General features: G+C 38.0%; 123 protein-coding genes, 1 pseudogene, 1 CRISPR repeat array and 1 riboswitch (1 of these 126 only partly in view). Of the genes and pseudogenes, 84 read left to right on the top strand and 40 right to left on the bottom strand.

Features of this window, described 5'->3' with window-relative positions:
• Positions 1 to 46: 46 nt before the first annotated feature.
• A complete protein-coding gene (locus MHB51_RS03730; protein WP_066163568.1) occupies positions 47 to 232 on the bottom strand; it encodes a hypothetical protein in 186 nt (61 codons plus the stop codon).
• A gap of 205 nt (positions 233 to 437) precedes the next feature.
• Positions 438 to 1,256 (bottom strand): squalene/phytoene synthase family protein, encoded by an 819-nt coding sequence (locus MHB51_RS03725; protein ID WP_342559014.1) that lies wholly within the window; start codon positions 1,254 to 1,256, stop codon positions 438 to 440.
• Positions 1,257 to 1,420: 164 nt separating this feature from the next.
• Here MHB51_RS03725 and MHB51_RS03720 point away from each other — a divergent pair, with 164 nt between their 5' ends.
• Both MHB51_RS03720 and coaW read left to right on the top strand, forming a co-directional pair.
• Positions 1,421 to 2,482, top strand: a complete 1,062-nt coding sequence (locus tag MHB51_RS03720) for a 3'-5' exonuclease (RefSeq protein ID WP_066164469.1) — start codon at positions 1,421 to 1,423, stop codon at positions 2,480 to 2,482.
• A gap of 16 nt (positions 2,483 to 2,498) precedes the next feature.
• On the top strand, positions 2,499 to 3,323 hold the full coding sequence (coaW, locus tag MHB51_RS03715) for a type II pantothenate kinase (protein WP_342559013.1): 825 nt from the start codon (positions 2,499 to 2,501) through the stop codon (positions 3,321 to 3,323).
• Positions 3,324 to 3,637: 314 nt separating this feature from the next.
• On the opposite strand, the gene MHB51_RS03710 is transcribed toward coaW, so the two are convergent.
• Positions 3,638 to 4,048 carry a ribonuclease HI family protein gene (locus MHB51_RS03710; protein WP_066163562.1) on the bottom strand — a complete coding sequence of 137 codons (411 nt, stop codon included), beginning with the start codon at positions 4,046 to 4,048 and terminating at the stop codon, positions 3,638 to 3,640.
• A gap of 117 nt (positions 4,049 to 4,165) precedes the next feature.
• Here MHB51_RS03710 and MHB51_RS03705 point away from each other — a divergent pair, with 117 nt between their 5' ends.
• Positions 4,166 to 4,357 carry a zinc-finger domain-containing protein gene (locus MHB51_RS03705; RefSeq protein ID WP_066163558.1) on the top strand — a complete coding sequence of 64 codons (192 nt, stop codon included), beginning with the start codon at positions 4,166 to 4,168 and terminating at the stop codon, positions 4,355 to 4,357.
• 42 nt (positions 4,358 to 4,399) lie between these two features.
• Here MHB51_RS03705 and MHB51_RS03700 read toward each other — a convergent pair whose 3' ends face one another.
• A complete protein-coding gene (locus tag MHB51_RS03700) occupies positions 4,400 to 5,380 on the bottom strand; it encodes an SEC-C metal-binding domain-containing protein (RefSeq protein ID WP_066163555.1) in 981 nt (326 codons plus the stop codon).
• A 478-nt stretch (positions 5,381 to 5,858) separates the two neighbouring features.
• Positions 5,859 to 6,767, bottom strand: coding sequence for a DMT family transporter (locus MHB51_RS03695; protein ID WP_342472551.1), 909 nt, complete (start codon positions 6,765 to 6,767; stop codon positions 5,859 to 5,861).
• A 210-nt stretch (positions 6,768 to 6,977) separates the two neighbouring features.
• Here MHB51_RS03695 and MHB51_RS03690 point away from each other — a divergent pair, with 210 nt between their 5' ends.
• The 4 genes from MHB51_RS03690 (at position 6,978) to MHB51_RS03675 (ending at position 10,018) form a co-directional block, all read left to right on the top strand.
• Positions 6,978 to 7,874 carry a LysR family transcriptional regulator gene (locus MHB51_RS03690; protein ID WP_066163552.1) on the top strand — a complete coding sequence of 299 codons (897 nt, stop codon included), beginning with the start codon at positions 6,978 to 6,980 and terminating at the stop codon, positions 7,872 to 7,874.
• A gap of 69 nt (positions 7,875 to 7,943) precedes the next feature.
• A complete protein-coding gene (locus MHB51_RS03685) occupies positions 7,944 to 8,615 on the top strand; it encodes a phosphopantothenoylcysteine decarboxylase (protein WP_066163550.1) in 672 nt (223 codons plus the stop codon).
• 11 nt (positions 8,616 to 8,626) lie between these two features.
• Positions 8,627 to 9,115 carry a YbaK/EbsC family protein gene (locus MHB51_RS03680; RefSeq protein ID WP_066163547.1) on the top strand — a complete coding sequence of 163 codons (489 nt, stop codon included), beginning with the start codon at positions 8,627 to 8,629 and terminating at the stop codon, positions 9,113 to 9,115.
• A 102-nt stretch (positions 9,116 to 9,217) separates the two neighbouring features.
• Positions 9,218 to 10,018 (top strand): VOC family protein, encoded by an 801-nt coding sequence (locus MHB51_RS03675; protein WP_342559012.1) that lies wholly within the window; start codon positions 9,218 to 9,220, stop codon positions 10,016 to 10,018.
• 54 nt (positions 10,019 to 10,072) lie between these two features.
• Here the strand turns inward: MHB51_RS03675 and MHB51_RS03670 are convergent, their stop codons facing one another.
• Positions 10,073 to 10,273 carry a cold shock domain-containing protein gene (locus MHB51_RS03670; protein WP_066163543.1) on the bottom strand — a complete coding sequence of 67 codons (201 nt, stop codon included), beginning with the start codon at positions 10,271 to 10,273 and terminating at the stop codon, positions 10,073 to 10,075.
• Between the two features lie 266 nt (positions 10,274 to 10,539).
• Here MHB51_RS03670 and MHB51_RS03665 point away from each other — a divergent pair, with 266 nt between their 5' ends.
• Both MHB51_RS03665 and MHB51_RS03660 read left to right on the top strand, forming a co-directional pair.
• Positions 10,540 to 12,213, top strand: a complete 1,674-nt coding sequence (locus tag MHB51_RS03665; protein WP_342559011.1) for a formate--tetrahydrofolate ligase — start codon at positions 10,540 to 10,542, stop codon at positions 12,211 to 12,213.
• A complete protein-coding gene (locus tag MHB51_RS03660; protein ID WP_342559010.1) occupies positions 12,214 to 12,843 on the top strand; it encodes an HD domain-containing protein in 630 nt (209 codons plus the stop codon). It abuts the gene before it with no gap.
• Between the two features lie 19 nt (positions 12,844 to 12,862).
• On the opposite strand, the gene MHB51_RS03655 is transcribed toward MHB51_RS03660, so the two are convergent.
• Positions 12,863 to 13,531 carry a Crp/Fnr family transcriptional regulator gene (locus MHB51_RS03655; RefSeq protein WP_066163538.1) on the bottom strand — a complete coding sequence of 223 codons (669 nt, stop codon included), beginning with the start codon at positions 13,529 to 13,531 and terminating at the stop codon, positions 12,863 to 12,865.
• 66 nt (positions 13,532 to 13,597) lie between these two features.
• Here MHB51_RS03655 and MHB51_RS03650 point away from each other — a divergent pair, with 66 nt between their 5' ends.
• The 5 genes from MHB51_RS03650 (at position 13,598) to MHB51_RS03630 (ending at position 20,802) form a co-directional block, all read left to right on the top strand.
• Positions 13,598 to 14,341, top strand: coding sequence for an HAD family hydrolase (locus MHB51_RS03650; RefSeq protein ID WP_342559009.1), 744 nt, complete (start codon positions 13,598 to 13,600; stop codon positions 14,339 to 14,341).
• Complete coding sequence (locus MHB51_RS03645) at positions 14,338 to 15,303, top strand: S66 peptidase family protein (protein ID WP_342559008.1); 966 nt, start codon at positions 14,338 to 14,340, stop codon at positions 15,301 to 15,303. Before MHB51_RS03650 ends, MHB51_RS03645 begins: the two co-directional genes overlap by 4 nt.
• Before the next feature lie 627 nt (positions 15,304 to 15,930).
• Positions 15,931 to 17,817 (top strand): ABC-F family ATP-binding cassette domain-containing protein, encoded by a 1,887-nt coding sequence (locus tag MHB51_RS03640; protein ID WP_066163535.1) that lies wholly within the window; start codon positions 15,931 to 15,933, stop codon positions 17,815 to 17,817.
• A gap of 12 nt (positions 17,818 to 17,829) precedes the next feature.
• The gene (locus MHB51_RS03635; protein ID WP_342559462.1) at positions 17,830 to 18,957 is read left to right on the top strand and encodes a conserved virulence factor C family protein; all 1,128 of its coding nucleotides are present in this window, start codon (positions 17,830 to 17,832) and stop codon (positions 18,955 to 18,957) included.
• A 159-nt stretch (positions 18,958 to 19,116) separates the two neighbouring features.
• On the top strand, positions 19,117 to 20,802 hold the full coding sequence (locus tag MHB51_RS03630; protein WP_342559007.1) for a methyl-accepting chemotaxis protein: 1,686 nt from the start codon (positions 19,117 to 19,119) through the stop codon (positions 20,800 to 20,802).
• Between the two features lie 104 nt (positions 20,803 to 20,906).
• Here MHB51_RS03630 and MHB51_RS03625 read toward each other — a convergent pair whose 3' ends face one another.
• Positions 20,907 to 21,806: a DMT family transporter gene (locus MHB51_RS03625; protein ID WP_342559006.1), complete on the bottom strand. Its 900-nt coding sequence runs from the start codon at positions 21,804 to 21,806 to the stop codon at positions 20,907 to 20,909.
• Positions 21,807 to 21,925: 119 nt separating this feature from the next.
• Between MHB51_RS03625 and MHB51_RS03620 the strand changes: the two genes are divergently transcribed.
• Positions 21,926 to 22,483, top strand: coding sequence for a hypothetical protein (locus MHB51_RS03620; RefSeq protein WP_066163527.1), 558 nt, complete (start codon positions 21,926 to 21,928; stop codon positions 22,481 to 22,483).
• A 310-nt stretch (positions 22,484 to 22,793) separates the two neighbouring features.
• Here MHB51_RS03620 and MHB51_RS03615 read toward each other — a convergent pair whose 3' ends face one another.
• Positions 22,794 to 24,044 carry a glutamate-5-semialdehyde dehydrogenase gene (locus MHB51_RS03615; protein WP_342559005.1) on the bottom strand — a complete coding sequence of 417 codons (1,251 nt, stop codon included), beginning with the start codon at positions 24,042 to 24,044 and terminating at the stop codon, positions 22,794 to 22,796.
• 4 nt (positions 24,045 to 24,048) lie between these two features.
• Positions 24,049 to 25,143 carry a glutamate 5-kinase gene (gene proB, locus MHB51_RS03610; RefSeq protein ID WP_342559004.1) on the bottom strand — a complete coding sequence of 365 codons (1,095 nt, stop codon included), beginning with the start codon at positions 25,141 to 25,143 and terminating at the stop codon, positions 24,049 to 24,051.
• A gap of 515 nt (positions 25,144 to 25,658) precedes the next feature.
• On the opposite strand from proB, the gene MHB51_RS03605 reads away from it, so the two are divergent.
• Positions 25,659 to 26,159 carry a sigma-70 family RNA polymerase sigma factor gene (locus MHB51_RS03605; protein ID WP_161485059.1) on the top strand — a complete coding sequence of 167 codons (501 nt, stop codon included), beginning with the start codon at positions 25,659 to 25,661 and terminating at the stop codon, positions 26,157 to 26,159.
• A 326-nt stretch (positions 26,160 to 26,485) separates the two neighbouring features.
• Here the strand turns inward: MHB51_RS03605 and MHB51_RS03600 are convergent, their stop codons facing one another.
• The gene (locus tag MHB51_RS03600) at positions 26,486 to 26,881 is read right to left on the bottom strand and encodes a hypothetical protein (protein WP_066163517.1); all 396 of its coding nucleotides are present in this window, start codon (positions 26,879 to 26,881) and stop codon (positions 26,486 to 26,488) included.
• Positions 26,882 to 27,218: 337 nt separating this feature from the next.
• Here MHB51_RS03600 and MHB51_RS03595 point away from each other — a divergent pair, with 337 nt between their 5' ends.
• On the top strand, positions 27,219 to 29,273 hold the full coding sequence (locus MHB51_RS03595) for a type IA DNA topoisomerase (protein ID WP_107942608.1): 2,055 nt from the start codon (positions 27,219 to 27,221) through the stop codon (positions 29,271 to 29,273).
• 554 nt (positions 29,274 to 29,827) lie between these two features.
• A complete protein-coding gene (locus tag MHB51_RS03590) occupies positions 29,828 to 31,186 on the top strand; it encodes an aspartate kinase (protein WP_342559003.1) in 1,359 nt (452 codons plus the stop codon).
• Between the two features lie 68 nt (positions 31,187 to 31,254).
• Here the strand turns inward: MHB51_RS03590 and MHB51_RS03585 are convergent, their stop codons facing one another.
• The gene (locus tag MHB51_RS03585; protein WP_066163510.1) at positions 31,255 to 31,809 is read right to left on the bottom strand and encodes a dihydrofolate reductase family protein; all 555 of its coding nucleotides are present in this window, start codon (positions 31,807 to 31,809) and stop codon (positions 31,255 to 31,257) included.
• 134 nt (positions 31,810 to 31,943) lie between these two features.
• On the opposite strand from MHB51_RS03585, the gene MHB51_RS03580 reads away from it, so the two are divergent.
• The 8 genes from MHB51_RS03580 (at position 31,944) to MHB51_RS03545 (ending at position 38,594) form a co-directional block, all read left to right on the top strand.
• Positions 31,944 to 33,722: a glycerophosphodiester phosphodiesterase gene (locus MHB51_RS03580; protein ID WP_342559002.1), complete on the top strand. Its 1,779-nt coding sequence runs from the start codon at positions 31,944 to 31,946 to the stop codon at positions 33,720 to 33,722.
• Positions 33,723 to 33,732: 10 nt separating this feature from the next.
• Positions 33,733 to 34,263, top strand: a complete 531-nt coding sequence (locus MHB51_RS03575) for a peptide ABC transporter ATPase (RefSeq protein ID WP_342559001.1) — start codon at positions 33,733 to 33,735, stop codon at positions 34,261 to 34,263.
• 13 nt (positions 34,264 to 34,276) lie between these two features.
• Positions 34,277 to 34,477 (top strand): thymidylate synthase, encoded by a 201-nt coding sequence (locus MHB51_RS03570; RefSeq protein ID WP_066163500.1) that lies wholly within the window; start codon positions 34,277 to 34,279, stop codon positions 34,475 to 34,477.
• Between the two features lie 111 nt (positions 34,478 to 34,588).
• On the top strand, positions 34,589 to 35,014 hold the full coding sequence (locus MHB51_RS03565) for a hypothetical protein (protein ID WP_342559000.1): 426 nt from the start codon (positions 34,589 to 34,591) through the stop codon (positions 35,012 to 35,014).
• Between the two features lie 513 nt (positions 35,015 to 35,527).
• Positions 35,528 to 35,797, top strand: coding sequence for a hypothetical protein (locus MHB51_RS03560; protein WP_342558999.1), 270 nt, complete (start codon positions 35,528 to 35,530; stop codon positions 35,795 to 35,797).
• An 18-nt stretch (positions 35,798 to 35,815) separates the two neighbouring features.
• On the top strand, positions 35,816 to 35,968 hold the full coding sequence (locus tag MHB51_RS03555) for a hypothetical protein (protein WP_342558998.1): 153 nt from the start codon (positions 35,816 to 35,818) through the stop codon (positions 35,966 to 35,968).
• 101 nt (positions 35,969 to 36,069) lie between these two features.
• A complete protein-coding gene (locus MHB51_RS03550; RefSeq protein ID WP_342558997.1) occupies positions 36,070 to 36,228 on the top strand; it encodes a hypothetical protein in 159 nt (52 codons plus the stop codon).
• Between the two features lie 149 nt (positions 36,229 to 36,377).
• Positions 36,378 to 38,594, top strand: coding sequence for a YheC/YheD family protein (locus MHB51_RS03545; RefSeq protein ID WP_342558996.1), 2,217 nt, complete (start codon positions 36,378 to 36,380; stop codon positions 38,592 to 38,594).
• A 55-nt stretch (positions 38,595 to 38,649) separates the two neighbouring features.
• On the opposite strand, the gene MHB51_RS03540 is transcribed toward MHB51_RS03545, so the two are convergent.
• Positions 38,650 to 39,861, bottom strand: coding sequence for an ATP-grasp domain-containing protein (locus MHB51_RS03540; protein ID WP_066163493.1), 1,212 nt, complete (start codon positions 39,859 to 39,861; stop codon positions 38,650 to 38,652).
• Positions 39,862 to 40,028: 167 nt separating this feature from the next.
• On the opposite strand from MHB51_RS03540, the gene MHB51_RS03535 reads away from it, so the two are divergent.
• Both MHB51_RS03535 and murF read left to right on the top strand, forming a co-directional pair.
• Positions 40,029 to 41,411: a Mur ligase family protein gene (locus tag MHB51_RS03535; RefSeq protein WP_107942617.1), complete on the top strand. Its 1,383-nt coding sequence runs from the start codon at positions 40,029 to 40,031 to the stop codon at positions 41,409 to 41,411.
• Between the two features lie 5 nt (positions 41,412 to 41,416).
• Positions 41,417 to 42,796 carry a UDP-N-acetylmuramoyl-tripeptide--D-alanyl-D-alanine ligase gene (gene murF, locus MHB51_RS03530; protein ID WP_235616049.1) on the top strand — a complete coding sequence of 460 codons (1,380 nt, stop codon included), beginning with the start codon at positions 41,417 to 41,419 and terminating at the stop codon, positions 42,794 to 42,796.
• Here murF and MHB51_RS03525 read toward each other — a convergent pair.
• A complete protein-coding gene (locus MHB51_RS03525; protein ID WP_342558995.1) occupies positions 42,779 to 42,976 on the bottom strand; it encodes a hypothetical protein in 198 nt (65 codons plus the stop codon). The genes murF and MHB51_RS03525 overlap by 18 nt on opposite strands.
• A 4-nt stretch (positions 42,977 to 42,980) precedes the next feature.
• Positions 42,981 to 43,913 (bottom strand): NlpC/P60 family protein, encoded by a 933-nt coding sequence (locus tag MHB51_RS03520; RefSeq protein WP_235616019.1) that lies wholly within the window; start codon positions 43,911 to 43,913, stop codon positions 42,981 to 42,983.
• 806 nt (positions 43,914 to 44,719) lie between these two features.
• Between MHB51_RS03520 and MHB51_RS03515 the strand changes: the two genes are divergently transcribed.
• Positions 44,720 to 46,330, top strand: coding sequence for a Na/Pi symporter (locus MHB51_RS03515; protein ID WP_066163485.1), 1,611 nt, complete (start codon positions 44,720 to 44,722; stop codon positions 46,328 to 46,330).
• Positions 46,331 to 46,552: 222 nt separating this feature from the next.
• Here MHB51_RS03515 and MHB51_RS03510 read toward each other — a convergent pair whose 3' ends face one another.
• Entirely contained in the window at positions 46,553 to 46,846 is a 294-nt protein-coding gene (locus tag MHB51_RS03510) for a hypothetical protein (protein ID WP_342558994.1), read from the bottom strand.
• 276 nt (positions 46,847 to 47,122) lie between these two features.
• On the opposite strand from MHB51_RS03510, the gene MHB51_RS03505 reads away from it, so the two are divergent.
• Positions 47,123 to 47,779 carry a reverse transcriptase-like protein gene (locus MHB51_RS03505; protein ID WP_342558993.1) on the top strand — a complete coding sequence of 219 codons (657 nt, stop codon included), beginning with the start codon at positions 47,123 to 47,125 and terminating at the stop codon, positions 47,777 to 47,779.
• Positions 47,780 to 47,935: 156 nt separating this feature from the next.
• A complete protein-coding gene (locus MHB51_RS03500) occupies positions 47,936 to 48,739 on the top strand; it encodes an MBL fold metallo-hydrolase (RefSeq protein WP_066163479.1) in 804 nt (267 codons plus the stop codon).
• A gap of 124 nt (positions 48,740 to 48,863) precedes the next feature.
• Here MHB51_RS03500 and MHB51_RS03495 read toward each other — a convergent pair whose 3' ends face one another.
• The 3 genes from MHB51_RS03495 to MHB51_RS03485 form a co-directional block, all read right to left on the bottom strand.
• Positions 48,864 to 49,364, bottom strand: a complete 501-nt coding sequence (locus MHB51_RS03495; protein WP_342472535.1) for a GNAT family N-acetyltransferase — start codon at positions 49,362 to 49,364, stop codon at positions 48,864 to 48,866.
• Positions 49,365 to 49,458: 94 nt separating this feature from the next.
• Positions 49,459 to 50,619, bottom strand: a complete 1,161-nt coding sequence (locus MHB51_RS03490) for an endonuclease Q family protein (RefSeq protein WP_342558992.1) — start codon at positions 50,617 to 50,619, stop codon at positions 49,459 to 49,461.
• A 72-nt stretch (positions 50,620 to 50,691) separates the two neighbouring features.
• On the bottom strand, positions 50,692 to 50,943 hold the full coding sequence (locus MHB51_RS03485; RefSeq protein ID WP_066163473.1) for a hypothetical protein: 252 nt from the start codon (positions 50,941 to 50,943) through the stop codon (positions 50,692 to 50,694).
• 113 nt (positions 50,944 to 51,056) lie between these two features.
• Here MHB51_RS03485 and MHB51_RS03480 point away from each other — a divergent pair, with 113 nt between their 5' ends.
• Both MHB51_RS03480 and MHB51_RS03475 read left to right on the top strand, forming a co-directional pair.
• Positions 51,057 to 51,500 (top strand): hypothetical protein, encoded by a 444-nt coding sequence (locus MHB51_RS03480; protein WP_107942625.1) that lies wholly within the window; start codon positions 51,057 to 51,059, stop codon positions 51,498 to 51,500.
• Between the two features lie 98 nt (positions 51,501 to 51,598).
• Entirely contained in the window at positions 51,599 to 52,066 is a 468-nt protein-coding gene (locus MHB51_RS03475) for an excalibur calcium-binding domain-containing protein (RefSeq protein WP_342558991.1), read from the top strand.
• A gap of 32 nt (positions 52,067 to 52,098) precedes the next feature.
• Here MHB51_RS03475 and MHB51_RS03470 read toward each other — a convergent pair whose 3' ends face one another.
• Positions 52,099 to 52,377: a hypothetical protein gene (locus MHB51_RS03470; protein WP_342558990.1), complete on the bottom strand. Its 279-nt coding sequence runs from the start codon at positions 52,375 to 52,377 to the stop codon at positions 52,099 to 52,101.
• A gap of 123 nt (positions 52,378 to 52,500) precedes the next feature.
• Here MHB51_RS03470 and MHB51_RS03465 point away from each other — a divergent pair, with 123 nt between their 5' ends.
• On the top strand, positions 52,501 to 53,106 hold the full coding sequence (locus tag MHB51_RS03465) for a hydrolase (RefSeq protein ID WP_342558989.1): 606 nt from the start codon (positions 52,501 to 52,503) through the stop codon (positions 53,104 to 53,106).
• Between the two features lie 299 nt (positions 53,107 to 53,405).
• On the opposite strand, the gene MHB51_RS03460 is transcribed toward MHB51_RS03465, so the two are convergent.
• Positions 53,406 to 53,585, bottom strand: coding sequence for a gamma-type small acid-soluble spore protein (locus MHB51_RS03460; protein ID WP_066163465.1), 180 nt, complete (start codon positions 53,583 to 53,585; stop codon positions 53,406 to 53,408).
• A gap of 358 nt (positions 53,586 to 53,943) precedes the next feature.
• Here MHB51_RS03460 and MHB51_RS03455 point away from each other — a divergent pair, with 358 nt between their 5' ends.
• Together MHB51_RS03455 and MHB51_RS03450 are read left to right on the top strand one after the other, a co-directional pair.
• Positions 53,944 to 54,375, top strand: coding sequence for a BrxA/BrxB family bacilliredoxin (locus MHB51_RS03455; protein WP_066163463.1), 432 nt, complete (start codon positions 53,944 to 53,946; stop codon positions 54,373 to 54,375).
• The gene (locus tag MHB51_RS03450) at positions 54,363 to 55,151 is read left to right on the top strand and encodes a class I SAM-dependent methyltransferase (RefSeq protein ID WP_066163461.1); all 789 of its coding nucleotides are present in this window, start codon (positions 54,363 to 54,365) and stop codon (positions 55,149 to 55,151) included. Before MHB51_RS03455 ends, MHB51_RS03450 begins: the two co-directional genes overlap by 13 nt.
• Positions 55,152 to 55,287: 136 nt before the next feature.
• Here MHB51_RS03450 and MHB51_RS03445 read toward each other — a convergent pair whose 3' ends face one another.
• Positions 55,288 to 55,812 carry a helix-turn-helix transcriptional regulator gene (locus tag MHB51_RS03445; protein ID WP_066163459.1) on the bottom strand — a complete coding sequence of 175 codons (525 nt, stop codon included), beginning with the start codon at positions 55,810 to 55,812 and terminating at the stop codon, positions 55,288 to 55,290.
• Positions 55,813 to 55,944: 132 nt separating this feature from the next.
• Here MHB51_RS03445 and MHB51_RS03440 point away from each other — a divergent pair, with 132 nt between their 5' ends.
• The 4 genes and pseudogenes from MHB51_RS03440 to MHB51_RS03425 all read left to right on the top strand — a co-directional run bounded on the left by MHB51_RS03440 (position 55,945) and on the right by MHB51_RS03425 (position 59,803).
• Complete coding sequence (locus MHB51_RS03440; RefSeq protein ID WP_066163458.1) at positions 55,945 to 56,127, top strand: hypothetical protein; 183 nt, start codon at positions 55,945 to 55,947, stop codon at positions 56,125 to 56,127.
• 174 nt (positions 56,128 to 56,301) lie between these two features.
• A complete protein-coding gene (locus MHB51_RS03435; protein ID WP_107942628.1) occupies positions 56,302 to 56,790 on the top strand; it encodes a hypothetical protein in 489 nt (162 codons plus the stop codon).
• A 623-nt stretch (positions 56,791 to 57,413) separates the two neighbouring features.
• A pseudogene (locus MHB51_RS03430) lies at positions 57,414 to 58,526 on the top strand (IS4 family transposase).
• Between the two features lie 761 nt (positions 58,527 to 59,287).
• On the top strand, positions 59,288 to 59,803 hold the full coding sequence (locus MHB51_RS03425; protein ID WP_066163393.1) for a DUF3841 domain-containing protein: 516 nt from the start codon (positions 59,288 to 59,290) through the stop codon (positions 59,801 to 59,803).
• Between the two features lie 71 nt (positions 59,804 to 59,874).
• Here MHB51_RS03425 and MHB51_RS03420 read toward each other — a convergent pair whose 3' ends face one another.
• A complete protein-coding gene (locus MHB51_RS03420) occupies positions 59,875 to 60,384 on the bottom strand; it encodes a type II toxin-antitoxin system HicA family toxin (protein ID WP_342558988.1) in 510 nt (169 codons plus the stop codon).
• 680 nt (positions 60,385 to 61,064) lie between these two features.
• Here MHB51_RS03420 and MHB51_RS03415 point away from each other — a divergent pair.
• A complete protein-coding gene (locus tag MHB51_RS03415) occupies positions 61,065 to 61,613 on the top strand; it encodes a hypothetical protein (protein ID WP_342558987.1) in 549 nt (182 codons plus the stop codon).
• 234 nt (positions 61,614 to 61,847) lie between these two features.
• On the opposite strand, the gene MHB51_RS03410 is transcribed toward MHB51_RS03415, so the two are convergent.
• Positions 61,848 to 62,972 carry an IS4 family transposase gene (locus MHB51_RS03410; RefSeq protein ID WP_342558986.1) on the bottom strand — a complete coding sequence of 375 codons (1,125 nt, stop codon included), beginning with the start codon at positions 62,970 to 62,972 and terminating at the stop codon, positions 61,848 to 61,850.
• 375 nt (positions 62,973 to 63,347) lie between these two features.
• Here MHB51_RS03410 and MHB51_RS03405 point away from each other — a divergent pair, with 375 nt between their 5' ends.
• From MHB51_RS03405 to MHB51_RS03395, 3 genes are all read left to right on the top strand, one after another.
• On the top strand, positions 63,348 to 63,824 hold the full coding sequence (locus tag MHB51_RS03405; RefSeq protein ID WP_342558985.1) for a hypothetical protein: 477 nt from the start codon (positions 63,348 to 63,350) through the stop codon (positions 63,822 to 63,824).
• A 119-nt stretch (positions 63,825 to 63,943) separates the two neighbouring features.
• Positions 63,944 to 64,462, top strand: a complete 519-nt coding sequence (locus MHB51_RS03400; protein ID WP_342558984.1) for a hypothetical protein — start codon at positions 63,944 to 63,946, stop codon at positions 64,460 to 64,462.
• Positions 64,463 to 64,588: 126 nt separating this feature from the next.
• Entirely contained in the window at positions 64,589 to 65,374 is a 786-nt protein-coding gene (locus MHB51_RS03395; protein ID WP_342558983.1) for a DNA topoisomerase, read from the top strand.
• Positions 65,375 to 65,512: 138 nt separating this feature from the next.
• Here the strand turns inward: MHB51_RS03395 and MHB51_RS03390 are convergent, their stop codons facing one another.
• Positions 65,513 to 66,043, bottom strand: a complete 531-nt coding sequence (locus MHB51_RS03390) for a hypothetical protein (RefSeq protein ID WP_342558982.1) — start codon at positions 66,041 to 66,043, stop codon at positions 65,513 to 65,515.
• A gap of 75 nt (positions 66,044 to 66,118) precedes the next feature.
• On the opposite strand from MHB51_RS03390, the gene MHB51_RS03385 reads away from it, so the two are divergent.
• From MHB51_RS03385 to MHB51_RS03370, 4 genes are all read left to right on the top strand, one after another.
• Positions 66,119 to 66,526, top strand: a complete 408-nt coding sequence (locus MHB51_RS03385) for a hypothetical protein (protein ID WP_342558981.1) — start codon at positions 66,119 to 66,121, stop codon at positions 66,524 to 66,526.
• A 994-nt stretch (positions 66,527 to 67,520) separates the two neighbouring features.
• Entirely contained in the window at positions 67,521 to 68,108 is a 588-nt protein-coding gene (locus MHB51_RS03380; protein ID WP_342472528.1) for a YpjP family protein, read from the top strand.
• A 307-nt stretch (positions 68,109 to 68,415) separates the two neighbouring features.
• Positions 68,416 to 68,595: a hypothetical protein gene (locus tag MHB51_RS03375; RefSeq protein ID WP_342558980.1), complete on the top strand. Its 180-nt coding sequence runs from the start codon at positions 68,416 to 68,418 to the stop codon at positions 68,593 to 68,595.
• A gap of 113 nt (positions 68,596 to 68,708) precedes the next feature.
• Positions 68,709 to 69,650, top strand: a complete 942-nt coding sequence (locus tag MHB51_RS03370) for a thymidylate synthase (protein ID WP_342558979.1) — start codon at positions 68,709 to 68,711, stop codon at positions 69,648 to 69,650.
• Between the two features lie 317 nt (positions 69,651 to 69,967).
• Here MHB51_RS03370 and MHB51_RS03365 read toward each other — a convergent pair whose 3' ends face one another.
• The 4 genes from MHB51_RS03365 to MHB51_RS03350 all read right to left on the bottom strand — a co-directional run bounded on the left by MHB51_RS03365 (position 69,968) and on the right by MHB51_RS03350 (position 72,178).
• Positions 69,968 to 70,624, bottom strand: a complete 657-nt coding sequence (locus MHB51_RS03365; protein WP_342558978.1) for a hypothetical protein — start codon at positions 70,622 to 70,624, stop codon at positions 69,968 to 69,970.
• Entirely contained in the window at positions 70,614 to 70,856 is a 243-nt protein-coding gene (locus MHB51_RS03360) for a hypothetical protein (protein ID WP_342558977.1), read from the bottom strand. The genes MHB51_RS03365 and MHB51_RS03360 overlap by 11 nt, the downstream gene beginning before the upstream one ends.
• A gap of 1 nt (position 70,857) precedes the next feature.
• Complete coding sequence (locus MHB51_RS03355) at positions 70,858 to 71,445, bottom strand: hypothetical protein (protein ID WP_082798931.1); 588 nt, start codon at positions 71,443 to 71,445, stop codon at positions 70,858 to 70,860.
• Between the two features lie 79 nt (positions 71,446 to 71,524).
• Entirely contained in the window at positions 71,525 to 72,178 is a 654-nt protein-coding gene (locus MHB51_RS03350) for a hypothetical protein (protein ID WP_066163309.1), read from the bottom strand.
• A 275-nt stretch (positions 72,179 to 72,453) separates the two neighbouring features.
• Here MHB51_RS03350 and MHB51_RS03345 point away from each other — a divergent pair, with 275 nt between their 5' ends.
• From MHB51_RS03345 to MHB51_RS03300, 10 genes are all read left to right on the top strand, one after another.
• Positions 72,454 to 73,242, top strand: a complete 789-nt coding sequence (locus MHB51_RS03345) for a hypothetical protein (RefSeq protein WP_342558976.1) — start codon at positions 72,454 to 72,456, stop codon at positions 73,240 to 73,242.
• Between the two features lie 102 nt (positions 73,243 to 73,344).
• A complete protein-coding gene (locus MHB51_RS03340) occupies positions 73,345 to 73,998 on the top strand; it encodes an exosporium glycoprotein BclB-related protein (RefSeq protein WP_066163304.1) in 654 nt (217 codons plus the stop codon).
• Positions 73,999 to 74,190: 192 nt separating this feature from the next.
• Positions 74,191 to 74,661: a dihydrofolate reductase gene (locus tag MHB51_RS03335; protein ID WP_066163302.1), complete on the top strand. Its 471-nt coding sequence runs from the start codon at positions 74,191 to 74,193 to the stop codon at positions 74,659 to 74,661.
• A gap of 405 nt (positions 74,662 to 75,066) precedes the next feature.
• On the top strand, positions 75,067 to 75,189 hold the full coding sequence (locus MHB51_RS03330; RefSeq protein ID WP_268807855.1) for a hypothetical protein: 123 nt from the start codon (positions 75,067 to 75,069) through the stop codon (positions 75,187 to 75,189).
• Positions 75,190 to 75,331: 142 nt separating this feature from the next.
• The gene (locus MHB51_RS03325) at positions 75,332 to 76,108 is read left to right on the top strand and encodes a hypothetical protein (protein ID WP_107942681.1); all 777 of its coding nucleotides are present in this window, start codon (positions 75,332 to 75,334) and stop codon (positions 76,106 to 76,108) included.
• On the top strand, positions 76,102 to 76,458 hold the full coding sequence (locus tag MHB51_RS03320) for a GntR family transcriptional regulator (RefSeq protein ID WP_107942682.1): 357 nt from the start codon (positions 76,102 to 76,104) through the stop codon (positions 76,456 to 76,458). The genes MHB51_RS03325 and MHB51_RS03320 overlap by 7 nt, the downstream gene beginning before the upstream one ends.
• Positions 76,459 to 76,462: 4 nt before the next feature.
• Entirely contained in the window at positions 76,463 to 77,164 is a 702-nt protein-coding gene (locus MHB51_RS03315) for an ABC transporter ATP-binding protein (RefSeq protein ID WP_342558975.1), read from the top strand.
• Between the two features lies 1 nt (position 77,165).
• Positions 77,166 to 78,089: an ABC transporter ATP-binding protein gene (locus tag MHB51_RS03310; RefSeq protein WP_342558974.1), complete on the top strand. Its 924-nt coding sequence runs from the start codon at positions 77,166 to 77,168 to the stop codon at positions 78,087 to 78,089.
• Positions 78,067 to 78,996: an ABC transporter permease subunit gene (locus MHB51_RS03305; RefSeq protein ID WP_342558973.1), complete on the top strand. Its 930-nt coding sequence runs from the start codon at positions 78,067 to 78,069 to the stop codon at positions 78,994 to 78,996. Before MHB51_RS03310 ends, MHB51_RS03305 begins: the two co-directional genes overlap by 23 nt.
• A 177-nt stretch (positions 78,997 to 79,173) precedes the next feature.
• Complete coding sequence (locus MHB51_RS03300; protein WP_342558972.1) at positions 79,174 to 79,707, top strand: NADPH-dependent FMN reductase; 534 nt, start codon at positions 79,174 to 79,176, stop codon at positions 79,705 to 79,707.
• 578 nt (positions 79,708 to 80,285) lie between these two features.
• Here MHB51_RS03300 and MHB51_RS03295 read toward each other — a convergent pair.
• On the bottom strand, positions 80,286 to 80,858 hold the full coding sequence (locus MHB51_RS03295) for a YdcF family protein (RefSeq protein WP_342558971.1): 573 nt from the start codon (positions 80,856 to 80,858) through the stop codon (positions 80,286 to 80,288).
• 124 nt (positions 80,859 to 80,982) lie between these two features.
• A riboswitch (TPP riboswitch) is annotated at positions 80,983 to 81,083 on the top strand.
• A gap of 173 nt (positions 81,084 to 81,256) precedes the next feature.
• On the opposite strand from MHB51_RS03295, the gene thiM reads away from it, so the two are divergent.
• The 5 genes from thiM (at position 81,257) to MHB51_RS03270 (ending at position 85,015) form a co-directional block, all read left to right on the top strand.
• Entirely contained in the window at positions 81,257 to 82,003 is a 747-nt protein-coding gene (thiM, locus tag MHB51_RS03290; RefSeq protein ID WP_342558970.1) for a hydroxyethylthiazole kinase, read from the top strand.
• Between the two features lie 5 nt (positions 82,004 to 82,008).
• The gene (gene thiD / locus MHB51_RS03285; RefSeq protein WP_342559461.1) at positions 82,009 to 82,824 is read left to right on the top strand and encodes a bifunctional hydroxymethylpyrimidine kinase/phosphomethylpyrimidine kinase; all 816 of its coding nucleotides are present in this window, start codon (positions 82,009 to 82,011) and stop codon (positions 82,822 to 82,824) included.
• Positions 82,821 to 83,456, top strand: coding sequence for a thiamine phosphate synthase (gene thiE / locus MHB51_RS03280; protein ID WP_066163287.1), 636 nt, complete (start codon positions 82,821 to 82,823; stop codon positions 83,454 to 83,456). Before thiD ends, thiE begins: the two co-directional genes overlap by 4 nt.
• Positions 83,457 to 83,534: 78 nt before the next feature.
• Positions 83,535 to 83,672 carry a hypothetical protein gene (locus MHB51_RS03275; RefSeq protein WP_342558969.1) on the top strand — a complete coding sequence of 46 codons (138 nt, stop codon included), beginning with the start codon at positions 83,535 to 83,537 and terminating at the stop codon, positions 83,670 to 83,672.
• Between the two features lie 611 nt (positions 83,673 to 84,283).
• The gene (locus MHB51_RS03270; RefSeq protein WP_342558968.1) at positions 84,284 to 85,015 is read left to right on the top strand and encodes a hypothetical protein; all 732 of its coding nucleotides are present in this window, start codon (positions 84,284 to 84,286) and stop codon (positions 85,013 to 85,015) included.
• A gap of 16 nt (positions 85,016 to 85,031) precedes the next feature.
• Here MHB51_RS03270 and crcB (MHB51_RS03265) read toward each other — a convergent pair whose 3' ends face one another.
• On the bottom strand, positions 85,032 to 85,379 hold the full coding sequence (gene crcB / locus MHB51_RS03265) for a fluoride efflux transporter CrcB (RefSeq protein ID WP_107942687.1): 348 nt from the start codon (positions 85,377 to 85,379) through the stop codon (positions 85,032 to 85,034).
• Positions 85,376 to 85,756, bottom strand: a complete 381-nt coding sequence (crcB, locus tag MHB51_RS03260; RefSeq protein WP_342558967.1) for a fluoride efflux transporter CrcB — start codon at positions 85,754 to 85,756, stop codon at positions 85,376 to 85,378. The genes crcB (MHB51_RS03265) and crcB (MHB51_RS03260) overlap by 4 nt, the downstream gene beginning before the upstream one ends.
• 58 nt (positions 85,757 to 85,814) lie before the next feature.
• Here crcB (MHB51_RS03260) and MHB51_RS03255 point away from each other — a divergent pair, with 58 nt between their 5' ends.
• The 5 genes from MHB51_RS03255 to MHB51_RS03235 all read left to right on the top strand — a co-directional run bounded on the left by MHB51_RS03255 (position 85,815) and on the right by MHB51_RS03235 (position 92,440).
• The gene (locus MHB51_RS03255) at positions 85,815 to 86,204 is read left to right on the top strand and encodes an NUDIX domain-containing protein (protein ID WP_066163279.1); all 390 of its coding nucleotides are present in this window, start codon (positions 85,815 to 85,817) and stop codon (positions 86,202 to 86,204) included.
• Between the two features lie 272 nt (positions 86,205 to 86,476).
• A CRISPR array of direct repeats spans positions 86,477 to 89,382; the repeat unit is 33 nt; unit sequence GTCTCTCTCTGTATTGAGAGAGTGGATTGAAAT.
• A 205-nt stretch (positions 89,383 to 89,587) separates the two neighbouring features.
• A complete protein-coding gene (locus MHB51_RS03250) occupies positions 89,588 to 90,736 on the top strand; it encodes a toxic anion resistance protein (protein ID WP_107942689.1) in 1,149 nt (382 codons plus the stop codon).
• A 111-nt stretch (positions 90,737 to 90,847) separates the two neighbouring features.
• Positions 90,848 to 91,240 carry a hypothetical protein gene (locus tag MHB51_RS03245; RefSeq protein ID WP_066163275.1) on the top strand — a complete coding sequence of 131 codons (393 nt, stop codon included), beginning with the start codon at positions 90,848 to 90,850 and terminating at the stop codon, positions 91,238 to 91,240.
• A 17-nt stretch (positions 91,241 to 91,257) separates the two neighbouring features.
• Positions 91,258 to 91,851: a pyroglutamyl-peptidase I gene (locus MHB51_RS03240; RefSeq protein ID WP_066163273.1), complete on the top strand. Its 594-nt coding sequence runs from the start codon at positions 91,258 to 91,260 to the stop codon at positions 91,849 to 91,851.
• Between the two features lie 85 nt (positions 91,852 to 91,936).
• Positions 91,937 to 92,440, top strand: coding sequence for an N-acetylmuramoyl-L-alanine amidase (locus MHB51_RS03235; RefSeq protein WP_066163272.1), 504 nt, complete (start codon positions 91,937 to 91,939; stop codon positions 92,438 to 92,440).
• A gap of 274 nt (positions 92,441 to 92,714) precedes the next feature.
• Here MHB51_RS03235 and MHB51_RS03230 read toward each other — a convergent pair whose 3' ends face one another.
• Complete coding sequence (locus tag MHB51_RS03230) at positions 92,715 to 93,272, bottom strand: hypothetical protein (protein WP_342558966.1); 558 nt, start codon at positions 93,270 to 93,272, stop codon at positions 92,715 to 92,717.
• The gene (locus MHB51_RS03225) at positions 93,236 to 93,592 is read right to left on the bottom strand and encodes a helix-turn-helix transcriptional regulator (protein ID WP_342558965.1); all 357 of its coding nucleotides are present in this window, start codon (positions 93,590 to 93,592) and stop codon (positions 93,236 to 93,238) included. Before MHB51_RS03225 ends, MHB51_RS03230 begins: the two co-directional genes overlap by 37 nt.
• Before the next feature lie 165 nt (positions 93,593 to 93,757).
• Between MHB51_RS03225 and MHB51_RS03220 the strand changes: the two genes are divergently transcribed.
• The 8 genes from MHB51_RS03220 to MHB51_RS03185 all read left to right on the top strand — a co-directional run bounded on the left by MHB51_RS03220 (position 93,758) and on the right by MHB51_RS03185 (position 103,226).
• Positions 93,758 to 94,654 (top strand): ABC transporter ATP-binding protein, encoded by an 897-nt coding sequence (locus MHB51_RS03220; protein WP_066163268.1) that lies wholly within the window; start codon positions 93,758 to 93,760, stop codon positions 94,652 to 94,654.
• Entirely contained in the window at positions 94,647 to 95,879 is a 1,233-nt protein-coding gene (locus MHB51_RS03215) for an ABC transporter permease (RefSeq protein ID WP_066163266.1), read from the top strand. Before MHB51_RS03220 ends, MHB51_RS03215 begins: the two co-directional genes overlap by 8 nt.
• Before the next feature lie 558 nt (positions 95,880 to 96,437).
• Positions 96,438 to 98,189 carry an ABC transporter transmembrane domain-containing protein gene (locus MHB51_RS03210; protein WP_342558964.1) on the top strand — a complete coding sequence of 584 codons (1,752 nt, stop codon included), beginning with the start codon at positions 96,438 to 96,440 and terminating at the stop codon, positions 98,187 to 98,189.
• 1 nt (position 98,190) lies between these two features.
• A complete protein-coding gene (locus MHB51_RS03205; RefSeq protein ID WP_066163262.1) occupies positions 98,191 to 99,963 on the top strand; it encodes an ABC transporter ATP-binding protein in 1,773 nt (590 codons plus the stop codon).
• A 606-nt stretch (positions 99,964 to 100,569) separates the two neighbouring features.
• A complete protein-coding gene (gene rarD, locus MHB51_RS03200) occupies positions 100,570 to 101,475 on the top strand; it encodes an EamA family transporter RarD (RefSeq protein ID WP_342558963.1) in 906 nt (301 codons plus the stop codon).
• Between the two features lie 135 nt (positions 101,476 to 101,610).
• Positions 101,611 to 102,327 carry a cytochrome c biogenesis protein CcdA gene (locus MHB51_RS03195; protein WP_066163254.1) on the top strand — a complete coding sequence of 239 codons (717 nt, stop codon included), beginning with the start codon at positions 101,611 to 101,613 and terminating at the stop codon, positions 102,325 to 102,327.
• 18 nt (positions 102,328 to 102,345) lie between these two features.
• Positions 102,346 to 102,714, top strand: coding sequence for a response regulator (locus MHB51_RS03190; protein WP_066163252.1), 369 nt, complete (start codon positions 102,346 to 102,348; stop codon positions 102,712 to 102,714).
• 23 nt (positions 102,715 to 102,737) lie between these two features.
• The gene (locus tag MHB51_RS03185; protein WP_342558962.1) at positions 102,738 to 103,226 is read left to right on the top strand and encodes a cytochrome c biogenesis protein CcdC; all 489 of its coding nucleotides are present in this window, start codon (positions 102,738 to 102,740) and stop codon (positions 103,224 to 103,226) included.
• A gap of 110 nt (positions 103,227 to 103,336) precedes the next feature.
• On the opposite strand, the gene MHB51_RS03180 is transcribed toward MHB51_RS03185, so the two are convergent.
• A complete protein-coding gene (locus MHB51_RS03180; protein WP_201261895.1) occupies positions 103,337 to 103,762 on the bottom strand; it encodes a DUF2621 domain-containing protein in 426 nt (141 codons plus the stop codon).
• Between the two features lie 206 nt (positions 103,763 to 103,968).
• Between MHB51_RS03180 and MHB51_RS03175 the strand changes: the two genes are divergently transcribed.
• The 4 genes from MHB51_RS03175 (at position 103,969) to MHB51_RS03160 (ending at position 105,845) form a co-directional block, all read left to right on the top strand.
• A complete protein-coding gene (locus MHB51_RS03175; RefSeq protein ID WP_066163247.1) occupies positions 103,969 to 104,190 on the top strand; it encodes a DUF1659 domain-containing protein in 222 nt (73 codons plus the stop codon).
• 39 nt (positions 104,191 to 104,229) lie between these two features.
• Positions 104,230 to 104,448 (top strand): DUF2922 domain-containing protein, encoded by a 219-nt coding sequence (locus MHB51_RS03170; protein WP_066163245.1) that lies wholly within the window; start codon positions 104,230 to 104,232, stop codon positions 104,446 to 104,448.
• A gap of 161 nt (positions 104,449 to 104,609) precedes the next feature.
• Positions 104,610 to 104,744, top strand: coding sequence for a YvrJ family protein (locus MHB51_RS03165; protein ID WP_082798926.1), 135 nt, complete (start codon positions 104,610 to 104,612; stop codon positions 104,742 to 104,744).
• Between the two features lie 492 nt (positions 104,745 to 105,236).
• Complete coding sequence (locus tag MHB51_RS03160) at positions 105,237 to 105,845, top strand: SCO family protein (RefSeq protein WP_066163242.1); 609 nt, start codon at positions 105,237 to 105,239, stop codon at positions 105,843 to 105,845.
• 351 nt (positions 105,846 to 106,196) lie between these two features.
• On the opposite strand, the gene MHB51_RS03155 is transcribed toward MHB51_RS03160, so the two are convergent.
• The 3 genes from MHB51_RS03155 to mscL form a co-directional block, all read right to left on the bottom strand.
• Entirely contained in the window at positions 106,197 to 107,351 is a 1,155-nt protein-coding gene (locus tag MHB51_RS03155; RefSeq protein WP_342472504.1) for an aminotransferase class I/II-fold pyridoxal phosphate-dependent enzyme, read from the bottom strand.
• Complete coding sequence (locus MHB51_RS03150; protein WP_066163238.1) at positions 107,351 to 108,466, bottom strand: methionine biosynthesis PLP-dependent protein; 1,116 nt, start codon at positions 108,464 to 108,466, stop codon at positions 107,351 to 107,353. The genes MHB51_RS03155 and MHB51_RS03150 overlap by 1 nt, the downstream gene beginning before the upstream one ends.
• 413 nt (positions 108,467 to 108,879) lie before the next feature.
• The gene (gene mscL / locus MHB51_RS03145) at positions 108,880 to 109,263 is read right to left on the bottom strand and encodes a large conductance mechanosensitive channel protein MscL (RefSeq protein WP_066163236.1); all 384 of its coding nucleotides are present in this window, start codon (positions 109,261 to 109,263) and stop codon (positions 108,880 to 108,882) included.
• A 203-nt stretch (positions 109,264 to 109,466) separates the two neighbouring features.
• Here mscL and MHB51_RS03140 point away from each other — a divergent pair, with 203 nt between their 5' ends.
• The gene (locus tag MHB51_RS03140; RefSeq protein WP_066163234.1) at positions 109,467 to 110,177 is read left to right on the top strand and encodes a lytic transglycosylase domain-containing protein; all 711 of its coding nucleotides are present in this window, start codon (positions 109,467 to 109,469) and stop codon (positions 110,175 to 110,177) included.
• A gap of 81 nt (positions 110,178 to 110,258) precedes the next feature.
• On the opposite strand, the gene MHB51_RS03135 is transcribed toward MHB51_RS03140, so the two are convergent.
• Positions 110,259 to 110,516: a GlsB/YeaQ/YmgE family stress response membrane protein gene (locus MHB51_RS03135; RefSeq protein WP_066163232.1), complete on the bottom strand. Its 258-nt coding sequence runs from the start codon at positions 110,514 to 110,516 to the stop codon at positions 110,259 to 110,261.
• Positions 110,517 to 110,652: 136 nt separating this feature from the next.
• Entirely contained in the window at positions 110,653 to 111,207 is a 555-nt protein-coding gene (locus MHB51_RS03130) for an isochorismatase family cysteine hydrolase (protein ID WP_342558961.1), read from the bottom strand.
• 621 nt (positions 111,208 to 111,828) lie between these two features.
• Here MHB51_RS03130 and MHB51_RS03125 point away from each other — a divergent pair.
• From MHB51_RS03125 to ilvD, 3 genes are all read left to right on the top strand, one after another.
• Positions 111,829 to 113,016 (top strand): alanine racemase, encoded by a 1,188-nt coding sequence (locus MHB51_RS03125; protein ID WP_342558960.1) that lies wholly within the window; start codon positions 111,829 to 111,831, stop codon positions 113,014 to 113,016.
• Complete coding sequence (locus MHB51_RS03120; protein ID WP_342558959.1) at positions 113,004 to 114,320, top strand: D-arabinono-1,4-lactone oxidase; 1,317 nt, start codon at positions 113,004 to 113,006, stop codon at positions 114,318 to 114,320. The genes MHB51_RS03125 and MHB51_RS03120 overlap by 13 nt, the downstream gene beginning before the upstream one ends.
• 326 nt (positions 114,321 to 114,646) lie before the next feature.
• Positions 114,647 to 115,343, top strand: partial view of a dihydroxy-acid dehydratase gene (ilvD, locus tag MHB51_RS03115; protein WP_066163223.1) — the 5' end (the start) only. It continues 974 nt past the right edge of the window; only the first 697 of its 1,671 coding nucleotides appear in the window; its start codon is at positions 114,647 to 114,649; the stop codon falls past the right edge of the window.

Below are 115,343 nucleotides of genomic sequence, written 5' to 3'. Positions count from 1 at the left end.
AGCTAAAAGGCTATTGGGTGTTCTTTATTTCCCGATAGCCTTAAAATTATGCTTCCTCTATATCATAAACAACAATTTTATGTTTATTTAATAGCATAATGACGGACATTTTTTGATTTGGGTCGAACGCTACTTCAATAAATGTACCGCTATCTTTGCCCTCATAGCCTTCTTCCTTTAATGCAGTGAGCGCTTGTGAAATATTCGTTACATAAATTTTATATGTTTGCATAAAACCCCTCCTCTATTTTTAATCGTAGCATTTTATAAAAAAATTTACAATTTCCCGAAAGCAATTAATAGCAGCAATCAATTATTATATTTATGTAATTTAAAAATAAAAAATAGGAGCAACACTGACTTTAGTGGTGTTGCTCCTTAGTAGGAAAATCTTTCTGTTAATGCAGCGCTAAAATTGAGCAATCTTTTAGCATGAATTAGTCTGCTTGAATTTCTTCGACAGTTTGCTCGACTTCGGCACGCGACATTTTCTCGCGACCATCATGCATTGCTTTTAAAGTTTTATGCGCTAAAGCGAGTGGTAAGCGACAAAACAGCAGGACAGTACGTTTATTAATGCTCTTCATATATTCATCTGCTTTAGCTAAGTTCTCCTCAGCATAAGCAAATAACTCTTGGCGTCCCCAGCCGTCCGGTACGAAGCTTACGCCACGCTCGTTCAAGTCTTCCTGCTCATTGCGTAAAATATTAACAGCCTGTAAGCCTCGACCATAGCCGATTGCTAGCTCTCTGTCTGTTTCAATCCCCTCAAACTCCAGCCACAGATTAGACAGCATTACCCCGACAAGTCCAGCGACGTAATATGTATAATCGTCTAAATCTTCACGCGTTTTCACTTGCCAATTAGCTTTGGCCCATTTCGCCATACCCATCGCCATTTCGCTTGTTGCGGCTGTAACAAGCGGTAACGCTCTCGCTGGGCATGCCTCTAGCCAATCTGCTAGACGCACCGTCACCTCAGGCCATTTATCCTGCTGAGGGGCAAGAAGTGCTGTGTAGGCTTCCGTATCGAAGGGCTTTTTTAAAAGCTCGCCTGTCGCCATCAACAGCTCCTGCTTTGTCGTATTATCAATATTCTCGTGGTCCTCAATTTCATCAATGGCACGCATTGCAAGATAAGCAGTCGCAACAGCCATCTTTAATTCTTTTTGTAAAAATGTTATCGGAATATAAAAAGTGCGGCTCGTTTCCTTTAAAACGCGCATTGCATCTTTTTGAAGCACTTTATTTGTCATACCGACTCCTCCTCAAATATATACACCCTCTATCGTAACGCAAAATGTATGAAAGATAAATTAGTAACTGCTGAAATTGTTATTTTATTTTAGTAGATGGGGTTTTCCTCATTCTCATTCTAAGTTAGAATAGTAGAAGCAATACGACAATGGTAGGTGACTATATGACACGTGATAAAACGTACATATTCATTGATATCGAGGCTGCGCTCATACGGGGGAGACAGTGTATTATTGAAATTGGGGCGGTAAAATGGCTTCCAAACGGTACACAAACGACCTTTACGCAACTAATTCAGCCTTATAAATTTAAAAAATTGAATAATCATATTCAAAAGCTGACAGGCATTACAACAGAAGAATTGCTAGGAGCGCCATCATTTAGAGAGGCGATTCAAAAGTTTAAGCGCTGGTGTGAGGGACACTACGTATTATTTACTTTTGGAGAGTTTGATCGCAAAGTTTTAGAAGAGGAGATGGAGCGCCATCATCTAAGCAGCGATTTTTTATTTCCGATGGTCGATTATCAGCAAAAATATATGATTGCTCATAGTTTACGCGAGCAGCCAAGCCTCCAAAAATTAATGGCAGAGTTAAATTTAAAGGCGAGCATACAGCATCGAGCGTTAGCAGATGCACAGAGCCTTCAGCAAATTTTTGTCGAAACGAATGGGGAAGCATTGATGGAGGGGCAGCAAACAAATGATATGCTTGTGCTTTTTGCCTATTCAAGACAGTTGGAAACAGCCTTTGATATTATGGTGACTTACGTAAATTGCAAAGTACAGCATGACCGTATTGATATCGTCAAACAGACAACCCATCGCGAAAAGTTGCCTTTTTCTATACAGGAAAAAGAGCAAGTAGCAGAGGATGGAGAAGTTTATACGAAGCAATTAATAAAAATGAAGCCTTCTAGCAAGCTTAAAAACACATTGCAAGACATTAGCACGCAATCTGTTGGAAAAGTGATTTTAACATATGCAGGTTTAAAATCGATTTCTAAGTGGATGCGCCTACATCAATGTACGATGCCAAAAACAGAAAACTTGAAATGGCAAAGTCTGTTAAAAGAAGAGGAGCTCGCACTCGAGAAGTTAACGGAAGTTCCATCAATTAAAGCGTATGAAGAAACGATTTGTCAATTACTAAAAAAATATGAATATGTCATTATTGAGGAGTATAGAAAACGTAATCTATTCCCACAAGAGGTAGTAGGCATATAATTTAAAGGGGATTTTTATGTTGAAATCGATAGGAATTGATGCAGGAGGAACATTAACAAAAATGGCTTATTTTAATGAGCATGGCCAGTTAATGCTAGAAAGCTTCCCATCGAATGATTTACAACTTGTAAAAGAATGGTTAAAGCAGCATCCGAATGTTGAAGAAATCGGGCTAACAGGTGGACGCACAGAACAGCTACGAGAGCAGCTTGAAACGATGAAATCCATTGAATATATCGTGGAGTTTGAGGCGACATTAAAAGGTGTGCAATATTTGCTTGTTAAGGAAGGACATCAAATTGACAATGCGATTATTACAAATATCGGCACGGGGACCTCGATTCATTATATGGAAAATGGACAGCACGTGCGTGTTGGAGGTACTGGTGTAGGTGGAGGTACATTAGTTGGTCTTGCCACACTGCTAACAGGACATAGCGATTTTAAAGAAATTACAAAGCTTGCCTCAACGGGTGTGCGTGAAAATATTGATTTGCTCGTACGCGATATTTATCAAGGGATGGATACACCTATCGCAGGAGATTTAACCGCGAGCAATTTTGGTAAGGTCGGCATTACAGCTACTACAGAGCATCCACAGGCAGATGTTTTAGCCACTGTGCAAGGTCTTGTTGGTGAAGTGATTACGACATTAAGCATCCAATTTGCTGAGCAAAAGGAAACTGCATATATCGTTTATATTGGCTCGACATTGACAGATAACGAAGATTTACAAAAAGTGATTGCCAATTATACGATTTTAAAAAAGCATAACCCAATTTTCTTACAGGACAGAGGCTACGCTGGTGCAGTTGGGGCTTTGTTGAATATGAATAAATAAAAGCACTAGAGCGTCCAAAAAGCGTGCGGGGCACTATTTTTTGGACGCTTTATTCGTGTTTAAAGTGAAGTAGCATAATCCAAAAGCTTGCAAACCGCGATATTTAAGCTCTTCCTTCTGTAATTAAAGAAATAAATAAAACCCATTTTGGCATCTAATCCGATTTTATAAGCTTAAAATCATAGGTTGTAATAAATCGCTAATAAAGCAGCTCAAGTCGCAAATAAATCAGGATAAGCCGTTAGATTTCGTATTTATAACCTTCTGAAATAAGCTACTTTCTTAAAAAACGGCTATTTTTCTACGTTCTGATTTCAAATGCCATCTTTTCTGCGATTTGCTTTTGTTTGAATGGCTTCGCGGGCAAGAGCATCAGCAGCACGATTTTCCTTTTCTGGAATCCATTTAATGAAAAAGAGCTCAAATGTTTCGATTAATTCCTCTGCGCGTGCTAAGTAAGGCTTAAACTCTTCATTTTTGACGTAGGATTTTTCAATGGAGGCGACAACAATTTTGGAATCGGAGCGTAAAGAAACCAATGTTGCACCTAATTGCTGTGCTTCCTCTAGGCCACGTATAAGGGCTGTAAATTCGGCGATATGATTATTCGTTTCACCGATGTATTCACTAATTAATAGATGATGTCCCTCACCTTTTAAAAACAAACCGATGCCACTTGGACCAGGATAGCCTGCGCTTGCACCATCAATATAAACTTCTAACATATCAATCCCTCATTTTCCGTCTTTTACTGAATATAATTATAAGCCGAAACGATGAATAATGGACAAAATAATTTGTAAAGAAGTATAATAAGGAAATGCAAAAAGGGGGGAGCGAAATTGAATAAAGTATCTGTTATGCAAGAGATTGATTTTATTACGGATACGTATTGTGTCGACTGCCCTATTATTCGTGAGTTGCGACAAAAGCGTGGGAAGCCAGGTGCACATAAGTTTTGTATTGAATCTTGCACAGTGGGGGAACAGCTACAATTTTTAGGGCAAGAATTGATGAAAATTAATGATAAATAATTAAATTAAAGGAGATGGCTCAGCCATCTCCTTATTTTTTCATTATGCAGTTGCGAGCTGGTAGGCAAGCATATCTTGATAATATTTATTAAGTGATGTGGCAGAAATGCCGAATTGCTCAGCTATTTCTTTCACTGTAAAGGAAGCCTCAAATAAAGCACGCTCTTGTCCAAAACGAATTGCTCCTGCCGCAATTGCAGCAGCTTTGCGCGCTGCTGGCTGCTGCTCTACTAAATAATCCTCTAAAATAGGTATTAGTTGCGCATCGTTTAATGTATGCAATTGTAAGAATTGCTTTACTTGCGCTAACACATCTGCTTCAAAGGAAGTAAATTCCTCTCCTACATAGCCATTTTCCACAAGCAATTGCCAAAAGGCAAGATGATTCTTTTGTAAAAATTGCGCTGCTTGTTCAGAACTTGGGCAGCTATTTACAAAAGTTTGGAAAACTTTCTCGTATTCAGAAGAGAAGAAAATAAGCGTAGAGACTGCTAGGAAATGGTTTTCCTGCTCTGACCCGTCCGGTAACAAGAAGGTAAAGATTTGCATACCTTCAGGAATCGGTTTTTTGTTTTCACGGCGGATTTTATAGCTTTCTTTTGTCATTGCATGTGTTGCATGAATATATTGCTCATCTACATGCGAAATCGCTCCGATAAACATTGCTGGTGATGTCCAATTATCTAATAAGCGAACCGTTGCAGGACGAACTGTTTTCTTGCTCACCTTTTTTAAATAGCCTGTCCAAATATCAGGTCTAACGTGGAAGAAAAACTCATCTAAAGCAACCGCTTCAATTAGCTCTTGTTGTAGGTAATCTTGTAGCTTAGGGCTCCAAGCTTGTACAAGTTCAATATATTGCAAAGTATCTTTACGCTGTGGGTAAGTTTCATAAAAGCTTTGTAAAATCATCTCTATTTCTTCGTTAAATAGTGAGGCAGATGTTACCTGTGCTTTTCCTTCACAGCATTTTTTATATTTTTTGCCGCTACCACAAAGGCATGGATCATTACGTCCAATCATTTTTTTACACGTCCTTTATATGTTGTTTCATCGTTTACGACATTGCGTAATTACGGTTCAGATTATTTTCCACTTGCGAAAAAATCACATTTTCTATCATACAATGTGTTTTATTTCTTGAAAACTAATTGTATATTTCGAACTGTCAGAATAAGGCGCGCCTATTAGTATATATTCCGCTATGTAAAAAAATAGAACAGGGTGTTTAAAAAGAAGGGGACTGAAAAGTAGATTTGCCACATAAATTGTGATGCAAACTAATTTTTAAATTTATTGAATCTAATAAAAGGTAGGAATAATATTATCAGAAATTAATATGCGTGTTGATTAGCCTTTATTTTGCAGGGAATACTTAACAATTCATGATTTTCGCTTCAAAGAATTCTCTTGTTATTTTAATGAATGAGCCCTTTAAAGAAGCACTGCCGAAAGCGTCCAAAAAGTCGGCTATGCACGGCTTTTTGGACGCTCCTCCATTTTAGTATGATTTTTCCTCAATTGCTTGTTGTCGCATAAAGCGGAGCTGATGAAGTTGCTCAAACTGCGCAACGATATTACCTGCCAAAATAAACAGCCCACCAATTAATAATTGCATCGTTAATACTTCACCTAAGAACACAAGGGCAAAAATAGCCGCAAAAATAGGCTCTAAAGAGAAAATTAGACCGGTATGTGTGGGGGAAGTGTATTGCTGTACGACGGATTGCCCAATAAAGCAGAATGCACTACATATGATACCTAAACCAAGAATTGCAATCCAGCCAGATGTTGTTGTTGGGATTTGAGGTATTTCGAAAAATAAACAAAAAATAGCACCGAAAATACCTGCAAAGCCTAATTGGTAAACACCATAGGCAATCGAGTCAACATTTTTCGTAAATTTGCTGTTTAAAATTAAATAGATAGCGTAGCAAACCGCAGCAATAGCTACTAAAATATCACCTATTTGGAATGACATAGATTCCTTTAAAGTTAAAATTGAAATACCAATCATTGTCATCACGATTGCAAAGCTTACGGCACGTGACGGTAGCTTTCTTTCTAAAAGGCTTACAAAAATAGGGACAAGCACGACCGTCAAGCTTAAAATAAAGCCTGCGTTGGATGCTGAAGTTGTTTGCAAACCAAACAATGATAGTGAAAATACAATGAATAAAAGAAAGCCTTGAATACCTGCATAAAAACAAGTTTTCTTGTTTATTTTCAACATTTTTTTATAAAAAATAAGACCGGCCACTGCAAATGCAATGATACATCTGAGGGCAACGATATTATATGTTTCGAGCGCATCCAAGCCCATGACCATGAACGTATATGACAATCCCCAAAACATCGTCACAATCACCATTAATATATTTGCCTTACTTTGTATGCTCAAAACATTCACCCCATCCTCGCCAAACAAATTGCTATAGAAAACAATATAAACTGTCCTTTACGATTAGTAAAACGAATGTTTATAATATGTAATATGAATAATTTTCATGTATAAAAAATTGGACGTTTTCTCCAGTAATGAAAGCATTATGATATTTGCAATGAAAAAACAACTGCTAGAGGTGTAATAGAGTTTAATTGAGGGAATAGGGAGGCAGCTATGAGCTTAGTAAAATATGAAATTTTAAATAAAGTAGCAGAGGTGCAAAGCTTCACAGAGGCTGCACAGCTACTCGGATTAACGCAATCGGCTGTTAGCCATGCAATTTCAAGTTTAGAAAAGGAATTTGGGTTTGCTTTAATTCATCGCAATCGCAATGGAGTGAGGCTGACAACAGAGGGACAAACGATGCTGCTCGCGATGCGGCAAGTATTGCAGGCGGAGGAATTATTGCAGCAGGAGGCCGCAAATATTGTCGGTGTAACAAAAGGAACAGTACGCATTGGGCTGATTTCGAGTATTTCTACACAGTGGATGCCGAATATTATTCATTCCATTGATGACCAATATCCAGGTATTAAAATAGAATTACGGGAAGGCGATTATTATGAAATTGAGCAGTGGCTGATTAACGGGGAAATAGACTGTGGCTTTCTAAATCGAACAAGCTCAAAGCGATTTAATTTTATGCCATTAAAAAAAGATTATTTATTTTGTATCGTATCTTCGAAAAGTCACCTATATAATAAAAAGGAGATTGATTTATTTGAAATTGCGCAAGAGCCATTTATTATGCCGTCTTACCGTGGCATGAATGATGTGATGACGACATTTGAAAAGCACGGCATTAAGCCAAATATCCGCTTTGAGCTTTTTGATGATTGGGGAATTATGTCGATGGTTGGACAGCATGTAGGTGTGTCGATTATGCCAAAGCTTGTCTTATCACAGCTACCGCAAAACGTTCGAGTTATCCCGCTAAAGCAGGAAAGTTTTCGAACGATAGGAATCGCTACAAAGCAAACATTATCACCAGCTGCGAAAAAATTTGTAGAAGTATTAAAGCAATGGCTAGAGGAAAATGAAGAAAATTTAACAGATAAAGAAAAGCTGTAAGATGGGCTGTTTTGATACAGTTCTTTACGGATGGCTAGTATTCACTACAATGAATAAGGAGAGGGAAAAATGCTACGAGGGAAAAAAATTGTGATAACAAGTGGCGGTACGCTTGAGAAATGGGATCAAGTGCGCGGACATACGAATTTATCAAAGGGTATTATGGGCTGCTATTTAGCTGAAGATGCGCTAGATTATGGTGCGGAAGTAATTTATATGCATGGCTATTTTGCCAAATTGCCTGAGCGTATAGAACAAATGCGTAAAATCGGCTTTGAAGGTATTGAGGATTTAGCGAGCAAATTACAAAAGCTATTACAGGAGGAATCAATTGATATCGTCATCATGGCTGTTGCGGGCTCGGATTGGGTTGTAGACCAAGTATTTGACCAAGCGGGAAATGCTTTAGCAGCCCATGGAAAGATGCCTTCTGATGAACCACCGACAATTCGCTTTAAAAAAGCGCCAAAAATATTGCCACAAATTAAAGGCTGGGCTCCCAATGTGACATTGGTCGGCTTTAAGCTAGAAGCAACGACAGAACCTGAGTATTTAATCGAGCGTGCAAAACTGCGCATGGCGACATCAAGTGCACAGTACACAGTAGCGAATAGCTCACAATCATTATACGGCAACGATGCATTACATTTAATCGTTCATCAAAATGGACAAGTAACTGAGGCAAATGGCAAAAAAGAAGCAAGCAAAAAACTAATCGCTTTATTAGCAGAGCTTGAATAGGGGGAAAACAAATGGCAAGCGAGCGTGTGCATACATATTTGCAAACACATCAATATGCTGAACAAATTTTAACATTTTCTGAATCAACGGCGACAGTCGAGCAAGCAGCAAAAGCTTTAAATGTTATTCCAGCGAGAATCGCAAAAACATTAGCCTTTTACACGTCAGAAGGTACGGCATTTTTAGTAGTCGCAGCAGGAGACGCAAAAATTGATAATGCAGCTTTTAAGGTAGCTTTTCAGGTAAAAGCAAAAATGCTTAGTCCTGATGATGTTTTAACATATACAGGACATCCAGTAGGAGGCGTATGCCCATTCGCGTTAGCAACAAATATACCTGTCTATTTGGATATTTCATTGCAGCGTTTTACAACTGTTTTTCCTGCATGTGGCACAGCAAATTCAGCGATTGAACTAACATGCGAGCAGCTACAGCAACTTTCAAATGCGAAAAATTGGGTGAATGTTTGTAAAGCATGGAATTCGGAAGTAAATCAATAACCTTCGAGCATTTAACTGTTGATGCTTTTAAGATTAGGATGAAAGTGTAATTGATGATACAGTTAAAAAACTACTTGTTAATATAGGAAAAGGGGGATTACTATGTATGAGTTAGACCATATTGTTCATTTTGTAGATAAGCCAGAACGGACAATGGAAGAGATGCAGGCACACGGTTTTCACGCGGTACAAGGTGGACAGCATAAGCAATGGGGAACATACAATACGTTAAGCTATTTCGATTTAACATATATTGAGTGGATTGGTATTAATGATGAGTCACAGTTTGCCATTGCTGCACAAAAACCTTATACATTGCATGAAACATATGAGAAAAAGGGACGGAAAAATGGCTTTGCTCGCATTGCGATTCGAACAACAACAATTGAGCGAGATGCGGAGATGTTTCGCAAGGCAGGACTAGAGGTAAACGGTCCTGAACATTTTTCACGTACAAGACCGGATGGAACGGTGATTGGTTGGCAGTTACTTCATATCGGTCATCCGGAGCAACGTTTTGACTTTCCATTTTTCATTCAATGGGATTTGGCGAACGAGGAGCGTCGTGCTGAATATAGAGAGCAAAATATTATCGCTCCACATCCTAAAGGTGATATGAAACTAACAGAGGTCGCTTATTTAGTGAATCGTCTCGATTTTATCAAGCAGCTACAGCAATTAGGTCAATTGCAGGCAGAAGAACAGTTTGATGAGCAACTGAATGCAATCAAATATACACTTTATTTACAAAATGCAAGCATTGTTTGCTACTGCGCGCAAGGCGAAGGAGTCATTTGGGATGCTATGTTAGCCGACGGATTAGGCATTCATACGATTCTCTTTGAAGGAGCTACAGAGCAGCAAACGATTGTTTGTGAAAATGCAACGTATGTTATGAAATAAATTTATAATATAAAAAAATGTAGACAAAGGTAATGCGTCTTTGTCTACATTTTCTTATAATTTAGAGACGTTTGCTGCCTGCGGTCCTCGGTTGCCTTCTACAATTTCAAATGCTACGTCTTGTCCTTCTTCTAATTGACGGAAGCCTTCTCCGATGATGCCGGTGAAATGAACGAAAACATCCTCACCGTTCGTACATTCAATAAAGCCATAACCTTTTTCGTTATTAAACCATTTGACCTTTCCTTGATGCATGAGCGTTCGCCTCCCATACTTGCGGATTAAATTTCAAAATGTCGAAAAATTAAGACAATTATGCATTATAATATACGTTATTGATGCTTTATTGTCAATAATTTGGCGAATTTTGACGCTTTTTCCCCGATTTTTTTTTACTAAATGCTTTATAATAAGAGTAACATCATTCAGCGGATGTCACTGATTTTTCGAGCTTGCTCGAAAGAATTTGGACTAAAGTTAGCTGAGGCGTAATTGACTAAGGATAGAAAGCAGGGAATAATATGACACTGACAAAGTATTTATCCGATTTAGAAATTGCTAATAACGCAAAAATGCAACCTATTACTGATATTGCGAAGAAAGTTGGCATCCCAGAGCAGGCGATTGAGCAATATGGTCGCTACAAGGCAAAAATCGACGTAAATCATATTGCGTCTACGAAAACAGGGAAGGTTGTGCTTGTGACAGCAACAAGCCCAACGCCTGCTGGAGAAGGGAAGTCTACTGTGACAGTTGGACTAGCAGATGCGTTGCAGCAATTAAGTAAAAATGTGATGGTCGCATTGCGTGAGCCCTCATTAGGACCTGTAATGGGTGTAAAAGGAGGCGCGACAGGTGGCGGTTATGCACAAGTTGTACCAATGGAAGATATTAACTTGCACTTTACTGGCGACCTGCATGCAATTACAACAGCAAACAATGCGCTCGCAGCATTTATCGATAATCATATCCATCAAGGAAATGAATTAAACATTGACCCACGTCGTATTATTTGGAAGCGCGTGTTAGATTTAAACGACCGCGCGTTACGCAAAGTGACAATTGGCTTAGGCGGACCATTACAAGGTGTTCCGCGTGAGGACGGATTTGATATTACAGTGGCATCTGAGATAATGGCTATTTTTTGTCTAGCAATGAGCATTGATGATTTGAAAAAGAGATTGGCTAATATTGTTATTGGCTACACATATAAGCGCGAGCCTGTATTTGTCCATCAATTAGGTGTGGAAGGTGCGCTAACATTATTATTAAAGGAAGCATTTAAGCCGAATTTAGTGCAAACACTTGGCGGTACACCTGCTTTAATTCATGGTGGGCCATTTGCCAATATTGCGCATGGCTGTAACTCTGTTATCGCAACACAAACAGCGCGTAAACTAGCTGATATCGTCGTAACAGAGGCTGGTTTTGGAGCGGATTTAGGTGCGGAAAAATTTATGAACATTAAAGCACGTCAAAGTGGTATCGCACCAGATGCGGTTGTTATCGTTACAACTATTCGTGCATTAAAAATGCATGGCGGTGTCGCAAAAGCGGATTTACAAACGGAAAATGCACAGGCAGTATCACAAGGAATTGCCAACTTAGCTCGTCATATTGAAAGCGTTCGTGCATTTGGTGTAGAGCCTGTTATTGCGTTAAATCGCTTCGTAACAGATTCAGAGGCTGAATTAGCCGTCGTTCTAACATGGGCGAAGGACAATGCCGTGCGCATCGCTCGGACAAATGTTTGGGAGGAAGGCGGAGAAGGTGGTATCGAGCTCGCGAATGAAGTATTGCAAGTGCTTGAAACAACCCAAAACTTCCATCATTTATATGATTTATCTGAAACAGTGGAACAAAAAATTACAACAATCGTACAAAAAGTATACGGTGGTGTCGGTGTTCAATTAACGGATAGCGCCAAAAAGCAGCTTGTACAAATTGAAAAACTTGGTTGGGATGTACTACCTATCTGCATGGCGAAAACACAGTATTCGCTATCAGACCAACCGACTTTACTAGGACGACCGGAAAACTTTATGATTACCATTCGCGAAATCGTGCCAAAATTAGGTGCGGGCTTCTTAGTATGTCTAACAGGCGAAATTATGACGATGCCGGGCTTACCAAAAGAGCCAGCAGCGTTAAAAATGAATGTAGCAGCAGATGGGCATGCAGAAGGATTGTTTTAAATGAGTGTGATTGTAAAGTGTAAAGAGCTCGTACAGCAAATATATGAGCAAATGGATGCAAGCCATGATTTTCAGCATATCGAGCGGGTTATGATGAATGCGGAAGCCATTTTGCAAACAGAGAGGGCTGCGGATGCAAAAATCGTCAAGTTAGCCGTGTATCTACACGATGTAAGCGATGCAAAATATGCTAAGGATAAATCGGCGCAAAATGCTATTTTAGAGCAGCTTTCTATAACAGCTACTGAACGCAAGCATATCGAGGATATTATTGAATCAGTGTCATTTAGCGGTGGGAATTCACTTGAAGCAAAAACAATTGAGGCAAAAATTGTGCGTGATGCCGACCGTTTAGACGCGATTGGCGCTGTCGGCATCGCTCGCACATTTGCCTATGGCGGTGCAAAAGGACGCAAGCTGTACGACGATGCAGAGCAAGCGCGCATCCACATGACAGCGGATGAATATCGTGCAAAATCAACAGCATCTGTCACCCATTTTTATGAAAAGCTGTTGTTATTAAAAGATTTAATGGTAACCGCAAAAGGTCGTGAAATGGCTGATGCCCGCCATCGTTTTATGGAGCAATTTTTACAGCAGCTAACGAAAGAAAAAAACGGAGATGCCTAAAACGAGGCACTCCGTTTTTTTATTCGAATCGAATATTTTCCGAGAGCGTTTGTATTGCTTGCCAATTAGTGATTTTGATAGAATTATGATTTCTTTCAATGATATGCTGTTCTGCCCATTGATGGAGAACGCGATTAATATGGCGATTCGTTGTACCGATTAAAGCGGCAATTTCCTGAAGGCTTTGCACCTTCAAATAGTCATTTGAGGCCTCTGCTGATTCAATTGTACATAAATACGCAGCAAGCTTTACCGCAACAGAAGAGAGCGCATTAACACGCGATAACGTCGTGCATGTTTTCAATTTGAATGTTAGCTCTTCAAGCAGTAGCTGTGTAAAGCTTGCATCAAATTTAAAAGTTTGTTCATATGATTGCTGAGAGATAAATAAAAAAATGCAATTGTCATTTGCAATACAATTTGATTGAATACCACAGTTTTGAAATAGCTCAATATCACCTGCAATAGAGGGAGGAGTACATTTTCGGAGTAACAGCTCTTTTCCATTAATCTCTGGGCTCAATACGTTATAGCTTCCAGAAATCAGAAAATAGAGGCCATCTACTTCTTCACCAGCCAGTAATATTGCTCCCCCCTTTTCAAATGTTCGGAATTCAGTTTTATTTAGGCTTTCAATTGGAATTGATTCATTGTAAAGTATAGAAAATTGTTTAAACAGATTATGCATGCTTGGGACACCTGTCCTTTATTAAATATTTCATCTTATTATACTAAAGAGCAGAGGTGAAGTAAGATGTATTTTGTATTTGATGTAGATGGAACGATTTCCTTTGATGGAGAAACGATTAGTGAAGAAATCCAGCAGGCGATTTTGCTGTTAATGGAGGCAGGCTATAACGTTGTATTTGCCTCCGCGCGTCCGATTCGCGACCTTTTACCTATACTGCCTAAAAACTTTCATAAATGTCGTTTAATTGGTGGAAATGGTGCATTTATAAAAGCTCAGGAAAAGGTGGAAGCCATCTATTTTGAACAAATGACGACAGAGAAGCTTCTACAAATAATTAGACGCTATCAATTAACGTATTTAGCAGATGGCGATTGGGATTTTGCTTATACGGGGGATGTAGCTCATTCAATTTACAAACGAATTCATTTTCAAGCAGCAAAGAATTTAAGGCTTGATGAATTACCGCAAATTTGCAAGCTCGTTTTATTTGATGTACCAGATGAGGCAAAGCATATGCTATTAAAACTGCCTTTATCTGTTTCGCAATATGTGTCAGAAAACATTCTTGATGTTAGCCCTTTAGGTGTACATAAAGCAAGAGGTTTGCGGCAACTTGGCATTGATAGTTTTATAGCGTTCGGTAACGATATGAATGATCGCACCTTATTTGAGGCGGCGCAGTATAGCGTTTGCGTAGGGGAGGGGGAAGTATCAAAATTTGCTTCAATCGTTATAACTAAAAATCAGGTAGCAAAAACAATTCGACAATTTGCTAATAAAGAAATGAATGGGGGAATTGAGCAATGATAATACCAGAGAAATTGAAAATTGGGGATGAAATTCGTGTGATTGCGCCTAGTCGAAGCATGAAAATATTAGGTGATGAAGGGGTAAGAAGGGCTGTGCATACACTAGAAAGTATGGGCTTTAAGGTGAGCTTTGGGGAGCATACGAATGCCTGTGATTCTCAAAATTCTTCTTCCATTGCGCAGCGGGTGGCTGATATTCATTCGGCATTTGCTAATAAAAATATTAAAGCTATTTTGACCGCAATTGGCGGTTTTAATAGCAATGAGCTACTACCGTATTTAGATTATGAATTAATTGCGGAAAACCCAAAAATATTATGTGGCTACAGTGATATTACAGCACTTGCAACTGCAATACATAAAAGATGCCAATTTATCACTTATTCAGGCCCACATTTTTCAAGCTTTCAAATGAAAGGCTTACAAGCATATCAAACGAAGTATTTTGAACAATGTTTTATGAATGAGGAGGCTTATGACATTGTTCCATCTGGAAAATGGAGCGATGATTTATGGTTTTTAGACCAAGACAATCGCCAATATGAGGAAACAGAATGGAAGGTATACACAGAGGGACAAGCACAAGGTAAATTATATGGGGGCAATCTTTGTACACTCAATTTGCTGCAAGGCACACAGTATATGCCTGACTTAAATGATTGTATTTTATTTATTGAAGATGATGAAATGACAATTCCAGAAACTTTTGCGCGCGATTTAACTTCGCTGTTACAAGCGTCAAAGAATGTAAACGCATTGTTAATTGGTCGTTTCCAAAGGGAAAGTAAAATAACAAAGGAGCAGCTTCATTTTATTTTAGATAAGCACCCGTTATTGCAGGGGATTCCTGTTATGTATGATGTCGATTTCGGACACACACAGCCAATTATGACCTTGCCAATTGGCGGAGAAGTTGCCATTGATACGGTGAATAAAAAAATCTCAGTCATGCGTTTTTAATATAGAGGAGTTGTTCGAAAAATCCATTTTGTTTTGTTGCCGCATTGAAATCAATGTTTTCATCACTTCCCTTTTCCTGAAGGAGTACACTGCTAAAGTCAATGTTCATCCCATTGTTAAAAGAGGCGTTTTCTGTTTATCCCGTATTAATAAATTTGTTTGCGACGAGTAACCGCAGGAGCACAGACCACCACTGATTGAAGGTTCACTTTATCCCGTATTAACAGGCTGTAAGACCCCCATCTCAAAACAGCAGGTGAAATCAAAATGTTTAAGAGGGGGTCAAACAGTCTGTAAAAACCCGAATGGTGAAACTACCAATCAGTGGGGATAAGACCCCCCCACTGATTGAAGGTTCACTTTATATGAATCAACATTTTATGAAACATCATCGTTACTGTCCAAAATGCCGGCTATGCACGGCTTTTTGGACAGCCCCTTTCGCAATAATTAATCTAGATAACTTAAAGAAAAGGATAGATAATATCAATATCTTTCGAAAAATGCTTATTATTTTTTAGCTAAGAAAGAGAACCATCTACAAAATAATCTCAACTTGTGCAATTCATATATAAATCATCTATAATTAAAAGATAAGTAATTGATTGATGAAAGAGATGAGAACAAATGAGTCATTTAATCGTATCGAATTTAACGAAAACGGTAGGCGATAAAACTTTATTTAACAATATTGAATTCACTATATACGAAGGGGAGCGTGCGGGGTTAATTGGCATTAATGGTACAGGGAAATCGACGCTGCTATCCATTTTGGCGAAGGTGCAAGAGGCAGACCAAATGGAGCTTGACCATCCGAATAAATACCGCATCGCATACTTACAGCAAGACCCGACGTTTGCACAAGGTGAAACTGTTTTACAGGCAGTGTTTGCTGGCGATTCTCCAGTGCTTCAATTAAATCGTACATATGAGGAGGCTCTTGCTAAATTAGCCGCAGAGCCAACAAATGAAACACTGCAAAAGCAACTGTTCCACTTGCAGCAGCGCATGGATGCTGAAGGGGCATGGGATGTCAATGCGCTTGCCAAGCAAGCATTGACGAAGTTAGGAATTGATATGTTTGAGCGTGCTGTGACAGAGCTATCGGGAGGTCAGCAGAAGCGTGTGGCACTTGCACGCGTCCTAATTGAGCCGGCTGATTTATATTTACTTGACGAGCCGACGAACCATTTAGATATTGAATCGACTGAATGGCTACAGGAAATGGTAACACGTTTAAAGGGAGCGGTGATTTTCATTACCCATGACCGTTACTTTTTAGATGAGGTAGCAACGCATATTTATGAGCTAGCTGACCAAACACTGTATCGTCATACAGGGAATTATGCCGATTATCTAGAGGCGAAAGCATTGCGTGAGGAAATGTCAGCAGCGACGCAGGCAAAATTGCGTAACCGCTATCGCAATGAGCTGAAATGGATTCGCCGTGGTGCAAAAGCTAGAACGACAAAGCAAAAGGCTCGTATTCAGCGATTTGAGGAGCTTGATGAAAAAATCGACCGCACGCAAGAGGATGCTAATTTAGAAATGGCACTTGCGACAACGCGTTTAGGTAAAAAAGTATTAGAGGCGGAAAGTATTTCGAAGCAGTTTGCTGAGCGCGTTATTTTACAGGACTTTAGCTTTTTAATCCAACAAGGTGACCGCATTGGAATAATCGGTGCTAACGGTCATGGTAAATCGACATTGCTCAATATTTTAGCAGGGGAGCTTGAGCCAGATAAAGGCGAGGTTGTTGTAGGCACTACTGTTAAGCGACTCCATTTTAAACAGGCATTACCGAAAATGAACGAGCAGCAACGAATGATTGAATATGTGCGTGAAGCATCTAATGATATTACTGATGCGGATGGTGTTCGCTTTAGCGCGGCACAAATGTTAGAGCGCTTTTTATTCCCTCTCCATACGCATGGTACGCCAATTGGCAAGCTTTCAGGTGGAGAGCGTAAACGTCTACATTTGCTACGTCTTTTAATGGAACAGCCAAATGTCCTTTTACTCGATGAGCCAACAAATGATTTAGACATTGAAACGCTCGGCGTGCTCGAGGACTTTATTGAGCAATTCCCTGGCGTAGTCATTACAATTTCTCATGACCGCTTTTTCTTAGATCGCATTGCTAAAAAGCTGTGGATTTTAGATGGTAAAGGGCAAGTCGAAGAAAGCTTAATGCTTTATTCGGAGTACTTAATACACAGTGCAAAAGAGCAGCAGCAAGCGCAAAAAGAAGTGAAGCAAGATAAAACGAAGCAAGAAAAAGTGAAGCAGGAAAAGAAAAAACTAAGCTTTAAAGAGCAAAAAGAATGGGAAACAATTGCCGCAAATATTGAAAAGATAGAGCAGCAAATTATGGAGACGGAAGATGGTATTGCGACAGCAGGTGCTGATTTTACGAAATTGCAGGAGCTAACGCAAAAGCTAGATGAATTAAATGCAATATATGAGCAATTAATTGAACGCTGGAGTTACTTAGATGAAATTGTCAATGGATAGGAGAAGTGAATGATGAAAATTGTTACGATTGAACCAACACCAAGTCCCAATTCAATGAAAATTGTAATTGACCAAGAGCTACCATTTGGTAAAAGCTTTAACTATACGAAGGATAATATTGCAGAAGCACCAGCTTATATTCAGGCTATTTTTGCTGTTGATGGCGTGAAGGGGATTTACCATGTAGCGGATTTTTTAGCAATAGAGCGCAATGCTAAATTTGCTTGGGAAAATATTTTATCGAGTATTCGTATTGCATTAGGCGAAAACGATACGACAAATACCGTAGAAAATCAAGCGGTCAGCCATTTTGGAGAAGTATATGTCCATGTACAAATGTTTAAAGGGTTGCCATTGCAAGTAAAGGCCTTTGATAGCGAAGGTGAGGTGCGCCTTTCTACAGGGGATGCTTATTCAGCAGCTTTTCAGCATATCCAAACAAAGGATAGTGATGAAAACTATATTTTCTTGCGTAAATGGGTAGATTATGGTGTACGTTACGGCGATAAACAAGAAGTAGCGGAAAATGTGCTTCAAGAAGTATGGGCGACATATCCGACAGAGCGTATTGATGAAATTGTAGAGGCTGCAAACAATAAGGCGAACTATACACCAGCACCTCGCGAAAAGATAACTTTGGCACAACTACAGCAAACAGGGGATTGGCAACAACGCTTTCAATTGCTTGACCAAATGCCAGACCCCAATGTGGAAGATATCGAAATGCTGAGCTTTGCATTAAAGGATGACCAAATGGCCATCCGACGTTTAGCAACGGTCTATCTTGGCATGATTGAGGATGTGGCTGTCGTACCAGCACTTGAGCAGGCTTTGCAAGATAAAAGTGCTGCAGTGCGACGCACAGCGGGAGATTGCATGAGTGATTTAGGCTTTGTTCAATTTGAACAAGCAATGATTACCGCCCTACAAGATAAAAACAAGCTAGTGCGCTGGCGTGCAGCAATGTTCTTATATGAAACAGGTACAACAAGCTCATTGCAGGCATTACAAAATGCAGCAAACGATGTGGAATTTGAAGTGAAGCTTCAAGTGAAAATGGCAATTGCACGAATTGAGCAAGGTGAAGAAGCGAAAGGCTCTGTTTGGAAACAAATGACGGAGATTCGTTCAAATGATTAAAAAAGAAGCATGTGAGATTTTTCTTTCTCTCACATGCTTCTTTTGCTTGAATCGAAATCAGAAAAGTTATAATTTTATAATTTTTAACAAAAAGATGTTATAGGGAATTGTTTCGTATATAATTATACTCATATTTGTAATGAGAAGAAGGTGAATAAGATGTCTATACGCACGAAAATTTTTCTTAGTTTCGCGGCTATTTTACTACTAGTATTAATTGCATCTAGTATAAACTATACACAGCTTCAAAGAGTTCAGTCCATGTATGAAAGAATGATTGAAGAGGAGCAAGCAAATGTCTTAACGATTGCCGATATTCGTAATAATATGAGCACACAAGGCATGCTTGTTCGACAGTACGTAATCTCAGGTGATTTAAGCATCTTACCTGAAATAATTGAGCAACGAGAGCAAATGACTGAATTAATTGAGTCATTAGAAATAAATAATCGAGATTCATATGTGAGCGAGGAGCTTGTCGCTATCGATGGTGCTACGGGGGAATTTAATCTGGCGATGGCTGATGCAATCGCACAGACGAAGGCACTGAATTACGAGAAAGCTAAAGCAATCATTAACAATAATTTGCGCCCACCAAACCAAAATTTAATTAAAAGTGCAGCAAATTTAAAAGAGCATTATGAGGCAAACTTACAAAAAATACAGCAGGAAGCTAAAAGTACAGCTAATACGGCATCGCTACTTAGCATCATTGTACTTGTATTAAGTATTGTAGCTTCATTGATTATAAGTTTCGTGATGAGCAAAAGCTTTTTAAGACCTATTAAGCAATTGCAGTCTGCTTTGACAGTCGTTGCACAAGGTAATCTACAGCAGGAGAATGTAGAAGTTAAATCAAAGGATGAATTTCGCGATTTGGCGAATTCATTTAATACGATGAAAACAGAGCTGAAATCGATTATCGTTTCCGTAGCAAAAAATACGACAAAGCTATCGCAGTCTAGTGAGCAGCTAACAAAAAATACAGATGAAGTGGCATCCTCAGTGCAACAAACTTCAGAAGTAGCAGATAAACTAGCAAAGGGTTCCCATAATTCAGCAACTGCTGCGAATGAAAGTGCGACAGCAATGGACGCGACAGCAGAGGCGGTGCAAAAAATTGTTCATTCAACAGTAGCATTGCATACAAACGCATTGACTACACAAACATTGGCAAACGAGGGTGGCAGCAATATAGAGGTTGCCGAAAAGCAAATGCAGGCGATTCAGCAATCCACTTCATTAACGAACAATTTAATCAATCAACTTATTGAACGCTCTAATGAGATTGATAAAATTACTGCTGCAATTACTGAAATTACCGAGCAAACAAATTTATTAGCCTTGAATGCGGCGATTGAGGCGGCACGTGCTGGTGAGCATGGGAAAGGTTTCTCTATCGTAGCAGATGAAGTTCGTCGATTAGCGGAACAATCCAAGCATTCTGCTGCAGCGATTGTGCAAGTAACAACAGCAATTCGTCAAGACACAGAGCATGTGGCTCAGGCGATACAGGAAAGCGTTCAAAACGCTGTGACCGGGGTAGCGGTCGTACAAACTGCTGGTGAAACATTTAATAAAATTCACACAGCGATTGAAGAGATGACAGAAGAAATCGGCGAAGTATCGTCATTGACTGAGCATATTTCAGCAACAGCGGAGGAAGTAGCCGCCTCTGTTGCTCATATCGCCTCTGATGCCAATGATGCAGCAAGCTACACGCAAGAAGTGGCGAGCACAATCGAGCAGCAAGTAAATGTTTTACAAGAATTAAACTCGATTTCCGTAGAATTAAAAAACCAATCCTTACATTTGCAAAATATTGTTGAAAAATTTGATTGTTGAGGGCATCCGAAAAGCGTGCTAAAGCACTGCTTTTCGGGCGTTTTATATGTTTTATTGTCGCTTTAAACGCTGAAGTTCGAAGCTTTTTGACAGCCAATTCTTCTCTATAAAGGCTCAGAAGCTTTTTTATTTTGTCTGATTACTGTAGGTGGTGGCATAAAAATAATATAAATAATGCTACCGAAAATAAGGATAATACCAAGTATTTGCAATAAATCTGGTCTAAAGGACAAAATGATAATATCTAGTAAAATAGCTACGACAGGATCAACAAAAACGAGTACGGAAACGATAATTGTTGATAAATTGCGTATGCTATCAAAAAATAAATAATACACAAAGCCTGTATGTATAATGCCTGTCCCTAAAATAAATAACCAATTTGTCGTTGTTAGTCCCTCAAATACCTCAAAATTGCAAAATGGCATGAGCATCACAATTCCAACAGTCGTTTGAATAAATGTTAATGCATAAGAGGAAAGACCGCTAATATTTTTACTTGTAAACATTGTGAGGGCATAAAAAATGGCTGATAATAGCGCCCAGACAAAGCCTGAATTAAATAGTTGGTCGAGTGATTGAAAATGCTCAATCCCGACAATTAGCACACTACCAAAAAAGCAGACAGTTGTTGCTAAAATCGCTGGTAAGGACATTTTTTCTGCAAGTAAAATCGCACCGAGCAACAATACGAAAATCGGAGCCAAATTGTAAATAGAAATAGCAACAGAAATAGACATTTCCTCAAATGCCTTAAATAAAAATACCCAGTTTAAAACTAAAAAAACACCACATAAAACGGTTGTAATAAGCTGTTTTTTATTCCACTTTTCAGTTTTTAACCCTCCTGTAATTAACCATAAGCCACCCAAAAACAATGTGGCAAAAATACAACGGATAAAGACCAGCTCAACCGCAGGAATGCCAGTCTGCTTTGTAAAAAAGCCAATCGAGCCAAAGATGGCCATTGAAATTGTAAGGTTAATCATGGCACGTATTTGCATATGGCGGTCACTCCTTTCAAAATAACTGTATTATATCACATGTTCAGAATTTTGAAACAATTAATCATCTTAAAGTAACGTTGTATAATATTACATATGTTATGCAAGGGGGATAATAGATGGCGAATAATATGCCGTATCGTTATGCATTTTTTGTAATAGGTATATGCCTATTCATTTTTTCACCATTAATCATTTTTTTAATTCCAAGAATGATTCCAATGACATTTTACTTTGTGAAGTATACTTGGGTGTACTATGTTCCAACAGAAGCATATACGGTGTTCGCTGTTGGGATAGCTATTTTAATTATTTGCTGTGCTTTTTTATTTTTTGGCAAAATGAAAAAATGGGCAATTATTAGTAGCAGTATTTTATTTTTAACATCGATTGTTATTTTCTACGGAAGCTCTAGATGCTATATTGCAATGGATGATAACGGCTTTACATACAGGGGTCTTTTTGAGCAACAAAAACAATATGTAGGCTGGGAAAATGTGACACAAATAGAGCGTATAGAAGTACCGGCTGGTAAGGGCGGGAACGCGACATATATTGTTTCGCTAGACAACGGTGATGCTTTAACCTTCAAAGAAACAGCACATGTGCAGGAATATCGTAGTAAAATGCGGGGCAAATACGGTAAATATAATATTCCTGTCATTTATACGAATTAGGGGAGGGGGGCGTTCCAAACGCCATGTAGCTGTCAGCGCTTGGAACGCTTTCGGTGGTGCTTTTTGAAAGATTTTGTGTATTAAAAGAGTAAGGGGATTCCTTGAAAATAGGAGAAACATGGAGTTTAGCGGATGTTCTTTTTGAGAAAAGTTAAATTTTCGTTTCTTGCGCATAGAAGTAAATCCTGCTAAAATTAGTGTTTTTCATTTTCAGAAAAGCCCCTTCGCTATTTTATTGAGCAAATATTTCGCCGAAACACCATCGCAAATGTTCCGCAAGCCAGCTACTGCACGCCTTATGGAACGCTCTCTAGTTTCTTACTTGCCCATTACCGTAAATCCAGTATTTTGTTGATGTTAAGGCAGTTAACCCCATTGGACCACGCGCATGTAGCTTTTGTGTGGAAATGCCTACTTCAGCACCGTAACCAAATTCAAAACCATCTGTAAAGCGAGTAGAAGCATTATGGTAAACAGCAGCAGCATCCACCATTGTTAAAAATAAATCCGCATGCTGTTGGGTCGTCGTAATAATCGCTTCTGAATGCCTCGTACTATATTTCTGAATATGCCGGATAGCCTCTTGCACAGAATCAACGGTTTTCACACTTAATGCGAGACTTAAAAATTCCTCAGCAAAATGCGCCTCATCAGCGAGAATGGCACTTCCTACGAATTGACAAATCGTTTCATCCCCATAGATTGAAATTTCTAATGATTGTAGAAAATCAAATAGCTCCTTACCGTATTTGTTTAAAAAACTACGATGAATGACTAAGCTTTCCACAGTATTGCAGACGGAAGGACGCTGCGTTTTCGCATTTTTAATAATATTACATACCATATCGAACGGGGCACTATCATCAATATAAATATGGCAGTTGCCTGCACCTGTCTCTAGCACAGGTACGCTTGCTTCACGCACAACAGTATCGATTAAACCTTTGCCACCGCGCGGAATAAGAACGTCTAAAAATTCACTTAAATGAAAGAGTTCTTTTGCTGTTTCTCGGCTTGTGTCTTCAACTAAAAGCACAGCATCTAATGGGAAATTTGCATGATGCAATGCTTTATGAATAGATGCAATAAGTGCGATATTTGAATTTTGAGCAGAGGAGCTACCTCTTAATATAGCAGCATTGCTTGTTTTTAATGCTAGTGTTGCTGCATCAACAGTAACATTTGGACGTGCCTCATAAATCATACCAATAACACCAAGGGGCACACGTCTTTTAACAATATGCAATCCATTTTCTTTTTGAATATTTTCAAGTTCCTCGCCAATTGGGTCGGGTAACTCAATTAATAATTGAATCGCCTCGCTCATTGCTTGGATACGTCTTTCATTCAGCATAATGCGGTCGAGTATTGCAGCAGATAGTCCATTTTTTGCTCCAAGCTGTAAATCCAACTGATTTGCTTCTACAATTGTCGCTGTATCCATTTGCAACTGCTCTGCAATACAGGCAAGGGCCTTATTTTTTTCAGCAGTTGTTTTCATATTCATGATGATGCTTGCATTTTTTGCTCGTTGTCCCTTTTCCCTTACTTCGTTAGCCATCTATTTAAACCTCCTTCATTTGAACCCAATAATCACGATGAATTACTTCTGTTGGTTGTTTGAATAATTCAGTCGTGCGCTTTCCCATTGCTTGCTCGAGCTCCTCCTTGGAATATTTTATTTCACCACGTCCGATACAATGATGCTGGTAAAACACTTCAACGACATCACCTCGTTTAAAATGACCTTCCAATGCGTAAACACCTGCTGGTAATAAGCTTTTGCCTCCAGTCGTCAAAGCTTTGACAGCCCCTTCATCAATGAATACTTTTCCTGTAACTGTAGATAATCGAAGCCATTGTCTACGGCTTGATAAAGTGGAGGGTTCCTCGCTAGAAATATACGTACCATCCCCATTGCCAGCTAAAACTTCCAGTAATTTTTTTGCTCCTGTTCCTTTTCCGATAAAAACATTAATGCCTGCTTCAAGAGCATAGCGCGTAGCTAATAGCTTTGACTCCATCCCCCCTGTGCCGACTTTGGAGCTGCTGCCCGATGTGTTAGCAAGTAGCTCATCCGATATAACAGTTAAAAAATCTAAGCGTTTGGCATTAGGATTTTTTGTGGGATTCACTGTATATAGCCCATTGATATCCGTCAAAATAATTAGTTGGTCTGCATGAACAAGCCCTGCTACTAATGCAGAGAGCATATCATTGTCTCCAAATGTCAGCTCCGCAACAGATATCGTATCATTTTCATTAATAATCGGTATTACAGAGCGCTCTAGTAGCTCAGAAAATGTAGCAGAGGCATTTTTGTAACGTTCTTTTTCGCTAAAATCTGTACGAGTTAGCAAGACCTGTGCTGAAATAATATTGTATTTGATAAATGCCTCATTGTAGAGCTGAATTAGTAGGCTTTGTCCAACAGCCGCCGCTGCCTGTCTGCCTTTCATCGTGACGGGACGTGTTGGATAGCCGAGCTTGCGGAAACCAGCAGCGACAGCGCCAGATGAAACGAGTAACACCTCGTGCCCTGAAAGCTTCAACTGTACGAGAGCTTCGATATGGTCATTAAATTTTTCAAAATCAATTTCTCCTTTATTATTTGTTAAAGAGCTACTGCCAATTTTTACGACAATCCGTTTTCGTTCCATATTTCTCCTCCTAGCAGATGCAATGAAAAAAAGCCCATTTCCTCCTAATTGATATAGGACGAAAGGGACTTCCGTGGTACCACCTAAATTGAATGCATACAATGCATTCCACTTATCTCATAACGCTGAGTGAGCGCTTAGTTTGGCTAAGGGCAAGTTGAGGGAGGTTGGGCGGCTTGTACTATGCGAATTTTTCAGCCAAAGCATTCGCTCTCTGTTATAGTCAGTGACCGCTTACTAGTCTTCAATAAGCTAAATATATTTTACATAGCATGCACGATGAAGTGTATTTTGTCAATTGTAATTTTGAATATTCCGATAATAAAAATGGCGAAAAATACTATTTTTAAACGTTAAAATGCATAAATATAATATTTTATGTATAAAAAATTTGATTTTCTCCTTATTTTATAATAAAAATATGCTATTTTCGTTTTTGATAGATTGATTCCTAATGACTATATTTAAGCCACCTAGGAATAAGCAGCTTGTGCACAATGCAAAAGGAATCTTCAATGAACTTTGAACAATGCTATGAACAGTATAAACCGTTAATTCAAAAGGCGTTATATCGTTGCCGCGTTTATGGCAATTTTGATGAATATAGACATATAGCGATGATTGCTTTATGGGAGGCGACGCAAACATATGACGAAAATAAAGGAACCTTCGAAACATATGCCTATTTTATGATGCGCTATCAAATTATTGCTGAGATGCGCAAGCAAAACAATCATCGAAATCGCAACATGCTAGTTGGTGATGAAGCTTTGCAAGTTTTTATAGATGATGGACGAAATGCCATTGTGATTGAAACACCAGCACTCGCAATATTGTGGGAAGAGTTAACGACAGATGAGCGCTATATTTTGACTAGCTATTATGTCCTGCAAAATAGTGACAAAGAAATTGCGCAAGCTTTACAACTCAAAGTGGAAACGTTGAAAAAAAGAAGACAGCGCCTATTAAAGCGCTTGAACAAACAGCTTACTGAGTGCGGTAACATGTTGTTGTAAAAAAGATAAAATCTCTTTCATCTAAATTCAAAATAATACCATTAAACCCAATGTTTATTACTTTGCCAAACAAGCTAGCATCCTTTGACTTAATAAAACAAAAACGAAAAGGGCTGTCCAAAAAGCCGTGCATAGCCGGCGTTTTGGACAGTAGCAATGATGTTTCGCAAAATGTTGATTCCTATAAACAGAGAACACCTCTTTTAAAAATGGGATGAACATTTGCTTTAGCAGCGTTATCCTTCAGTAAAAGGGAAGCGATGAAAACATTGATTTCAATGCGGTGTCAAAACAAAATAGACTTTTCGCACAACTCCTTTCTGAATTTACAAATTTTCATATAAATGCTGAATAAAATGTGTGCGCTCTTCGGGGGATTGCTGAAAATTATTAATGAGCAATGCTCCAAGCGTAAAATCGTCATCATTGATTAAAAACTGCATATTCACAGGTTGTTCTTGCTCGTTAATTGTACATTGCCCTTTAAATTCTACAACAGCCTGCTCACGCTGAGTTTTAAAATAGACCCATTTGCTTTCATCACAATAATGATTAAACACATCCTCGATTGTTGTTGTATTCGTTTCACTTAATGATATTTGCTTTATTTCATCTATGTATTGATTATCTGTAATATCATCCTTTGGTCCATAAAAATAAATGAAAATGCCGATAATACAAAGCGGCACTAGCCAAAAAATTGTACGTTTTCCAAACCCCATAAGTCCCCTCCTCATTTACACTAGTAGCATTATAGCATTTGATGATACAGTTGGAACAGTGAAATTGTGTACTGAAAGAAAATATAGAGAGAGGAAGACACCGATGAATCAACTAAAAATTATAAAGTTAAATGAGCAAAATTTACAAACTGAAGGTTGCTATTGCTTGCGAAGTGATAAGTGAGCTGCAGGTTATCAGCATAAAAATGAATGGTTACAGCAGCAATTTCAGCAAGGCTTGCGATATATTAAAGCAATAGAAGGTGAAAAGCAGGCAGGCTTTATCTGATTTACAAACATATGTACGTTTAATATACTAGTTATATAGAAAGGGGCGATGTATAAAGTGAGAGCGCTGCTCATTGCCGAAAAGCCATCGCTAATGCGAGATATTGAAAAAGTTTATAAGCGCATGCAATTGCCATATACAATTGACTTTGCTTCATTTATAGGACATGTTGTGGAGCTAAAGGAGCCACACGAATATAAAAAGGAATGGAAAAAATGGGATTTAGCAGTGCTACCGATGATGCCGGAGCGCTATGAATTTCGTGTAAAAAAAACTGCCTATAAAGTGTATAGGGAGCTAGAGCAAAAGCTAAAAACAGGGCACTATGATTTTATTATAAATGCGTGTGATGCGGGGATGGAAGGGGAAAACATCTTTTATTCCTTTTATAAAAAAGTGGGCTGCAGGCTACCCGTAAAGCGCTTTTGGACATCACAAACAACGGATAATGCAATACATAAAGCATTGACCCATTTGCTAGATGAAAATGATTACCTCATTCGCAATCTGCGCAATGCTGCCATGTATCGCATGATATTTGACTGGCTAATTGGCTTAAACTTAACGCGTGTTGCTACGGTAAAAGGTGGGCGTACGATTAAAGTTGGTCGTGTAATGACGCCAACCCTCGCCATTGTAGTCAAACGTGAGCTTGAAATAAAACAATTCCAGCCAGAGCCATATGCGCAAATTGAATTACAGCTACCAGAAATGACGGCGCTATGGTTTGACCCAGTCCAAAACACAAATAAAATACAATCTGGCGAAGTGAAGGCCATTGCTGCACGTATTACAGAAACAGCGATTGTCAAAGAGCTGAAAACTGAGCGCAAAGCATTGCCTGCCCCACCATTGCATTCATTGCTGGAACTGCAAAAGGAAGCGAATAAATTTTATGGCTTTACATCTGCAAACACATTAAAAATTGCTCAAAGCTTGTATGAAAAAAAGTTAATTACTTATCCACGTACCGAATCTAAGCATTTACCGACAGCATTTGCTGAAAATATTACAGCACATATTAAAGCGCTTTGTTCATTAGAAGAATACCAAGCTATTGCAGGGGAAATTATGCGTAATCACTCGAATATAGCTCGTGTCACCTCCTCTAAACGCTACGTAGATGATAAAAAATTAACGGACCATCATGCTATTACAGTAACGGATGTAGCTGTAGGGCGCAAAAAGCTAACTGAGGCGGAATGGAAAGTGTACCATCTTATTTGTAAACGTCTTTTAGCTATCTTTTTACCAGCCTATCAATTCGATAAAACGACTATTATTTTACAATCTGGTGGGGAGCTTTTTAAGCAAACAGGTAATCGTATTGTAGAAAAAGGCTACACAGTATTATATGAAACATTTCGTAGAAAGGGGGAACTTCCTCTCCCTTTATTAAAGGTAGACGATATATTACCAATTAAGGAGTTAAATATTTTATCTAAAATGACTGAACCGCCATCACGTTACACAGATAGTACATTGCTTGATGCGATGTTCCATGCAGGGCGCTTTATAGAGGATGCAGAGCTGCAAAAAATTTTAAAGGACGCAGAAGGTATTGGTACATCGGCAACACGTGCAGAAATTATAGAAAAATTGATAACGATTGGTATGCTAGAACGACAAGGGAAATCATTAGCTGCTACTAATTTTGGAATCGATGTTATTGCTAGCTTAGGCAATCATGATGTCGTTTCTCCAATTTTAACAGCAATTTGGAGCAAAAAGCTAAAGGACATTGTCGATGGTCAATTAAATGCATCTGCATTTTATAAGGAAATGCTTGCCTTTGTAGAAGAAACAACAGCGCGTATGAAAGCGTTGGAAATGCAAGTGGCTGAAAAAGAGATTGTCGTTGTCGGGAGCTGCCCATTATGTCGTAATGCAGTAGTAGAAGGGTTCCGAGCATATACATGTCAAAACAAAGCATGTAAATTTGCTATTAGCAAAGTATTAATGAAAGGTAAAGTAACAGCAATTGATGCGAAGAAGTTACTTTCTGGCAAAGAAACTCGTGAAATCCGCTTTACATGGAAAAGCGGTAAAAAAGGTAAAGCTCGCCTGAAGTTACAAGGGGAGAAGTTGGAGTTTGTTTTTTAGGATTTACCAAAGTAATCAGGGCTATCGGAAAAGATAATTTCTTTTCTGATAGCCCTTCATGCTATATTCAAAATTTCCTACAAGTATATCTCATGATAGTTACAATTAAAAAGACTGTCACTTTCCAGTAGCTGAATAAGCTGGGACTTTTAAGTTGTTGATAAGCAATCATTTCATATGCGAAAAAGAGAGGATGCCATACTATTTTTCCTAAATTCCTAGTTAAAATTAGATATAGCAATTTTATCGTTAGAAACTTTAGTAAACTGGTAAGATTTCTATTGTTTTTTAGGGAATATGCGTATACAATAATGCTCTGTAAAGTAATTTGTGAATACTTGTCTGAATTGTTTTTCAACTAGGAAATTCGCACTTTTTCGCATGAAAAACCATATAATAAGTGCAAATGTTTTGAAAAATGTTCATCTTTTTATAAAAAAACGTCAAACTTATTACAAATTGTCTTGACGTATTTGTAATAAGTTTGTACACTGTGTAAAATCAAATGTTTTTTGGGGAAGTACAATAATATTATAAGGTAAGGATTTGGTAAAATGATTGTATGTAAATTTGGTGGAACTTCTGTTGCGAATGCGCAGCAAATTAAAAAAGTTGCGAATATTGTAAAAGCTAATCCAGCAAGAAAAATTATTGCAGTATCTGCTCCAGGAAAGCGCACGAATGATGATATTAAAGTAACGGATTTATTAATTGAACTTGCAAACAGTGCATTGCAAGATGGAGATACTGAGTTAAAATTAAACATAGTAATTGAACGTTATGCTGATATTGCAGCAGAGCTAGGATTAGATGATACGATTATCCAAATCATCACAGATGACTTGCGCGAACGTCTGGAAGCAGACAAGTCACAACAGGCATTATTTATGGATAACATAAAGGCCAGTGGTGAGGATAATAATGCAAAGCTTATCGCAGCTTATTTTAATTCAATCGGAATGCCCGCCAAGTACGTGAGTCCAAAAGAGGGCTTAGTTGTGAACGATTTACCAGAGCGAACTTTTGCTTTGCCTGAAACATATGAGAATCTAAGCAAGCTTGCGAATGTCGAGGAAATCATTGTGTTCCCGGGCTTCTTTGGTTATACAAAGACGGGCGTACTGCGTACGTTTGACCGCGGTGGCTCAGATATAACAGGTTCGATTTTAGCCTCCGCAGTTAATGCAGAACTTTATGAAAACTTTACTGACGTTGACTGCGTCTTTTCAGCAAATCCGAAAGTGGTGAATTGTCCAGTGGAAATCAAGGAAATCACATATCGTGAAATGCGTGAACTTTCCTATGCGGGGTTCTCAGTATTTCATGATGAAGCGTTAATGCCTGTATATAAACAAGGGATTCCAGTAAATATTAAAAACACAAATAATCCTGCTGCATCTGGTACACGTATTGTACCAAAGCGCCCGGCAACAGGTAGCCCTGTTACAGGTATTGCGACGGATAGCGGATTTTCTATTTTATATGTATCGAAATATTTAATGAATCGTGAAGTAGGCTTCGGTAGACGTTTACTGCAAATTATCGAGGAAGAAAATATTTCATATGAGCATACACCATCTGGACTAGATGATATTTCAGTTATTATGCGTTCCCATCAATTGGACGATGAGATTGAGGCGCGTATTATGAAGCGGGTGAAAGAGGAATTACAAGCGGAGGACGTGCATTTTCGTCATGATTTTTCAATGGTTGTAATCGTAGGTGAAGGTATGCGAAATAACACGGGCTTAGCAGCGCGCGCAGCGACGGCTATTTCAAATACAGGCGCTAATATTGAAATGATTAATCAAGGTTCTTCAGAAGTAAGCCTTGTATTTGGCGTACTAAGCCAATATGAGAATCAAATTTTAAAGGCGCTTTATGAGGAGTTTTTTGCTCATACAACTGTGTAAAAAGTAAAGCTACTGTAATTATTAGAGAAAATCTAATTTTACAGTAGCTTTTTATTGAGCGAAACCAATTAATTGTTATGATATATTAATTGTACAACGCCAGATGAAAATGTTCTTGTGTTAACAAGCTTTAAATTTATTTTTTCTGTAACATTTGTGAATAATGGCTTACCTTCCCCTAAAACAACAGGATGAATGGATAATCGAAATTCATCTATAAGCCCTAAATCAATGAATGCTGTAATGAGACTTGCTCCACCATAGAGCCAAATATTTTTGCCAGTTTTCTTTTTTAATGCCTGCATTTCCTCGGCAATATTTTCTTGAATAAAAACAGCTTTGCTATGGTCTTGTTGTTTCGTTTTTGAAAAAACGTATTTTTCTTTACTATGAACAAGTGCCCAAAATTGCTTCTCTTCATCATCATTTGTATCAGGCGTATAGTGTCCCCACAAATCATAGCTTTTTCTACCATACAAAATTGTGTCGATATTGCTTAAAAAGTGTGAGAACTCCATATCGGAATCCATAATACACCAATCTATTTCTCCATTTTTTCCTTCAATGAAGCCATCTAATGTGATTGCTAAATCTAAAATAATTTTTCTTTCATTGTTTTGCATGACCTTTCTCCTTTCGTTTTGCAGTGAAGGGTTTGATTTTACCATTGTGAAGCGAAAGAAACAATTTAGTAAACTGAGCTTTCCTGCATACAATTTGTCGATTTTTGCGTAAAATAGAACACGGGGGTGGGTGAATGGAGCGCATTTTACGCGTAATTCGACTTGTTTTTCGCAATATTTATACGTACCGAGTAGATTATATCCGGGTCTTTTTAGGGATTCGGCTATTTCAATTACTCATTGCATTGCCGTCGATTTCACTGCTGTTGACGGCGACATTGCATCTTTTAAATATAGATAGTATTACAGAGGAAAACATTATCCAGCTATTTGCTCACCCATTATTTTTATTTGTCATAGCACTAATGATTTTAATTGTTTTATTGTTTATTTATTATGAAATGGGTTTGCTTATTTTGCTTGCCTACCATCAGCAAAGAGGAATACCGTATACATTACGGCAGCTATGGCGTCGATTAAACAAAAAGGTTGTTTATTTTATTAGCTTTGAAACAGGCTTACTATTTCTATATGTGGTACTCGTCATGCCACTCATTTCTTCTATACTACCATCTACGATTACACAAAGTTTAAGTATCCCAGATTTTATCGTGGATGAATTAATGACATCTTCACAGGGGCGGCTTTTATATATAATTGGAATCGCATTATTATTTTTAATTAGTTTGCGCTTTATTTTGACGATGCCGTATTTTACAGTATATCAATGGACAACAATTTTACAGGCTGTAAAATTAAGCTGGCAATTTTCGCAACGCAGATTGATTGAACTTGTCGGCATGCTCGGGTTGATACTTATAATGCATTTAAGCTTAACTGTTATTTTATTAGGGTTAACCTTTGTGCCTTTATTTGTTATTGAGCGATTAATCCCAGACCTGGCACTTGTCACAGCCGCCTTTACATTAACTTTTGCACAGGGCTTACTATTGCTTTTATTTACTTTATTACAAGCGCTTTTTTCACAGCTCATTGTTGTCGTTGGCTTTCGTCTAACACATGATAAACAAGTGGCGCTGCATAACGAATCATTTCGTGAAACGATTATGCATTGGACGATTGTTTGTACTATTTTTGTTTATTTTTTAATGAGTGGTGTGCAAGTAATTAATTTAGAAAAAACACTCTACGAGCCAGAGACGAAGGTTATTGCGCATCGGGGCTTTATGGAGCAGGGTGTGGAAAATACAATGAGTTCCCTTATTGCATCTGTGGAAGCAGGGGCAGATTTAGTGGAAATTGATATACAACAAACAAAGGATGGAAAGTTTGTCGTTTTTCATGACCCTACATTGATGAGAATGGCTGGTCGGAAGGAAGCAGTATACCAAATGGCGTTAGATGAGCTAACGAATACGACTGTAAGAGCGGGTAAATTGCATGATAAAATTCCCTCTTTAGAAGAAATGTTGCAAAAAAGTGAGGAGCTTAATATTCAATTATTAATTGAAATAAAGCCACATGGACATGAAACAGATGATTATTTACAGCAGTTCATTGAGCTCCTTTTATATTATGACGCATTGGAAAAGCATTATGTCCAATCAATTGATAGCACGGTTATTTGGAGATTAAACGAATTAGAGCCACGCATAAAAGTGGGGCTTGTCTTTGCGCTTTATATTGGAAAAATCCCGCCTGTGAAAGCAGATTTTATTGCATTACAGCAGGATGTGGCATCAGGTCGCATGATGGAGCAAGTTAAGCGTAATGAAATGGAATTGTTTATTTGGACAGTTAATGCTGAGCGTGATATTCAATATTTTTTAGAGCATGGTGTTGATGGAATCATTACAAATCATCCAGATAAAGCAAAAAATAGCCGTACAATGCTAAGTAACGAAACATATTTTTTAAAACGAATTTATAATAAATTAACGATATTATTTTAAGGAGCTTACAATGAATCAATATATGTACCAATTATCAGGAAATATTGCATCGACAGAAAAAAATCCGATAGTTAGCGCAAATGGTGAGCAAGTAGCTTATGTCGCACGCATCTATAGCAACCGATTAAAGCGATTACTGGATGGCTATTTTGATTATCGTTATTTTTTAACGTATGAAATCATCGATTTAAGCGGCGATGTAACATTTCGTATTTCCAAAAAATTTCGCCGTGGTAAACTATGGTTTGAGGCGTTTTCTTATAGTAAGCAGGAACGTTATACAATAACGTACGAAAATTGGCGTGTTGGTCTGCCAGAGCTAGCTATTCATTGGCCCGGTGGCATAATGAAAATTGATAAGCAAATGGAAGGTTGGTCGACCTTTACAGTAAATGACGAGATTATTGCCCGCTGGCAGGCAGTCTATGTAGAAGCAGAGGACGTTTTTCAAGTAGTGCTGCAAATTGAGCCAGATAGTCCTGTGCAGCAGATGGATTTTTTTGTCGCAATTAGCCAAGCCGCATTATTTATAGGTTCTTAAGGAGAGTGAAGAAATGAATGTTATTTTTGCATTAACAGCAACAGGGGAACAGCTTTTAGAAACGGTATCAACAGATGTTGCAGGGCTCTTAGCAGCCGTTCAAGGAGAGAGCGTAACATTTCCCTTCGGTAGCTATCAGTATGATTTTCATGCATTAGACCATTATGAGGAGGATGGTGCATATCGTCAGGAGCTTGTGATTTATCTAAAATGAGTGCCAGGCACGCACACAATTTCCACACAATTTAGGCGAAGCCCACTGTCACGAGGCAGGCATTTGACATATGGTAAGTGTACAGATGCTTTTGCGCGGGAGGAGAGGGGTGTGTTGGACGAACAACAAAATCGTTTATGCGACGTGCTAAAGGAAATATTGCATTTTCAAAATTTAATCGAGCATACTTGGACAAAGCATTTTAATTATTTATTATTGAAAATTGTCGGTAGCGATACAATTCCAATTGCGCTATTGACGAGGCGAGGTACGCATTTGCAGCTAACGGATTATGAAAGTGGCTTTACGACCTGTTATTTTCGCATCGAAAATATTGATGTTTCAAGTAACCTATTAACTGTTTCTTTTTTATGCCCAATGTCAATAGAGGGTGAACCGATTATGCGGTCTGAAGAAATGGTCACGCTAAAAAAGACGAACAGGGAAGCAACGATTAATATTACGACACTTTCAGGTGTTCAGCTTCTTTCTACTTCATTGCTAAGTGCGAATATTTTCGTTGAATCAAAGTGGTGATAATTACTTGAAAAGCCGAAAATCAACTCTATCTATTCGCTTTAATTTAAAAGCAAAGACGTTGTATCCTACGTTTTCACTCCTTTAAAAGAAGGTAACCATCTTAACGCAATAACAAAATAACAAGGTGTCTGAAAAATGGCACGCTAAGCATGTTTTCTGTGTAGAGTAATCGCAGAATCATGCTTTTTAGCAATTGAGGTGAAAAGTATTTTGATAATTAAAGATTAGAACAACATCAGGCGTGTTGATTATGAAAATATTGGATATGGATGCGTGTGTTTAAGGTAGAGAATGCACTGTTAATAAAGGGTTTACTTGTTGATTGGAGTGAAGGGGGCGAGTGCTCCTGCGATTACTCGTCGCAAAGCAAAGCCTTCCAGCAGGACAAAGTGAAGGGAGGCTAAAATCGCCGCGTCCCCCGCAACGGAAATCAACAAATTTCCTAGGCTTTTTTGTAAAATAAAGGCTAATCAACACACCTGCTATTTTTATTATTTTGAGGAGTACTCGTTGAAGGAGATTGCTGCAATTCTTACAATTAATGGGAATAAAGTAAAAACAAGGCTATGTAAAGGTAAAGCATTACTAAAAAAGATTGGAGGCGTTAAAATGGACGAGCGATTAAAAAATTTAAAGCGGGCAATGAAAAAGAATATATTTGCTGATTTGCATTTCAATGAGGAGCATCGTGCAACAATTCGCGATAAAATGCAGACAAATGTTGAAAAGGAATTTTTTACTCTTTTAACAGAGCGTAAAACAGCGATGGAGCTCATTTAGCTTTTACACGTAAAAGGAGTGAAAAGCATATGGCAAAATGAAGGTATCGTTTTTATTAAGCTACATCAAGCAGAGTTAGAGGGTGATGCGGATAGTATTTGGAATGAGCAAGATGAAAAATCCTATAACCCTACGAAAAAGGGGCTGCAAAAATATGGAGTGGCGATGTAATCAATTTTAGAAAAATTTATTGCGTGAGGTGAGCGTAAATGAATCTTAGTCGATTTTTACGGCAGGTCACATCCTTTATCCACTCAAGGCTGCAAAACAGCATGTTGGATAACAAGAAGGCGGAAAGGCTTGCAAAACAGCATATAGGTAACCCTCTAACACTTGGAAGGGAGCTTGGTCAGGTACATAAGCCGAAAATGGATTGGCTTATGCTTGGGCTTGGTATTTATCGTAGAAAATCGTATATTTTTTGCAGTTAAACGAAGGGGCTATTCCAACCTAACTGCTTAATAGGGTTAATTTACTTTGGTGAAAACAGCTATGTTTTCTATGTCGTTTAAGCTTCTGTCCTTACTATTTTAGTTTTACTTGAATCTAATAAATAGAGATAGTAGAAGGAGGGATATTTTTGACGACGATTGGCATGCTACACCATCGGAAAGACCCAACAACGGTGTTAAAATCATATGCCTTTGCTGCTGTGGCAAAGGTAGAAGGTGTTGACTTTTTTTATTTCACACCGAAAAGCGTTAATTTTACGAGGAAAACTATATTGGCCCAAGTGTATGAAAATGGCGCATGGCATGAAAAGGAATGCCCTTTTCCAGACGTTATTTACAATGCAGGAAGCCCAGAAAAACTTGCTGTGTCAAAGGATATAATAGGGAAGCTGCGCAAGGAAATTCCTTTTACAACGAATTCTATCGGCAATAAGTGGAATGTGGCAAAGCGTTTACTTGCGTATAAGGATTTTGCTAAATACATTATCCCAACAGAAATTATTCAGAAGACGGAAACTGTTCATCAGCATTTGGCGAAATATCCGACTATTGCTTTTAAGCCAATAGATGGGCGTAAAGGAAAGGGAATTTATTTCATTTCAAAAGAAGGTACGAGTTACACGGTTAAACATAATAGTACAGTAACGAAATATACAAAAACACAGCTTGATGCATTATTAGCACAACAGCTAGCAACAGGTACATTTATTGTTCAGCCTTATATCCGCTCAGTTACAAAATCAGGCTTAGTGTTTGATTTTCGCTTGCATGTCCAAAAAAATGGGGATGGCAATTGGGTAGTGACAACGGTTTATCCGCGCGTAGCTCCGGCAGGTAGTTTAATTCCTAACATTAATAATGGCGGCTACACAAATTATTTAGAGCCTTTTTTACAGCAGGAGTTTGCGGAGCAAGCCTATGATTTAAAGCGTACATTAGAGCATTTTTCATTATCGCTAGCCAGACACTTAGAGCACATTCAAATACAGGAGTTTGGTGAACTCATCGATGAAATTGGGGTCGATGTCGGTTTAGACCAAAATATGAGGCTTTGGATTTATGAAGTGAATTGGCGTCCCGGCTGTCCACCAACGTTTTATTTAGAGCTTGATGTTGTGAAAAATACGATTCGTTATGCTAAATATTTAGCGGACAACAAGCAAGTTTTAGCAAAGGCAAGACAGGCGAAGCGGGTGCATAAAGCACAGCAACAGGAGCCATTAGTGACAAAGCCAATTGCAAAATCGCAGGTGCGTCCTAGCGATATGCCGATTATTGCGATTACAGGGAGTGCAGGTAAAACAACAACAAAGGCATTCCTATCCTCTATTTTACGAACAAAATGGTCGACCTTTGAATCAAAGGATTATTGGAATACGACAGAGCATACAAAAAAGCACGCAATGGAGCTAGCGAATGGCTATGAGGCAGCCGTTTTAGAGTATGGAATGGCGTACAAAGGTGTTATTACTGAGCATTGTCGCATACTTAAGCCTACAATGAGTATTGTAACAAATGTTGGCTTAGCGCATGTCGGGAATTTTGATGGCGATGTAAAGCAAGTGGCACTCGCTAAATCCGAATTAATTCAAGGAATGGATCAGCATGGGGTGCTCGTTATTAATAAAGATGATTTCAATTCTAACTATTTAACACTAAAGCAATTTAAAGGAAAAATAATAACTGTAGGCATTCATTCTGATGCGGATTATAGGGCGTATAATGTGCGCTATAAAGAGGATGGCATGGCGTTTAAAACCAAGCTACGCGGTAAGGAAATCTCACTCTTTATTCCAATTTTAGGGGAGCACCATGTATACAATGCATTGAATGCTATTGCACTTGCTGATTATTTACAGTTTAGCCCTCAGGAAATTAAGCAAGGCTTGGTCTTCAAAAAACCACCTCGCCGCTTGACGCTTTATCATTGCAAGCGGGCGATTACGCTTATTGATGATACGGTGCACTCGCACCCACAAGGGGTAAAGGCAGCAATTGATGTATTGTCGTCCATTGCAAAACGTCGAAAAGTTGCCATTATTGGTCAAATGCGAGAGCTTGGTGATTTGCGAGAGGCGGAGTATAAAAAGGTGGGAGAATATATAACAGAGCAAGGCATCGATATTTTTATTACGTATGGCTTCCGCACGGAGGAAATGAATGCAGCGGCGAAGGCAAAAGGCTTTAATCCCAAAAATATGTATCATTTTACAAACAAAGAGCAGTTACATGATTTGTTAGAAAAAATTATTAAGCAAGGTGACACAATCCTCATTAAAGGGGCTAGTAAAACAAATATGTTTGAAACCGTCAAGTTTTTAGCGGATTTATACGAGGGGAAATAGGAAATCGTAGATAACTAAACAAACAGCATCTCCGGCTAAAGGAGATGCTGTTTGTTTATTGTATGCTTTTCAAATGGAAATGAATTTTTTTTGCGGCGGAATAGGCATTTCTTTTTGCTTCGTGCTTAGTACGACCTGTTGCGATGACATAGGCATAACGATGCCCCATGGAAAGTGGTGGGATTAAAACGGTTCCTCTCCGTGGCTTAATATAGACGTCGACAACACCCGGGCTGCTTTTGGCTTTATTTCGACCTGTTACTCTTTCTAGTACACCTTTGCGTTCAACAACTAAGTATTTCGTATAGACGAAGTGATGATGAAGTGGCTCAATATTAGGCTTTTCACCTATTAAAAGCTTTAAGGTCTCCTGTACTAAACTAAAACCGAAGGCTGCTTGTAGCATATGGTTCATCGCACCGCCTGAAATGCGTGGGTTAATTTCAATCAGCTTCCAACCAGCTTTTGTATGGCGTAGTTCCAAATGCATCGCACCGTTCTTTAACTGAAAGGCAGTTGTGATTGACTCGACAATGTTTTGCAAATCTTCCTGCATTTTCGCTGGGATATGAGCAAGCACGGTATAGCCTGTAATGATAAAACGTTTGCCTTGTGTAATATCTTGTTCAATAACCGCAATTAAATGTGGCTGACCATTATGAATAATTGTTTCGACTAAATATTGGGGGCCATCGATATACTCTTCAATCATAATTGTGTCCTTCGGATATTTTTCTTGCAGCGCTGTGATGTGCTGATTTAATTGCTTTTTGTTTAGTGCGTAAAGAACATCCTTCGAACCAGTCGATTTGGGGGATTTGACGATAAGAGGGAAGCTCATTTTAGGAAGCTCACTCACATTATCTGCCTGTAATATTGTAAATTTCGGTGTAAATTCGAACTTTTGTAAGTACTGTCTTGTCGCCTCTTTGTTTTCCATCGTTGCAATCGCTTCCGATTGCGCATAGTTTTGACAAAATTCATCGCATAATAGAGAGGCTGTGTGCACGTAAGGGTCTGTAAAGCTGACGATGCTAATAATCGTTAGCTGGGTTTGCTGTAAAGTGAGTATTGCCTTTCTCATGGCATTCATATTTGTGATATCGACTAACACCATTTTATGCACATCAGCATATTCCTTTCTTTGCAGGAATTGCTTTTCATTATTTGTAAAAAGAACGGTAAAATAGCCGAGACTTTCAGCAGCTTTAATTGCTTCACGACTCGAGCCACTTTTGTTTGTTCCAATAAAAACAATCGTTTTCACATCATCACTCCTCATTTTAGCTATATACGATTTCTATCTTTCTATATGTATGAGCATAATAGGGCTTCATATAGTTGACTATCACGTGCGACTTATAAAAATAAGAGAACATTCATCCAAATGTGTTTGTCTTGCTGGCATATGCTACTAGCAGAAGGGGGGAGTGTATGAAGCCTATACCTGTTGGTGCTGTAGTAGAAATTATCGGTGGAGAACTTGTAAAAGGGTCATCTGATCTTTTAATTGAACATGGTGCATATCGTTTAAGGCAAATAAAGCATAAAAGGACAGCGTTTTTTACGAATACGAAAATTGTCAATTGGCAAAGCTTATCGACTTTTTTTCCGTTAGTTATTGTGACGGAATGGGCATATCGTTTAAAGGAAGTGCCTGATGGAGTAACGATTGTGAAAGTGGATGATATGACAAGTGCTTATTGGAAATTTGTTGAATATTATCGCAGTCAATTTAAAATTCCGATTGTTGCCATTACAGGAACGGCTGGAAAAACGACAACAAAGGAAATGGTGAAGCATATACTGTCAAGTGACTATGAGGTTGTAGCGACACATTTAAGCAATAATTCTCGTACAGAGCTGCTGCAAAATTTATTGCGTATCAGCGAAATGACGAATGCAGCGGTTTTTGAAACGGCGGTTGGTGCTCCGGGAGATGTGCTTGGTGCAGGGCGTTATTTTAAGCCATCTATCGGCGTCATTACAAATATAGGGTCGCATCACTTAAACTATTGTAAAACACAAGAAGGATATATCGAGGCAAAGGCTGAAATGCTGCAAATAGTAGGAAAAGGTACACTTATTATTAATGCGGATGATATAAATACAAAAAAAATCAACTTTCATGGTTTTCAAGGAAAAATCATTCGCTTTGGGAAAAGCAATGCAGATTATTTAGTAAGTAGCATTACGTATACAGAACGTGGAATGCGCTTTATTTTGCATCATCAACAAAAGCAATATGTTGTGAAAATGCCCGGCCACGGAGAGCATCAAGTGTATAACGCATTAGCTGCATTAGCTGTTGTACATGAAATCGGAATGCCTTTACAAAAGGCCATTACACAGCTTGCTACGTTTCGCAAATTAAATAAGCAGCTACAAATTTTGAGAGGGATTAACGGCTCTATGTTAATTGATGATACGTGGAGCATTACAACGACATCCCTTGATGCAGCTTTACATGTTTTAAATAAGCTAGGACATGGTAAAAAGAAAATTGCCGTGATTGGGACAATTACGGATTTAGGTTCATGGGGCTATAGCATTCACAAGCAAGCAGGTGAAATTATTTATAAGCATGGTGTTGACGTACTCATTACGATTGGTGAACATGCAAGCATTATGGCATCAAAGGCGCAGCAATTAGGTCTTGATGCGGATATTTATAGCTTTAAAAATAATGTGTTAGCACGCAGTCTTCTTAAAAAAATTGTTGACAGTAATACGGTGATTTTAATTAAAGGCGATATGTACAGCGAGGCAATACATGAATTAGCAGCACAATTACGTCGAGGGGAGGAGCAAGCTTGATAGCAGTGTCGATAAAAGACCTCCGAGCCTTGTTGAATGCCCAGTTAATACAAGGCGCTACCAACTTTTCAGTAAAGCAGGCCCTACACTATCAGCAGCTAGATAGTATAAAGCGTGATGCGCTCATCTTCCTTCGTAAAAATGAAAACGTCGACTGGAAGAGGCTAGCGCAGCACGCACCAATTGTGATTGTGTCTGATAAGGCAGAAGAGGAATTGCGAAAGGCTCCTATCGCCATTACGATATTGCAGGTGAAAAATATGCACCGCGCGTTTTGGCAATTTGTTGACTATTATCGCGAGCTCTTTACGATTCCAGTCGTTGCTTTAACAGGCACATGTGGCAAGACGACAACAAAGGAAATGATTCGTCATATTTTATTAGAGGATTGGCAAGTACAGGCGACAGTGAGCAGCATTAATGAGCCAAGGCAGTCGCTTAATTATTTAACGATGGTTGACCGAAAAACACAGGCGGCTGTTTTCGAGCTAGGGCTAGGAAATTTAGGGAATATTAAACATCAATGCTTAATTTACAAGCCGACAATTGGGATTATTACCAATATCGGTGTACATCATTTAGATGGCTGTAAAAGCTTGCAAGGCTATATTCAAGCAAAGGCAGAAATTGTAGACGGGATTCAGGAAAATGGAACATTAATAATGAATGCGGATGATGAAAATAGCAAAAAAATTTCTTTGACAGCTTTTAAAGGGAAAATTGTGACGTTTAGTGTCAAACAAAATGCAAACTATAAAGCAAGCAATATTCAATATGTTGCAGGAGGAATGCGCTTCTCCTTACTAAAGGAAAAAGAGCGCTACGAATGTTTTGTACCAGGCTACGGAGAGCATCAAGTGTACAATGCTTTAGCAGCATTTGCGGCAACAACTGAAATGGGCTTTCCATTGCGTAAAGCAATTGCTAAGCTTCGAACATTTAAAAACATGGAGCGTCACTTACAATTTTCAAGTGGCTTAGCAGGGAGCACAATTATTGACGATACATGGACGAATAATCCAACCTCAATTGAAGCAGCTTTAAAGGTGCTTCAAGCAGTAGGGAAGGAGAAAAAACGAGTTGTAATTTTAGGTGATATCAAACGATTAGGTAAGTATGAGCGCCAATATCATCGTGAAATAGGCACGCTCATTGCTAAGCAATCTATTGATACATTAATAACAATTGGAAACAGTGCCAAGGAAATAGCGCTACAGGCGAAGGCAGATGGTACGACAGCACGAGTGCATAGCTTTACAGATGTCACAGGGGTAATGGATTTACTGAAGAAAATTTTAACGAAAGATGCGATTGTTTTAATAAAAGGCCCGATGTCGAGCAGGTCAATGATTGGGTTTGCAAGTGAATTAAAGGGCAAGAACTAGCAAAGCGAAGACTATCTGGAAGGGTAATTTTGTTTTTTCTCTTTTACTCTGGAGAAACACTGCTAATCCCTGTGTTTCTCCTATTTTCAAAGAGATTGTTATGAGTAAGATTTTTGTTAAAACACCATCAAAAGCGTCCAAAAAGCCGGCAATTGCACGGCTTTTTGGACGGCCACTCATACATTTATTTTGTAATGCGCTTTGCTGTAATAAAACGATCCTTGTAGTAATCCACAAGTAAGACACGCGTAATGACACCATCTTTAGTTGGCACAATAATGCGATGCTCACCTGCATAAACGGCAACGAGTGTTGGGTTTTTAGAGCCCTTTGCACTACTGAAAAAGACGATATCCCCTTTTTGTAAATTGTTGCGTGAAACAGTCGTTCCAAGCTTCATTTGCTGTGATAAAACAGTTGTATTAATTTTCACACCGCTTTGCCCTAATACATATTGCACATAGCCACCAGCAGTAAAGCGTTTTTGCGCGGCTGCGTTAATAGAGCCAATAATGGCACTATTTTTATGAAGAAAGGCTTTTTCAACAATTTTATCCCCTGTTGATGCTGGGTTTGAAGCCATTAAGGATGGCAGCACACGACGGGCAGCATAATAATTATCTTTATAATATGGCTTGCTATTCATATCAGTAATCACAATATTCTGTTTTGAATCTGCCATATGTAGTAACTTGTTATTGCCAATATAAATTCCTACATGGTCAGGGTCTGTTCCTGTTTTTTTACTTTTGAAAAAGACTAAATCCCCTTTCTGCAATTGGCTTTTAGCCACCGCTTTCCCTTGCTGAAGCATATAATCCTCGTTATATGTGCCTAAATCAACGCCATTTTTCTCAAAAATATACATTAAAAATGAGGCACAAGAAAATTTATAAGGTGCTGTCGCTTTGTATTGTGTGTTGCTATATGTTGCTTTGCCAATTAAGCTTTTCCCCGTTGCGATAATTTGGTCTGCCTTTTGATTTACTGCTTGCTGACTAACGCTAGCAGTGGCAGCCGCTACTTCAGTAGTTTGAAAAGTAGCAGGTAATAATGGAATTGAGCTGCAGCTAATAGTTAGTGCTAATGCTGCTGTGAATATTTGTTTTTTCATCATGGTCCCTCCTTGATTTCAAGCTCGCCATGATTGTAGCATGCATAAATTGTGCATTTGTTAGGTAAGTTTATCCAATGGGAAATGTGACAATTTTAAACCATTGCTACATAGGTATCGAGTAGGGTAATTTACAGTTGTGTAACAAATATGACGGGAGGGGGTTATTGGAAAAGGAGGATAGCATCTGCATTTATTCGTAGCAAAAAGCGGTATTTGATAATGTACGAAGCCACAGCTTTAATTGGAATGATTCGTTGCTAAAAGATAAAAGGTTGCCCTAAAGTTTCTTTAAAATAAACAAATCAAACTCCATTTACAGTTGCGTCAAAAATGTCTGAGTCGCCCGATTCAATTACTGCTTAAAGTTACTCGCTGCTTTTAATATCTGAATTGCGGACAATATTTCATCAGTATGAATCATTTGTAAATTATTTATGAAATTTCAGTTATTTTTTTATAGTAAAATGGTAATATAAAGTGAACCTTCAGCCCAACGGAGACTGTTAATAGAAGTACATAAGTTAGTAATCTGACATCCTGTAAAAAATGCTCAATCCCTTATTCACTGAAAAAGCTTCTTCAGCTTTAAAGAAGAATGCTTACAGTTTGTTAAGAATCTATTTATCCCGCATTAGCGGGCAGTAAGACGCCCACTTCAAGACTTGAGTAAGGATAAGTGAGAAATCCACTGCCCGTAAATGCCCGATTGGTTAAACTAACAATCAGTGGGAATGGGGGAAACCCCGACTGATTGTAGTTTCACTTTATCTATAAAATTGAATCATTATTTCTTTGGTGGTGAATGTATGCTGACGATTTTCGGCGGAATCGGACTGTTTTTGCTCGGCATGTCCATGCTAACGAACGGTCTGAAAGAAATCGCAGGAGAGGCATTAAAGCGCTGGTTAAATAAGTTCACAAGAGGAACCTTTAGCTCTATGCTATCAGGCATTCTTATGACTGTTTTAGTGCAATCTTCTACAGCAACGACGCTTCTAACAATTGGTTTTGTTAGTGCCGGCTTGCTAACCTTTGTCCAATCCATCGGTGTGATTATCGGTGCGAATATTGGTAGTACATCTACAGGTTGGATTATATCATTAATTGGCTTTAAAATTAGCCTACAAGCAATGGCATTACCGATTATTGGTTTCGGGGTATTTATGTCATTTATTGCACCGCGCGATATTAAAAAATTTGGTGGTGTACTAGCCGGGTTCGGTTTACTGTTTTTGGGAATTGATATGCTACAGCAAGGGATGGGGGATGCACAAAATTTAATTGCCTTCGATAAAATCCCAGCAAATTCGTTTTTCTCTGTCTTATTATTAATTATTATCGGGATTGTTATGACGATTATTATGCAAGCCTCTAGTGCGGCGATGGCGGCGACTTTAGCGGCATTATTTACGGGTGCCATTGATTTTGAGCAGGCCGCATATTTAGTAATCGGGCAGAATATCGGAACAACGGCGACTGCTTTATTTGCAGCAATTGGGGCATCGGTATCAGCGAAGCGTACAGCAATGACCCATTTACTATTCAATGTAGTAACGGCACTTCTCGTTACAATCTCATTCCCGTATTTCTTACAATTGGTAAAATGGCTAACAGAAGCGATTGCGGGTAGCTTTGATGAAACGATGGCACTAGCTATTTTTCACACTTTGTTTAGCGTCCTTGGGGCAATTATTTTCATGCCATTTATTAAGCAATTTGCAAAGCTTCTAAAGAAAATCGTTCCTGAACGCGAAAATGTGCTTACACGCAATTTAGATACGAAGCTATTAGAAGTGCCTTCAGTTGCGCTTGATGTTTCCTTTAAAACAATACGTGATATTATGGCAGTATTAACGACTGCTCAAAGTGCCTTAATGGCAACGAAAAAAATTACAGCAGACTATGAACGGAAAATTGATGAGGTAGAGGAAGCAATTAAAATTACACACGACTATCTGAATGCTATACAGTCGACTTCGCAAAGGGAGCGCAACAAGCATATTGCCATTTTACACACGCAGGACCATTTAGTAAGATTAGTAAAAGTATTGCGAGAACAGCAGCAATTAGAGGCACTTGTATTACAGCCGCAATTAATGACAGAGTGGCAAGAAATATTAGCCTCCGTACAGCAAAGCTTAGGGAGTGAAGAGCCTCTGAGTGCAATGGCTAAAACATTAGAAGAGCATTCACAGATGATGGCACAAGCGCGTCGCAATAAGCGCAATGAATACTTCGAGCGTTCCGTTGCGAACGAAACAGAGCTGGGCGTTGCTGTTTCTAAAGTAGGGGCATTACTTTGGATTGACCGTCTTGTCTATCATTATTGGCGTGCAACTGCCCGCATGGCTGAATTCCAGCAAATTGACGAGGAGAAACGCCTCAAAGCCTCAGCAGAGAAATCGAATATTGCTTAATAGGAGTCGTCTGAAAAGCGTGCAAAGCACTGTTTTTCAGACGATTTTTGCTGAGAAGCCGCTCTTATAGTTGATAAAATCACTAATAGAACTGGACAAGTCGCAAATAAATCAAAATTTTGCATGTTCAAAATGGTACAAGGCAATCCATTATAAGGGCTAGGGAATAATATATAGAGAAGGCGGAATCTTCAAATTCACTGTTTAAGGAAAATTTGATTTTCACTTTTGAGCATTTATTAAAGCTACTAATGCAAGGCGTTGAATTTCATCAGCATGTTCTAAAATGCTAGCGCTAATTTTGGAAATAGCTTTAATTGCTTCACCAATATCGGAGGAATTGTGGCGTATAGATGTAACCTGATGCGCTAATTCATTAAATACGAGTGTTACTTGCTCAAACCTTGCTAGTCTTTCATTTGCACGATTTGTTTCCTCATGGATAGATGCAATAACCGTTTTAATTTCTTGCTGCGTATCATTTAAACTAACAGCTAGCGTTAATCGGTTTACCAATTGTCTTCTAAATTAATAAACGCACTAATTGTTGTTATAACAATTAAAAAAATGCTCACTATAATAATATGTGTTTATACATCCTTAGTGCTCTGTTGAACTCGTTGCAATTCAAGGGTGTGGTTGAATAATTTTTCACCAAATACTTGAGGATTAATATAATTTTAAAAATTTATTCACAGACGAATTTAATTATGAACGATTACTAATTTAGCTCCATATGTAAAAAACCTGTTAATATAATAATAAAGATTGACTTAAAAGGGAGAAATGTAAGTGAATATACAAATCGAATGGGAATATAAGGCGAAAAATGGTGCGCAAACGGTTTTCACTTCTGAGCAATTACCAGCAGCACAAGTATTAATGATTGTGGAAGATTTAATGCTGACAGGTCGAGCAAAAAAAATTGTACTGACAGATGCATATGACAGCACGTGGACAGTAAAGGAGCTAAAGAAGTATGTGAAGGAAATTGCTTCTGAGCCCCAAAATATTACGATTTATTTTGATGGTGGCTTTCATAAGAGCGCAAGGCAGGCCGGCTTAGGTTATGTTGTCTACTTTGAACAAAATGAAAAGCAATATCGAATTCGCAAAAACGCTTTTGTAGATGGTTTATTATCCAATAATGAAGCGGAGTATGCGGCGTTGCATTTGAGCATTCGTGAGCTAGAGGAGCTAGGTGTGCATCATAGCACGGTTTATTTTAAAGGTGATTCGCAAGTGGTAATCCAGCAAATGGCTGGTGATTGGCCTGTTTATGAGAAGGAATTGGCTGAATGGGCGAGTAAAATTGATGCTAGGCTAGCAAAATTAAATATTACACCTATTTATGAGCATGTATCGAGGAAGCAAAATGAGGAGGCAGACCGACTAGCAACACAGGCATTAAATGGAATTGAAATAGATGGTAAAAAAGAGCTGAGTTAAATTTCTTAATACACCATGAAACAATACGCCTAGGGAAAAATGGGAGGCGCTTTTGCCATACTAAAAATAATCGACATAGCAGAGAATACATGCTTGTTTGTAGTAAATACAGCAAAAATCATGGCATATTATTGAGCACAAATAGAGGAGAAAAAAATGATTCATTTCCAAAACGAACAGCTGACTATTTATATGAGCCAGCTGTTTAAAACAACTTCCACAGTAATAGAAACAGAGGATTGTATAGTGCTTGTAGACCCAAATTGGCTTCCGCAGGAAATCGAAACAATTCAAGCACATATTGCTAAAATACAAAGCGACCGCCCTTTATATATCCTGTTTACGCATTCGGATTGGGACCATATTATAGGCTATGGCGCGTTTCCAGAGGCAATCGTTATCGCAAGCGAAACTTTTCAAAAACGTTCTGATAAGGAGCAAATTATAGAGCAAATCCGTACATTTGATGATGGTTATTATATAGACCGTGCATATTCAGTAAGTTACCCAAAGGTCGATATCGTCATTCGACATGATGCACAAACACTAATAATAGGAAAAACAAAACTGACTTTTTATTTGGCAAACGGACATACCAATGACGGATTATTTATTGTTGTTGAGCCTCAAGGTATTTGGATTGCAGGCGATTATTTATCAGACGTGGAATTTCCATATATTTATGATAATAGCTATGCGTATGAGGAAACACTCAAAAAAGTTGATGTCATATTGCAGCAGCATGAAATCCGTTTTCTGATTCCGGGACATGGAAATATGACGACAGAGATGGAAGAAATCAAGAAACGTCAACGCGATGCTACGACTTATATTAAGGAATTGCGTAGATGTATTGCACAGGGGGAAGATAGTGCCCATTTAATTGCCAATTATGCCTATCCACGCAATATGCGCGAATTCCATAAAGGGAATATTCGATTAATGGAAGAGGAAAAATAAGCTTGCACGAAAGGGCGTGTCTGAAAAGCCATTTTGAGACACGCCCTTTGCGACGAGTAACCGCAGGAGCAAATGTTTAGCCACAGAAACTAAGGCAGTCCAAAAAAGGCGGACTACCTCATTCTCATAAGTTTTTTGAATTTGGATTTTCTAAAGAATAAATTGCTTGCTCCGCACCAAAGCGTTCAACTTTTTCTTTTACAGTCATCCCTAAGCGCTCTAATAGTTTACAAGAAGCAATATTAGCAGTTTGTGTTTCAGCGACAACATATGGTAACTGTAACTCTTTAAAAGCAAACTGTAAGACTACCTGCAAAATTTCTGTTGCATAGCCGTCTCCCCACCAAGTAGGGGATAGTTGATAAGATAGCTCAATAGATTGTCCATCATGATATAAATCAAGTGATACAAGTCCAATAAATTGCTGTGAGCCTAGCTCTCTAGCAACCAAGTGGTATCCTGCATTGGGCGTTGTTAGAAGTATCTCTACATTTTCTTTAACAATAGAAGGCACTACAACGCCACCTAAATATTTCCTTACCTCATGCTGTTGGTATAAATGTTGAATATCTGCTAAATCTTCCTTAGTTAATTTTTTTATTATACATCTTGCTGTTTGAAACATTATTTTCCCCCTTAGTTTAACCAAAGCTGCATTTATATTTTAGAGTGAATAGATATTAAAAGTGTTTAAAATCCATAGCGAGCGGATTGTAGTTTCACTTTATTCTCCCATATACACCACCGCCACCGGCTGCGAATTGAATTTGTCCGGTGCGAGCGAGTATTATTTTCTCTGCTAACGGCTCAGGTACAATTGTTGTAAGCTGCTCAAGCGTTGTTCGATGCAAAATATCCATTTCTGTACCGAAAGCCACCAATAGCTTGTCCAACGTTTTTTTACCTAGACCAGGAATAAATTCTAAAGGTACTTGATGGACATAAGAAGGGCGCTCGACCTTATTAGTAGCAGGGCTAGAAAGCTGCTTGATACGTGTTGCAACACCACGAACAATCTGCTTACTTTGACAAAATGGGCAAATATCTGCATCGTCTGCAACCATTTTGCCACATGTTGCGCAAACCGTTTCATGATACTTTCCTAATAAAGGGTGCAGACCGTAATTTGCTGCAATATACCGACCATTCTCGCGATGTAGGGCTTGACGTAATTCCTCAAAATTAACAGCCTCCATATGTATCTTTTGATACTCTCGCGCTATTTTTCCAAGAGAATGTGCATCGGAATTTGTCACAAAAGTATACGAGGCTAATTCTTCAATACCAGATACCATATCAGTATCTGAACTTAAGCCAAGCTCAATGGCATCAATTATGGCAGGGTCAAAAACTTCCGTTAAGCTCTTTTTGACCCCTTTGCCATACAAGCTTTTAAAGGGGGTGAAAACATGCGCGGGAATAAATAAACCATTTAATTCGGCAACCTTTCGCTGCAAAATTTGTGCATCACAATAAATGCGCTGTGAGCTGAGATGAATATTTTTCATCTGCTCACTTAGCCATGTTGAAAAAGCCTGCATGGATTGTAATGTAGGCAAATAAGCAAGTACATGAATAGGTCCTTGGCAATTGCTATCGTATATTTCCAACTCTGAGCCCATAATAAGCGTTGTTTTTTCGTATAATAGGCCACCTTGCTGTAATTCGGTCATTTCTCCTCTAAGTACATATTGCTCAAGCTCCTGCAATACCTCTGGACTATGACAATCAATAATTCCAATCATATCAAGCCCTTTATGGACACTAGACGTATGTAGTATATTTGAAAGGGTTAATGTGCGACTACCTGTAATTTTAACAGCGCGCCCACTGTTTGTGCGACCAATATGAATATGTAAATCTGCATAATAATCGTTCAATTGAAGTGCCTCCTTCTACGAATTGCTATTATTATTTCCATACATGTTATTACTTATTCTAATATAGCATAGTTAACGTAGCATTCTCCGTAACTGGCGTACTTCCTTTGTGAGCTCATCAATTTGCTCATGCAATTTTGTAAACTCCGCTGATGAAAAATCTTCCCCTTTTTGCTGTTCTATCGCCTTTAATTCAAGCCCCTCTGCAATGGCAGATAAAGCATAGCCTAATACTGTTATGACTGTGCCGAGATATGCAAGTCGGTCAATTGAAATATCCGTATTATCTGTAGATTGCCCGGATTTTTTCTCTTTGCTACTCATCCCCATCACCCTTTCTACACTAGCCTATGAATAGTAAGAAGAAAAAGTGAATACATACATAAAAGGAAAGAAATTTTTGCTGAGCAAGCAATAGTAGAAATGGAGGAAATAGCATGACAAAATTATTAACAGCGATGCAAGAGCATTTAGAGGCAGCGAAATACCATCTTCACTGTATGGAAGTGGAGCAGCATAAGCAAAATAGAAAGCGTTTTTTGTACGAGCTACAAGCTTTTCAATCTTCAATAACAGCTATGCTAAGCACTGCAAAAGATTATAATAAAAGCATTTATAAAAAGCAGGCGATGAAATTGCAGCATAAAGCATTTTTTCAAGCGATAAAAAAGAAGCACATTATCGAGCGACCAATTATTGAGAAAATTGAAATTGTAAATAACAATGAAATGCAAACGATTTACGCTCTTAAAAGAAATAATAAATTTGATTGTCGAAAAGGATTTTACCATAAAGAAAGACCAGATGATTCAATTATTAAGCTAGGCAGCTCCTATGTACAGGAAGTTCAGCAGCTTGCACAGAAGCTAAGTGCTAAATGATTTTGTATAAATAGTTCAATAATAGGTTGAAAATTAAAATTTCAACTATTTTTTCTCAAAATTGTACATGCTATACTATCTAAAAGGAGATGAGTGGCATGAAAAAAATGATGCAAAGCATATTGACGATTTTGCTTTTAACAGCAATGATTACACCATCTGCACATGCGGCGGAAGCACGAGAAATTAAAGCTGAAATTGTTACAACAGATAGTATAGCAATGCGCAACGCTCCTGCAAAGACAGGAAAGACATTGGCGATTATATCTAAAAATACAAAGCTAAACGCGACCGCTCGTAGTGGTGACTGGTACAAAGTATCCTACCAAAAGCAGATAGGGTGGGTGCATATTGATTATGTGACAAAATATGTGGCACCTAAGGCAAGCACGAAAAAAACACCAGCTCCAAAAGGCAGCGGTGCATATATAGACCCAAAAGCACCAACATCCTTTAAAAACTGCACAGAGCTTCGTGTTTATTATCCGAAAGGTGTAGCAAAAGGGCATCCTGCATATGCCTCTAAGCATGACCGTGATAAAGATGGTTGGGCTTGTGAAAGATAATAAAATGAGGGCTGCTCAGAAAATGGGCAGCCCTATTTACTCTGTCTATAAGCACGCCATGTTGTTTTCAATGATGCATAGCTTCCGATTGCAGCGTAACCATAAAACCAACCCATAAAGATGCCCGCAATTAAATGATGCTTGTGGCTTATAAAAATAGAAATCAGTAAACCAATGACTAATGCAACTGTCGGAACCCAAAAAGCCTTTATATGAAAGAGCTTTTTACAAAGCTGTGTCACAAGCATTGTTGCGGGGACAGCAATGACCGCATCCAAAAAGTTTGTATGTATTATAGGAAAAGGCTCCATTTCGTTCACCTCATCTGAATTGTTTTACTATCTAGTATGCATTGATATGTAATTTCTATACGAGGCAACTTATATGCTAGTGAAAGCGTCCGTAGCATTAAAACATATAGGGGGACAAAATGGTTGGGGTCACGTATTATGCATTTAATTATTGCACAGCAAATTGCTGAACGTTTAGCTATTAAGGATAAGACAAGCTTTTTAGCAGGAGGTATCGCACCAGATGCAGCAACGGCCAAAGAGCGCGCTCATTTTTTCGTAGGAAGCGAGCAAGACTATACGAGAAGTATTGATTATGCTGGTTTTTTAGAAAAATATAATGAGCAGAAAGAAAATCCATACATAATGGGCTACTTCACACATTTAATTGCAGATGATTTATGGTTGAAAGGCTTTTATTTACCATGGCTTCGAAAACGAATTGCAAATGATTCTAGTGTGCTGGCGTTATACCATCAAGATTTTCGATTATTGAATAGTAAATTGCTTGATTACTATCAATTGACTTACACATTGCAATCTGCATTTAACAATAAAGCAACAATCACTCACTTACAGGAAGTAACGGAACAAGAAGTGGTACAATTGTTTCCTTATGTGCTAGAAGATATGGTCTATAACGAGGATATGTTACAACAAAAATTGCAGATATTCACATTGCAACAAATTATCGGCTATATCGAAACATCGATTGATAAAGGACTAAAGCATTGTTTAACTTACGTTTAATTTTTTTAGCAATTTTTTTGCGACGCGCAACCGTTTTTGTACCGAAAGCGTAGCAATAAATTTGAATTCAGCTTTTAATGGAATTTTAGAAGGGTGGGGAAAATCAAGCGCTAATAATTTTAGAAATTTACGGTTTATCGTTTGCGAAATTCTTTAGATATATTACGGCATGAACAAATAGTAAGATGCTTGAAATCTGCTTCGAATATTGCTGATATATGTAGAAAAGCGCTAAAAATTATTGTTTAAGCTTAATAAAAAAACCGGCAAAAAATTGCCGGTTAGGGAGAATAAACGACTTATTTCATCCCATTTTGATTACGGTTATTTGCATATTTACCTGATGCGTATTGCTTATTAGATTCTGCTTTTTGAATTTGTTTTTTAACCTCGTTTACATCCGTCTCAGTCCCAAATTCTTCGTTCATTGGATTAGGAACCTTTTGGTTAAAGTTTTGGTTGTTGTTATTTTTCGCCATGAATCTCACCTCCTCAAATTTTAGTCTGTTCAAAGGATTTTTAATTATGCATAAATTTTTTCTAATGAAACATAGAAGCAGTAAAGAAACGGTGGACGTTATGTACGCAAGAAACAATGGGGAAAGGAAATTACCTAAGCATTTATAAAATAACAGAGCAAGCTAAACTATTTTACAAATAATCAATTCACGTTAAAATAGGTAACAGGGTTATGAAAAAATATAACTAAAAAAACTCACAAAAAACTCACATTTTTCCTGAAAGTAGACGAAAAACGGTGAAAGTGAATAGGTGGGAAATCAGTGAAAAGCCTTATATATCAAGGCTTTACGAATAAATACGAAAGAAGGTAAAAAGATGAACGCTTACGATGAATACATGAGACAAGTAACACAACCAATGCGACAAGAGTTAGTGGATGCGGGCTTTGCACAACTAACAACTGCGGATGAAGTAAATGAATTTATGGCTGAACAAAAAGGAACTGCGCTTGTTGTTATTAACTCTGTTTGTGGCTGTGCGGCAGGGTTGGCACGACCAGCAGCGCGTGAAGCAATTGAAGAGGTGAAACCTGACCATTTAGTTACTGTATTTGCTGGGCAGGATCCTGAGGCAACTGCGACAATGCGTGCGTTTTTTGATGAAGTACCACCAAGCTCACCGTCGATGGCAATTTTAAAGGACGGGCAGCTAGCTTATTTTATCCCACGTGAAAATATTGAAGGCTTCCCGATGGAGCAAGTGCGTGACCATTTGTCAGATGTATTAAAGCAAGTATGTGCGGAGTAACGGTTGTTACGACTGCTGGTCGACCTGATGCATTGTCAGAGAAGCTAGCGCAATTTGTATGTGAAGTATTGCAAATTAAATTTATTCCACGTCAAAAGCGCTCGGTAATGACGATTAGCCATGAGCTACAGGCTAATGTGATTGTAGCGGGTAAAAATCGTTATGAGTACTATGTGAAAGGTGCAAATGCGCCTTTCTTTTTTCATCCCAATTCCGCGGCGTTTCGCTTAAAGCGAGTTGCGCGTGGGGAGATGGAACCGTTGCTTGAGGCCTGCCAGCTAACAAAGGGCGATTCCTTTTTAGATTGCACACTTGGCATGGGGGCGGATAGTATGCTTGCGGCGTTTGTAGTTGGTGAGCAAGGAGAGGTAGTTGGGCTTGAAGCCAATCGCAATATTGCTTTTATCGTGAAGCATGGGATGCAGACATATGATACGGCAAAATTGCCTCTGACCGCTTGTATGCGACAAATTAAAGTAGTACATGCAGAGGCGATTGAATTTTTGCGTCAGCAGCCAGCATGTTCATTTGACGTCGTCTATATGGACCCAATGTTTGAGGAAACGATTGAAGAAGCGAATAATTTTGCGGCATTACGTCAGGCAGGAAGCCATTTAGCATTAACATCTGAGTGGATGCAAGAGGCATTGCGCGTCGCAAAAAAACGCGTTGTGTTAAAGGCGCATTATCAGTCTCCTTATTTTGAACAGTATGGTTTTCAGCGTTTTGCAAGACAGACGGCAAAATTTCATTATGGCGTGGTTGAGAAGACATAGATTTGTTAAGCAATAATTTTGATTACGTTTTTTGTTAACGTGGTAACTTTTAGAAAATAGAGTGAAAAAGTCCAAACAATGCAGTTTTCATCATTGTTTGGACTTTTTATTATTCAACCTAGTCTGTCTATTTCTTTTAGCCTGATTCTTTTCTCTCTGACTCTTGTAATGCTGCTATCCCTTTTTTCTCGGCCTCAATTTCCTTCCTATAATTAGTTATATCAACTTCTGCTTTTTTACGATACTCGGCTACTTCAGCTTCTGTTTCACTGTCAACGCCATCATCAGAGGTAGCTGCGTCTTCGTTATTAGTAGGTTTAAAAATAGCTTCTAATTCGTTCATTAACTTTTCACGAATATTACGGTCTAAATTCATATAGCCACGCATAATTGCAATCTCTAGTTCTGTTAGATTGCTTTTTTTGGCTTGCTCATCTAAAGAAAAAGTTTCTATTGCAAGAAACATCTTTCCTTCGCCAGTACGCAACCAATTTTCATTGATATTAAATTCAGAACAAATTTGTGCAACATGTATATCTCGAATAGCCCTTTGCCCTTTTTCCATTAAGGCGAGCGTAGGCTGAGAAATATTTATCCGTGCACTAAATTCCCTTTGATTAAGAGCTAAATGCTCTCTTAAGAGTTTGATTCTCTCTTTCATTTTGGCACCTCCTTCATAAGTAAGTTTATTCTTTATTTGATTACATTGCAATATTACAAGTGAGATAGGTTGAAATTTTGATTATTTTATAATATATTTTGATTATAAAATAATAACAGGAGATGGTATATAATGAATATGATGCTAAATATTAAAGATAAACCTTCATGGGAGCGCATGGAACGTTTATTGAAAAACTTAACAGAAGAGCAGCAGCGTTCAATTGAAAATTATATAAGGGGCTATGAATCGGGTGTTCAAGCAGGTATTCGAATGGGGAAAGCTCTAGCTGAAGCGTCAACTAAATCAAATTAGCAAAAGAATATATGACAAACATAATAAGATATGGAGCATATTGCATCCCCTGTATTGCTTGAACATATAGCATTGAAATAACAAGCAGAACATGTAGTTACATGGAATATTATTTAACAAAAAATTTTATCCGGCAATATATCCAAAAAGCTATCGGAAAGGATCTGAAGGGTAGTGAAGAATGAGCAGCAAAAAAAGAAGCAAAAAACTTTGTACTTGCGACAAGATACAATCGAAAAAATCACACTTTTAGTAGAAGAAGAAAATTTTAATAGTGATGGGGAAGTGATTGACTTTTTAGTAGAGTCCTATTTTGAAAGCCGCTTTGGGGGGAAACCATTATTAGCAGAAATAGAAGGATTACTACAGCAACGTTTGCTTGAGACAGTCATAGATGATTTAAAGCATTTGCGTGCTACTGTCAACACTATTGATTGTAATACAAAAATGATGATGGAATTCTGGAATCATTATTTTCTTATGTCAGGTGCAAATACATTGGACTCAACTGAAAAAATAGTTAGCACACCCTTTGAGGAAGCAAAGCAACTTGTAAGAGAGCGTAACGCACATAATCGACAAAAAAAACTGGAAAAAGAAATGGAAGGAACTCCTACGAATAGCCAATTATCGAAATGTGATGAAAGCTATTTAAGCACTTAAATTCAAAACTTTCCTTAGTAGCCTTTTTGAAAGCAGGAAGGTGAGGAATTAACAACTAAATTTATAGAAAATACTGAATACAATCTGATATGACCTTCACTAACTTAAGTTCAAGAAACACTTCGTCCCCAAAATTGAATAGCATTTAGTGTAAAAAGGGTACTTCGCTCCACATAACGCATGTCGATTAGCTAAAAAAGTTTGCTATCTCTCGTGTCAATAGGTATATGTTATGTCATGTTTTAAACGGCTTGCTAGACGACTTTCTAGATAAGCCTTTTTTAGATTCTGAAGTATCTTGTAAAAGAAGTATTTTACAATTAGTATATCGCTACCAAAGTCGCTCAGGCCTAAGAATACAACATTATCGTAATTGTAATATTGTAAATTCATATTTTTTTGCAATTTAATATAGAAGGCATAAAATCACAATTTTTTTATTCTCTCATGATATAGAAACGCACCTATTTTTATTATTGCTTAAACTCACTAGCATCGCATTAAAATAATACAACAGGATTAACTAAACTGAATTTTCTGTAATATAATCCAAGCACAAAAAAAGCCTTTATAATGGGTTAGGCGGTAGTAAACCATCCAAATCCAAAATAAAGGACCATAGCATGGATAAGTTTACACGAAAAACATCATTTGAACAATGGTTTTTACCGATTTCCTCGACAAAATTAGAGGAATTGGTAGAATCCCATCAATTAAATACCTATACAAAGGAGCTACACATCGTTTCCTTCTTGAAATTACTGCTGTTCGCGTAGCTGAATGAAACCGAAAGCTTACGTGCAGTCAGCGAAACTTTGTTTTCAGGCGACCTACAAAAAGCGACGGACTTACAATCAATTAGCTTTTCACAACTCGGACGCCGGTTAAATCAAGTACCGACTGAAGTGTTTCAACAAGTATTTCTTGATTTAGTCGCTCGAATTCATGAAAAGTCGCACTATGAACAGCGCCGAAAAATGACAACATCACTGAAAATCATTGATTAGAGCACGCTTCCTTTAAACCTAAACAATCACAAATGGGCTGAGTTCCGCAAAACAAAGTCGGGCATCAAGCTCCATTTGCGCCTTGTATACGTAGAGAAAGGGTGTTCGTATCCAGACAAAGCGGGCGAAAGAACATAATCGTGGCCAACTAGAGGTACTCGTTGATGACAAAGAATGCATGTACGTTTTGACCGTGGTTACTTGGATTACGAGCGATTTGACAGCATGACAGATGACGGCTATTTCTTTGTCTTCCGCTTACGAAAAAACGCTGTTATCCGTGTCATAGAGCCGGTTGAGCTACCAGCAGATTCGACGGTCTTATCGGATGAAATGGTTCTGATTGGCACCACACAAAATTGCGCAGAAAACGCCTTTCGTCTCATCAAAGTACTCGATTCAAAAGGAAACGAATTGCATCTCATCACAAATCGATTTGATGTAAGCGCTGATGAAATCGCGGAGTTGTACAAATCAAGCTGGGCAATCGAACTGTTTTTCAAATGGCTGAAGCAGCACTTGAATATCAAAAAATTCTACGCACAGAGCGAACAAGGCGTGCATAATCAAGTGTACATCGCAATGATTGTGTATTGTCTGCATGTGTTAGCACAATTGAACACAAATAGCTCAAAAACGTACTTGAAGATTAGTCGTTTATTGAAAGCAGCACCTTGGAAATCAGCTCATCTGTGGATTCGGAAAATCGCAGGAAAGGCCGTTCCATAAAGGTTCAACCAATTCTGTCGCACTCGTCACAGGTTATAGTAAAAAATGGATGTCTACTACCTCTGTTCCAGTGTCTTTGTTTTTCATCTGAAACGGAAAAATAAGAAGACAGAAAATTGCGTCAAAATTTATGCGACGCTAGTGTGATTTTTCTTTTCTATTATTTTCACTACTTCATCCAATTATGCTTTGGCTTGCTTAAGCAAATGGACGCCGCATAATTAGATGATGGGAAAGGGCTGCGCTTTTATCAGAGGAAAGACTGAGAAAAACCTGTTTCTTTGTTTTAAGGTGTTAAAATCTGAGTGGTTATCACAGATTTTGAAAGCAGGCCTACATGATGCAAGTCAATTAACTTTTATCATGTAGCGCGACAATTTTAGGTTAACTTCTACTGGTTAGCTTGAAAAGTCTGGGCGTAATTACGCAGAGGCAAAATTAATCATCATTAATCCATTGTAAGCGAGATAATCGTTAATATTTCAGATTAGAAGAATTTGACATGAAGTGGTGAGTATGATATTTTGAATTGGGTAATTAATCCATAAAGGGATGTCCTTTTGGGGCGGATAATTATTCTCCCATACATTTTTTTATGAATGTTGTATTATCTTTATGATTTAGAAAAGTGCGTATTAAAAGAATTTAGAGAACTTTTCTAACGACAATATTAAAAGTCATATCATATTTTGGAAAATAAATATAGAAATATTTTAAACTATGAATATCAGATTAAGAAAGGTGAAAATGGAGGATGTTTTATGAGTACTTATTGGACAATACAATCAGAGGACAAATGGAAGGAAATACAGGAAAAAGGTTGTCTGATAGGTAATCCCGAGTTTATCTATCCAGAATTTGTTGATGCTTACAATTGGTTAAAAAAAAGAATGAAGGAAAAACTTCCGAATTATAATAACGAATACCCTATATGGCTATGGATAGATAGACCTGATTTAAGAAAGAGTGGTCATTTAGAAGCAGGAGAAAAAGGTATATTATTAAAAATAGATATTGAAGACAATAGAGTCCTTCTTTCGGATTTTCAAGCCTGGCATTTTGTACTAAACAAATCTTATTTTGACCTTGAAAATATTGAAAACGATAACAGTGACTACACTCAATTTGAATTGGAAAAGAGTTGGGAGTTGATTTTTGATATAGATTATTTAGCTAGACATCCTAATTGGGGAGAAAAAGAGTGCACGCTGCAGGGAGTTACTAATCACATAAAATTAAATGAAATTAGCTTAGTGAAAAAATTTACGGCAAGGTAGATAATACAATCTGTCTTTTTTATAGAATAATGCCGATATGTTATCCAGTAAACATATCGGCGATTCTTAAATTATGGTGCTATAGAGTCTTTTATTGATTTTTTAATCGAATTATAAGTTCCTGTTTTCAACTCATCGTGTAACGGTACAGTAAAAGTTTTTCCGTTAGGACCCTTCATAGTAACGTGACTTCCATTTTGCCTTAACTTTTCAAAGCCTACTTTTTCAAGCTTACCAATTAACTTTTTCCCACTAATCGTTTTTGGTAAATTTAATTCTTGCATGACAGCATCAATTACTACTTGTTTTCCATATTCTTTAACGGCTTCTTTCACCATTTTTTTCAATATCATAGATATTATTGGTGCAGCAAGTGGAAGTGCATATGTACTGTATTCTAACTCTGCTTCATCTATTGAGATTAAATTATAGTTGTGGTTGCCTTCCTCATTTTTCAATGAATGATTATTATCAACGTATTCATTTGTTATTACTTCATTATATGCATGTACACCCCCGTTAGAAACTAGTGTAAAGAAAACAAGAGAAAAAACCAAAAAACTACTTATTAGCTTATTCATTAACATCATCCCTTTCAAAATAATTGTACTGGATAAATACATTTTATATTTAATTTACAAATTAAACAATAATTGTAAATTTGTTTTATTTCGACATATTTCAACTTTTATCGATAATTACAAATTCTGATAGAGATAGAAATTGAATATAAATAATAGCAATATATGTTTAGTGGTGGGCAAATAAAGTATTTAAAAAGAAGAGTCACATATTAAAAATACTTAAATAATAATAAAATTTGCCTACTTTGTATATTATTCTGAGTAAAATCTACTCTTCTTCACTAAAATGGATGTTTTGTCAATACTTCTGTACAAAGTCCGTACAAAACGCGTACAATTTGCGGACTTTTTTTGCAAAAAACTGTGGTAAATTATTAGTATCAGAGAATTGGGCGGACGCGTATGTACGCAAAACCCAAATAAAGACCTTTCCAATTTTGCGTATCGCAAAATTTATGGATGGGTCTTTTCTTTTTCTGAAATAAAGATAGAAGGGAGGGGAAAAAGATGGCACAACTAGCGCATGGAGCAAAAAATAAAGCGGTGCATATTGCAGAGTTGCTGGCACTATACGCTACTGAAAAAAAGAAGATATTGAGGTAACTTTATATCAAGTAGGCAAAGAGTGGGGGATTCAAGCTGGCAAACGTGGAGAAACATCATTCTCATTAAAGGAAATGGAATTTATTCATCCAGATATGGCAGAGCAGTTTGCTAGCCATTTAGCTAAGCAGCATGGATTTACTTATCGAGGTGTAATGCCTAATGAAAAAGAAATGGCATTGCAGCAAGTAATTGAACGTTATAGCAAAGAAATATTGCAGACGGTCGAAACGTATGTGTCAGGTGATAAACAAGGAAGTGCTTACTTGACTAAAAACGAAATGGGGCATATGCTACACAATCATTTTATACGAATTGAAAATCATTTGGAACAATACTTTGAGCAACCAGTCCCCAAAGTAACATTTGCAGAACGCTTTGAGACGTTTAAAAATGATTTGAAGCAAAGCCTTGTGGAGCGTTCTACGAAAACAAAAGAAGCAGTATTTGATCAAGTAGATGTAGTGAAATTAGCAGCTGAAGCAAAGATTAAAGCAGGTATTTCTTCTTTGAATGAACGTATTAAAGATTTTACCAAAGTTGTAGATGTTATGTTAGAGCCAGAGGTAGGGGTTACGAAATCTACTAAAAAAATCAAAAAACAGCCAGAGCTAGAACGCTAAGTATTAATTTGGAGGACTCCCTAATTATGGTGAGTCCTTTTGAGTGATGTTTTAAAGCGTGTATAACAGAATTTTATTTATTAAAAAGTCACTAGTGTCGCGTAAGTTTTAACTGAATTTTCTGTTTTCTTATTTTTTTGTTTGAAAAGAAAAATGAATACACTTGAACAGAGGTAGTAATCATCCATTTTTTCACTATAACCTTTGACGTGTGCGACAGAAATGGGAAACCCTTTATGGGACGGCTTTTTCAGCTATCTTTCTTAGCCATGTCCTGGAAGATTTCCACGGTGCTGCTTTGAGTAAGCGACTTATTTGTAAATACGACCTTGAACTGTTCGTGTTCAGCTGTGCCAGCACATGTAGGCAATACACAATCATCGCAATATAGACTTGATTATGTACACCTTGTTCGCCCTGTGCGTAGAACTTTTTAATGTTTAAGTGCTGCTTTAACCATTTGAAAAACAGTTCAATGGCCCAACGCGATTTGTATAGTTCGGCGATTTCATCAGCGCTTAGGTCAAACCGATTCGTGATTAAATGCAGTTCATTTTCCTTTGAATCAAGTACTTTGATGAGGCGAAAAGCGTTTTCTGCCCGGTTTTGTGGTGTACCAATCAATACCATTTCATCTGAAAGCACAAGCGAGTCTCCAGGCAGTTTAAACGGTTCAATTACACGAATGACGGCATTTTTCCGCAAGCGTAAGACGAAGAAATACCCATCGTCTGTCATGCGATCAAAGCGTTCATAATCTAAGTAGCCACGATCAAAGACATATATGCACTCTTTGTCATCAGCGAGTACTTCTAGTTGGCCGCGATCGTGTTCTTTCGCGTTAGTCAGCACCGCTTTATCTGGATACGAACAGCCTTTTTCCAAGTATACAAGACGCAAATGAAGCTTGATGTCCGATTTTGTTTTACGGAATTCAGCCCATTTGTGATTGCTCAAATTCAAAGGAAGTGTACTCGAATCCATGATTTTCAGTGGCGTAGTCTTTTTTCGTCGCTGCTCATACTGTGATTGTTTGTGAATCTGTGCCACTAAATCAAGAAAAATCTGTTGGAATACCGCTGTTGGTACTTGATTTAATCGACGTCCTAATTGCGAAAAGCTAATCGACTCTAAATTCGGTGCTTTTTGAAGGTCTTCTGAAAACAATGTATCACTGATAGCATGTAGACTTTCGATTTCGTTGAGCTGCGCGAATACGAATAATTTCAAGAATGAAGCGATATGTAGCTTCTTTGTATAGGTATTTAATTGATAGGCTCCCACCAATTTCTCAAGTTTTGTGAAGGAAATCGGTGAAAACCATTGTTCAAATGATGTTTTTCGTGTAAACTTGTCCATGCTATGTCCTTTATTTTGGATTTGGATGGCTTACTACCGTCCAACCATTATAAAGGCTTTTTTTATGCAAAGATATAGTTACAAAAAATTCTGATTTTTAGAAAGCATTGAATTATTTTAATGCGACGCTAGTGATGTAGTATATATTTTTGTAGCATTAAATTCTCTTTTTGGTTTGATTTGGATATTAAATCAACCTACTTACTTCATTAATAATATTCATACTAATCATTTAATTCCAGAAGATGAAACTGAGAATTCAGAATTTGTTTGTGTGGTATAGGGAGAATGTTTAATATAAAGATTGAAGTGGATAGAATGAGGATTAAATTAATTAGTATTATTACATCGTTTGTTTTATTATTTTCATTTATTATGCCAACAACAACATTGGCAATGGAGGAAAACAATGTTATCTTCTTTGATAATAACTTAGAAGAAATTTCAAATTTTGAAGATATAGATTGGGACTCTATTTCTATTGAAATGGTTGAAAGTAATACAATTCAACCTTATGTAGCTGGATTAGTTGCAAGACTTGTTGTAAGTGGCGGTAAGTATGTAATCCAGTGGGGTTCAAAAATATTTAAAAAAGCACCTAAATCTAAAGCACCTAAATCTAAAGTAACTAGTGCATCATCTTCTTTTCAAACGGCTACTTATAAAACAGGAAGTCATACATTTAAGCTAACTAAAACTGATATGAAACATATGTTGGAAAGGCATCACCCAGAATTTTGGGATGGTTCTGTTAAAACAAAACAAACATTTTATAATCCTAATTTATCTGTAGATGATGTTAAGGATATTGCCATGACAATTGCTAAGGATAATTCAAAAATTCTAGCGTAAAAAGGAACAAATGCTACATTTCAAGTTGAAGGGACTGTAGGTGGGGTTGAATATGTACTTGGTATTACTAAAGGACATATCAACTTTATACAAAATAATAGAATATGTAGGTGGTTAAATTGGATGTAAAAAATTTTTTCTTAAAAAAAGATGTTTTTGATTTGGAAGATTTAGTGAGTAATCCATCCTCATATATCGGAGGTTTTAACAATCAATTTTTAGTTGATATTGTTGGAGCGAATAAAAAGAAATATATAGAGGGTGGTATATTGAGTATAGAGGGAAGTTTAACTTTTACTATGTGGAATAAAGAAATTGGTGGAATACCATTATTTGATGATTTAGCTTCCTTGTATGCCTATTATTTGAATGCCATAGAAGAATTTATGGCTGAAGGAGTGGCTCGTTTTTATTATCCAAGTCAGCCGATAGAAGTATGCCTAGAAGAGGGGAAGAATGGTAACACAAAAATTTCAATCGATAATCAAAATTTGAATATGAATACGAATCAATTATTGAATCTAATTTTAGCAAGTGCAGCGTCGTTTTTCGAATTATTAGTAAAAGAGCTGAATCTTGATAAATATGAATACGAAGTGAAACAAATTGAACATATCAAAGAATTGATAAAAACATAAAACAAAAATCCCTAAAAATTCCCTATGAGATCCCGCTTCGAATTCTGAGTTTTCAGTTTTGTTTTCTGGATATTAAAAGAGGCTGGGACATAAATAGTTCTGGTCCACACAAAAAAACGAAATGACATGACGTCATTTCGTTTTTTTGTGTATGGCGAAGTGAAAATGGAGGTTTCCGTTACCCCCTTGCCACATATTTTCGGATGTTCACGGCCATCAAGGCGTCGTACAAGCCCACCAAAACCATATACCGAAGGGGCATTGATTAACTTGATGAAAACCGCAGGGAAAATGGTAGAGGATGAGGCAGATTCTGAGGTTTTAAAGGAAGTGGAAGGAATCGGAACAGAAGCCACACGTGCCAGCATTATCGAAACAATCAAAAAGAATGGCTACATTGACATTCAGAAAAACATTGTACACATCACTGAAAAAGGTGAGCTTCTTTGTGACGCGATTGAAGGAACCTTGCTTGCCAGCCCAGCGATGACAGCTAAATGGGAAAGCCAGTTGAAGAAGGTTGGTAAAGGGGAAGCAACCACAGCTAAATTTGTTGAAAATACAAAGCAATTTATTCAGGAGTTATTACAAGCTGCGCCACAGAAAGTAGCTCAATTAAAAATTGAAGCTCCTGTAGCCACTCAACCTACAGGGCTGGATACATGTCCAAGCTGTGGAAAAGGCAACATGATGGATCGCAAAACCTTCTTAGAGTGGAGTGAGTATCGGAATGGCTATAAGTTTTTTATTAATAAGGAAATTGCAAGAAAGAAATTAACGGAGAAGCAGCTAACTGATTTGATGGCAAAAGGTTCTACGGGGGTTATTAAAGGCTTTACGAGTAAGGCTGGGAAGAAGTTTGATGCGAAGTTGGTAATTAGTGAAGGGAAAATATCTTTTAAATTTAAGTAGTAGATTAATTTGGGTATTATGACAAACCATTTAATTAAATTTTTTGTATGAAATGATTTTGAATCTGATTGAAAGCTAAGTGTGGGAGAATATTTGAGGGATAAAAATATAGAGTAGAGGCTAGCTGCTACTCTATATTTACTCTACCGAATTTGCAATCTTTAAAAGTAATTCAATGGCTTGGTGAGAAACTCTTTGGTCAAGTGATAGAATGTATTGCCATTCATTTTCTTCAAAAATCAGGATGTGGAACCCTTGAATCTTTGTGCTGTAAATTGCATTGCTACCATTATTTAATTTTAATAGTTGAGTGATGTGGGTATCGTTTGTAGGAATCTTATGTTTTATTGGTCTAATCTCAATTTTAAAATGATTTTCCGGTAAATCCTGGTTTATATATTTAATTTCAAGATAGGTGTTTGGACTTTCATCTAAACTAATAAATCTACCAAAACAGTGTGTAAACTCTATCGGTGGAACTTCTCTCGGGAGTGTAATGGATTGTTGAAAGTATATTTCAGCTTCAGCAATAGCTTTGTCAATTTCCTTGTATCCTGTATCTAGAATGTTTTTCTCGAATTTGTATTCATTCGCAAGTGAAGAATTAATAAAAAAAATAAATAAAAGACAAATTGAAAATAATAATCCAATTTTTTTTATTTTAAACATCTCCTTCGAAATTAAAGGTTTTTTAAAAACATATAGAATCTATATTTAAAACTATTAAAGATTTGAAGGAGTACTATGAAAAAAGTATTAAAGGTTTTAACTTTATCTTTGTTAGTTATTTGTAGTTTCAATGCTAATTTACCAGAAGCTAATGCATATTTTGCTTGTGGGGGGACACCACGTTGTGCTGATGCTAAATTACTATATGGACAAGCCGTATATTCGTCCTCTGCTGCTGTTTATTTTACGCAAGGAGAAACGATATATTATTCCTGGGAAAATGATAAACCAGGAATAATGCATGTAACCTTTTATATTTCTAAAGGTGGTGTACAAGTTGGTGAGATGAAATTTGCAGCTAGAGAAGGAATGGACTATGGCTTTTATACTGTAAAAGAAAGTGGTTACTATTATTTAACAGGCGCGTGTGAAGGTGGAAATGATACAAGATGCCAAGGGGGAGGCACTATTCAGCTTTGGTAATAGTGTAAAAAGTTTAATAAAGCTATTGTTTTTAAAACCCCTAAAATTTCCTTTAAGGGGTTTTCTATATTTATATACACTTTATGCTTGTCTAATACTTAAAAATGAATGGAATATTTTAAATCAAGTTATGTTGGTTGTAATAAAGTTGCACTGCTTCGCACTTGGAACAGATTAGACTTTATTTCAAGGTTACAATTTAGGATTTTAAGAACGATGATGCCATTGGTCTTTTTTTTGCTTGTTAAAACTAAATAGATTAATCCATATACATGCCGCCAAGTATTTATTTTGATAGATTATAGTAGCCCCAAATTAGCCTCAAACTCCTTCATTACTATGCACTATTTTGCAAACACAAAAAAATTAGAAATACCTATAAACCCTTGATATAACAGTGATTTTACTTTTACCATACACTATGTTACAATGTATTTATGCTATTTTAGGTAGCATGTAGATAAATTGGCATTCTGCTAGTGATTTTTGAAGATACTTATTCACACTGGCGCACGCTAAAGGGCTGCAAGGACGTAGTAGCAGGTTGGGGCTACGTTGCTTAGGTTAGAAAGTTTTAGTGGGATTTTACCGCGGTTACGGATAGAAGAAATAAATCACTTCTACAATTATATAAGATTCCCCAGACGATTGGGTTGAGACATATTTATTTTACAAGTTACCTATTAAATACTAAAGGGGCATCTTCTATTTGAGGATGTCCCTTGTCTAATTTACAGAAAAAGCCACGCGAAATTTGCGTAGCTCTTGAAAAAATTAGTCGGTGATGCAAAGAGATGTTAAGTAACCTAACATTAATAATAAGCCGATACCGATGGCGATTGTACCCATAAGAATGTGCCTCCTTTAACTACAATGCATATTTACACTATTTATTGTACAATGAATAACAAAAAGATGGAACCTTTTTAGCGATAAAACGTACAGATAAGTATAGATGAAAACATGATTTATACATAATTTGAGGGTGATAACAATGAAAAAGTGGTTGCAAAAAATATTTGTTGTATCTGTTGCATTTTTAACTTTTGGGGTAATTAACCCTAACCATGAAATTTGGAATAACTTCGAAGATGATTTAAAGCCTAATCGTTTACAAGAGCCTAGTGCCAATGATATTTCTTCTGCAATCCAGCTCGATACATTACTTTATGAGGAAAACTCCTCGCTTGCACAATCGTTAAAAGGTGCTGCTAAGACGCAATCTTACATAAAGTTTGGCCCACGCATTGCTGAAAAAATTGGGGATGAGTTTGAGGCACGTATTTTCCCTAAAATAGAAGAAGCCATTGACATGACTCTGGCACGCTTAGATGATGACAAAATCCAATACTTAATGATTACAGAAAATCCGAGTGGTGATTATGCAGAGCGAATTTTTAATATTCGTGAGCGGGGAAGTAGAGTCGATTTAATTCGCTTCCATGTACGCACTGAAAATCGCCCAAATGAGGGCTTCTACTATAATTTCCACTACCATACAAAAGAGGATAATTTTATTGTGCATTATAATTTAGGGGAAATTTACTGGTCGAAGGACACGCCGCCTAAATGGTTGGCTTAATATTTGTAAAGGATGTGTCTGAAGATTTGTTTTGAGACATTCCCTTTACCACAAGCTCAATATTTTATGTGCCGAAAGCGAAGCGACAGGTACAAGAGTTTTTTAATAAATACTTAATATAGAAGCTAGAGCTATCCTAGAAGGTATACCTTTTAGGATGGCTCTCTTTAATTGGTCGGTTATTTGATAAATATGGACCGCGCGCAGTAATTACGCCAGGAACGGTGCTGGCATCTGCTCAAACGAACACATTTTAAATGCTTAGTACTATCCAGATGGTATTACAATCACACAAACATCACAGCAAGTGTCAGGTGCAATAGGTATTGCTGTTATAGTTGCTCTGTTTTCCGCAAAACAAAATAGTCTCTTGTCAAATATTGGCTTATCAAAAGCTACTGCGGCTGGTTCATCCTTTGTCTTTAAAATTAGCCTTGGCTTAGCCGTAATCAATATCGTTCTTTCATTATTTATCAAGAAAACATAGTGAAAATCTGTTAGAAATATGCAAAAAGCTTTCTAGGACTAAAGGTTTCCTTTATTAATAATTGCTTTTTCTTTATAATAGAAAACGAATAAATAAAGAAAAGAGGCTTAGCTATGCAACAGTATTTACAACTATGCCAACATATTTTAGAACATGGTCATAAAAAAGAAGACCGCACAGGCACAGGGACAATTAGTGTTTTTGGTTATCAAATGCGTTTTGATTTACAGAAAGGTTTTCCTTTAATGACGACGAAGCGTACACTATTTCGTTTAATTGCGTCAGAGCTTCTTTGGTTTTTAAAAGGCGATACAAATGTTCGTACATTGATTGCTGAGCGCAATTATATTTGGAACGAGTGGGCATTTGAAAAATGGGTAAAATCGCCTGAGTATGAAGGACCTGATATGGAGAATTTTGGCTTGCGAGCAGCGAAAGATGAGGACTTTACGAAGATTTTACAGGAGCAAATGAGTATATTTAATACGCGTATGCTTGAAGATGAGGACTTTGCTGAAAAATATGGTGATTTAGGGCCGGTTTATGGTAAACAATGGCGTTCATGGCCAGCTGCTAATGGAGAGACGATTGACCAAATTGCTAATGTTATCCAGCAAATTAAAAACAATCCCGATTCACGTCGACTAATTGTGACGGCATGGAATCCCGCTGAAGTTGACCATATGGCGTTACCACCATGTCATGCATTTTTCCAATTTTATGTAGCTGACGGAAGGTTATCTTGCCAGCTTTATCAGCGGAGTGCGGATGTATTTTTAGGTGTACCCTTTAATATCGCTTCTTATGCACTATTAACACATTTGATTGCAAATGAGTGTGGACTAGAGGTAGGAGAGTTTGTACATACTTTAGGTGATGCACATATTTATAGCAATCATTTAGAGCAGGTGAATGAACAATTATCCCGTGAGCCACGTCCGCTACCAACATTGCATATAGCGGCTGGAAAATCAATTTTTGATATGACGCTTGCAGATATTACTTTAGAGGGCTATGACCCGCACCCAACAATTAAAGCGCCAATCGCAGTGTAATAAAACATGAGGGCTGTCCGAAAAGGCAGCTCTCATTTTCAATTTAATTTGAACGAGCAATTTTTATTCGCAACACAATAGAGCTATGAGGCTCTCAAATATTTGGAAGTCGTAAATAAATCATGACAAAACGCTAAAATGAAACTTCAATCAGTGGGGCTTTCCTTTTCCCCAATGATTGTTAGTTGACCCACTCGGGCTTTTTACGGGCAGTTAATTTTGCACCTATCCTTTAGTATAGTTTCACTTAAATCTCAAAGTGGGTGTCTTGTCTTACTGCCCGTTAATGCGGGATAAATTCTACAAATCCAATTCGTCTATTGCTCTAAGTCGTCGGATAATACGGCTAATTGCTGCTCTACTTCCTGCAGTAAGGCTAATTTTGCTTGTAGCTGTTTTTCGACATAGACAGATTGAGCGAAAAGCTGTTGCATATCGTTTTCGATTGTGGAGAGTGTCTCAATTGTTGGTTCCTCAGAAGAAGGGGGAGGCTGTTCTGTTTCATATTTAAGTAGCTGGTTTTGTAAGCTACTAGTTGTTCGCTCGAGCTTATTTGTTGTAGCAGTTAGCTGACGTGATGTTTGCTCAATAAATAAATTTAGCTTTTGTTCGATTTTCGCAATTGTTGAATCTTTAACAGTGGAGGCTTGTTGAAATTGATTTTTGGTTGCGGCTAATTGTTTATTAAGTATACGAAGTTTATTTTTTTCGTCTAATAACGAGGAGATTTGTCTAATTTTCTTTCTTCGCTCCATTTTTAATGCTTGGATTGTTTGTTTATAATGTAAAGCTTGCTGCTGCCAATCCTTTTCTTTTTTGCGTAATTCAAGCGCTAGCTCCTTTTTCTCTTCTTGTAATTGCTTATTTTCCTGCTCTACTATTGAAATAGCTTCATTTACACCTTGATATTTTGCTAATTCTTCCTCTAACAAAAGAATAGTTTGCTTCAGCTCGGCTATATTTTCATTGTCCATAATCTACCTCCTTTTCCGGTAAATTAGCTAATTGCTGTAACAACAGCTCAAATTGCTGCTGCTGCTGGTCGATGAGCAAATCAAACTTGGCGATAATATCCGAAATTTCTAATGAGGGCGAGGGGGCACTTTGCAAAAGATGCTGCAGCACAGTCTGCAATGTTTCCTTTTCCAAATACATAAAACTGGCGTCTCCCCGTTGCTGTACTTTTTCAGTGATTATTTTTTTCATATTATGTTGGCTCATTGTGTGCATCTGCCCCTTCCTCTGCATATCCTACACTACAAATATGTAGCGGATTGATTACTGGACTTCCTTCAGGTATTTCATCGCAGTATGTCCAGCCTTCTAAAAGTCCAAAATATGGTGTTTGGTGTGTCCATGTAAGCTGAAAATGTGGGAAAACAATCATTTCATTAGGTGCGATAATACTTTGATTAACTGGCTTAAACCAAAGCTCGTGCTTGCTTTTGACATCATTAAAGCGTTCCCAAATAAGCTGTTCATGAAATGTTTGTTTCATTTGACCGATAATATACTTCCCAGAAAAAGAGAAAGGTGCGTGTTTATGTAGTCGTAAATGGATAGAGGGGTTCGTTATCGGCTGTGTACCAACATTCAAAATGTGATAAGAAGCTAAGCAAAAGTTTTCCTCCTCTCGCTCATGTGACACAGTCATAGAGCTTGTAAAATAGCTAATTAACTGCGTTTCTTTAGAAAATACTTTTTGCTCTAGCTGCTGTTGAATGGTTTTTACATAGTTAGTCGTTTGTTGCTCGAGCTGTTTCATTTTTTCGATAATTTGCGAATGAATTTGCAAATCATTACCTCCTTACGAAAAAGAAAGAGAGGACAGTGCCTCTCTTTACATTATGTTGAAGCTAGTTGGAATAGCACCATTAACAGTTGCTTGGGAAGACATTTCCACATTTTTGTGGGCGAGCTGCTGGTGAGCAAGAGATTGGGAAATCTGCACGAGGCTCACAGTATTCAGCTAAAAATTCTACTGTTACTGGGAAAGTAGATTGAATGCTTTGGCAAACCGTCACAGTTACAGACAAGTTAGTGAATGTAATTGTTGGTGTACCACCTGTAGGGAATTCTGGCGTAATAGCACCTGTTGAGCAGACGAAGCAGTCTAAGTCTGTGTATGTTACTTTAACATCTGTTCCTTTAGGTGCACATAATGTAATTTGCTCGCAGCGAGAAATGTTAAATGACTCACTTTCATACATCATATTGTTCGCTGTTTTCACTACAATTGTCACAATGAAGTTTTTTTGCACTGTTAATTGCTGTAGTTTAACCGACCTTCCTGAAAGTGTAAATTGGCGATTTTCACGGCTCAAAATAACGACAGGATTTGTTGGATCTGGTACTACTCTACATTGGATTGATGCATGCGTTAAATCAACACCTGCTGGCAGTGTTGGAAAAGCAACCGCACCTTGTGGTGTAAGCTCAAAAGTAAGCTCTTTAACGATCCAATCGTATACTTTGTCGACATTGATACAAATTAGCTCGCGCACTTGCGATTGATTTATTTCTTGCATATTTTGTTGACACCTCCATAAAAGTTTTTTTCTTTCGTTTGTATCATATGACGCAGTAACAGTCGTATTTAGGCATTCAAAATGGGCGCTACTAGTCTTGCTGAAAACATGATGTGCTACTGTCACATCTAAGCATGGTCGCAATAAACTACGGTATAAAGTAAAACTGCTATTAGTGAGTTTCCACTAATTGTAGTCTTTACAAATGGACATTTGCAGGAAGGTTTTTATGCCTATGTCAGCAAATGCGAGATAAATGGAAAGGAGGATAGAATATGAGCAATTCCAAACAATATACAACTCATGATTTTGAGGCGTTACGTATGCAAGTTGCAGCGTGTAAGGAAAAGCTAGAGAAGGCACAAAATAATAATGCCAAGGCGCAATTATTACAAATGAAACAGCGAATTTCTACTATAAAAAATCAATTGCAGCAGCCTGAAAAATTAGTTGAGGCAGAGGAATATAAGCCAGAGCATGAGGAGCAATTAATGATGGAAAAAAGAAGAGAACAGCGAATAGACGATGGCTTAGAGCTTTCTTATCGGCAATTGCAACAATTATTGCATTCTAGAAAAGTGAAAGAAACGAACATTACGGAAACGAGGCATTTAGAAAGTAGGGTAGCTGGCCCAAGACATTTTAACGAGCATTATTTCCAATCGGTTTACACATATCCAAGCCATGTGCATAATGGCTTATATCGCAATGCGCATAAGCCCATTGTTTTAAGAGATATAGATTCCATACAAAAAAATGAACATGTGCCACAACAACAAACGGTACCCTCAAAGATAAGACATGAAATAATAGAAAATGCTGAGATACCACAGGTGGAAATGCAACAAACTATGAATGGGGAAACAGTCTCTTTTGAGGAGTTAGAGGTGCGACAGGAAAGTCCCCAAATGGAAATACTTGCTACTGAAAACGAGGATTTAAAGGAGGAGCCACTGGACTTTATAACGTCCACTGTAGCACTTGAATCAATAAATGAGGAAACAACGTATGGGCAGAAAAAGGAAAAGCATACCTCATGGTGGAATTTTTTTAGGAAAAAATGATTGAAATAAAGCACTCCGAGCAAAACATCAAAAGTAGCGTAGTTGTTAGCCCTTCACTCCTTTCTCTCTATGAATAGGATAAAGACGAAAGGAGGTGGAACAATGACAAATAAATATTTTAAGTTTCATAGAGACTGTGGTTGTTCATCAGGCTCAAACAATTGCACATCAAGCGGACCATTTCAAGCAATCGATGCAGCTTGTGTTGTAACACCACCGAATAATGGTGTTACAGGTGGCTCAATTATTCCATTTTCTTCTGGTACAGTACCAGCAGTGTTAACAACAATTGGAGGCGGTTTAGTTGGCACAGGGAGCTTGATTGGCTTTGGTACGTCTGTGCCTAGTATTTCCTTGGCTGGTGGTTTAATTGAATTGCCGCTTGGTTCGGCTGCTGTCCCGTTAACGGAAGCTTTTTCTATGCCACGCGCAGGTAGATTAACAGCGATTTCAGCATCCTTTACAGCAACGGTCGGTGTTGCACTTGGTAGCTATACAGTCAACGCACAAATTTACCGAGCAGCTGCTGGCACTACAGCATTCACGCCATTAGCTGGTGCAACAGTTGATTTAAGCCCAGCAATCGTTAACCCTATAACGCTGGCACAAACAGTACAAGGTACAGCAACATTACCATCTATTCCAGTAGCAGCAGGTGATTTACTCATTATGGTATTCTCTGTGACGGGCTCAGGTGCATTATTAGAGGCTGCAACGATTACAGGTACAGCAAGTGCAGGCCTGAATATCGCATAATGAATAGACGCATGGGCAAATGACGTATATTTTTATGCTATACAGCTGATAATGTATGATAAAGTTAAACTTCAACAGGCTGTCGGGAAAGTAGGCTAGCACCTACATTTCCCAACAGTCATTTATGTTTTTCCATATTGCTGTGTTGATTTTTTCAGTATATGCTTAGTATAGGATTGAAGGAGTGATGAAATGATTTCATTAATAGTAGCACATGATAAAAATCGAGTAATAGGCTATGAAAATCAGATGCCATGGCATTTACCTGGGGAATTAAAGTATTTCAAGGAAATGACGATGGGGAAGCCGATTATTATGGGGCGTAAAACATTTGAATCAATTGGAAGGGCTTTACCGGGAAGGCGAAATATTATCATTACACGCAATGCATCATATAAAGCAGATAATATCGAAGTAGTGACGAGCTTAGACGAAGCGCTGCAGTTAGTGAAGGACGAGCCTGAAATTATGATTATTGGTGGAGAACAAATTTTCAAGCTAGCATTAGAAGTGGCAGACCGATTATATATTACAGAAATCGACTATGCTTTCGCTGGAGATACATATTTTCCTGCATATGAAGATTGGAAGCTAATAAGCAAAAGAGAGCCTGTCCAAGCTAAAGAGGGCTTTTATTTTACTTATTGTATTTTTGAAAAATAAAATTGGAGAAGCGTTCAAAAGCAGGGGAAGCACTGCCTTTGAACGCTTTATTTGTTTTTTATTAAAATAATAATCGTTCAAAAGGAATGTAAGCTGTTTTAAAAGATTGTAAACGGTGAAATTAGCGATTTTCCTTTGAATTTGAGATGAAATAAGTAAAGTTCTAAAAAAAGGAATGTATCTTTTAAACAGCTCTTTTTACATATCAATAGTGCGCCTAACATGTGATTTGCCATAATTTCTTCACGATTATTACTAATTCCTTGAACAATTTGTGAAAATGAAAAAAAGGACTTTTCTTTTTCGAAAAAAGGTGTAGAATAATAATTAAGAAGTTGTTATAAAACAGTTTTGTATATAATGAAACTGTTATAATACTAAATGAACTGAATGGAGGGTTTTAATATGTGGGTAATTACAGTATTTGAGCAACAGGACGTTCGTATTTTTGAGTACACAAGCAAAGATGAGGCAACAGAAGCATTACAGAAATTTAACAAAAATGCAGTATTGTCGTATACAAAATAAAACAGTAGTCACTTTAAAATTTTCAAAAGGAGTAGGGGAAAGCAAGCGTTAAATTGCTTTCCTGTTACTTCTTTTTTTATTTGCTTTTTTTATAATATGAGTGTACTATTTACCTATTACACTATGACGCGAGGTGATATAAATGAAAAGCTTCATCGCATTACTGCAAAAAGAGTGGCTAGTTGTGCGCGGAAACATCCTTTTTTTATTCGTTATTGGGCTACTGTTAATTTTTGGCGTACCGTATATTATTAATAAAAATGCAGAGACGTCTATTACAATAGGCGAACTAGTGATGATTTTTCTTGTGTTTTCAGTTTTATTAGGGACGATTGCTTCGCCCGTTCAATTTGTAACGAGCTTACGCACAGATGTTAATCGCAAGGAGATATGGTTACATTCTCCCCAATCAATTTATAAGCTAGTAGGCGCAAAAGCGTTATTTAGTATTTGTCTGTTTATTGTTTTTACATTTGTTGTTTTATGCAGCGCATTTATTATTATTTCAACACAATTGGAGTGGACATTGCTCAAAGCGTTGATTGCAAGCATCGTGATGACAATAGGCTTAACATGCTTACAGCTTTTAATTTTGACATACACGCAAGTTTTTTACACTTTCTATTTGCAGCTCAAGCGTTATATTGGCAAATTCTCCATGGCAGTGACAGTTCCTCTGGCTATTTTTGTAGGCTTTCTGTTAACAAAAATAGAAAATAGCACATTGTATCGTGCAATATTGCAGAAGGGCTATATATCTTTAGAGTCGCTTGAAAATTATTTACAGCCATCTAATCAATCTGTTTTCTTTTATGTTGGGTCCATTTATATAGTCCAAATATTGTTTTATGCATGCTGTGTCATCATTTTGTTTATATTGAGCTCGAAATGGCTTGAAAAGGTGGTATCGCAATCATGACTGATTTTACGCGAGATAAACCAATTTATAGTCAGTTAGTTGATAGAATTTGTGGCGATATTATTAAAGAACATTTACGTTTAGGTGATAAGCTACCGTCTGTGCGCGAATATGCGGTGCAAAGTGGCGTCAATGTCAATACAGTACAACGTGTTTATAAGGAGTTGGAATTGATGCAATTAACGGAAACAAAAAGAGGGCAAGGAACTTTTATTACGTCAAATGAACAGCGGCTACTTGAGCTGCGAGATAGCATGAAGGAGCAGCTTGCTGAGAGCTTTTTAGCGTCGATTGCATCGTTCGGTTTTTCGAAAGAGGAGATGCTACAACTGTTACAACGAAAGGGATGAGAATATGCTACAGCTTTCAAATATTAGTTTTTCCTATATGAAAAAACCTGTTTTACAAAATATTTCATGCCAATTCGAGCTTGGTAAAATAGTAGGTGTTGTCGGTGGAAATGGTGCGGGAAAATCCACATTATTAAAGCTAATAACAGGTATTTTGCGACCGGTGCAAGGGGAAATTAAGCTAAATGGCCAATGTGTTACAAGAACAAGTGCCGATAAAATAGCCTTTTTGCCAGATATGGATTTATTTTATGATTTTTATACTGTAGAACAATTATTTCACTTTTATCAAACACAGTTTACAGATTTTTCTTATGAAAAGGCCTCAATAATTGGTGAGTTTTTGGAAATTGAACGTGGTCGCAAGCTGCGCCAATTATCAAAAGGGCAGCGCGGTCGCGTGAAAATGGCGGCTACTCTAGGGCGTGAAGTGCCATTTTATGTGATGGATGAGCCTTTTGCTGGATTAGACCCAATGGTGAAGGATTCTTTAATTAAAGGACTAATTCAATTTACAGATATGGAAACACAAACAATTATTTTATCAACACATGAATTATACGAGGTAGAACCTGTTTTAGATGAGGTATTGCTACTGCGTGATGGGCGTATTGCTGCACATGAGCAGCTAGAAGTTATTCGAGATGAGCATAATCAAGATGCAGTGCAGTGGATGAAAGCATTACATGCGGAGAGGATGGGGTAATATGGCACAACAGCCAATTGTACAATTGCGCAATTTAACGAAAATAATTGGGGGGAAAAAGCTTATTGATAGCCTTAATTTAGATTTATATGCGGGGCAAATTACTGGATTTTTAGGACCGAATGGCGCGGGGAAAACGACAACAATTCGTATGATGACAGGCTTAATGCACCCGACAGAGGGAGAGGTGCTAATTGAGGGACAATCGCTAAAAGAGCATTATGAAGAAGCGATTAGTAAAATTGGCGTAATCGTTGAAAATCCTGAAATGTATAAATATATGTCAGGCTATAAAAATTTATTGCATTTTGCGCGTATGCATCAGCATGTTAATAAAGAACGTATTGATGAGGTAGTACATCAAGTCGGGCTAGAGAAGCGTATTCATGAAAAAGTTTCAACTTATTCCTTAGGGATGCGTCAGCGCTTAGGCTTAGCTCAAGCGTTATTACATCGTCCAAAGTTTTTAATATTAGATGAGCCTACGAATGGTTTAGACCCTGCTGGCATTCGAGAATTCCGCACATATTTGCGTAAAATTGCTGCGGAGGATGGCGTTTCTGTTTTTGTATCGAGCCATTTACTTTCTGAAATGGAGCTGATGTGTGACCGCATTGCCATTATCCAAAATGGCCAGCTTATTGATATTCGAGAGGTGCATGATGAGGCTGAAACAATTTATTATGTTGAGGCTGAGCCTTTAGCGAAAGTACAGGAAGTGATAGAGAAGCTACAAATTGAATTTATGACAAAGGCGAAAGGCTTGGAGCTTCATATACAAAAAGAGCAAGTACCGCAACTTATAAGTCAGCTTGTGGCACAGCAAGTAAATATTTTTGTTGTTCAGCCACAGCAAAAAACATTAGAAGAACAGTTTTTAGAAATGACAGGAGGCGGACAAATTGCTGAAACTCATACAAAATGAATGGATGAAATTATGGCATCAAAAAGCCACATGGACAATGCTTGGCATTTTAGTAGCAGTTATTGTTGGGGCTGGTGCTTTAAATAAATATTATGAGGAGCCAGACACACGTGATTGGCATGCGGTGGAAAAAGAGAATATTGAAACATCAAAGCAAATACTCGCAGAAGAAGACAATGCAGCAAATACTTACTGGCAGGATGCAATAGCTATTTCTGAATACCGGTTAGCTCATGATATTGCACCGCCGACAGGTATGACGGTGGCCAGCTTTATGGATTTTGGCGTGCAGCTCATATCTATTGTGACATTGTTTACTGTAATCGTAGGAGCAAGTATCGTGTCGAGTGAATTTTCAACAGGTACAATCAAAATGCTATTAACTCGCCCTGTTACACGTGCCAAAATTTTAACTTCAAAACTTATCGCAACATTCGTTTATGGGCTTTTTATGCTTGCTGTTAATTTTGCTTTAGCTTGGATTGTTGCTCTTATTTTATATAGCGGAAATACAGGTACTGTACTAGAAGTTGTTAACGGTCTAGTACAGGAGGTAGATGTTTGGAAAAACATAATTGAACTTTCGATTTTATCAGCAGGCAATTTTATCATGTCCATTCTTTTTGCCTTTTTAATTGGCTCTGTGTTTAGGTCAAGTGCTTTAGCAATTGGTCTGACAATGTTCTTAACCTTTATGGGTGGGGCAATTATAATGGTTATTAGCAGATATTCATTTACAAAATATGTTTGGCTTGCACATACAGATTTAACTCAATATTATGGTGAAGGCCAGCATATGATAGCAGGTGTAACAATGCCATTTTCTCTGGCGGTGTTAGCGATATACGCAATTATTTTCCTTGTGATTAGCTATTGGTCCTTTACAAAGCGTGATGTCACAGCTTAAGTAAAGAGACGGTTACAGACATCTATTATCAGTTTGTCGAGTTTTGCTGTTGAGCAAAAAAATTGTCATAGGTCTGCATCATCAAGTAAGCTAATTTATAATAATGATTTGTTTGAAATATGCTATTTTCGGATACATTATTATCATTATAGAAGCAATCAAGATGGAGGCAAATTTATGAACATTGTAGCAATTGTAGGAAGTTTACGTGCAGCATCATACAATATGATGTTAGCAAAATTTATTCAAAATCGTTATGCAGAAAAAGTAACGGTTGATATTTTAACATTACATGATATTCCAATGTATAACCAAGATGAAGAGAACAATCCAACGCAAGCAGTTGTTGATTTTAAAGCGAAAGTGAAGGCTGCTGATGCAGTGCTTTGGCTTACGCCAGAATATAATTCGTCTATCCCAGGGGTTTTAGGGAATGCGATTGATTGGCTATCACGAGTTGATAAAGTGATGATTGGCAAGCCGTCATTTATTATGGGAGCATCAATGGGCAATTTAGGAACAGTAAAGGCACAAATGCATTTACGTGATATTTTATTTGCCTCAGGCTTAGGTTCACCTGTATTACAGGGAAATGAAGTGTATATTGGTGCAGCCCATACGAAATTTGATGCAGCTGGTAATTTAACAGATGAAGCAACAATTCAATTTTTAGATAAAGTTATGAATAATTTTATCGAGTGGGTACAGTAAAATAGAAAAAGGCTAACGGAAAAGAATTTTTAAAGTGTAGCTTTTATATTAAATATATACTTAAAATCTATTTGTAATATTGACGATGATTTATCATTAAACACTTTACAAAGAGGGTGTCCCCAAATGGTTTTTGGACGCCCTCTATTTTTTTATGTTATATTTAGTAGAAAAGAACTAAAGGTGTTGTAAATGCACTCTTTGCTAACAAAGATAAAAGAGTTTTTTCATCAAATAAATCATTACATAAAAAAATAGGTCTGTCCCAAAAGCTGTGCATAGCCAGCATTTTGGACAGTAGCGATGATGTTTCACAAAATATTGATTTATATAAACAGAGAACGCCTTCTTTAAAAATGTGATAAACATTGGCTTAAGCAGTGTTATCCTTCAGTAAAAGGGAAGGGATGAAAACCTTTATTTCAATGCGGTGTCAAAACAATATGAACCTTTCAGACAACCCCCGAAGAATGCCAGATTTGCGCAATTATTGAAATGGGGTAAAAAAGCGCATCAAAGTGTGTTATCAATGCGTTGAATATGCGGGGCGACGCGCCTATCGTAAGTAATATACGTCTTTATCGCTTAAATATATATGTTTTTAATAGCGCGAGTCGCTCGCGCATTCTTGATTTCACTTCTACGGATGTTGGTGTTTTAGCTACAAGCACGTCCGCTTCTAACCCAATAATTTCCGCTAAAAATTTAGCACGTTGCAAATGGTAGTCGTTAGATACAATCGTAATTGTTGTAATGTCCTCTGGTAATAGCTCCTTTGAAAAAAGTAAATTTTCATATGTAGAAGTGGAGTCTTCTTCAAGTAATATACGCTCTGCTGAGATACCGTGACTTATTAAATAGTCTGCCATTATAGATGCTTCTGTTGCGGGCTCATCATCTCCTTGACCGCCTGAAACGATGACTTGTACATGCGGGTGTTTTTGTAAATAATCGTTTGCCGCTTCAAGTCGATATTGCAAGGATAAGGAAGGCTCACCAGTTGGTCGTACCTTTGCACCTAAAATAATTAAAAAATCATTTGTGCCATTTGCTTTTGGGGAAGTACCTTTATTTATTTCGTTGTCAAGAAAGTAATAGCCCACGCCATAAAAAATAGCAATAGCTGCTGCGATGGAAAGCCATTTTTTCATATAATCACCTCTTGCTATAATAGAACGAGTGGTAGGAGAAAAAGATTCAAATTATATCTCTTTAGCAAGAAAAATAGATTATCTATTGGAAAAATTCGCAACTAGTGCTACGATAATGAATGACAACAATTTGCAGGGGGACGCTTTTGGCGTTGAGAAGGTTAAAACCTGACCCTTAGAACCTGTTCAGTTAACACTGGCGTAGGGAGCAAAGTACACGGTAGTAATTTTTCCTTGTATTTGACGCTCTCTATGTTTAGAGGGCTTTTTTTGTCGACTATTATCGAGTGCTAATTTTAGATTTCATTTTTCGGCTAGGTTTGAAAAAGAAATGAGCTTCAAATTAGTCGATAGAGCTTTCCGGAAAATAAAAAACTTGGAGAAAGAGGTTGCAAACGATGACGATAGGTAAAATTCGACAACAGCATCCACTTATTCACTGTATAACAAATTACGTAGTAGCAAATTTTACAGCGAATGGACTTTTAGCAATTGGTGCTTCACCAGTTATGGCTGATGAAGTGAGTGAGGTGGAGGAAATGACCTCCATTTCGAACGGCTTATTAATTAATATCGGCACATTAAACCAATCTAAAGTTCCTGCGATGCTTGCGGCAGGAAAAACGGCGAATAAGCACGGGATACCTGTTGTGCTAGACCCTGTAGGGGTTGGTGCAACGAACTATCGCAAGCAAGTAATTCAAAGTCTATTGCAGCAAGTGCAGTTCCAATTAATTCGCTGCAATGAAGGGGAGCTTGCTGCCATAGCTGGTGTAGAATGGCAAGCAAAAGGAGTCGATAGTGGGCAAGGAAATATTGATACCATTTCTGTTGCGCAAGAAATAGCCAAAAAATATGCTACAATTGTTATTGTAACAGGTGCGACAGATATTGTGACAGATGGAAAAATTGTAGAAAAAGTAACGGGTGGTCATGAGCGCATGACATTCGTTACAGGTTCAGGCTGTTTATTAAGTGCACTATGTACTGCGGCGCTAACACTTGAAGGAGGACCGGTAGCCAATTTGGCATCGCTTTTACAAACGTATAAGGTAATAGCTGAAGAAGCGGAGCACAATTCAACATATATCGGCTCGTTCCAAGTAGAAGTATTAAATGGCTTAGAAAAATATGCGAAAGGCTGATGAATGTGAATATTGTTATGACAATTGCTGGCTCAGATAGTAGTGGTGGGGCAGGCATACAGGCAGATTTAAAAACATTTCAGGAGCTAGGCGTTTATGGCACATCTGCGATTACAGCGTTAACAGCTCAAAATACCCTTGGTGTATCGGATATTTTAGCTGCTTCCCCTGAATTTATCGTTGCCCAAATGAACGCGATTTTTGAGGATTTACAAGTAACTGCTGTAAAAACGGGTATGCTATTTTCCGCAGAAATTATTGAAGCCGTAGCGGTAGAGCTACGCAAGCAAAGTGTGCAGCTTGTTGTAGACCCTGTTATGATTGCAAAGGGTGGCGCAAGCTTGTTACAGCAAGAGGCGATTTATGCATTAAAAACGAAGTTACTACCTATTGCAACCGTCCTTACACCGAATATTCCAGAAGCTGAAGAAATTACAGGCATTACAATTACAACAGTTGCAGATATTGAAATAGCGGCAAAGAAAATTTTAGAACTTGGTGTGCAATGTGTGGTGATGAAGGGCGGTCATTTAGAGGGGGAGGAAGCTGTTGATATGGTATATTTTGCTGACGGCTCCTTCTTTGCGATGAGCAGTGAACGCATTGATACACCGCATACACATGGGACAGGCTGTACATTTTCCGCAGCTTTAACAGCATTTTTAGGAAAGGACTATGCTTTACGTGATGCTATTATAGAAGCAAAGCATTTCATTCAAGCAGCGATTTCACACCCATTAAATATTGGAAATGGACATGGGCCAACGAATCATTTTGCGTATCGTAAAGCGCAAATGAAAGGGCAGGTGAAGCTGCATTGAAACGTGAGAAGCTAGCCGTTTATTTTATTATGGGTACTATAAATTGTCAGCGTGAGCCGCTTCATATTTTAGAAGAAGCATTACAGGCTGGTGTAACCATTTTTCAATTGCGTGAAAAGGGAGAAGGGGCACTTAAAGGTGCTGCGCTACTAGAGTTTGCAAAGCGCTGTCAGGCACTTTGCCTTGCATATGATGTTCCCTTTATTATTAATGACGACATTGAACTAGCACTAGCTATTGATGCTGATGGTGTTCATGTTGGACAGGATGATATGAAGTTAGTGAAAATTCGCCAGCAGCTACCCGATAAAATAATCGGTGTATCCGTTCACAATGAGGACGAGATGCAGGCTGCTGTAGCAGGTGGAGCTGATTATGTTGGCATTGGGCCAATTTTCGCAACTATTTCAAAGGCAGATGCAAACGAGCCAGCAGGCGTCGCATTTTTAGCAAAGGCGAGAGCGACATATCCTACATTTCCAATTGTTGCAATTGGTGGTATTACAGCGGAGCGTGCTGAACAGGTGCTGACAGCAGGGGCGGATGGCGTTGCGGTTATTTCCGCGATTTGTCAAAGTGAAAATATAGAGGAAACAGTTAAAAAATTTTCATCTCTTCAGCAAAAAAACTAAATGAATAAAAGTTTTTAATAGCTATGTCACAACTCCTCCTTGTTATTCATTGTATGGATAAAAGGAGGAGTTTTTATAATGAAAACAATTGTTATCGTCGGTGGAGGATATGCAGGGCTTCATTTAATCGAAGTGCTGAAAAAAGAACTGAAAAGCTTGCTTGGAAAAACGATAAAAACTATTTGTATAGATAAAAACCCATACTACTCATGTTAAATTGTTTAGCACCCTATTTAAAGTAGAGTATTCTTTCTACTGTAATTATATTAAAATGGAAATATTATTTAGAAATAAAGAAAGGTAGCCATATTTCAAGGAGCAGGGAAAATGAGACTGAGAGAAGCAGCATTGGAGACGCACAGCAAGTCGCGACATTAGCCCAAAAAATTTGGTAAAACAGGTGATTGGCTTTACAGCGTTTTGATTATGTTGAAGGAACGAAGACGAATCCTGTCGGCTACTTAGAAGGTTTATTCCGCATAAACGGGCAGTAAGACACCCAATTCAAGACTTGAGTGAAAATCGACTTAAGGATAAGTGGGAGATTCACTGCCCAATTGGTTCAACTAACAATCAGTGGGGATGAGGAAACCCCCTCTACTTATTGGATTTTCACTTTTATGTGGAGGCGAATGCCCACATGCAATGTATTGTGAAAAAATTAGTTGCTACATGTGGAGAATGGGCTCGTCCGCAAGGCTGTGTGGAGTTTGTAAGTGATTGTGAATTAAAACAATGAAGAGAGCTTGAGAACGCATGTATAGCTAGGCTTTATCGAAGCAAACTGCATTATTTGTTTTACGAAAAAACTGTAGGAGGAACTTGTGATGGTATGGCACTATATTTCATCAAAGCTAGCAGCGGCTGGCTTTGCCCTTTCAATTATTTTTGGCTATTTACTTGTAATCACGAATTTTAATTTATATGAGTTTAGTGAAGCGGCACGTTCATGGACGCTTTGGGCAATACTTTTTGGCTATGGAATTATTATAACTTGCATTATTGATGCAGTGACAGAAAAATGGCAGCAAATTACCCGTTATAAAAATGCTTTATATATTTTAGCGGGCTTTCTCTTCTTCTTACCATTTGGCTTGTCGATATTTACTTTTATTGCGGGTGTTACAGGTGCTTTAGTAGCAGGTATTTTTTTAGGCGGACAAACAATTGCTAAAAATTCTAAAGCATTTAACATTGCATTCATCGCACTACCTTTACTTTTGCTAATTATGATTCAGTTCGATTTCACAACAAAAAAAGACTGGCAAGAAACGATGACTGAAAATACATTTAATGTAACGTATCAGCATTTCAATGGTCAGCATAAAATTCCTTTAAAGCTGGAAAAGGGTGATATTGTTACTTTTGAAGTTGTTGTTCATTTTGGAAATGGTGGGGGAGGGTACAGTTTCCAAAATGCGCAAGGTCATCCTATTGGTCAAGAGGAACTCGGTGCAAATCGTTATCAAGTAGAAATCCAAAAGGACGGTACATATTATATTGTTCTTACAGGAAATAGGGCAGCTGGAGAAGCCACGGTGGAGTGGGAAATTAAATAGGAGCGTCCCAGAAATGCTAGACGCCCATTAACCATCCACCTGCAAATGCAAGTAATATACCTAGGAGACAGCTCGCACTCATATAAAGCACGGCTGCGAGCAGCCCTTTATTTTCATAAAGCTTCACGCTCTCGACAGAGAAAGTAGAAAATGTCGTAAATGCACCTAAAAAGCCTGTACCAAATAGTAGCTGCCATGATGAATTAGGTGAAAGTACAATGCATACACCTAATAAAAACGAGCCAAGTAAATTAATACAAAACGTAGCGAGTGGGAAATATGTGTGAACATGCTGCTTTACCCAATTGCTGATGGCAAAGCGACTAATAGCTCCAAAAAAACCACCAATTGCGACGTAAATCATAAATTACCCTCCTTTGTACCGAGACGTAAGCCAACAAATGCACAAATAAAGCCACCAACTAAACTTAGAGTGATATAGCTAAAAGCGACAGGCGCTTGTCCATTCGTTAATAATGCTACACACTCTACACTAAAGGCGGAGAAGGTAGTAAATGCACCAAGAAATCCTGTCGTTATCGCTGTTGAAATATTCGGGTTGATATTTGGAAAGCGTGGTAAAAAGCTAGTAAGCCAGCCAAGTAATAAGGAACCAACTAAATTAATGGACAATGTGGCAAGCGGAAAATCGCTATTAAACTGCTCACCGAAATAAATGCTAATAGCGTAGCGTAAAGATGCTCCAAGAGCTCCAGCAAGACCAACTAGTAAGTAACGCATCAAATCACTTCCTTTTGAAGTTATATTTTATCATATTCATAAAAGATGGAGGGGTAATATGTTGGGGATTCGTAGCGCAGTTGTCATAGAAGAAAATAATAATGTCTTATTAATTAAACGCATAAAAAATGGACAAACCTATTTTGTTTTTCCAGGAGGTCAGGTAGAACAGGATGAAACAATTGAACAAGCAGCTATTCGCGAGGCATTAGAAGAAGTAGGTGTCGTTGTTGAGCTATTGGAGTTACTATGCAAGGTTCAATTCAACGGCCAACAATTTTACTATCGCGCAAAAATAGTTGATGGAAAAGTTGGTACAGGTAAGGGCCCTGAATATAGCAATCCAGAAATATATACAGGGATATTTGAGCCAATTTGGCTAGCAAAAAGTGAATTAAAATCACTAGATGTAAGACCGGCAGAAGTAGTAAATGTAATTATTTATTAATAGGAAAGGAAATTAATTATTCATGATGTAAAACAATCATCGTGAATTAATAGCATCATTCAAATAAGCTTTCAAGTAATTTTTAATTTGCTATAATAAATTATAAGTTTAAAGTGCGAATGTGAAGCAAACACACTTTTCCAAGGAGATTCGCACCTACCAGCTATTCAATTTTGGATTTATATGGTAGGTAGAGTGCGACAATATTCCTTTCGTTATTTATTTTTTAGTAAAAATCGATGTGAATTAGCAATTTTCCGTTGTTTTTCGCTGTCTCTCTCTGTATTGAGAGAGTGGATTGAAATCAAAACTACTTAAAACATTTAGAACAAGTGCAAAGTCTCTCTCTGTATTGAGAGAGTGGATTGAAATTTGAGTGGATTGAATTACTTAATATTTGATGATCGTCTCTCTCTGTATTGAGAGAGTGGATTGAAATTGATTGTGACTAATATTTCAATTAAATCTCTAATGTCTCTCTCTGTATTGAGAGAGTGGATTGAAATGTCTAACTGCTGCTGTTTTTTTTGCCTTTTGCTGGTCTCTCTCTGTATTGAGAGAGTGGATTGAAATAACAAGACCGGCAACCAAGAAAATCGGTACAAACCGTCTCTCTCTGTATTGAGAGAGTGGATTGAAATATCTTGTATTGTTATGTGCGTAATCGGGTCAGGTCTCTCTCTGTATTGAGAGAGTGGATTGAAATTTTTGGTCCAACTGATTTACTAGCGTCGGCGGTAGTCTCTCTCTGTATTGAGAGAGTGGATTGAAATCCCGCCGTCTTTCAAAACGACAATCTCATCCTCTGTCTCTCTCTGTATTGAGAGAGTGGATTGAAATCGTTGATGATTTCCATATGTTGTTCCACTAAGCGTCTCTCTCTGTATTGAGAGAGTGGATTGAAATTACATACATGCCATCAGATGCGTATGCGGTAATAGTCTCTCTCTGTATTGAGAGAGTGGATTGAAATGAACACTCGGTTTGCTTTTTCCAAATGTTCAAAGTCTCTCTCTGTATTGAGAGAGTGGATTGAAATACTGAAGCTGTTGTGACGGATGCGCGGGTATCTGTCTCTCTCTGTATTGAGAGAGTGGATTGAAATATACCGAATGCAGTCATTGCGTCTGTAACGATGGTCTCTCTCTGTATTGAGAGAGTGGATTGAAATGCATCATCGGGCTTACAAAACAAAACTTTGTAAGTCTCTCTCTGTATTGAGAGAGTGGATTGAAATGCATCATCGGGCTTACAAAACAAAACTTTGTAAGTCTCTCTCTGTATTGAGAGAGTGGATTGAAATATTACCTGGTGAAACCTCTACAAGATCATCTCTGTCTCTCTCTGTATTGAGAGAGTGGATTGAAATCGTTTGGTGAACTGATTTGGCGGGTTTGGGTTGCCGTCTCTCTCTGTATTGAGAGAGTGGATTGAAATCGAATTATCCACTTTAATGTAACCGCCAACAAAACGTCTCTCTCTGTATTGAGAGAGTGGATTGAAATATTAGTTGCATCTTGCGCTTCCACTGTCGCTTGGTCTCTCTCTGTATTGAGAGAGTGGATTGAAATATAGATATAAAAATATAGACACATTTAAACATGTCTCTCTCTGTATTGAGAGAGTGGATTGAAATGGAAACTGGGAAGGAAGCATGTTAGAAATACAACGTCTCTCTCTGTATTGAGAGAGTGGATTGAAATTTGCATGAGCGCAGAAAATTAGACGTTTATTTGGTCTCTCTCTGTATTGAGAGAGTGGATTGAAATACGCCCGAATTACGCTTTGGAGGGAGCAAGAACGTCTCTCTCTGTATTGAGAGAGTGGATTGAAATTTCTAATTCTCGCTTGCTAAGCTTTTCACTCGCCGTCTCTCTCTGTATTGAGAGAGTGGATTGAAATATCAACATTGTTTTCTTGCATAAATGCCTCGCGCGTCTCTCTCTGTATTGAGAGAGTGGATTGAAATTTTATATTCATTAGATAACTCAGAAGGTGCTTTCGTCTCTCTCTGTATTGAGAGAGTGGATTGAAATAGGTATCGTTGCAGATAGTTGAGCAAAAACGTCACGTCTCTCTCTGTATTGAGAGAGTGGATTGAAATGTCGAGGGTTTAGCTATGTTCGTAGCACTAGAGGTCTCTCTCTGTATTGAGAGAGTGGATTGAAATTAACAACACAACTGATATTTCTTTGCGTGTTGGGGTCTCTCTCTGTATTGAGAGAGTGGATTGAAATACCTGTATTACCTAAAATGGAAATAGGAAGGGAGGTCTCTCTCTGTATTGAGAGAGTGGATTGAAATTTGGAGACATTGAACATGGGCGTGAACTAGATGGGTCTCTCTCTGTATTGAGAGAGTGGATTGAAATCTCAATCGTTTTGCAAGAGGACACAACTAACTTGGTCTCTCTCTGTATTGAGAGAGTGGATTGAAATAGTTAGTTAGTATTGATATGACAAATGAAGATATGTCTCTCTCTGTATTGAGAGAGTGGATTGAAATATGAGTCTCTAATTGCTTATCCATTTGTTTAGCAGTCTCTCTCTGTATTGAGAGAGTGGATTGAAATACACATTGAGCGAGGTAGCGAAATGATGTGATAGCTGTCTCTCTCTGTATTGAGAGAGTGGATTGAAATTTGATAGTTTCAAATTCCTCAATCAGCTCGCCTACGTCTCTCTCTGTATTGAGAGAGTGGATTGAAATAACACCAATTGCCCAGCCCTCGCTCGTCCAGCGTCGTCTCTCTCTGTATTGAGAGAGTGGATTGAAATTCATCAGCGATTGAAACATCATCGACAGCGTGGGTCTCTCTCTGTATTGAGAGAGTGGATTGAAATCTCTTCCTGTCGGTTGATTACACCTTCCAGTTCCGTCTCTCTCTGTATTGAGAGAGTGGATTGAAATTTTCTGTCTTCGTGATCTCTTCCTCCGGTTTCCCTGTCTCTCTCTGTATTGAGAGAGTGGATTGAAATTTTAAAATTGTCCGGTCTATCGAATAAAAGAACCGTCTCTCTCTGTATTGAGAGAGTGGATTGAAATTCGCTTTCGCATTGCGTGGCAGCCTGCCGTAGCCGTCTCTCTCTGTATTGAGAGAATGGATTGAAATAACGCATCATCTTGTGTAGCACCTTTCTTTCGGTTGTCTCTCTGTATGGAGAGAATGAATTAAAATTGTCATCATTTTCATACATGTTACTTTCCTTTTTCTCACTCTTTATAAAGAGTGGCTAGTATAATAGTGAAAATTTAATTTGTAACAATAACTAAAAAAATCCTAATAAAAAAGAAAACGAAACCTTCTACGTATTTTTTTCGTATATGAAGTATGACAAAATAATGTACAATATAAGTAGTACGATAAGAATTGGGGGATGAATATGTCTGAATATAAAAATCCATTATTTGAAGACTTAGATGCAAAAAAAGAAACGACAACCGAATTAGTAGAGGTCGAGCCTAAGCAGCTTGTTTCAAATGAGGAATATTCGCAAATTCGTAAGCGTCAAATTGCTTTGAAAACGGAGCCACAAGTTATAGCATTAGCTGATAAAATTGATGTCAATAATCAAATTGCCGTATTGGAGTTCGGGAAAGAAACGGCTCACGGCATTTCTACATTTTCAGATCGCATGCTGTCGACAATTAAAACGAGCAAATTGGAGCGTTCAAGTGAGCTTCTGCGCAACTTAAATACAATTATGGATCGTTTTGATCCGAAAGATTTTGACAAAGAAGAGAAAAAAGGCGGTCTAATTAAGCGCTTGTTTTCTAAAAGCAAGGAGCAGCTAGAAAGGCTGTTGTCAAAATATGATACGATGAATAAAGAAGTTGACGTCGTTTATAATGAAATACAAAAATACGAAGTTGAAATGAAACGTAATACAATGGAGCTTGAGCAAATGTATGATGAAAACTTAAACTACTTCCATAGTTTAAGTGAACATATTGCGGCTGTAGAGGTAAAGGTAGAGCAGCTAAACAGCCAGCTACCAACACTCGAAGCACAAGCAAATACAGGGGATCAAGTAGCTGTTTTAGAATATGAAACGGTGCAACGTGCGGTGGAGCTATTAGAGCAGCGCCGCTACGATTTAGAAATGGCTCAGCAAGTGTCGTTTCAATCTGCACCTCAAATTCGTTTAATGCAGCAAGGAAACAACCATTTAATTGCTAAAATTAACTCAGCCTTTGTTACGACAATACCGATTTTTAAGCAAGGGCTTGTACATGCTGTTACAATGCAGCGACAAAAGCTTGTAGCAGACTCAATGATTGAGCTTGATAAGCGAACGAATGAAATGCTTGTGCGCAACGCACAAAATATTCGCCAAAATTCTGTTACGATTGCTCGTTCAGCTGGTAGCCCAAGTATTACTATCGATACGATTGAAACGACATGGCAAACAATTATGGCTGGTATCGAGGAGACAAAACAAATTCAAGAGGAAACAATTCGCAACCGTGAAGAAGGTCGCAAACGCATTGAGCAGCTACAACTTGAATATGAAAAGCTAAAGAAAATGTAGTGTATTTAAGCTATTAGAATAGGGCTATCTAAAAACGCATTTGTGTGGCAGCCCTATTTCCTAATAGCTTTTTTATGTTAAAATAAATAAAAATATTAAATGAGGTTCTTTATGATAAAAGAAATTGGTCGAAAAAGTGTGATTGCGGCAATTGCAACATTATTATTTAGTCTGTTATTTGCTTATGCAGGCTTTACACCTGAAGTTGATTTATTTCCATTTTCGAAGCTTTTTCAAATGTTTTTATTGTTAAGTGCGCCTGCCTATTTTGTAGGGGGAATTGCGGTTTCGATATTGCTTGACCGCTTTTGGAAGCTGCCTTCACTCGAAATTTTAGCTTATGCAGCATTTGGAGCATTCTTCATGTTGCCGTATTATTTTTTATTTTTTACTGCATCTGGTGGACCATTAGGCGTTATTATGTTGTTCGGTGCGAGTGCCGCTATTATTTTTTATTTTGTCAAAACACTGCTTCATAAGCTTTTCAAAAAATACGGTTTTTAGTATAGGGGGAAATAACGTTGAAAAAATTATTATTAACAGGGTTTGAGCCATTTTTACAATTTACATTAAATCCTACTGAGGAAGTTATTAAAGCTTTAAACGGAGAGGAAATAGGGGCATATCAAATTGTAGGAAAGGTGTTGCCAGTAGAATTTGCCGAAGCACAGCAACAGATTCGTCAGCTTTTAATAGATGAAAAGCCTGACGCTGTAATAGCGCTTGGACTTGCAGGCGGGCGTAGTAAAATTACACCTGAGCGTATCGCAATTAATGTGATGGATGGAGCAAAGGATAATTCAGGACATACGCCGACAGACGAAGCGATTGCGTTGGACGGGGCAGATGGCTATTTCTCTACATTGCCAATTCGAGAAATGGTTAATCGTTTAACAGCAGCGGGTTATCCTGCGGCAATATCAAATACGGCTGGTACATATGTGTGTAATTTATTAATGTATACATTGTTATATGAAACAAAAGGCTCTATCCAAGCAGGGTTTATTCATATCCCAGCATCACACCAGCTAGCAATTGAGCATGGCAAAGTGCCAAGCTGGTCACAAACAGATTTAACGATGGCTATTAAGCTTTGTATTGAAACATTAGTTTAAATTAATGGGGATATGTAGAGAGAAATGCTCTATCTGTCCCTTTTTTATATGCCCTTTTCTATCTAAATAAAAAGGGGGAATGGTAATGAATTTAAGTGCAGGGCATTGGCATGTAGGGACAGGAGCAGTAGGCATTATTGATGAAGTGACGGAGGCGAGGCGCGTTGTAAAATGTGTAGCAGGTTTGCTTCAGAATAAGGGGATGAAAGTACGGATTATTTTAGATGATCGTTCGACAAATCAGCGGCAAAATTTAAACTATTTAATTGCAGCACATCAAAAAGGGAAGGGGCTGCATGTCAGTGTGCATTTTAATGCAGTTGCACAGACGACGAATAATGGGTTAGGAACCGAGGTGCTTTATAGACGGAAAGAAATGGAACTGCTTGCATCTAAAATAAGTGCGGCAATTAGTCAGGTGAGTGGTTTGCGCAATCGTGGAGCAAAACAACGAACAGATTTAGCTTTTTTAAATGCTTTACCACAAGCAATACTTATTGAAGTGTGCTTCGTTAATTCTAAATATGATGTCGCATGCTATCAGCGACACTTTCCCTTAATCTGTAAGGCGATTGCCGCTTGTTTTTAGGTCTAAAGTATTGAATCGCTCAATTGGGGGCAAAATTCGCTCATAAACAGTACAAATCCGCTCGTAAAACCTCTAAATTCGCCCGTAAATAAAGTGATTGCCTGAAAAGTCCATTTTGTTTTGACATCGTATTGAAATAAAGGTTTTCAACGCTCTGTTTTTGTTGGAGGGTAACACTGCTAAAGTCAATATTCATCAAATTTTTAAAAGGGAAGCTCCCTATTTTTATGTAGTAATATTTGTGAAATTTCATCGCTACTGTTCAAAATGCCGGCTATGCACGGCTTTTTGAACAGTTTTTTGCGCTTTTTTCTTTGCATTGAATGGAAATTTCATGTAGTAACACCGATAAATTTTCCTCATCATCATAGAGCCTCATTAATGTCGTTAAATTGCTTATTTCTTCGTTATTTTGGCGGTCTAAATGAAACAGGCAAATGGCTTTATATGTGTAAATATAGCTGAGTATTTGGTAAGAGAGCTTTCTTTTAAATTGTTTATAGACACGCTCGAGCATTGTAAGGCATATGGCGTATTTCTTGTTTTCCAAATAAATAATGCACAAGTTCAAATGAAAATAAATTTTTAAATAGGTTAAGTCTTTATAATAATCGTTATACATATCCAGACGTTTGATAGCTACTTTTACAATTTCCACAGCTGAGTCAAGCGGAAACAAAAATAAGATAGAATTTAAAAGCTCTAGGTCATTAATATACCAATAATCTAATCTTTGCATATTTACCCAAATACCTTCTGCAATGAGACGGGCTTTCTGCAAGTCGTCTTGCTCTACTAAAACAAGTAGTGCTTGGTAAGCATCAACGAGCAATCGTCTGCATGCTGCTCGAGATAATGCTGTGCAATTTTCAACTGCTTTTTAATTGCCATTGGGGTTGTCAAATCCATGTCTGCAAAAGCTCTCGTTATTTTTTCACGCTCGCTAATTTGATGTTGGAGATGGATATAAATAAACTCATTTACCGTCATATTAAGCTTGTCAGCAAACTGCACAAGCTGTCCGGCACTCATTGCGAGTTGTCCGCGCTCAATACGCGAGTATGTACCTTGTTGGGCAATGCCGCATGCTAGCTGATTTTGCGTTAGTTGTCGATTTTTGCGTATTTTCTGTAATGTTGTTCCAAAGTTCATTGTTTCACCTTCTAATATTCCAATTCGTATATTTTGTTATGTAACGATGTTATTCTATTATACTGAAAAAGAACATGTTGAATAAAAAGTTTTGAGAATTTATGAAACATTTTTACAATCCAGCCGTATATTGATTATCGGAGTTAAAGAAAGGAGATGGCTTAGTTGCTAGTATTACAAAATGTAACGAAGCGCTATAAGGACTTTACAGCGGTTCAAAGCTTGGATTTTTCAATTTCACCTGGTGAGATTTTTGGATTAATAGGCCAAAATGGTGCAGGGAAAACGACGACGTTTCGCATGATTTTAGATTTACAGGAGACGACGGAGGGAGAGATTACGTGGGAAGGGGTCCCAATCAAGAGCGTTAATCGTGATTTGCTTGGTTATTTACCTGAAGAGCGTGGTATTTTTCCGCAAATGAAGGTAGAGGAGCAATTGATTTATTTTGGACAGCTGCGTGGCATGACAAAGGATGATTGCAAGAAAGAGGCAGATTTTTGGATTAAGCGTTTTGAGCTTGAGGAAAAGCGCAATGATAAGGCTGAAACATTATCCAAAGGAAATCAGCAAAAGGTACAGTTAATTGCTAGCTTCATTCATCGACCAAAGTTTTTAATTTTAGACGAGCCGTTTAGTGGTCTTGACCCAGTGAATAAAGATTTACTAAAAAATTCGATTTTATTTTTAAAAGAGCAAGGGATGACTATTTTATTTTCAAGTCACCAAATGGATAATGTCGAGGAGCTATGCGATCATTTATGTTTGTTAAAGCGTGGAGTCTCCCTGTTTTCAGGCTCACTCTTAGATTTGAAAAAGCAGTACGGCAAAACGAAATTAACGGTTCGTACACAGATGTCAAAAGAGGCACTTGCTGGCTTGCGTGGTGTTCTATCTGTGAAGGAAGAGCGAGATCAATATGTACTGACTTTAGAAAATGAACATTATGCGAAGGATATTTTTGAAGTCGTGTCAGCAGGTACATATATTGAGAAATTCAGTTTAGATTATTTGTCACTAGACGAAATTTTCAAAGACAAGGTAGGTGGCAATCATGTCTAAGTTTTTCATTTTATTAAAGGAAAACTATAAGCAGAAGTTAAAAGCGAAATCATTTATTATTACTACAGTTCTTTATATTTTAGGGATTTCATTAATTTTCTTCTGGTCTGATATAAAAGAAGCACTCTTTTCAAGCCAGCCAGATGAAATTATTTATGTGAATACAACAAGCTTTGAGGTAGGCAAGATGCTGGAGGATGGAGATATTGTTTGGACCCAATTTGCTTCTACCCCCGATGCGGAACAAGCGTTGAAAAATGAAGGATATGATGCAGCGGTAGTTTTTTCGGCAGCAAATGCGACGTTAGAGGTAGAACTTTTATCGCTTAACCCACTGCCGCTAACAATGCAGCAAAAATTATCTACTACTGCACATACAATTGGGCAGTTTTATGCAATGGACCAATTGAATTTAACGGCTGAGCAATCGGCACAATTATTAAATGCCGCGCCGCAAATCTCCATGAAAACGTTAAATGAAGCGGCTACGGATGGAAAGTCAGAGGAGCAAAAATCAGCAGGGATGTTCGTATCATATGTTGCTGGCTTCCTTGTGTATATATTTGTTATTTCATTTTTATCAATTGTTACTTCTGATGTAGCGTCAGAAAAGGGTTCACGCGCATTAGAAATGTTACTTGTTAGCGTAAAGGCAGAAACGCATTTTAAAGCGAAGGTAACAAGCATCTTTTTAGTTGCATTATCACAATTTGCATTGTTATTTGGAACGCTGTTTATCTTATTGAAAACAACAGATGGCGGTGCGAAATGGACGATGGTTAGTGAAATTTTAGCAGAGCTACATGGTCAATATTTACTCTATGTCGCAGCTTTTTTACTTGTCACAATTTTCTTGTTTTTAATTATTGGTGCATTGCTTGGCTCACTCGTATCCAAACCAGAGGAAGCTTCACAGGCGATGATGCCTGCAATGATTTTAGTCATTGTCGCTTTCTTTATTATGGTGACAGCTACATCTAATCCTGATACATTATTAGTAAAAATAGGTTCATATGTACCTTTTACATCTGGTATGGTTATGCCAATGCGCATCGGTGCAACAGATTTAGGGGTGCTTGAGCCGCTACTATCTTTAGCTATTTTAGTCGCTTCGACATTTGCAATGTATTTAGTAAGCATCTCCTTCTATAAACGCAGTGTGTTAACATACTCGACAGGTGGCTTAATTCAAAAAATTAAAACGGTCTTTAAAGTAACAACATAAAGGGCGTCCAGTAAGCCGTGTGATAGCCGGCTTTGAAAATGAGAGGAAAACACTGCTTTTAGCGGTGTTTTTTTATGTGAAGATAATGGGACGTATTTCTTTCAGAGCGTGACCGAAATGCCGTGTGGTAGCTGGGGTTAGGGAAAATATAGCGAGAGTTATCTTTGAATACGAGGCGTTCTTTTTAAAATCAAGGTTAATCAATTCGCCTGACAGTAACTTAAATAGAAGATGTCAGGATTGTCGGAAAAGCTCATTTTATTTTGAGAGCGCATTGAAATAAAGATTTTCATCGCCCTACTTTTATTGAAGGGTAACACTGCTAAAGCCAGTGTTCATCCCATTTTAAAAGACGCCTTCTCTATTTAATTGAGTCAATATTTTGTAAAACATTATCGCCACTGTCCACAATGCCGGTTATGCACGGCTTTTTGGACAGCCCCTTCAGCCCTTGGACTGAAATATTTCAAAAATCGAAACAAATAATTGAAATACTATTCAATAATGTTCGAATATTTGTTAAAATAGGCAGGTCAAAATATAAAGGTGGGAGAAACAATGAAAGTATTTCGAAAGCTCGGCTGGTTTTTTAAAGAGCGCCGTCGCGAGTATTTTATCGGTCTTTTCATGTTAACGCTTGTAGCGATTTTACAGCTTGTTCCACCGAAAGTAATTGGTTATACAATTGATGAAATCGGTGATGGGACGTTAACAGCAGGCTCTTTAACAAAATGGGTAGGGGTAATTGTTGCGGTAGCAATATTGATGTATGTACTGCGCTATTACTGGCGTAAAATGATTTTTGGCTCGTCTAACTATTTAGCAAAAAATTTGCGAGAAAAATTGTTTCGTCATTTTACAAAGATGTCGCCTTCCTTTTATCAACAACGACGTGTTGGAGACTTAATGGCACACGCCACGAATGATATTTCCGCTGTACAGCAGACGGCAGGTGGGGGTGTACTCACATTATTTGATTCGATTACGACAGGTACTTTTGTTATTTTAGCGATGGCGATTACGATTGATTGGCGCTTAACGCTAATCGCATTAATACCGATGCCATTTATGGCCTTGCTGACAAACTATTACGGCAAACTATTACATGAGCGCTTTCGCCATGCACAAGCAGCCTTTTCTGATTTAAACGATAAAACGCAGGAAAGCATTTCAGGTATGAAGGTTATTAAAACATTTGGGCAGCAGGGTGATGATATCGAGGACTTTACACGTTTATCTGATGATGTTGTGGAGAAAAATATGCGTGTTGCAAAAATTGATTCACTTTTTGACCCAACGATTAGCCTTGTTATTGGCGTTAGCTTTTTCTTGAGTTTAGCTTTTGGTGCTAAATTTATTATGGAAGAGGCAATGACAATTGGTGATTTAATTGCCTTTACTACATATTTAGGCTTGCTTGTTTGGCCGATGCTAGCGATTGGCATGTTATTTAATATTGTGGAACGAGGCTCTGCTTCCTATGACCGCATCGAGCAGTTATTGAATGAGCCGATTGAAATTAAAGATAAAACGGGCGCATATGATGTGCGACCAAAAGGACATTTATCTTTCCATGTTGATTCCTTTACATTCCCGGGCGATGCAAGGCCATCTTTAACGAATGTGCATTTTGATTTACAGCAGGGGCAGACACTTGGCATTGTCGGTAAGACAGGCTCTGGAAAAACAGCGATATTAAAGTTGCTCTTACGTGAATTTGAAGGCTATAAAGGGCATATTACGTACGGTGATATTTCAATTGATGATTATACGATGCTGGCACTGCGCGAGGCTATTGGTTATGTACCACAGGATCATTTTTTATTTTCATCAACGATTTACAAAAATATTGCCTTTACAAACCCGCAGGCAGCAAAAGAAAAGGTGGAGCATGCAGCTACCTTAGCTTATATTCATGAGGATATTTTACAATTTACAGAAGGCTACGACACGATTGTCGGTGAACGTGGCGTTTCTTTGTCAGGGGGGCAAAAGCAACGTATTTCCATTGCCCGTGCATTGATGATGGAGCCTGAGCTATTAATTTTAGACGACTCACTGTCGGCTGTAGATGCGAAAACGGAGGAAGCGATTTTACAAGCATTAAAGGCTTCACGTGAAAACGAAACAACGATTATTACGTCTCACCGCCTAAGTGCCATCCAGCATGCACATATCATTATCGTTATGCATGAAGGAACGGTTGTGGAGAAAGGGACACATGAGGAGTTAATGAGCTTACGAGGTCGTTATTATGAAATGTATGAATTACAGCAGCTAGAACAGCAAGTAGAGAAAGGGGGAATGTAGCATGGAAAAACAGCCAACCTTTTCACGGAAAGAGCAAGCTGCTATTTTAAAACGTTTATTGCGCTACTTAATTCCTCATAAAAAAGCGGTTGTTATTGCACTTGCTTTACTCGTTTTAACGGTTACTGGGGATGTGCTCGGACCGTATCTGATTAAAATCTTTTTAGATGACCATGTAGCGATTGGCAATTTTGAAACGAAGCCAATACTCATTTTAGCGATTAGCTATGCGGTAATTCAAATTCTAAATGTAATTATTAGCTATTTGCAGCTAGTGAAATTCCAGGAAATTGCGCTGAAAATTATTCAGCAACTACGCATTGATGTATTTACGAAAATTCATCAGCTAGGCATGCGTTATTTTGACCGTGTACCAGCTGGTTCCATTGTTTCAAGGGCGACAAACGATACCGAAGCAATTAAGGATATGTTTGTTGGTGTATTAATTAGCTTTGTACAGGCAGGGTTTTTAATTGTCGGTGTCTATATCGCAATGTTTTTAATGAATCCTGTACTTGCTTTATTTGCTTTAGTGCTGCTACCAATCGTTATTTATATTATTTATTTATATCGCAAATATAGTTCAGTCGTTTATATGGAAATGCGTGAAAAGCTGAGTGAATTGAATGCTAAACTTGCGGAATCTTTATCTGGCATGAGCATTGTGCAGGCATTCCGCCAAGAAAAGCGCTTTAATGACGAGTTTGACGATATTAATGAAAAGCACTATAAGGCAATGATGGACAATACAAAGCTAAACAGCTTGTTGCTACGTCCTGTTGTCGATTTGGTTTATTTTGCAGCCATCGTGCTACTGCTTTTGTATTTTGGTAAAACATCGCTAGAAACAGCTGTTGAGATAGGGGTTGTGTATGCGTTTATTACGTATATTAACCGCTTCTTTGAGCCGATTAATCAAGTGATGGAGCGTTTAGCCATCTTCCAGCAGGCACTCGTTGCAGCCTCTCGTGTGTTTATCTTATTAGATGAAGAGGAGCTTGAGCCAATGCAGCAAAATCTAGCTGGCAAAATTTCAGATGGTCGCATTGAATTTAAAGATGTGACATTTAGCTACGATGGGCAAAAGGATGTGTTAAAAAATATTTCCTTTACAGTTAATCCGGGTGAAACAGTAGCACTTGTAGGACATACAGGTAGCGGTAAAAGCTCGATTATCAATTTATTAATGCGCTTTTACGAGTTTGAAAAAGGTGATATTTGCATTGATGGTCAGTCAATTAAAGCTTTTAGCCAAGAGGAAATTCGCCATAAATTAGGGCTTGTCCTACAAGATCCGTTTCTGTTTTATGGAACGATTGAAAGTAATATTCGTTTATATAATAAGGAGTTAACTGATATTGATGTGGAGAAGGCTGCAGAATTTGTGCAGGCAGACCAGTTCATTAATACGCTACCTGATAAATATAAGCAAAAGGTGACGGAGCGCGGCTCGACATTTTCAAGTGGGCAGCGTCAATTGCTTGCATTTGCACGAACAATTGCGACGAATCCAAAAGTGCTTGTCTTGGATGAAGCAACTGCTGCTATTGATACGGAAACTGAGGTTGCCATTCAGCATTCTTTAGAGAAAATGCGAAAAGGGCGTACAACAATTGCAATTGCCCACCGCTTATCAACGATTCAAGATGCTGAACAAATTTTAGTGCTGCACCAAGGAGAAATTAAAGAGCGCGGCACACACCAAGAGCTACTTGCACAACAAGGCTTGTATTATAAAATGTATTTATTACAAAACGGTATAACAAGCTTATAGAAATAAAAAACAAACACCAAGGCGCGATAGCTTTGGTGTTTTACTTATGGTCGTTCTATTGGGGACTTTTCATTTTCTATAGTGAAAACCTATCATACAACCTTCGCATATTTAGTTAACGATAGCCATCAAAGTAAGTTGATAAATATCGGGTTTCGTTGAATTTTCCCAAAAGTCATATCCGATGAAACTATTAAAATAATTCAATATGCAAGTCATGATATTTCTATGTGTACCTAAGGCAATATTTTTATACTGATTGTTGTCCAAAAGTCCTTTGATTACAGATAGCATTGTGATGGAAATGATGAATGGGCGTGAATGGTTGTGATGGAACTTCTATTTTTGTTTCAACCGAAAAACCACTCACGCGCAACAAATGAGTGACCAATATCATGCTTCCTAGGGAGGTATGTTTAGATGTGTGAATTACGGCTTTTAAACTAAGAGGAGCTCGAGGATGATAAGCGCGGATGAGGAGAGAAACAGCTCCCCCACATCCGTTTTGTTATTACGAATGCTTTAAAAAAGTTTCTCTTTGTTGAAGTGGAGGAAATATATTTTATGTTATTATAGGAGCGTGAGAGAAGATAGGAGATGCCTGAGATGAGTGAAGAGAGAAAAGGAATAGTGTATACATTTTTAGCGTATGCGATGTGGGGTGTGTTGCCTCTTTTTTGGAAGCTACTAGAGCATGTTGATAGTGTAGAAGTGTTAGTGGGGCGTGTTGTTTGGTCGTTTATCTTTACAGTGCTTGCCATTTTGATGATTGGGCAAAGGAGCGCATTGTTTGGCGATTTACAGTATTTATGGCAGCATAAAAAGCAGCTCGTTTCGTTAGTAGCCGCTTCATTTATGATTACGGTCAATTGGTTTGTTTTTATTTATGCGGTGAATAGTCATCAAATGCTTGAAACGAGCCTCGGCTATTATATTAATCCGTTGATTTCGGTTTTGTTTGGGATGCTTTTTTTCAAGGAGCGATTGACGCGTGTACAGCTTGGTGCTGTGCTGATTGCGCTAGTAGGTGTGCTTATTATGACAATCAATTATGCACGACTTCCTTGGATTGCCCTTTGTTTAGCTTTTAGCTTTGCGACTTACGGGGTATTGAAGAAAAGGGTTGTGCTAGATGCACTACGTGGTTTGGCAATTGAAACATTATTTACATTGCCGATTGCCCTTGTTTTATATGCCTATTTATTCCAAAAAGGAACCGCTTCGTTTTTACATATTAGCTTATCGACAGACGTATTGCTGATGGCAAGTGGTGTTGTGACGGCAATTCCCTTGATTTGCTTTGCGAAAGGAGCACAGCGCATTCCGCTTTATTTAATTGGCTTTTTACAATATATAGCGCCGACAACGATGTTAATAATAGGCGTTGTTTTGTATAAGGAGCCGTTTACAAAGATGGAGATATTGGCATTTTCCGCTATTTGGTTAGCCCTCGCGCTTTTCTCCCTTTCTACGTTGCGAGAGCAGCTCATGAAAAAGCGCAAACTAGCATAAAGCCGAAAGTAAGTCCATTAATATGAAAGGCTGTTTCACTATTTTGCCATAAAAGTTTCACAGTCGAAACAAGCGCATTTTCTTGTACAATTTGATACGATGAAAGCATGACAGTAAGGGAGCGAAAAAAGAAATATGAATACAGGTGTGGATCTAAATATACTATTAGCATTTGGTGCGGGTTTTTTAAGCTTTATTTCACCATGTACACTGCCGCTCTATCCAGCATTTTTATCGTACATAACAGGAATGAGCTTGACGGAATTAACAAAAGAAAAAGGCATGATGCAAAAGCAGGCGGTTTTACATACGTTAAGCTTTTTAATCGGTTTTTCGATTATTTTTATTGCCATTGGCTTTGGTACAACATTCGTCAATGAATTTTTCTTGCAATATCAAGAGCTGTTGCGCCAAGTTGGTGCGATTTTAATTGTTTTATTCGGTTTAATGATTGTCGGCTGGCTACAAATTGACTTTTTAGCGAAGGACCATAAATTCCAATTTAAAAATCGTCCAGCGGGTTATTTTGGTTCAGGTGTAATTGGCTTAGCCTTTGCAGCAGGCTGGACACCTTGTACAGGACCGATTTTAGCCTCTATCATTTTATTGGCGAGTACGAAGCCTGATGCTGGGCTATGGTATATGCTTGCCTATTATTTTGGTTTTGCGATTCCGTTCTTTGTGTTATCATTCTTTATAACGAGAATGAATTGGATTCGTAAAAATAGCCAAAAAATCGTTAAAGTTGGCGGATATATTATGATTGCTGTCGGTATTTTACTCTTCTTTAACGGTTTAGAATATATTATTCGTATATTCTCTGGACTGTTTGGCGGTTTCACAGGATTCTAACTAAAGGGGAGGAGTGCTATGCCAACAGTTATGGTCGTTGATGATGCGCTTTTTATGCGCTCATTTATTAGTAACTTGTTTGAAAACTGGGGTTTTACAGTTGTAGCGCAAGCGGCAAATGGTAAAAAGGCTATAGCACTTTTTCAAGAATTGCAGCCTGATTTAGTGACGATGGATTTAACGATGCCTATCATGACAGGGTTAGAGGCTTCGAAGCATATTATTGAGGAATTTCCAGAGGCCCGTATTATTATGATTACTGCTTTAGGGCAGCAGAGGCATGTGAAGGAAGCGTTAATGTATGGTGTAAAAGATTTTATCGTTAAGCCATTTAAACCTGAGGAATTAAAACAAATTGTGGATACATTATTTGAAAATAAGAGTTAATTGATTAAAGCAGGAGGGAAACAATGCTTAATAATATCCCCTCTCAATATTTAATAATAGGCTCATCTGTGATGGCGGTTTTAATGGGGACCTTTGTTATGTTTATTCGTATGCGTGCACAGAAGAAACCTGTAAATGCCCGAAAAATCATTATTCCACCAATCGCCATGTCGACAGGGGCACTTATGTTTATTTTTGAGGAATTTCGTGTTGCGCCACTACAAATTGTAGAAGCAGCCGCAATCGGTTTAATTTTTTCGACCGTATTAATTGCTACATCTAAATTCGAAGTGCGTCAAGGGGCGATTTTTTTAAAGCGTTCAAAGGCCTTTTTCTTTATTTTAATTGGCTTACTTATACTTCGAATCATATTAAAATTAATCTTTTCAAATAGCTTAGATATAGGTGAGCTTGGCGGCATGTTTTGGATTTTAGCGTTTGCAATGATTGTGCCGTGGCGCATTGCGATGCTATGGCAATTTAAAAAGCTAGAAAAAACACTGGATGTATAAATAAATAGCTAAGGCGGGGTCTTATCAATCCCTCCTTAGCTATTTTTCTTTTTAAATGGTTATTCTTACAACAAAAAGCCGTGTGTAAGCACGTTTTTTGAACGCCTCTGTTAAAACAAATGCTCGTATGGTGCTATATCAATCTCCATTTCATCCAGCTTTTTGCGTAAAAACTTATGGTCGCGTTTTGGTGTTGCGATAATATAGCCACGAATAAGCAGGTCTTGATCAATGGCAGTAGCATGCTCCTGCAATGCCAGTTCGCCAATTTTCCCTGCAATTTTCTCCTTCGCTACTTGGCGAAACAGCTCAGGGACTGGGGAAGTAAGTTCATTCAGTAATTTTTTTGCGTCCTCTCCCCATAAATGAATTGTTTTATCTAAATAAAATTCCTGCCAATCTAAATCCGATTTACCATCCTCTTTCGGCATCCGCTTTAAAAACTTACGGAACATGAAAAAGCCGCCAATTGCTAGCAAGCTTATCATGACAATAACCCAAAAAGCGATAAATAATAAAAACCAGCCACTAAGCAAAATAATTCACCTCTTTACAATCTCTTTCTCTATTATAAAAGCTTTTGCCTTATTTAGCATCCGAAATGTTTCAAGTAATTCCTATGATTTGCTAGGAAACTTGTCAAAAAGCATAGCCATTTTCAAATACTGAAAAATAACTTTTTAAAGCTTGTCCCTTTTTTCCCTTCAAAATGCCATATAAGTTAGTGAAAGGAGGGAGCGAGATGACAGCATATGAATTTGAGCAAGCAACAGTAACGCTTCAATTTGAAGTTGGTACGAATGCAGACGGGAAAGCACTTTATAAAACAGCTTCATACCGCAATATTCAACCTACTGCAACGGCAGAACAGCTTGCAGCTGTAGCAACTGCAATAGCTAGCTTAAGCATTTATCCGTTAGTAACAATTACACGCTCGGATAAACAACGCATTGTAGTAGCTTAGGGGCAGGCTAGAAATTCGTGTAGAAAGGAGGAGGAATGAATGACAAATACATTACAGCTTATTTTTCAACTTGCAGATGAAAAAACACTCACATTGTCTGTAGCACAGCCGAAAGCTAACTTAACGGATGCAGAGGTGGTTGCTGCAATGCAAACAATTATCGAGCAAAATGTGTTTATGCGCGATAATGTAACTATTGTAGCAAAAAAAGCAGCACGTATCGTAAGTCGTACAGTAAAGGAATTTAATGTGTTGTAACAGCAATAAAGTACTGACTATTTAGAAGGTGAGCCGTCTGAAAAGTAATTTAAGGGCGGCTCCCTGCGTCGTAGAGATGAAAAGCACATATTTATTAGGACTGTCCCAAATATACGCCATTTTAAACAGTTTTTTCTTTTCTCAAGAAGGAGGGGCTAAAAATAGAGCAATGGGTAACGATGATACAAGATTTAGGATTTCCGATACTTGTCTCTTTTTATTTATTGTATCGTATTGAAAGTAAGCTTGAGGCGATTCATGAAGTGCTGACTTCGATAAAATTGCTCAATCAATAATAGGGAGGGAGCTGTCTGAAAAGAGCAACTAATAAATCTATGGCTAGCATTGTGTTGGGCTAAGCATAGGATGTGACGATTTTAGGTTAACTTCTACTGGTTAGATAGGAAAAACCAAAGCGAGATGCAATTGATAACAGGCATCTTGCTTTTTTAAACGGCTGTTATTTCAATAAAACGTAAACGAAAAAAGCAGTGCTATGCACGCTTTTTGGACGCCATTGTTTGTGAAATGCTGATTCACAAATTCGTCAGAAAGTCTTCACTGTCAAACCTATTGTATTCGCTTTCTGAATTCGATAAGATAAAGTGAACCTTCAATCAGTGGGGGTTTTCGTACATCCCCCACTGATTGGTAGTTTCACCAGTCGGGTTTTTACAGGCTGTTTGATCCCCCACTTCAACATCTTGGTTTTACCTGCTGTTTTGAAGTGGGGGTCTTACAGCCTGTTAATACGGGATAAAATTAACGATTAGAGAGTGGAGCGAGAGATGATGAAGAAAAGAAAACATATTGTGGTGCTATTGTTATTAACGATGATTTTAGCGGCATGTAGCAATTATAAATTTAAGCCAACGACATCATATGAGGTTTCTGATTTTACAGCAACGAATCATCGCGGTGAAGAAGTGACATTGGACAGCTTGAAAGGAAAGCCTTGGCTTGCAATGTTTATTTTCACAAACTGTACGACGATATGTTCACCGATGACAAATAATATGGCTGAAATTCAAGATCGTTTAGTAGAAGAGGGCGTTGAGGATTATAATATCGTAGCATTTTCAGTTGATCCTGAAAATGATTCGCCAGAAGTACTAACGGAGTATTTAAGTCGCTACGGGGTTGCAGATGAGTCAAAATGGCAGCTTGTTACGGGCTATGATCAAAAATTTATTGAGCAATTCGGTTTGAAATCCTTTAAAACCCTTATTAAGAAAGTAGAGGGTGATGATCAAATTATGCATATGAATACTTTTTATTTAGTTGATGAAACAGGAATTGCAGTGAAAAACTATTCTGGCTACTCGGAAACCGTAGACGGTGTTTCCTATGATACAATTGCTATTGATTTAGAGACGTTAATTGAAGAACGTAAGTAAGGGCGTTCAGCAAGCCGTGCGGTGGCAGGCTTGCTGAACGCTTTTTAGGTGTTTGCATGTGGAGAATAGATGGTGCTTACTTTGAAAATATGATGGACACAGGATTTAATGGTGTTATCCTTTAGTAAAAGAGAGGCAATGGAAATGCTAAAATAGGGTTTTCATCTGTATTTTAGTATAGGAGCGTTTGGAAAGCCGTGCAGTGGCAGGCTTTCCAAATGCTTTATTTTTGTGTTTTGATAAAGTGTTTGCTTGTGGAGAAGTGGTGCTGGAAAGCTTTTAGCCACAAAAGACATTCATAACGCGTCTTTTGTGGCTAATTCCGATGATTTATTTATTTTCAGCTTTTCTTTATTGTGCAGCTTTTTCCAATGCTTGGGCAAAGTCTGCAAGCAAATCTTCTTCATTTTCTAAGCCAACGGAAAAGCGGAGAAGGCCGTCTGTAATGCCACGTTTTAGACGTTCCTCGGGCTCCATTGCCGCATGGCTCATTTTGGCAGGATACGATAAAATTGATTCAACACCACCGAGGCTTACTGCAAAGACAGGGATTTTCATCGCCTCGACAAATTTCTTTGCTACTTCATAGCTAGGTAGGGTGAATGAAAGAACCGCACCAGCAGAAGTACTTTGTGCCGCATGAACGGCGTAGCCAGGATGTGTTTCTAGACCCGGGTAATATACTTGCTTAACAAGTGGATGCGCCTGTAAGTAGTGCGCAATTTTCATCGCCACACGACTCGATTCATTGTAGCGGACGGCTGTCGTTTTCATATTTTGGATTAAAGTATAACTATCTTGTACACCTAAAACAGAGCCAAATGAGTTTTGAATAAAGTATAGCTTTTCGCTTAACTCAGTAGTTTTAGTCACCGCAAGCCCTGCAACAATATCGGAGTGCCCTGATAAAAATTTAGTTGCACTGTGTATGACAATATCCACGCCTAAATCTAAAGGTCGCTGATGTAATGGTGTCATAAATGTATTATCTAAAAAGGATAATGCCCCATGCTCCTTGGCAATTTCTACAACCGCTCGAATATCGGTAATGCCGAGTGTTGGATTGGAAGGTGTTTCAATATAAAGGAGCTTTGTTTCGGGCTTTACAGCAGCTCGCACAGCCTCTAAATCTGTGAAATCAACAAATGTGTGTGTAATGCCAAAGCGCGGCAGCACCTTTGTGACGAAACGGTAAGTGCCGCCATAAACGTCCTCTGTAATAACAATATGGTCACCGCTCGATAACAGCATTAAACTAGCAGTTACCGCCGCCATACCTGTAGCAAAGGCAAATCCTCGGTCGCCGCCCTCTAACTCTGCAATTGCTCGTTCTAAAGCATCACGTGTCGGATTGCCTGAGCGTGCATAGTCAAATTCACCGAATTCATCAATTGATTCTTGATGGAAGGTAGAAGCTAAATAGATTGGCACATTGACAGCACCTTTTTTATCTGCATAGCCTTCTCGAATCGCCCCATGAATAAGCGTCGTCTCAAGATTCGTCATTAAAACCCTCCCTCTCTAAGTAAATCGAATACTTGCTGTAAATCTGCGATTAAATCTTCCGCTTCCTCCACGCCAACGGAGAAGCGTAATAGGCGGTCACAAACGCCGCGTGCTACTCGTTCTTCGTATGGAATATCTGCATGTGTTTGCGTTGCTGGATACGTAATAAAGCTTTCCACACCGCCAAGGCTTTCAGCAAATGTAATAAGCTTAATATTTTGCAAGAATGGATCAATCATTGCAGCATCTTTTACACGGAATGAAAGCATGCCACCTTTCCCTGTGTAAAGCACATCTGTTACTAATGGTTCCTGCTCTAAATAAGCTGCAATTTTCTTGGCATTTGCATCATGCTGCTTTAAACGTAAATGCAATGTTTTTAATCCGCGAATTAATAACCATGCATCCATTGGTCCTAATGTCATACCGACCCCGTTATGGAAAAAGCTAAGGCGTTCACATAGCTCTTGTCCTTTCGCTACAACAAGCCCTGCCAAAACATCATTATGCCCACCGATGTATTTTGTAGCACTATGTAGTACGATATCTGCACCAAGCTCGATTGGACGCTGGAAATAAGGCGTGTAGAACGTATTGTCAACAATTAATAGTAAGTTATGTGCTTTGGCAAGTTCCGCATATGCAATTAAATCAATTTCCTGCATTAATGGGTTTGTAGGTGTTTCAATGAATAAAGCACGTGTGTTTTCGTTAATTAGTGCCTTTACTTCCTCAAGAGAGGTAAATGTAGCATAGACAGGTTTAATATTATAGCTTTCTGAAAACGTTTTTAGCAGACGATATGTACCGCCATATAAATCTTCAGGTAAAATCAATTCATCATTTGGTTTAAATAATGACAAGACGAGTTGAATTGCAGCCATACCAGAGCTACAAGCAAATCCTGCATCGCCACCTTCAAGCTTTGCAATCCCATCTTCTAAAATTGTACGTGTTGGATTTTTTGTACGCGTATAATCGTAGCCAGTAGATTTTCCGATTCCATCATGTTTATATGCTGTTGAGAAATAAAGTGGGGGATTGACAGCTCCTGTTTTCGGGTCGCTATGATTACCTAGTTGCACTAATGTTGTTTCAATACGCTGCTTTGTCATAAACTCACTCTTTCTATCAATAGTATTTCTCGAAACATAAGAATGTTCCGACTATTAAACCAATTTATCATTTATAACGTATCGTATCAATAGCTTTTCTATGAATTTAATTTTACAAAAAACGAGAGCGTGCAAAAAGCCGTGCATAGCTATCATTTTGCACGCTGTTGCTGAGCGCTTCTTCAAGGAATGTGTTTGTTAAAATAGCAAGACACTTCTTTGAAAACGAGAGAAACTTTAGGGGTAGCGGGATTTCTTTGATATGGTGAGAATCAAGCTTTCATTATGCTTGTAAAACGAAGCCGTCTTTTCAAACAATCCCGATTTGTAAATTTTTTAACTGCTTTCAGCACATTCTTTTTGTAACGAAAACGTCAGACAAGTAGATAATGCACTACTTGTCTGACGCCACCTCATTGCTTTTCTTTTAATAAATCGCGGATTTCTTTTAAAAGTTCTTCTTTTGAGTCGACTTCTGGTGCTGCTTCTACAGCCGCCTCTTCTTTTTTACGGCTTAATTTATTCATTAAGCGTATTGCGATAAAGATGGCAAAGGCGATTAATGTGAAGTCGATAATGGATTGTAAAAATGCACCGATTTTTACTTGTGCATCTCCACTACCAAATGCAAAGCTTTCTGAAAAATTGATGCCACCTGTTAATACACCAATCAATGGCATAATAATATCGTCTACTAATGATGAGACGATTTTACCGAATGCAGCACCTATCACAACCGCTACTGCTAAATCGATCACATTACCACGCATAGCAAATTCTTTAAAATCCTTCCACATGACACAACACTCCTCTTATGTATTATCCAAAAAAGTATTTTATATGCTTTTATTTTATTTCGCAACCAAAATAAATGAAATAGTAGAATATAATTAAATTACCACTTAAAATGAAATTAAACAAATTTCATATTTTATCGATAATAAGCTTGTAACAAAATTAAGCGATAAGCTCGCTGTTGTTAAAATGGGGGATAAGAAAAATGGGGAAAAAGAAGAAGGGGAAGAAGGACCCGCTACTTTCTCAAAAAATTCAAATATGGATTATCGTGCTGTTAGTACCTGTTGCGATAACAGTTTATTTTTTTGTCTATTTAGCATGGAAGGAATTGCAGCCAATACCAGCTTTTGAAGCAGCTATTGAAGAGGAAAAACCCCCCCAGTTGCAAGTGAGTTTTGATTTAGAAATACCTATTGAGTATATTCCCATTTATATGGCTGCTGGTGAAAAATATAGTGTTCCTTGGACGTTGTTGGCAGCACATCATCGAGTAGAAACACGCTTTTCCACGATGTCGACACTTGAATCCCCCGTTGGAGCAGAAGGGCATATGCAATTTATGCCATGCACATTTGTTGGGTGGCAGCATCCAACATGTACGGGCTTAGGACAAGGTAATATAAAGCAGGAGGAAAAAACAAATCCTAAAATAATAAAAAAATACGGTGGCTATGGTGTGGATGCGAATGATGACGGCATTGCAGACCCTTACGACTTAGAAGATGCCGTATATTCAGCCGCTAATTTTTTATCGAAAGCAGGTGTGGCAAAAGGCGAGCTGAAAAAAGCTATCTATCAATATAATCATAGTCAAAAATATGTGGAAGATATTTTATTTTATTATAAGCAATATCGTGCACATAGCGAGGAGCTAGAGCGCGTGGCTCTTCAGCAGGCAAGCGCACAAAAATAAACGAAAACTCATAGCCATATTGCGAAAGGCGCTGAGTTTTCGTTTCTATAAAGGGTTGCTTTGCTGTGTAAACTAGACAATTTACATTGCTTTGCGCATCGATTTCATGATGAAGCTTACAATGAATATTAAAACAATGGCTCCAATTAGTGCTGGGAAGACGTAAAAGTCAGAAACTCTCCAGCCCCAATTCCCAAGAATCATACTGCCAATCCAAGAGCCGATAATACCTGCGATAATATTACCGATAACGCCCCCAGGGACATCCTTACCTAAAATTACCCCAGCTAACCAACCTAAAAGACCGCCAATAATAAGATACCAAATAAAGCTAATCATAGATGTTCATCTCCTTTGTGATCATTAAAGTTATAATAGCGCTTAATTAGTTATAACCAAATTAAACGGAATTTAAACATCTATTTTTTTCTTCATTATATGCTGTACAAAATTCGTTGAATTAAAATGAGTTTTTTTAGCTCTCCTTGGACACAACCTTTGCCCCGAGTGAGCCTGTAAAGTGCTTTAGTGCCCATGTATGCCCTTCAGGATTAAAGCTAGCCACGGCATCTTCATGAACGACGATATTAAAGCCTAAATTGTAAGCATCCATCGCCGTATGCAGTACGCAAATATCAGTACAGACCCCCGTTAAATGAACTTCTTGAATTTTACGTTCTCGCAATAAAATGGCTAAATTAGTGCCAGCGAAAGCACTGTAGCGCGTTTTGTTGAAGGAAATGCAATTTTTCTTATTTGCTTCATAAATTGTTTTTACAGCACCGTAAAGCTCACGTCCATTAGTACCTTCTATATTATGAGGTGGGAATAATTTTGTTTCTGGATGGAAAGTATCACCTTCATAATGAATATCATTGGCGAAAATTACCACATCGCCATTTTTTAAAAAGCTGTCAATCAACTCGACCATTCTGCCTTCAATTTGCTGTCCTGGCTCACCGCATGTTAATTTGCCATCAGCTGCTACGAAATCATGCGTATAATCAATAATGAGTAATGCTTTTGTCAATTTTATTAGCCTCCTTTAATGCTATAGCTAATATTATGCCATGTGTCATGACAACTGTAAAATAAGGAGGACGGGTTTGCTCGAAATGGTGACTTCTTCTTACGGTGCAATGGAAATTCAGATTACATCTATTCACTTTCATTCTGAGGAAAGTCCACTAAACCTTGTGTTTCTCCCGTTTTCAAAGAATTTTTTGATGGGTGAGCTTTTTGAGAAGCACTACCGACAGTATCCAACATGCCGGCCACGCATGAATTTTTGAATTGTTTGTATTTTAATGAATTACGCCAAAGGCTTAACTTCTTCTTGCAGGAGGAAATATTTTTTCCGACTATTCGAAATATTTTGCTAATTTAATATTTTTACAGTATACTAAAAGAAAAGCAACGGAGTGATGAATATGGATGTACAATTAATGAAGACACTTGATCGACAAGGCTTGCTATTCGCGTTGGTTCACACCATTGTACTGTTAAACGTTGCTGTTGATTTTATTTTCTTATCATAAAAAATTATAGATGAAAAAGTTGGTGAAAAGTGATTGTTATTGAAGCTTTTCATCAACTTTTTTTGTTGGTAGGATTTTTCTCCATTAAGGTCGAATCTACATTTAAAAGGGGGATGAATTTATTGGAGAAATATGAAAATGTGTTCCAACATATTGAGCGTCCATTTGCTTGGTTAGATTATGATGCACTTGACCAAAATATTGATTTCGTTAATCGATTGGCAACAAAGCCAGTAAGAATTGCAACAAAATCTGTGCGTTCCGTTAGCGTTTTAAAATACATTCAGGAGAAATTAGTAAATTATGCAGGTTTAATGACATTTACAGCAGCAGAAAGCGTTTATTTAATTGAACAAGGATTCGATCATCTGTTGCTAGGTTACCCAACCTTTGAAGAAAATAATATAAAAAAATTACTGGCCTACAGTAGAGCTGGAAAAGATATTACCTTTATGGTTGATGCATACGAGCAAGTTCAGCTTTTACAAAATTGTGCTGAGCAGATGCAGACGATGGCAAAAATATGTATCGATATTAATATCTCTACAAATTTTAAATGGATTTATTTTGGGACTAAGCGTTCGCCACTCGATTCACTGCAAAAATTAAAAAATTTTACAGATAAATTAACAGATTATCCGAATATTCGTATTCATGCACTCATGGGTTATGAGGCACAAATAGCCGGTGTGCCAGATTTATCATTGGCAAACTCTCGAAAAATGCGTGCGAAAGGTTTAGTAGTGCGTCAGCTAAAAAAGCAATCAATAGAGAAAATCACTTCTTTTAGGCGGCTTGCTGTTGCACATGTGAAATCAATTGCGCCAGTGGCCTTTGTTAATGGTGGTGGCTCAGGAAGCATTACCTATACCTGCGAGCAGCAGGAAATTACTGAAGCAACAGTCGGCTCTGCCTTTTTTGCACCTGCGTTATTTGATCATTATGATACATTAAATTTGCAACCCGCTGTCGGCTTTGCCTTGCGTGTTACACGCCAATTTGATGCACATACCTTTGTTTGCCAAGGAGGAGGCTATATCGCTTCAGGCGCTATCGGTGAAGATCGTGCACCAGTATTTTTAAATGAAAATTATCAGCTATTGCCATTGGAAGGTGCTGGGGAAGTACAAACACCCTTTATTGATTCAACCGGTTCTTTAACAATTGGTGATACAGTTTATTTAAGACATGCTAAAGCGGGCGAGCTATGTGAACGATTTACTGTTTTGCACGGTACACGTAACATGTGCTATGCAGGACCTATACTGACATATCGAGGTGAGCGACAATGTTTTCTATAAATAATTGGCAGCAGGGAAAAAGATGGACGAATTGGGCGAATAATATCGTTTCATATCCATCTACATATCATGCACCTGCATCAATCGAGGCAATTCAGCAAATTATAAAAAATATGAAGAAACAACAAACATTGCGCGTTACAGGTGCTGCTCATTCCTTCAGCCCTGTCGCAATGCCTGAAGAGACAGCGCTAACATTACATAATTTGCGCGGTTTACTATCTGTTGATACTAAAAATTTAACGGCTACATTTTATGCCGGTACTTATTTATATGAAATAGGACCATTACTAGCAGAGCACCAGCTCGCATTAATTAATATGGGCGACATTCAAGCGCAAACATTAGCAGGTGTAATTGCAACAGGCACACATGGTACAGGTGTAACACTTGGTTCCTTCTCTTCAATGGTAACAAAATGGGGCTTTATCAATGGCTTAGGAGAATATATTGAACATGAGCGAGGTACTGATGATTTATCGGAGGCACTGCATGTATCAATAGGCTTACTCGGTATTTTAGTTACTGTCACAATACAAGTTACGCCACTTTATAGTCTGCATTATGTATCGGAAAAAACGAATTTAGAGGATGCGTTGAAAAATTTTCAACAAACTATTCGAACACATCGTCATGTAGAATGGTTTTATTTCCCCGGCAGCGACCTTATCCAAGTGAAAAAAATGGATAAAGTTGCACCAGTTGAGCAAAATAAGTGGCAGCGCCATCTGAATGAAATGAATTTACAGCTCGTTGAAAATGGCTTGTTTTACGTTATATCGGAGCTTTGCAAATGGCAGCCTCGAGCAAGCAGCTCTGTCAGTAAGCTTAGCTCAAAGCTCGTGTCTGAAGGTGTGCGCACAGATTTAAGCTACCGTATGTTTCCTTCACCGCGTAGCGTCAAATTTACTGAAACGGAGTATGCAATACCATTACAGCATTTTGAAGCTTGTATGGAAGAAATACATGCAGTATTAAAGAAGGGTAAATTTACTGTTCATTTCCCGATTGAGTGTCGCACAACAAAAGGAGAGCAAGGGATGTTAAGCCCCACACAAGGAGAGGAAAGCGCTTTTTTAGCTTTCCATATGTATAAAGGAATGAATGAAACTCCGTATTTTGATTGGGTTCGAGTATTAATGAGAAAATATAACGGTAGACCGCATTGGGGAAAAGTAAATGATTACGACGCAACTAATATACGTGATTACTATCCAAAATTTGCTGCGTTCAATGAGCTAAGAAATGAGCATGACCCAAACAATATTTTTGTCACAAGTTATTTCCGCCGCATTTTTAATTAAATATCTCCGTATTAAGAACATATTAACGAATGTTGGGAAATGTAGTAGTAGCCTACTTTTTCCCAACATCTCCAAAAGCAATCAGACCCAACAAACAATTGTCTTTATTTTGTCATAATTACGAAAAAATTATTGGAATACAATAAAACGCATCGTTATCACAATGAAAACGCTTACTAGTTATTTGATTTTTTTGAATTGTTTAAAAAATTAAAAAAAGCCTGTTGACGTCCCTATTTTTTCGTACTATGATAGCGACAATCAAATAAATCAATAACATTTGAATCAAAATAACCAAATGGAAAAACGTGAGGGGCGTTTCAAAAATGAGAAGTGATATGATTAAGCTAGGAGTAGACCGTGCTCCTCATCGTAGTTTGCTTTATGCTACGGGGAAAGTGAAGGCGAAAGATTTAGATAAGCCTTTTATCGGTGTTTGTAATTCCTATATTGATATCATTCCAGGGCATGTGCATCTACGTGAATTTGCTGATGTCGTCAAGGAAGCGATTATCGAGGCAGGCGGCATTCCATTTGAATTTAATACAATTGGTGTTGACGATGGAATTGCGATGGGACATATTGGGATGCGTTATTCGCTACCAAGTCGAGAAATTATCGCAGATGCTGCTGAAACAGTAATAAATGCGCACTGGTTTGATGGAGTATTTTATATTCCAAACTGCGATAAAATTACACCAGGAATGCTAATGGCAGCTGTCCGCACAAATGTACCATCGGTTTTTGTATCAGGTGGTCCGATGGAAGCAGGAACTTCAGCAAGTGGTAAACAGCTTTCGCTAACTTCTGTTTTCGAGGGTGTCGGCGCACATAAATCTGGCAAAATGTCAGCAGAAGAGTTGCTCGATATCGAAAACAATGCATGTCCAACATGCGGCTCATGCTCAGGCATGTTTACAGCCAATTCGATGAACTGCTTAATGGAAATGCTCGGTGTAGCACTACCAGGCAATGGAACAATCGTCGCAACAAGCGAGGAGCGTCACCGTTTAATTAAAGAAG

Source organism: Metasolibacillus sp. FSL K6-0083, assembly GCF_038630865.1.
Classification (GTDB): domain Bacteria; phylum Bacillota; class Bacilli; order Bacillales_A; family Planococcaceae; genus Metasolibacillus; species Metasolibacillus fluoroglycofenilyticus.
Note: the sequence above shows the minus strand (reverse complement) of the source record. Positions and strands in the feature narration are given on the sequence as shown.

Bases quoted from the DNA above. Each gene is read 5' to 3' on its own strand.
- MHB51_RS03310 (WP_342558974.1), top strand. From the start codon at position 77,166: ATGGCACAACAGCCAATTGTACAATTGCGCAATTTAACGAAAATAATT.
- MHB51_RS03580 (WP_342559002.1), top strand. From the start codon at position 31,944: ATGGAGCGCATTTTACGCGTAATTCGACTTGTTTTTCGCAATATTTAT.
- MHB51_RS03175 (WP_066163247.1), top strand. From the start codon at position 103,969: ATGACAGCATATGAATTTGAGCAAGCAACAGTAACGCTTCAATTTGAA.
- MHB51_RS03680 (WP_066163547.1), top strand. From the start codon at position 8,627: ATGGCAAGCGAGCGTGTGCATACATATTTGCAAACACATCAATATGCT.
- MHB51_RS03625 (WP_342559006.1), bottom strand. From the start codon at position 21,806: ATGCAAATACGTGCCATGATTAACCTTACAATTTCAATGGCCATCTTT.
- MHB51_RS03275 (WP_342558969.1), top strand. From the start codon at position 83,535: ATGAAAACAATTGTTATCGTCGGTGGAGGATATGCAGGGCTTCATTTA.
- MHB51_RS03570 (WP_066163500.1), top strand. From the start codon at position 34,277: ATGAATGTTATTTTTGCATTAACAGCAACAGGGGAACAGCTTTTAGAA.
- MHB51_RS03410 (WP_342558986.1), bottom strand. From the start codon at position 62,972: ATGGACAAGTTTACACGAAAAACATCATTTGAACAATGGTTTTCACCG.
- MHB51_RS03365 (WP_342558978.1), bottom strand. From the start codon at position 70,624: ATGGACAATGAAAATATAGCCGAGCTGAAGCAAACTATTCTTTTGTTA.
- MHB51_RS03455 (WP_066163463.1), top strand. From the start codon at position 53,944: ATGAACGCTTACGATGAATACATGAGACAAGTAACACAACCAATGCGA.
- coaW (WP_342559013.1), top strand. From the start codon at position 2,499: ATGTTGAAATCGATAGGAATTGATGCAGGAGGAACATTAACAAAAATG.
- MHB51_RS03425 (WP_066163393.1), top strand. From the start codon at position 59,288: ATGAGTACTTATTGGACAATACAATCAGAGGACAAATGGAAGGAAATA.
- MHB51_RS03345 (WP_342558976.1), top strand. From the start codon at position 72,454: ATGAGCAATTCCAAACAATATACAACTCATGATTTTGAGGCGTTACGT.
- MHB51_RS03210 (WP_342558964.1), top strand. From the start codon at position 96,438: ATGAAAGTATTTCGAAAGCTCGGCTGGTTTTTTAAAGAGCGCCGTCGC.
- MHB51_RS03470 (WP_342558990.1), bottom strand. From the start codon at position 52,377: ATGGAGCCTTTTCCTATAATACATACAAACTTTTTGGATGCGGTCATT.
- MHB51_RS03190 (WP_066163252.1), top strand. From the start codon at position 102,346: ATGCCAACAGTTATGGTCGTTGATGATGCGCTTTTTATGCGCTCATTT.
- MHB51_RS03255 (WP_066163279.1), top strand. From the start codon at position 85,815: ATGTTGGGGATTCGTAGCGCAGTTGTCATAGAAGAAAATAATAATGTC.
- MHB51_RS03440 (WP_066163458.1), top strand. From the start codon at position 55,945: ATGAATATGATGCTAAATATTAAAGATAAACCTTCATGGGAGCGCATG.
- MHB51_RS03595 (WP_107942608.1), top strand. From the start codon at position 27,219: ATGTATAAAGTGAGAGCGCTGCTCATTGCCGAAAAGCCATCGCTAATG.
- MHB51_RS03420 (WP_342558988.1), bottom strand. From the start codon at position 60,384: ATGAATAAGCTAATAAGTAGTTTTTTGGTTTTTTCTCTTGTTTTCTTT.
- MHB51_RS03170 (WP_066163245.1), top strand. From the start codon at position 104,230: ATGACAAATACATTACAGCTTATTTTTCAACTTGCAGATGAAAAAACA.
- MHB51_RS03250 (WP_107942689.1), top strand. From the start codon at position 89,588: ATGTCTGAATATAAAAATCCATTATTTGAAGACTTAGATGCAAAAAAA.
- MHB51_RS03690 (WP_066163552.1), top strand. From the start codon at position 6,978: ATGAGCTTAGTAAAATATGAAATTTTAAATAAAGTAGCAGAGGTGCAA.
- MHB51_RS03670 (WP_066163543.1), bottom strand. From the start codon at position 10,273: ATGCATCAAGGAAAGGTCAAATGGTTTAATAACGAAAAAGGTTATGGC.
- MHB51_RS03160 (WP_066163242.1), top strand. From the start codon at position 105,237: ATGATGAAGAAAAGAAAACATATTGTGGTGCTATTGTTATTAACGATG.
- MHB51_RS03380 (WP_342472528.1), top strand. From the start codon at position 67,521: ATGAAAAAGTGGTTGCAAAAAATATTTGTTGTATCTGTTGCATTTTTA.
- MHB51_RS03475 (WP_342558991.1), top strand. From the start codon at position 51,599: ATGAAAAAAATGATGCAAAGCATATTGACGATTTTGCTTTTAACAGCA.
- MHB51_RS03665 (WP_342559011.1), top strand. From the start codon at position 10,540: ATGACACTGACAAAGTATTTATCCGATTTAGAAATTGCTAATAACGCA.
- proB (WP_342559004.1), bottom strand. From the start codon at position 25,143: ATGGAACGAAAACGGATTGTCGTAAAAATTGGCAGTAGCTCTTTAACA.
- MHB51_RS03370 (WP_342558979.1), top strand. From the start codon at position 68,709: ATGCAACAGTATTTACAACTATGCCAACATATTTTAGAACATGGTCAT.
- MHB51_RS03300 (WP_342558972.1), top strand. From the start codon at position 79,174: ATGAACATTGTAGCAATTGTAGGAAGTTTACGTGCAGCATCATACAAT.
- MHB51_RS03140 (WP_066163234.1), top strand. From the start codon at position 109,467: ATGGGGAAAAAGAAGAAGGGGAAGAAGGACCCGCTACTTTCTCAAAAA.
- MHB51_RS03495 (WP_342472535.1), bottom strand. From the start codon at position 49,364: ATGTTTCAAACAGCAAGATGTATAATAAAAAAATTAACTAAGGAAGAT.
- MHB51_RS03500 (WP_066163479.1), top strand. From the start codon at position 47,936: ATGATTCATTTCCAAAACGAACAGCTGACTATTTATATGAGCCAGCTG.
- MHB51_RS03485 (WP_066163473.1), bottom strand. From the start codon at position 50,943: ATGAGTAGCAAAGAGAAAAAATCCGGGCAATCTACAGATAATACGGAT.
- MHB51_RS03640 (WP_066163535.1), top strand. From the start codon at position 15,931: ATGAGTCATTTAATCGTATCGAATTTAACGAAAACGGTAGGCGATAAA.
- MHB51_RS03515 (WP_066163485.1), top strand. From the start codon at position 44,720: ATGCTGACGATTTTCGGCGGAATCGGACTGTTTTTGCTCGGCATGTCC.
- MHB51_RS03585 (WP_066163510.1), bottom strand. From the start codon at position 31,809: ATGCAAAACAATGAAAGAAAAATTATTTTAGATTTAGCAATCACATTA.
- MHB51_RS03700 (WP_066163555.1), bottom strand. From the start codon at position 5,380: ATGATTGGACGTAATGATCCATGCCTTTGTGGTAGCGGCAAAAAATAT.
- MHB51_RS03120 (WP_342558959.1), top strand. From the start codon at position 113,004: ATGTTTTCTATAAATAATTGGCAGCAGGGAAAAAGATGGACGAATTGG.
- crcB (WP_107942687.1), bottom strand. From the start codon at position 85,379: ATGATTTACGTCGCAATTGGTGGTTTTTTTGGAGCTATTAGTCGCTTT.
- MHB51_RS03675 (WP_342559012.1), top strand. From the start codon at position 9,218: ATGTATGAGTTAGACCATATTGTTCATTTTGTAGATAAGCCAGAACGG.
- MHB51_RS03325 (WP_107942681.1), top strand. From the start codon at position 75,332: ATGAAAAGCTTCATCGCATTACTGCAAAAAGAGTGGCTAGTTGTGCGC.
- MHB51_RS03340 (WP_066163304.1), top strand. From the start codon at position 73,345: ATGACAAATAAATATTTTAAGTTTCATAGAGACTGTGGTTGTTCATCA.
- MHB51_RS03710 (WP_066163562.1), bottom strand. From the start codon at position 4,048: ATGTTAGAAGTTTATATTGATGGTGCAAGCGCAGGCTATCCTGGTCCA.
- MHB51_RS03335 (WP_066163302.1), top strand. From the start codon at position 74,191: ATGATTTCATTAATAGTAGCACATGATAAAAATCGAGTAATAGGCTAT.
- MHB51_RS03395 (WP_342558983.1), top strand. From the start codon at position 64,589: ATGACGTCATTTCGTTTTTTTGTGTATGGCGAAGTGAAAATGGAGGTT.
- MHB51_RS03330 (WP_268807855.1), top strand. From the start codon at position 75,067: ATGTGGGTAATTACAGTATTTGAGCAACAGGACGTTCGTATTTTTGAG.
- MHB51_RS03155 (WP_342472504.1), bottom strand. From the start codon at position 107,351: ATGACGAATCTTGAGACGACGCTTATTCATGGGGCGATTCGAGAAGGC.
- MHB51_RS03215 (WP_066163266.1), top strand. From the start codon at position 94,647: ATGTCTAAGTTTTTCATTTTATTAAAGGAAAACTATAAGCAGAAGTTA.
- rarD (WP_342558963.1), top strand. From the start codon at position 100,570: ATGAGTGAAGAGAGAAAAGGAATAGTGTATACATTTTTAGCGTATGCG.
- MHB51_RS03590 (WP_342559003.1), top strand. From the start codon at position 29,828: ATGATTGTATGTAAATTTGGTGGAACTTCTGTTGCGAATGCGCAGCAA.
- MHB51_RS03350 (WP_066163309.1), bottom strand. From the start codon at position 72,178: ATGCAAGAAATAAATCAATCGCAAGTGCGCGAGCTAATTTGTATCAAT.
- MHB51_RS03600 (WP_066163517.1), bottom strand. From the start codon at position 26,881: ATGGGGTTTGGAAAACGTACAATTTTTTGGCTAGTGCCGCTTTGTATT.
- MHB51_RS03225 (WP_342558965.1), bottom strand. From the start codon at position 93,592: ATGAACTTTGGAACAACATTACAGAAAATACGCAAAAATCGACAACTA.
- MHB51_RS03550 (WP_342558997.1), top strand. From the start codon at position 36,070: ATGTTGGATAACAAGAAGGCGGAAAGGCTTGCAAAACAGCATATAGGT.
- MHB51_RS03685 (WP_066163550.1), top strand. From the start codon at position 7,944: ATGCTACGAGGGAAAAAAATTGTGATAACAAGTGGCGGTACGCTTGAG.
- MHB51_RS03460 (WP_066163465.1), bottom strand. From the start codon at position 53,585: ATGGCGAAAAATAACAACAACCAAAACTTTAACCAAAAGGTTCCTAAT.
- MHB51_RS03195 (WP_066163254.1), top strand. From the start codon at position 101,611: ATGAATACAGGTGTGGATCTAAATATACTATTAGCATTTGGTGCGGGT.
- crcB (WP_342558967.1), bottom strand. From the start codon at position 85,756: ATGCGTTACTTACTAGTTGGTCTTGCTGGAGCTCTTGGAGCATCTTTA.
- MHB51_RS03535 (WP_107942617.1), top strand. From the start codon at position 40,029: ATGAAGCCTATACCTGTTGGTGCTGTAGTAGAAATTATCGGTGGAGAA.
- thiM (WP_342558970.1), top strand. From the start codon at position 81,257: ATGACGATAGGTAAAATTCGACAACAGCATCCACTTATTCACTGTATA.
- MHB51_RS03185 (WP_342558962.1), top strand. From the start codon at position 102,738: ATGCTTAATAATATCCCCTCTCAATATTTAATAATAGGCTCATCTGTG.
- MHB51_RS03645 (WP_342559008.1), top strand. From the start codon at position 14,338: ATGATAATACCAGAGAAATTGAAAATTGGGGATGAAATTCGTGTGATT.
- MHB51_RS03650 (WP_342559009.1), top strand. From the start codon at position 13,598: ATGTATTTTGTATTTGATGTAGATGGAACGATTTCCTTTGATGGAGAA.
- MHB51_RS03315 (WP_342558975.1), top strand. From the start codon at position 76,463: ATGCTACAGCTTTCAAATATTAGTTTTTCCTATATGAAAAAACCTGTT.
- MHB51_RS03450 (WP_066163461.1), top strand. From the start codon at position 54,363: ATGTGCGGAGTAACGGTTGTTACGACTGCTGGTCGACCTGATGCATTG.
- MHB51_RS03385 (WP_342558981.1), top strand. From the start codon at position 66,119: ATGAAAAAAGTATTAAAGGTTTTAACTTTATCTTTGTTAGTTATTTGT.
- MHB51_RS03125 (WP_342558960.1), top strand. From the start codon at position 111,829: ATGAATTTATTGGAGAAATATGAAAATGTGTTCCAACATATTGAGCGT.
- MHB51_RS03135 (WP_066163232.1), bottom strand. From the start codon at position 110,516: ATGATTAGCTTTATTTGGTATCTTATTATTGGCGGTCTTTTAGGTTGG.
- MHB51_RS03480 (WP_107942625.1), top strand. From the start codon at position 51,057: ATGACAAAATTATTAACAGCGATGCAAGAGCATTTAGAGGCAGCGAAA.
- MHB51_RS03620 (WP_066163527.1), top strand. From the start codon at position 21,926: ATGGCGAATAATATGCCGTATCGTTATGCATTTTTTGTAATAGGTATA.
- MHB51_RS03415 (WP_342558987.1), top strand. From the start codon at position 61,065: ATGGAATTTATTCATCCAGATATGGCAGAGCAGTTTGCTAGCCATTTA.
- MHB51_RS03295 (WP_342558971.1), bottom strand. From the start codon at position 80,858: ATGAAAAAATGGCTTTCCATCGCAGCAGCTATTGCTATTTTTTATGGC.
- MHB51_RS03445 (WP_066163459.1), bottom strand. From the start codon at position 55,812: ATGAAAGAGAGAATCAAACTCTTAAGAGAGCATTTAGCTCTTAATCAA.
- MHB51_RS03205 (WP_066163262.1), top strand. From the start codon at position 98,191: ATGGAAAAACAGCCAACCTTTTCACGGAAAGAGCAAGCTGCTATTTTA.
- MHB51_RS03615 (WP_342559005.1), bottom strand. From the start codon at position 24,044: ATGGCTAACGAAGTAAGGGAAAAGGGACAACGAGCAAAAAATGCAAGC.
- mscL (WP_066163236.1), bottom strand. From the start codon at position 109,263: ATGTGGAAGGATTTTAAAGAATTTGCTATGCGTGGTAATGTGATCGAT.
- MHB51_RS03245 (WP_066163275.1), top strand. From the start codon at position 90,848: ATGATAAAAGAAATTGGTCGAAAAAGTGTGATTGCGGCAATTGCAACA.
- MHB51_RS03525 (WP_342558995.1), bottom strand. From the start codon at position 42,976: ATGAGTGGCCGTCCAAAAAGCCGTGCAATTGCCGGCTTTTTGGACGCT.
- MHB51_RS03730 (WP_066163568.1), bottom strand. From the start codon at position 232: ATGCAAACATATAAAATTTATGTAACGAATATTTCACAAGCGCTCACT.
- MHB51_RS03520 (WP_235616019.1), bottom strand. From the start codon at position 43,913: ATGATGAAAAAACAAATATTCACAGCAGCATTAGCACTAACTATTAGC.
- MHB51_RS03270 (WP_342558968.1), top strand. From the start codon at position 84,284: ATGGTATGGCACTATATTTCATCAAAGCTAGCAGCGGCTGGCTTTGCC.
- MHB51_RS03660 (WP_342559010.1), top strand. From the start codon at position 12,214: ATGAGTGTGATTGTAAAGTGTAAAGAGCTCGTACAGCAAATATATGAG.
- MHB51_RS03235 (WP_066163272.1), top strand. From the start codon at position 91,937: ATGAATTTAAGTGCAGGGCATTGGCATGTAGGGACAGGAGCAGTAGGC.
- MHB51_RS03360 (WP_342558977.1), bottom strand. From the start codon at position 70,856: ATGAAAAAAATAATCACTGAAAAAGTACAGCAACGGGGAGACGCCAGT.
- MHB51_RS03390 (WP_342558982.1), bottom strand. From the start codon at position 66,043: ATGTTTAAAATAAAAAAAATTGGATTATTATTTTCAATTTGTCTTTTA.
- MHB51_RS03405 (WP_342558985.1), top strand. From the start codon at position 63,348: ATGCCAACAACAACATTGGCAATGGAGGAAAACAATGTTATCTTCTTT.
- MHB51_RS03720 (WP_066164469.1), top strand. From the start codon at position 1,421: ATGACACGTGATAAAACGTACATATTCATTGATATCGAGGCTGCGCTC.
- MHB51_RS03635 (WP_342559462.1), top strand. From the start codon at position 17,830: ATGAAAATTGTTACGATTGAACCAACACCAAGTCCCAATTCAATGAAA.
- MHB51_RS03630 (WP_342559007.1), top strand. From the start codon at position 19,117: ATGTCTATACGCACGAAAATTTTTCTTAGTTTCGCGGCTATTTTACTA.
- MHB51_RS03725 (WP_342559014.1), bottom strand. From the start codon at position 1,256: ATGACAAATAAAGTGCTTCAAAAAGATGCAATGCGCGTTTTAAAGGAA.
- MHB51_RS03575 (WP_342559001.1), top strand. From the start codon at position 33,733: ATGAATCAATATATGTACCAATTATCAGGAAATATTGCATCGACAGAA.
- MHB51_RS03605 (WP_161485059.1), top strand. From the start codon at position 25,659: ATGAACTTTGAACAATGCTATGAACAGTATAAACCGTTAATTCAAAAG.
- MHB51_RS03150 (WP_066163238.1), bottom strand. From the start codon at position 108,466: ATGACAAAGCAGCGTATTGAAACAACATTAGTGCAACTAGGTAATCAT.
- MHB51_RS03655 (WP_066163538.1), bottom strand. From the start codon at position 13,531: ATGCATAATCTGTTTAAACAATTTTCTATACTTTACAATGAATCAATT.